The 112,998-nt window shown below is 67.1% G+C and carries 103 protein-coding genes, 1 tRNA gene and 1 other RNA gene (1 of these 105 only partly in view); 53 read left to right on the top strand and 52 right to left on the bottom strand.

The genetic code is table 11. The features are described 5' to 3' along the window. Both L0977_RS16865 and L0977_RS16860 read left to right on the top strand, forming a co-directional pair. On the top strand, positions 1–63 hold the 3' end of the coding sequence (locus tag L0977_RS16865; protein ID WP_234266014.1) for an ABC transporter ATP-binding protein. 891 nt of this gene lie to the left of the window's left edge; the window shows 63 of its 954 coding nt (coding positions 892–954); the start codon falls outside the window, past its left edge; the stop codon is at positions 61–63. After that, positions 60–1,193 (top strand): ABC transporter permease, encoded by a 1,134-nt coding sequence (locus L0977_RS16860; protein ID WP_234266013.1) that lies wholly within the window; start codon positions 60–62, stop codon positions 1,191–1,193. Before L0977_RS16865 ends, L0977_RS16860 begins: the two co-directional genes overlap by 4 nt. Positions 1,194–1,256: 63 nt before the next feature. On the opposite strand, the gene gdhA is transcribed toward L0977_RS16860, so the two are convergent. Together gdhA and mutL are read right to left on the bottom strand one after the other, a co-directional pair. Beyond that, on the bottom strand, positions 1,257–2,600 hold the full coding sequence (gdhA, locus tag L0977_RS16855; protein WP_234266032.1) for an NADP-specific glutamate dehydrogenase: 1,344 nt from the start codon (positions 2,598–2,600) through the stop codon (positions 1,257–1,259). Positions 2,601–2,738: 138 nt separating this feature from the next. Continuing rightward, positions 2,739–4,742, bottom strand: a complete 2,004-nt coding sequence (gene mutL / locus L0977_RS16850) for a DNA mismatch repair endonuclease MutL (RefSeq protein ID WP_234266012.1) — start codon at positions 4,740–4,742, stop codon at positions 2,739–2,741. A 26-nt stretch (positions 4,743–4,768) separates the two neighbouring features. Between mutL and L0977_RS16845 the strand changes: the two genes are divergently transcribed. Both L0977_RS16845 and L0977_RS16840 read left to right on the top strand, forming a co-directional pair. Continuing rightward, complete coding sequence (locus tag L0977_RS16845; protein WP_234266011.1) at positions 4,769–5,416, top strand: DedA family protein; 648 nt, start codon at positions 4,769–4,771, stop codon at positions 5,414–5,416. Further along, the gene (locus L0977_RS16840; RefSeq protein WP_234266010.1) at positions 5,416–6,276 is read left to right on the top strand and encodes a hypothetical protein; all 861 of its coding nucleotides are present in this window, start codon (positions 5,416–5,418) and stop codon (positions 6,274–6,276) included. The genes L0977_RS16845 and L0977_RS16840 overlap by 1 nt, the downstream gene beginning before the upstream one ends. A 69-nt stretch (positions 6,277–6,345) precedes the next feature. Here L0977_RS16840 and L0977_RS16835 read toward each other — a convergent pair whose 3' ends face one another. Beyond that, entirely contained in the window at positions 6,346–7,767 is a 1,422-nt protein-coding gene (locus L0977_RS16835) for an N-acetylmuramoyl-L-alanine amidase (RefSeq protein WP_234266009.1), read from the bottom strand. Continuing rightward, on the bottom strand, positions 7,764–8,327 hold the full coding sequence (gene tsaE / locus L0977_RS16830) for a tRNA (adenosine(37)-N6)-threonylcarbamoyltransferase complex ATPase subunit type 1 TsaE (protein WP_442786649.1): 564 nt from the start codon (positions 8,325–8,327) through the stop codon (positions 7,764–7,766). The genes L0977_RS16835 and tsaE overlap by 4 nt, the downstream gene beginning before the upstream one ends. Here tsaE and queG point away from each other — a divergent pair. From queG to L0977_RS16810, 4 genes are all read left to right on the top strand, one after another. Next, positions 8,310–9,398, top strand: coding sequence for a tRNA epoxyqueuosine(34) reductase QueG (queG, locus tag L0977_RS16825; protein WP_234266008.1), 1,089 nt, complete (start codon positions 8,310–8,312; stop codon positions 9,396–9,398). The two genes, tsaE and queG, sit on opposite strands and share 18 nt — an antisense overlap. 89 nt (positions 9,399–9,487) lie before the next feature. Further along, entirely contained in the window at positions 9,488–10,294 is an 807-nt protein-coding gene (locus tag L0977_RS16820) for an MlaE family ABC transporter permease (RefSeq protein ID WP_234266007.1), read from the top strand. A gap of 13 nt (positions 10,295–10,307) precedes the next feature. Further along, positions 10,308–11,330, top strand: coding sequence for an MlaD family protein (locus L0977_RS16815; RefSeq protein ID WP_234266006.1), 1,023 nt, complete (start codon positions 10,308–10,310; stop codon positions 11,328–11,330). Further along, entirely contained in the window at positions 11,327–12,034 is a 708-nt protein-coding gene (locus L0977_RS16810) for a hypothetical protein (protein ID WP_326491082.1), read from the top strand. Before L0977_RS16815 ends, L0977_RS16810 begins: the two co-directional genes overlap by 4 nt. 99 nt (positions 12,035–12,133) lie before the next feature. Here L0977_RS16810 and L0977_RS16805 read toward each other — a convergent pair whose 3' ends face one another. From L0977_RS16805 to L0977_RS16780, 6 genes are all read right to left on the bottom strand, one after another. Beyond that, positions 12,134–12,517: a DUF4189 domain-containing protein gene (locus tag L0977_RS16805; protein WP_234266005.1), complete on the bottom strand. Its 384-nt coding sequence runs from the start codon at positions 12,515–12,517 to the stop codon at positions 12,134–12,136. A gap of 152 nt (positions 12,518–12,669) precedes the next feature. Continuing rightward, positions 12,670–13,224: an NUDIX hydrolase gene (locus L0977_RS16800; protein WP_234266004.1), complete on the bottom strand. Its 555-nt coding sequence runs from the start codon at positions 13,222–13,224 to the stop codon at positions 12,670–12,672. A 62-nt stretch (positions 13,225–13,286) separates the two neighbouring features. Beyond that, positions 13,287–14,333: a TRAP transporter substrate-binding protein gene (locus L0977_RS16795; RefSeq protein ID WP_234266003.1), complete on the bottom strand. Its 1,047-nt coding sequence runs from the start codon at positions 14,331–14,333 to the stop codon at positions 13,287–13,289. Between the two features lie 176 nt (positions 14,334–14,509). Next, positions 14,510–15,205, bottom strand: coding sequence for a fumarylacetoacetate hydrolase family protein (locus L0977_RS16790; protein ID WP_234266002.1), 696 nt, complete (start codon positions 15,203–15,205; stop codon positions 14,510–14,512). Positions 15,206–15,323: 118 nt separating this feature from the next. After that, positions 15,324–16,808 carry a glutamine synthetase family protein gene (locus tag L0977_RS16785; protein ID WP_234266001.1) on the bottom strand — a complete coding sequence of 495 codons (1,485 nt, stop codon included), beginning with the start codon at positions 16,806–16,808 and terminating at the stop codon, positions 15,324–15,326. After that, entirely contained in the window at positions 16,805–18,193 is a 1,389-nt protein-coding gene (locus L0977_RS16780; RefSeq protein ID WP_234266000.1) for a Rieske 2Fe-2S domain-containing protein, read from the bottom strand. The genes L0977_RS16785 and L0977_RS16780 overlap by 4 nt, the downstream gene beginning before the upstream one ends. A gap of 96 nt (positions 18,194–18,289) precedes the next feature. Between L0977_RS16780 and maiA the strand changes: the two genes are divergently transcribed. Together maiA and pgeF are read left to right on the top strand one after the other, a co-directional pair. Then, positions 18,290–18,931 (top strand): maleylacetoacetate isomerase, encoded by a 642-nt coding sequence (gene maiA / locus L0977_RS16775; protein WP_234265999.1) that lies wholly within the window; start codon positions 18,290–18,292, stop codon positions 18,929–18,931. Beyond that, positions 18,931–19,743 carry a peptidoglycan editing factor PgeF gene (gene pgeF, locus L0977_RS16770; RefSeq protein WP_234265998.1) on the top strand — a complete coding sequence of 271 codons (813 nt, stop codon included), beginning with the start codon at positions 18,931–18,933 and terminating at the stop codon, positions 19,741–19,743. Before maiA ends, pgeF begins: the two co-directional genes overlap by 1 nt. Here pgeF and L0977_RS16765 read toward each other — a convergent pair. Then, positions 19,654–20,004, bottom strand: coding sequence for a hypothetical protein (locus L0977_RS16765; RefSeq protein ID WP_234265997.1), 351 nt, complete (start codon positions 20,002–20,004; stop codon positions 19,654–19,656). The genes pgeF and L0977_RS16765 overlap by 90 nt on opposite strands. Positions 20,005–20,134: 130 nt before the next feature. On the opposite strand from L0977_RS16765, the gene L0977_RS16760 reads away from it, so the two are divergent. The 3 genes from L0977_RS16760 to phbB all read left to right on the top strand — a co-directional run bounded on the left by L0977_RS16760 (position 20,135) and on the right by phbB (position 24,153). Beyond that, positions 20,135–21,973, top strand: coding sequence for a PHA/PHB synthase family protein (locus tag L0977_RS16760; protein ID WP_234265996.1), 1,839 nt, complete (start codon positions 20,135–20,137; stop codon positions 21,971–21,973). Between the two features lie 150 nt (positions 21,974–22,123). Beyond that, positions 22,124–23,302 carry an acetyl-CoA C-acetyltransferase gene (locus L0977_RS16755; protein WP_234265995.1) on the top strand — a complete coding sequence of 393 codons (1,179 nt, stop codon included), beginning with the start codon at positions 22,124–22,126 and terminating at the stop codon, positions 23,300–23,302. Positions 23,303–23,415: 113 nt separating this feature from the next. Beyond that, entirely contained in the window at positions 23,416–24,153 is a 738-nt protein-coding gene (gene phbB / locus L0977_RS16750; protein WP_234265994.1) for an acetoacetyl-CoA reductase, read from the top strand. 53 nt (positions 24,154–24,206) lie between these two features. Here phbB and L0977_RS16745 read toward each other — a convergent pair whose 3' ends face one another. Together L0977_RS16745 and L0977_RS16740 are read right to left on the bottom strand one after the other, a co-directional pair. Next, entirely contained in the window at positions 24,207–26,072 is a 1,866-nt protein-coding gene (locus tag L0977_RS16745) for a sensor histidine kinase (RefSeq protein WP_234265993.1), read from the bottom strand. Position 26,073: 1 nt separating this feature from the next. Continuing rightward, positions 26,074–26,892 (bottom strand): transporter substrate-binding domain-containing protein, encoded by an 819-nt coding sequence (locus L0977_RS16740; RefSeq protein ID WP_234265992.1) that lies wholly within the window; start codon positions 26,890–26,892, stop codon positions 26,074–26,076. Between the two features lie 189 nt (positions 26,893–27,081). Here L0977_RS16740 and dusA point away from each other — a divergent pair, with 189 nt between their 5' ends. Together dusA and L0977_RS16730 are read left to right on the top strand one after the other, a co-directional pair. Next, positions 27,082–28,131 carry a tRNA dihydrouridine(20/20a) synthase DusA gene (gene dusA / locus L0977_RS16735; protein WP_234265991.1) on the top strand — a complete coding sequence of 350 codons (1,050 nt, stop codon included), beginning with the start codon at positions 27,082–27,084 and terminating at the stop codon, positions 28,129–28,131. Positions 28,132–28,170: 39 nt separating this feature from the next. Then, positions 28,171–28,632, top strand: a complete 462-nt coding sequence (locus L0977_RS16730; protein WP_442786648.1) for an FKBP-type peptidyl-prolyl cis-trans isomerase — start codon at positions 28,171–28,173, stop codon at positions 28,630–28,632. Positions 28,633–28,659: 27 nt separating this feature from the next. Here L0977_RS16730 and L0977_RS16725 read toward each other — a convergent pair whose 3' ends face one another. Continuing rightward, the gene (locus L0977_RS16725) at positions 28,660–29,550 is read right to left on the bottom strand and encodes a Dyp-type peroxidase (protein WP_234265989.1); all 891 of its coding nucleotides are present in this window, start codon (positions 29,548–29,550) and stop codon (positions 28,660–28,662) included. Between the two features lie 74 nt (positions 29,551–29,624). Beyond that, entirely contained in the window at positions 29,625–30,260 is a 636-nt protein-coding gene (locus L0977_RS16720) for a GntR family transcriptional regulator (protein ID WP_234265988.1), read from the bottom strand. Between the two features lie 199 nt (positions 30,261–30,459). On the opposite strand from L0977_RS16720, the gene scpA reads away from it, so the two are divergent. From scpA to L0977_RS16695, 5 genes are all read left to right on the top strand, one after another. Further along, on the top strand, positions 30,460–32,616 hold the full coding sequence (scpA, locus tag L0977_RS16715) for a methylmalonyl-CoA mutase (RefSeq protein WP_234265987.1): 2,157 nt from the start codon (positions 30,460–30,462) through the stop codon (positions 32,614–32,616). Then, a complete protein-coding gene (meaB, locus tag L0977_RS16710; RefSeq protein WP_234265986.1) occupies positions 32,613–33,608 on the top strand; it encodes a methylmalonyl Co-A mutase-associated GTPase MeaB in 996 nt (331 codons plus the stop codon). Before scpA ends, meaB begins: the two co-directional genes overlap by 4 nt. Before the next feature lie 27 nt (positions 33,609–33,635). After that, entirely contained in the window at positions 33,636–35,168 is a 1,533-nt protein-coding gene (locus L0977_RS16705) for an acyl-CoA carboxylase subunit beta (protein WP_234265985.1), read from the top strand. 316 nt (positions 35,169–35,484) lie between these two features. Further along, positions 35,485–37,536, top strand: coding sequence for an acetyl-CoA carboxylase biotin carboxylase subunit (locus L0977_RS16700; protein WP_234265984.1), 2,052 nt, complete (start codon positions 35,485–35,487; stop codon positions 37,534–37,536). Beyond that, the gene (locus tag L0977_RS16695; protein ID WP_234265983.1) at positions 37,533–38,042 is read left to right on the top strand and encodes a VOC family protein; all 510 of its coding nucleotides are present in this window, start codon (positions 37,533–37,535) and stop codon (positions 38,040–38,042) included. Before L0977_RS16700 ends, L0977_RS16695 begins: the two co-directional genes overlap by 4 nt. 71 nt (positions 38,043–38,113) lie before the next feature. Here L0977_RS16695 and L0977_RS16690 read toward each other — a convergent pair whose 3' ends face one another. Further along, positions 38,114–38,488: a cupin domain-containing protein gene (locus L0977_RS16690; RefSeq protein WP_234265982.1), complete on the bottom strand. Its 375-nt coding sequence runs from the start codon at positions 38,486–38,488 to the stop codon at positions 38,114–38,116. A gap of 187 nt (positions 38,489–38,675) precedes the next feature. Between L0977_RS16690 and L0977_RS16685 the strand changes: the two genes are divergently transcribed. Together L0977_RS16685 and L0977_RS25615 are read left to right on the top strand one after the other, a co-directional pair. Beyond that, positions 38,676–39,017 (top strand): hypothetical protein, encoded by a 342-nt coding sequence (locus L0977_RS16685; RefSeq protein WP_234265981.1) that lies wholly within the window; start codon positions 38,676–38,678, stop codon positions 39,015–39,017. 104 nt (positions 39,018–39,121) lie between these two features. Continuing rightward, entirely contained in the window at positions 39,122–41,449 is a 2,328-nt protein-coding gene (locus tag L0977_RS25615) for a methyl-accepting chemotaxis protein (RefSeq protein WP_326491081.1), read from the top strand. An 18-nt stretch (positions 41,450–41,467) separates the two neighbouring features. On the opposite strand, the gene rsxB is transcribed toward L0977_RS25615, so the two are convergent. Together rsxB and L0977_RS16670 are read right to left on the bottom strand one after the other, a co-directional pair. Then, entirely contained in the window at positions 41,468–42,127 is a 660-nt protein-coding gene (rsxB, locus tag L0977_RS16675; protein WP_234265980.1) for an electron transport complex subunit RsxB, read from the bottom strand. Between the two features lie 52 nt (positions 42,128–42,179). After that, positions 42,180–43,529, bottom strand: coding sequence for a polyhydroxyalkanoate depolymerase (locus L0977_RS16670; protein ID WP_234265979.1), 1,350 nt, complete (start codon positions 43,527–43,529; stop codon positions 42,180–42,182). Positions 43,530–43,728: 199 nt separating this feature from the next. On the opposite strand from L0977_RS16670, the gene ygiD reads away from it, so the two are divergent. After that, the gene (gene ygiD / locus L0977_RS16665; protein WP_234266028.1) at positions 43,729–44,571 is read left to right on the top strand and encodes a 4,5-DOPA dioxygenase extradiol; all 843 of its coding nucleotides are present in this window, start codon (positions 43,729–43,731) and stop codon (positions 44,569–44,571) included. 66 nt (positions 44,572–44,637) lie between these two features. Here ygiD and L0977_RS16660 read toward each other — a convergent pair whose 3' ends face one another. Next, entirely contained in the window at positions 44,638–45,834 is a 1,197-nt protein-coding gene (locus L0977_RS16660; protein WP_234265978.1) for an amino acid aminotransferase, read from the bottom strand. A gap of 248 nt (positions 45,835–46,082) precedes the next feature. Here L0977_RS16660 and uvrB point away from each other — a divergent pair, with 248 nt between their 5' ends. The 14 genes from uvrB to L0977_RS16590 all read left to right on the top strand — a co-directional run bounded on the left by uvrB (position 46,083) and on the right by L0977_RS16590 (position 57,095). Continuing rightward, on the top strand, positions 46,083–48,122 hold the full coding sequence (gene uvrB / locus L0977_RS16655) for an excinuclease ABC subunit UvrB (protein WP_234266027.1): 2,040 nt from the start codon (positions 46,083–46,085) through the stop codon (positions 48,120–48,122). A gap of 196 nt (positions 48,123–48,318) precedes the next feature. Further along, positions 48,319–48,855 carry a Fe-S cluster assembly transcriptional regulator IscR gene (gene iscR, locus L0977_RS16650; RefSeq protein ID WP_234265977.1) on the top strand — a complete coding sequence of 179 codons (537 nt, stop codon included), beginning with the start codon at positions 48,319–48,321 and terminating at the stop codon, positions 48,853–48,855. A 92-nt stretch (positions 48,856–48,947) separates the two neighbouring features. Continuing rightward, on the top strand, positions 48,948–50,165 hold the full coding sequence (locus tag L0977_RS16645; protein WP_234265976.1) for an IscS subfamily cysteine desulfurase: 1,218 nt from the start codon (positions 48,948–48,950) through the stop codon (positions 50,163–50,165). Positions 50,166–50,294: 129 nt separating this feature from the next. Next, positions 50,295–50,681, top strand: a complete 387-nt coding sequence (gene iscU / locus L0977_RS16640) for a Fe-S cluster assembly scaffold IscU (RefSeq protein WP_234265975.1) — start codon at positions 50,295–50,297, stop codon at positions 50,679–50,681. A 4-nt stretch (positions 50,682–50,685) separates the two neighbouring features. Then, complete coding sequence (iscA, locus tag L0977_RS16635) at positions 50,686–51,009, top strand: iron-sulfur cluster assembly protein IscA (protein ID WP_234265974.1); 324 nt, start codon at positions 50,686–50,688, stop codon at positions 51,007–51,009. Positions 51,010–51,077: 68 nt separating this feature from the next. Continuing rightward, positions 51,078–51,596, top strand: coding sequence for a Fe-S protein assembly co-chaperone HscB (gene hscB / locus L0977_RS16630; RefSeq protein ID WP_234265973.1), 519 nt, complete (start codon positions 51,078–51,080; stop codon positions 51,594–51,596). A 61-nt stretch (positions 51,597–51,657) separates the two neighbouring features. Next, complete coding sequence (hscA, locus tag L0977_RS16625) at positions 51,658–53,529, top strand: Fe-S protein assembly chaperone HscA (RefSeq protein ID WP_234265972.1); 1,872 nt, start codon at positions 51,658–51,660, stop codon at positions 53,527–53,529. 4 nt (positions 53,530–53,533) lie between these two features. Next, complete coding sequence (fdx, locus tag L0977_RS16620; protein ID WP_234265971.1) at positions 53,534–53,872, top strand: ISC system 2Fe-2S type ferredoxin; 339 nt, start codon at positions 53,534–53,536, stop codon at positions 53,870–53,872. Between the two features lie 47 nt (positions 53,873–53,919). Continuing rightward, positions 53,920–54,627, top strand: a complete 708-nt coding sequence (dnaQ, locus tag L0977_RS16615) for a DNA polymerase III subunit epsilon (protein WP_234265970.1) — start codon at positions 53,920–53,922, stop codon at positions 54,625–54,627. Between the two features lie 122 nt (positions 54,628–54,749). Beyond that, positions 54,750–54,824, top strand: a tRNA-Val gene (locus L0977_RS16610). Between the two features lie 93 nt (positions 54,825–54,917). Beyond that, positions 54,918–56,036, top strand: coding sequence for an NAD(P)/FAD-dependent oxidoreductase (locus L0977_RS16605; protein ID WP_234265969.1), 1,119 nt, complete (start codon positions 54,918–54,920; stop codon positions 56,034–56,036). A 66-nt stretch (positions 56,037–56,102) separates the two neighbouring features. Next, the gene (locus tag L0977_RS16600) at positions 56,103–56,405 is read left to right on the top strand and encodes a DUF883 family protein (protein ID WP_234265968.1); all 303 of its coding nucleotides are present in this window, start codon (positions 56,103–56,105) and stop codon (positions 56,403–56,405) included. A gap of 7 nt (positions 56,406–56,412) precedes the next feature. After that, positions 56,413–56,820 (top strand): phage holin family protein, encoded by a 408-nt coding sequence (locus L0977_RS16595; RefSeq protein ID WP_234265967.1) that lies wholly within the window; start codon positions 56,413–56,415, stop codon positions 56,818–56,820. Further along, positions 56,817–57,095 (top strand): hypothetical protein, encoded by a 279-nt coding sequence (locus tag L0977_RS16590; protein WP_234265966.1) that lies wholly within the window; start codon positions 56,817–56,819, stop codon positions 57,093–57,095. Before L0977_RS16595 ends, L0977_RS16590 begins: the two co-directional genes overlap by 4 nt. A 47-nt stretch (positions 57,096–57,142) precedes the next feature. Here L0977_RS16590 and L0977_RS16585 read toward each other — a convergent pair whose 3' ends face one another. After that, on the bottom strand, positions 57,143–58,225 hold the full coding sequence (locus tag L0977_RS16585) for a quinone-dependent dihydroorotate dehydrogenase (RefSeq protein ID WP_234265965.1): 1,083 nt from the start codon (positions 58,223–58,225) through the stop codon (positions 57,143–57,145). Between the two features lie 40 nt (positions 58,226–58,265). On the opposite strand from L0977_RS16585, the gene rpiA reads away from it, so the two are divergent. Further along, the gene (gene rpiA / locus L0977_RS16580) at positions 58,266–58,937 is read left to right on the top strand and encodes a ribose-5-phosphate isomerase RpiA (RefSeq protein WP_234265964.1); all 672 of its coding nucleotides are present in this window, start codon (positions 58,266–58,268) and stop codon (positions 58,935–58,937) included. A 33-nt stretch (positions 58,938–58,970) separates the two neighbouring features. On the opposite strand, the gene L0977_RS16575 is transcribed toward rpiA, so the two are convergent. The 3 genes from L0977_RS16575 to L0977_RS16565 all read right to left on the bottom strand — a co-directional run bounded on the left by L0977_RS16575 (position 58,971) and on the right by L0977_RS16565 (position 62,336). Beyond that, complete coding sequence (locus L0977_RS16575) at positions 58,971–59,666, bottom strand: glutaredoxin family protein (RefSeq protein WP_442786646.1); 696 nt, start codon at positions 59,664–59,666, stop codon at positions 58,971–58,973. 53 nt (positions 59,667–59,719) lie between these two features. Next, positions 59,720–61,798, bottom strand: coding sequence for a M3 family metallopeptidase (locus L0977_RS16570; RefSeq protein ID WP_234265963.1), 2,079 nt, complete (start codon positions 61,796–61,798; stop codon positions 59,720–59,722). Positions 61,799–61,865: 67 nt separating this feature from the next. Further along, positions 61,866–62,336 carry a YhbY family RNA-binding protein gene (locus L0977_RS16565; RefSeq protein WP_234265962.1) on the bottom strand — a complete coding sequence of 157 codons (471 nt, stop codon included), beginning with the start codon at positions 62,334–62,336 and terminating at the stop codon, positions 61,866–61,868. 53 nt (positions 62,337–62,389) lie between these two features. Between L0977_RS16565 and L0977_RS16560 the strand changes: the two genes are divergently transcribed. From L0977_RS16560 to L0977_RS16540, 5 genes are all read left to right on the top strand, one after another. After that, a complete protein-coding gene (locus L0977_RS16560; protein WP_234266025.1) occupies positions 62,390–63,070 on the top strand; it encodes an RlmE family RNA methyltransferase in 681 nt (226 codons plus the stop codon). 143 nt (positions 63,071–63,213) lie between these two features. Beyond that, positions 63,214–65,133, top strand: coding sequence for an ATP-dependent zinc metalloprotease FtsH (gene ftsH, locus L0977_RS16555; RefSeq protein WP_234265961.1), 1,920 nt, complete (start codon positions 63,214–63,216; stop codon positions 65,131–65,133). Positions 65,134–65,206: 73 nt separating this feature from the next. After that, entirely contained in the window at positions 65,207–66,049 is an 843-nt protein-coding gene (gene folP / locus L0977_RS16550; RefSeq protein ID WP_234265960.1) for a dihydropteroate synthase, read from the top strand. A 95-nt stretch (positions 66,050–66,144) separates the two neighbouring features. Further along, positions 66,145–67,479, top strand: a complete 1,335-nt coding sequence (glmM, locus tag L0977_RS16545) for a phosphoglucosamine mutase (RefSeq protein ID WP_234265959.1) — start codon at positions 66,145–66,147, stop codon at positions 67,477–67,479. Beyond that, positions 67,479–67,970 (top strand): GNAT family N-acetyltransferase, encoded by a 492-nt coding sequence (locus tag L0977_RS16540; protein WP_234265958.1) that lies wholly within the window; start codon positions 67,479–67,481, stop codon positions 67,968–67,970. The genes glmM and L0977_RS16540 overlap by 1 nt, the downstream gene beginning before the upstream one ends. A 7-nt stretch (positions 67,971–67,977) precedes the next feature. On the opposite strand, the gene L0977_RS16535 is transcribed toward L0977_RS16540, so the two are convergent. The 15 genes from L0977_RS16535 to L0977_RS16465 form a co-directional block, all read right to left on the bottom strand. After that, a complete protein-coding gene (locus L0977_RS16535; protein WP_234265957.1) occupies positions 67,978–69,105 on the bottom strand; it encodes a helix-turn-helix domain-containing protein in 1,128 nt (375 codons plus the stop codon). Next, positions 69,102–69,884, bottom strand: a complete 783-nt coding sequence (locus tag L0977_RS16530) for a nucleotidyltransferase family protein (RefSeq protein WP_234265956.1) — start codon at positions 69,882–69,884, stop codon at positions 69,102–69,104. The genes L0977_RS16535 and L0977_RS16530 overlap by 4 nt, the downstream gene beginning before the upstream one ends. Next, the gene (locus L0977_RS16525; RefSeq protein WP_234265955.1) at positions 69,881–70,972 is read right to left on the bottom strand and encodes an XdhC family protein; all 1,092 of its coding nucleotides are present in this window, start codon (positions 70,970–70,972) and stop codon (positions 69,881–69,883) included. The genes L0977_RS16530 and L0977_RS16525 overlap by 4 nt, the downstream gene beginning before the upstream one ends. 10 nt (positions 70,973–70,982) lie before the next feature. After that, positions 70,983–71,573: a CoxG family protein gene (locus L0977_RS16520; RefSeq protein WP_234265954.1), complete on the bottom strand. Its 591-nt coding sequence runs from the start codon at positions 71,571–71,573 to the stop codon at positions 70,983–70,985. 31 nt (positions 71,574–71,604) lie between these two features. Then, positions 71,605–72,774: a vWA domain-containing protein gene (locus L0977_RS16515; protein WP_234265953.1), complete on the bottom strand. Its 1,170-nt coding sequence runs from the start codon at positions 72,772–72,774 to the stop codon at positions 71,605–71,607. Positions 72,775–72,839: 65 nt separating this feature from the next. Further along, positions 72,840–73,826, bottom strand: a complete 987-nt coding sequence (locus L0977_RS16510; protein ID WP_234265952.1) for an AAA family ATPase — start codon at positions 73,824–73,826, stop codon at positions 72,840–72,842. 8 nt (positions 73,827–73,834) lie between these two features. After that, complete coding sequence (locus L0977_RS16505; RefSeq protein ID WP_234265951.1) at positions 73,835–74,626, bottom strand: FAD binding domain-containing protein; 792 nt, start codon at positions 74,624–74,626, stop codon at positions 73,835–73,837. A gap of 69 nt (positions 74,627–74,695) precedes the next feature. Further along, positions 74,696–77,077 carry a xanthine dehydrogenase family protein molybdopterin-binding subunit gene (locus L0977_RS16500; protein ID WP_234265950.1) on the bottom strand — a complete coding sequence of 794 codons (2,382 nt, stop codon included), beginning with the start codon at positions 77,075–77,077 and terminating at the stop codon, positions 74,696–74,698. An 11-nt stretch (positions 77,078–77,088) separates the two neighbouring features. Next, complete coding sequence (locus L0977_RS16495) at positions 77,089–77,556, bottom strand: (2Fe-2S)-binding protein (protein WP_234265949.1); 468 nt, start codon at positions 77,554–77,556, stop codon at positions 77,089–77,091. A gap of 182 nt (positions 77,557–77,738) precedes the next feature. Next, complete coding sequence (locus L0977_RS16490) at positions 77,739–79,001, bottom strand: nitronate monooxygenase (RefSeq protein WP_234266024.1); 1,263 nt, start codon at positions 78,999–79,001, stop codon at positions 77,739–77,741. Between the two features lie 313 nt (positions 79,002–79,314). Further along, on the bottom strand, positions 79,315–79,698 hold the full coding sequence (gene crcB, locus L0977_RS16485) for a fluoride efflux transporter CrcB (protein WP_234265948.1): 384 nt from the start codon (positions 79,696–79,698) through the stop codon (positions 79,315–79,317). 18 nt (positions 79,699–79,716) lie between these two features. Further along, positions 79,717–80,730 carry a recombination-associated protein RdgC gene (locus L0977_RS16480; RefSeq protein ID WP_234265947.1) on the bottom strand — a complete coding sequence of 338 codons (1,014 nt, stop codon included), beginning with the start codon at positions 80,728–80,730 and terminating at the stop codon, positions 79,717–79,719. A gap of 68 nt (positions 80,731–80,798) precedes the next feature. Further along, on the bottom strand, positions 80,799–82,094 hold the full coding sequence (locus L0977_RS16475) for a TRAP transporter large permease (protein ID WP_234265946.1): 1,296 nt from the start codon (positions 82,092–82,094) through the stop codon (positions 80,799–80,801). Next, on the bottom strand, positions 82,087–82,593 hold the full coding sequence (locus L0977_RS16470) for a TRAP transporter small permease (RefSeq protein ID WP_234265945.1): 507 nt from the start codon (positions 82,591–82,593) through the stop codon (positions 82,087–82,089). The genes L0977_RS16475 and L0977_RS16470 overlap by 8 nt, the downstream gene beginning before the upstream one ends. Before the next feature lie 15 nt (positions 82,594–82,608). Next, entirely contained in the window at positions 82,609–83,583 is a 975-nt protein-coding gene (locus L0977_RS16465; RefSeq protein ID WP_234265944.1) for a TRAP transporter substrate-binding protein, read from the bottom strand. A 171-nt stretch (positions 83,584–83,754) separates the two neighbouring features. Here L0977_RS16465 and L0977_RS16460 point away from each other — a divergent pair, with 171 nt between their 5' ends. Together L0977_RS16460 and L0977_RS16455 are read left to right on the top strand one after the other, a co-directional pair. Beyond that, positions 83,755–84,300: a winged helix DNA-binding protein gene (locus L0977_RS16460; RefSeq protein WP_234265943.1), complete on the top strand. Its 546-nt coding sequence runs from the start codon at positions 83,755–83,757 to the stop codon at positions 84,298–84,300. Between the two features lie 5 nt (positions 84,301–84,305). Next, entirely contained in the window at positions 84,306–87,953 is a 3,648-nt protein-coding gene (locus L0977_RS16455) for a hydantoinase B/oxoprolinase family protein (RefSeq protein WP_234265942.1), read from the top strand. A gap of 94 nt (positions 87,954–88,047) precedes the next feature. Here the strand turns inward: L0977_RS16455 and lapB are convergent, their stop codons facing one another. The 9 genes from lapB to gyrA all read right to left on the bottom strand — a co-directional run bounded on the left by lapB (position 88,048) and on the right by gyrA (position 99,612). Further along, positions 88,048–89,193, bottom strand: coding sequence for a lipopolysaccharide assembly protein LapB (gene lapB, locus L0977_RS16450; protein WP_234265941.1), 1,146 nt, complete (start codon positions 89,191–89,193; stop codon positions 88,048–88,050). Next, positions 89,183–89,449: a lipopolysaccharide assembly protein LapA domain-containing protein gene (locus L0977_RS16445; protein ID WP_442786645.1), complete on the bottom strand. Its 267-nt coding sequence runs from the start codon at positions 89,447–89,449 to the stop codon at positions 89,183–89,185. Before L0977_RS16445 ends, lapB begins: the two co-directional genes overlap by 11 nt. A gap of 45 nt (positions 89,450–89,494) precedes the next feature. After that, positions 89,495–89,815, bottom strand: a complete 321-nt coding sequence (locus L0977_RS16440; RefSeq protein ID WP_234265939.1) for an integration host factor subunit beta — start codon at positions 89,813–89,815, stop codon at positions 89,495–89,497. 90 nt (positions 89,816–89,905) lie between these two features. Continuing rightward, positions 89,906–91,582: a 30S ribosomal protein S1 gene (rpsA, locus tag L0977_RS16435; RefSeq protein WP_234265938.1), complete on the bottom strand. Its 1,677-nt coding sequence runs from the start codon at positions 91,580–91,582 to the stop codon at positions 89,906–89,908. A gap of 193 nt (positions 91,583–91,775) precedes the next feature. Further along, positions 91,776–93,824: a bifunctional 3-phosphoshikimate 1-carboxyvinyltransferase/cytidylate kinase gene (locus L0977_RS16430; protein ID WP_234265937.1), complete on the bottom strand. Its 2,049-nt coding sequence runs from the start codon at positions 93,822–93,824 to the stop codon at positions 91,776–91,778. A 45-nt stretch (positions 93,825–93,869) separates the two neighbouring features. Next, on the bottom strand, positions 93,870–94,772 hold the full coding sequence (locus L0977_RS16425; RefSeq protein WP_234265936.1) for a prephenate dehydrogenase: 903 nt from the start codon (positions 94,770–94,772) through the stop codon (positions 93,870–93,872). Between the two features lies 1 nt (position 94,773). After that, entirely contained in the window at positions 94,774–95,871 is a 1,098-nt protein-coding gene (gene pheA, locus L0977_RS16420; RefSeq protein ID WP_234265935.1) for a prephenate dehydratase, read from the bottom strand. A gap of 4 nt (positions 95,872–95,875) precedes the next feature. Further along, on the bottom strand, positions 95,876–96,970 hold the full coding sequence (gene serC / locus L0977_RS16415) for a 3-phosphoserine/phosphohydroxythreonine transaminase (RefSeq protein ID WP_234265934.1): 1,095 nt from the start codon (positions 96,968–96,970) through the stop codon (positions 95,876–95,878). Further along, positions 96,967–99,612, bottom strand: a complete 2,646-nt coding sequence (gene gyrA, locus L0977_RS16410; RefSeq protein WP_234265933.1) for a DNA gyrase subunit A — start codon at positions 99,610–99,612, stop codon at positions 96,967–96,969. The genes serC and gyrA overlap by 4 nt, the downstream gene beginning before the upstream one ends. Before the next feature lie 253 nt (positions 99,613–99,865). On the opposite strand from gyrA, the gene ompA reads away from it, so the two are divergent. The 4 genes from ompA to ssrA all read left to right on the top strand — a co-directional run bounded on the left by ompA (position 99,866) and on the right by ssrA (position 102,355). Further along, positions 99,866–100,513 carry an outer membrane protein OmpA gene (ompA, locus tag L0977_RS16405; protein WP_234265932.1) on the top strand — a complete coding sequence of 216 codons (648 nt, stop codon included), beginning with the start codon at positions 99,866–99,868 and terminating at the stop codon, positions 100,511–100,513. 73 nt (positions 100,514–100,586) lie between these two features. Continuing rightward, positions 100,587–101,294, top strand: a complete 708-nt coding sequence (ubiG, locus tag L0977_RS16400; protein WP_234265931.1) for a bifunctional 2-polyprenyl-6-hydroxyphenol methylase/3-demethylubiquinol 3-O-methyltransferase UbiG — start codon at positions 100,587–100,589, stop codon at positions 101,292–101,294. Continuing rightward, the gene (locus tag L0977_RS16395; protein WP_234265930.1) at positions 101,291–101,965 is read left to right on the top strand and encodes an HAD-IA family hydrolase; all 675 of its coding nucleotides are present in this window, start codon (positions 101,291–101,293) and stop codon (positions 101,963–101,965) included. The genes ubiG and L0977_RS16395 overlap by 4 nt, the downstream gene beginning before the upstream one ends. Positions 101,966–101,978: 13 nt before the next feature. Further along, positions 101,979–102,355: a transfer-messenger RNA gene (gene ssrA / locus L0977_RS16390) on the top strand. Between the two features lie 802 nt (positions 102,356–103,157). On the opposite strand, the gene L0977_RS16385 is transcribed toward ssrA, so the two are convergent. The 5 genes from L0977_RS16385 to L0977_RS16365 are packed head-to-tail and all read right to left on the bottom strand — an operon-like array spanning position 103,158 to position 107,571. Continuing rightward, positions 103,158–103,973 (bottom strand): SDR family NAD(P)-dependent oxidoreductase, encoded by an 816-nt coding sequence (locus tag L0977_RS16385; protein WP_234265929.1) that lies wholly within the window; start codon positions 103,971–103,973, stop codon positions 103,158–103,160. Positions 103,974–104,012: 39 nt separating this feature from the next. Next, positions 104,013–104,825, bottom strand: a complete 813-nt coding sequence (locus L0977_RS16380; RefSeq protein ID WP_234265928.1) for an enoyl-CoA hydratase/isomerase family protein — start codon at positions 104,823–104,825, stop codon at positions 104,013–104,015. Between the two features lie 27 nt (positions 104,826–104,852). Then, positions 104,853–106,037 (bottom strand): thiolase family protein, encoded by a 1,185-nt coding sequence (locus L0977_RS16375; RefSeq protein ID WP_234265927.1) that lies wholly within the window; start codon positions 106,035–106,037, stop codon positions 104,853–104,855. After that, on the bottom strand, positions 106,034–106,465 hold the full coding sequence (locus L0977_RS16370) for a Zn-ribbon domain-containing OB-fold protein (protein WP_234265926.1): 432 nt from the start codon (positions 106,463–106,465) through the stop codon (positions 106,034–106,036). Before L0977_RS16370 ends, L0977_RS16375 begins: the two co-directional genes overlap by 4 nt. A gap of 53 nt (positions 106,466–106,518) precedes the next feature. After that, complete coding sequence (locus L0977_RS16365) at positions 106,519–107,571, bottom strand: Bug family tripartite tricarboxylate transporter substrate binding protein (RefSeq protein WP_234265925.1); 1,053 nt, start codon at positions 107,569–107,571, stop codon at positions 106,519–106,521. A gap of 116 nt (positions 107,572–107,687) precedes the next feature. Here L0977_RS16365 and L0977_RS16360 point away from each other — a divergent pair, with 116 nt between their 5' ends. The 4 genes from L0977_RS16360 to L0977_RS16345 are packed head-to-tail and all read left to right on the top strand — an operon-like array spanning position 107,688 to position 112,891. Further along, positions 107,688–108,497: an IclR family transcriptional regulator gene (locus L0977_RS16360; protein ID WP_234265924.1), complete on the top strand. Its 810-nt coding sequence runs from the start codon at positions 107,688–107,690 to the stop codon at positions 108,495–108,497. Positions 108,498–108,543: 46 nt separating this feature from the next. Next, entirely contained in the window at positions 108,544–109,692 is a 1,149-nt protein-coding gene (locus L0977_RS16355) for an acyl-CoA dehydrogenase family protein (RefSeq protein WP_234265923.1), read from the top strand. After that, positions 109,692–111,857 carry an acetate--CoA ligase family protein gene (locus L0977_RS16350; RefSeq protein ID WP_234265922.1) on the top strand — a complete coding sequence of 722 codons (2,166 nt, stop codon included), beginning with the start codon at positions 109,692–109,694 and terminating at the stop codon, positions 111,855–111,857. Before L0977_RS16355 ends, L0977_RS16350 begins: the two co-directional genes overlap by 1 nt. Then, positions 111,854–112,891 (top strand): CaiB/BaiF CoA transferase family protein, encoded by a 1,038-nt coding sequence (locus L0977_RS16345; RefSeq protein WP_234265921.1) that lies wholly within the window; start codon positions 111,854–111,856, stop codon positions 112,889–112,891. Before L0977_RS16350 ends, L0977_RS16345 begins: the two co-directional genes overlap by 4 nt. Positions 112,892–112,998: the final 107 nt, after the last annotated feature.

Raw genomic sequence — 112,998 nt, 5'->3', positions numbered from 1 at the left:
GGCCTGTTCGACCGCGCGCAGGACAACTTTGCTCCGGGCGCCCCCGGGAGGCCCCAGGCATGAGCCGCTTTTCGCCCGCCCGCACCTGGGCCGTGTTCCTCAAGGAATTCCAGCAGATGCTGCGCGACCGCCTGACCTTCGCCATGGCGGCGGGCATTCCGGTGCTGCAACTGGTGCTGTTCGGCTACGCCATCAACACCGACCCCAAGGGCCTGCCGACGGCGGTGGTGGCGGCCGACGCCGGGCCGCAGGCGCGCAGCCTGGTCGCGGCGCTGCAGAACAGCGGCTACTTCAAGGTGGTGCACCAGGGCACCTCGCCGGCCGAGGCCGATGCGCTCATGGCCGACGGCGAGGTGCAGTTCGTGGTCGAGATCCCGCACGACTTCAGCCGCTCGGTGGTGCGGGGCGAGCAGCCGGCGGTGCTGGTGGCGGTCGACGCCACCGACCCGTCGGCCTCGGGCAACGCCATTGCCGCGCTGGGCCAGATGGGCACGCAGGCGCTGGCTCACGACCTGGTCGGCCCGCTGCGCCCATTGCAGAAGGGGGCGCCGCCGTTCGAGCTGCGCATCCACCGCCGCTACAACCCCGAAGGCCTGTCGCGCTACAACATCGTGCCCGGCCTGATCGGCACCATCCTGACCATGACCATGGTGATGCTGACCAGCCTGGCGATGACGCGCGAGCGCGAGCGCGGCACCATGGAAAACCTGCTGGCCACGCCGGTGCGGCCGTTCGAGGTGATGGTGGGCAAGATCCTGCCCTACGTGGTGATCGGCTACGTGCAGCTGGGCGTGATCATCGGTGCCGCCCTGCTGCTGTTCGAGGTGCCGATGGTCGGCAGCTTCGCGCTGCTGATGGCGATGATCGGTGTCTTCATCGTCGCCAACCTCGCGGTCGGCTTCACCTTCTCCACCGTCGCGCGCAACCAGTTGCAGGCGGTGCAGATGACCTTCTTCTTTTTCCTGCCCTCGATGCTGCTCTCGGGCTTCATGTTCCCGTTCCGGGGCATGCCGCCCTGGGCGCAGCACCTGGGCGAGGTGCTGCCGCTGACACATTTCCTGCGCATCGTGCGCGGCATCATGCTCAAGGGCGCCGAGGCGCCCCAACTCTGGGGTGAACTCTGGCCGATGCTGGCCTTCACCGCGGTGGCCGGGGTGATCGCGCTCAGGCGCTACCGGCAGACGCTGGACTGAAGCGGGCGTTCGGCCCGCTTCGGTGGCCTGGCTGGCAGCGCGCCAGGCCGGGGGCGGTCGGTTTCAGATCACGCCCTGGGCCAGCATGGCGTCGGCGACCTTCACGAAGCCGGCGATGTTGGCGCCGTCGATGTAGCTCACGCGGCCATCGGCCTGCCGGCCGTGCGCCAGGCAGGCGGCGTGGATGCCCTGCATGATCTGCAGCAGGCGGGCGTCCACTTCCTCGCGCGGCCAGGCCATGCGCTCGGCGTTCTGGCTCATTTCCAGGCCCGACGTGGCCACCCCACCCGCGTTGCTGGCCTTGCCCGGCGCATACAGGATGCCGGCGGTCTCGAAGGCCTTGGCCGCTTCGATGGTGGAGGGCATGTTGGCGCCCTCGGCCACGCACTTCACGCCGTTGGCGATCAGGGTGCGCGCGTCGTTTTCGTCCAGTTCGTTCTGCGTGGCGCAGGGCAGGGCCACGTCCACCGGCACGTGCCAGGGGCGCACACCGGCCTCGAAGCGCGAACCGGTGCGGGCGGCGTAGTCGCTCACGCGGCCGTACAGGTGGTTCTTCACCTCCATCAGGAGCGCGAGCTTTTCAGGCGAGAAGCCTTCTTCGTCGATCACGGTGCCACTGGAGTCCGACACGGTGATCACCCTGGCACCCAGGTGCATGGCCTTTTCGACCGCGTACTGCGCCACGTTGCCCGAGCCCGAGACGCTCACGCGCAGGCCCTGGAAGTCCATCTGGCGCGTCTTGAGCATTTCCTGGGCGAAGTACACCGTGCCGTAGCCCGTGGCCTCGGGGCGGATCAGCGATCCGCCGAAGCTCAGGCCCTTGCCGGTGAACACACAATCCGCGCGGTTGGTCAGCTTCTTGACCATGCCCGCCATGTAGCCCACTTCGCGGCCACCGACGCCGATGTCGCCGGCCGGCACGTCGGTGTCGCTGCCCACGTGGCGGAACAGTTCACCGGCAAAGGCCTGGCAGAAGCGCATCACCTCGGCCGGGCTCTTGCCCTTGGGATCGAAGTCCGAACCGCCCTTGCCACCGCCCATGGGCAGGGTGGTCAGCGCGTTCTTGAAGGTCTGCTCGAAGGCCAGGAACTTGAGCACCGACAGGTTGACCGAGGGATGGAAGCGGATGCCGCCCTTGTAGGGGCCGATGGCCATGCTGTGCTGGATGCGGTAGCCGCGGTTGACCTGGACCTGGCCGTGGTCATCGACCCACGACACGCGGAACATGACCACCCGCTCGGGCTCGACCAGGCGCTCCAGCAGGCCCTGTTCGGCGTATTTCGGGTGGGCCGCAATGAAGGGCCAGAGGCTTTCCATCACCTCGGTGACGGCCTGGTGGAATTCTGGTTGGCCCGGATTGCGCTGGGCGACGTGAGCGAGGAAGTCGTGAACCGAGGTGTATTTCATGGTCATGCCTGTTTTGGTGCATGACATTATGAAAAAACCGCATTTCGCCAGGCAAAAATGCCTTGTTTTGGGGCTCTATGTCTTTGTGTGGTGCCATTTTTGGGTATGCGAAACCCTGAATGGCCCTTGTTTGGTGCCTCAGCGCCCGCGCAGGAAGAGCGCGTCCAGGTCCCTCATGCCCAACTGGCGCCAGGTGGGGCGGCCATGGTTGCACTGGTCGCTGCGCTCGGTCACTTCCATCTGGCGCAGCAGGGCGTTCATTTCGTCCAGCGTGAGGCGCCGGTTGGCGCGCACCGCGCCGTGGCAGGCCATGGTGGCCAGCAGCTCGTTGCGGGCGCGCTGCACCACGGTGCTGGCTTCGTGCTGCGCCAGTTCGCCCAGCACACTGCGCGCCAGGGCCACCGGGTCGCCCGCCGACAAGGTGGTGGGCACGGCGCGCACGGCCAGTGTCTTCGGCGAGAACGGCACGATTTCCAGCCCCAGCTGGGCCAGCACCGGGGCCGCGCTCTCGGCCGTGGCGACTTCTTCGGGCGTGGCGGCGAAGGTGGCCGGAATCAGCAGCGGCTGGCTGGCGACCTGGTGCGCGTCGAGTTGCTGCTTGAGGCGCTCGTAGACGATGCGTTCGTGCGCCGCGTGCATGTCGACCACCACCAGGCCCTGTGCGTTTTCGGCCAGGATGTAGACGCCGTGCAACTGCGCCACGGCCCGGCCCAGCGGCCATTCGCCGTCGGGCAGTGCCGGGGGGGCCGGCAGGCTGTTCGGCGAAGGGGCTGCAGCGGGCGCCGCCACGGTGTCGACAGGCGCGAATGACGCCGCCGGAGCCGCCGGTTGCCACAGGGCTTGCAGATCGTTCACGCGCTGGCCGATTTCAGGCGCGCTGCGCTGCCAGGGCAGGGGCTGCTGCCGCGCCACGGGCGCCAGCGCCGGGGCCCATTCGGGCGCGGGCGCGCCAGCGGTCGGCAGCCCGCCCGTTGGCGGCAGGGCGGGGGCGGTGGGCAGCACCGCGTGCGCGGTCGAGCGCGGGGCGGCGAGGGCGCTTTCCACCGCGTGGCGCACGGCTTGGTGCACCTCGCGGCTGTCGCGGAAGCGGACTTCGATCTTGGTCGGGTGCACGTTCACGTCGACCCGGGTCGGATCGATGTGGACGTACAGCGCGTACACCGGCTGGCGGTGGCCGTGCAGCACGTCTTCGTAGGCGCTGCGCGCGGCGTGGGTGATGACCTTGTCGCGCACGAACCGGCCGTTGACGTAGGCGAACTGCCAGTCGGCGCGCGATCGCGCGGCGTCGGGCACACCGGCGAAACCCCAGACCTGCAGCCGCTGCACGCCGCCCGCCAGTGCGGCTTCACCGGGCACGGCGTCGGCCGGCCAGTTCACGGCCACGGCCTGCTCGACGAAGTCCTCACCCAGCACGTCGGCCAGACGGCGGCGCAGCGCGTCCAGGGTGTGCTCGCCGCCGGCCAGGTCGGGCGCCACGGCGCGCCACTGCGCGACCAGCTTGCCGTCGTGCCAGATGGCAAAACCCACTTCGGGCCGCGCCAGCGCGTGGCGGCGCACGGCCTCGATGCAGTGCGCCAGTTCGGTGCTTTCCGATTTCAGGAACTTGCGCCGCGCGGGGGTGGCGAAGAACAGTTCGCGCACTTCCACGGTGGTGCCGCGGGTGCGGGCGGTGGGCTGCAGTTCGCCGCTGCGGCCGTCCAGCAGCCAGCCGTGCGCGGTGGCGCCGTCGTCGGTGCGGGTGAGGATGCTGACTTCGGCGATGGAGCAGATCGCCGCCAGCGCTTCGCCCCGGAAGCCCATGGTGTCGACCGCTTCCAGCTCCTGGAGGCTGGCGATCTTGCTGGTGGCGTGGCGCTTGAGCGCGGTGGGCAGCTCGTCGCGCAGGATGCCCACGCCGTCGTCTTCGACGCTGATCAGGCGCACGCCGCCGGCCTGCAGCCGCACGGTGATCTGGGTGCCGCCGGCGTCCAGCGCGTTGTCCACCAGTTCCCGCACCACCGAGGCCGGGCGCTCGACCACTTCGCCGGCCGCGATCTGGCTGATCAATTCGTCGGGCAGCTCCCGGATGGGACGGCGGGGCGGGGCGGTCAGGGGCTGGGGTGCGTTCACGCGTTCATTGTAAGAACGGCTCGCCGGGGCCATGGCCGCTGCAGGGATAATCGCGCGCCATGGAACTGGTAATGATGCTGATCGACTTCATCCTGCATGTGGACAAGCACCTGCAGGCGTTTGTGCAGACCTACGGCGCCTGGGTCTATGCGCTGCTGTTCCTCATCATCTTCGTCGAGACCGGGCTGGTCGTCATGCCCTTCCTGCCGGGCGATTCGCTGCTGTTCATCGTCGGGGCGCTGTGCGGCGCCGGGCTGATCGACTACCCGCTGGCGGCCGGCCTGATGCTGTTGGCCGCCATCGCGGGCGACCAGCTCAACTACAGCATCGGGCGCTATTTCGGCCCCAAGGTGTTCCAGTGGGAGAACTCGCGCTTTTTCAACAAGAACGCCTTCAACCAGGCGCACAACTTCTACGAGCGCTACGGCGGCGTGACCATCATCCTGGCGCGCTTCATGCCGTTCATCCGCACCTTCGCACCGTTCGTGGCGGGCGTGGCCGAGATGACGCGCAGCAAGTTCACCGCCTACAACGTGATCGGTGCCCTGATCTGGGTGATCGGCCTGACGGCCGCCGGGTACTGGTTCGGCAACCTGCCCTGGGTGCAGGCCAACCTGAGCAAGATCATCTGGGCGCTGATCTTCGTGCCGGGCCTGATCGCCATCATCGGAGGCTGGCGCGCCAGCCGCCAGAACAAGGCGGCCTGATGCGGCCCGCTGCCGCAGGCCATGGGGAGGCGTTACCGGCCAGCATCCTGCTGCTGGAGCACCCGAAAAGCCCGTCCCGAGACAGCACCTACCTGGCCCGTTTCCTCCTGGAGGCCTGGGAGCCGCGCTGCCGCGTGGTGCGCCATGCGGACCCGCGCGATGTGCCGGCGGCCGACCTGCTGTTCATGCACGTCGACCTGTCGGTGCTGCCGCGTGATTACCAGGCCGTGGCCGCCCGTTTTCCCGCGACCGTCAATGCAGGGCTCACCGACATCCGCAAGCGCCGGCTCAGTCACCACCAGGTCTTTCGCGGTGACGGCTACACCGGGCCGGTGATCGTCAAATCCAGCCTCAATTACGCGGGGCAACCCGAGCGCCGCGCCGCGGGCGAAACACCGCCGCCGCGGTCGGCCTCGGGCCATGTCATCAGCAGCAAGGCCGACTACCAGGTTCTGCCCTCGGCCGACGACGTTCCCGACGCCTGGTGGGACGATGAGCAACTGGTGATCGAGCGTTTTGTTCCCGAGCGCCACGACGGCCAGTATGTGCTGCGCGAGTGGTATTTCCTGGGCGACGCGGAATTCACCCGCGCAGAAACCGCCCCCTATCCGGTCATCACCAGCGGCGATTACCGGCCCGATCTGGTGCGCGAGATCCCGCCCAATCTGCGCCGCTTCCGGCGCCAGTGGCAGATCGACTACGGCAAGATCGACTTCGTGATGCACCAGGGCGAGGCCGTGATTTTTGACGTCAACAAGACGCCGACCGTGGCCCGGCCCGACACCGAAGCCGCGCGGCGCCTGGTTGACACGCTGGCGGCGGGACTCGGTTCCTTGCTGGCGCGGCAGCGCGCCGACTGATCGCGGCTTGGCCGCCTGCGTGCCGGGCGGGTGGCGGCGGCAACCCGGCGGTGATCGGCCGCCGGATGTTTACAGCGTGCGCGTGCGGGCCAGCGGCGGGTTTTGCTGGAAGTAGCGCACCACGCCGCGCAACAGGGCGTCGGCCAGGTCGTTCTGGTAGGCGGCGCTGCGCAGGCGGGTTTCTTCGTCGGGGTTGCTGATGAAGGCGGTTTCGACCAGCACGCTTGGGATGTCGGGGGCCTTGAGCACCGCAAAGCCGGCCTGTTCGACCTGGGGCTTGTGCAGCTTGCCGACGCGGCCGACCTCGCCGAGCATCGCGGTGCCGACCTTGAGGCTGTCCTTGATCTGGGCCGTGGTGCTCATGTCCAGCAGGGCACGCTGCACGGTGGCGTCCTTGCTGCGCACGTTGAGGCCGCCCACCAGATCGGCCGCGTTTTCCTTGTCGGCGATCCAGCGCGCCGCGGCGCTGCTGGCACCCTTGGTGCTGAGCGCATAGACACTGGCGCCTTGCGGGCGTGCCGTCATGAAGGCGTCGGCGTGGATGCTGATGAACAGGTCGGCCCGGACACGCTGGGCCTTCTGCACGCGCACATTCAGCGGCACGAAGAAGTCGCCGTCGCGGGTCAGGTAGGCGCGCATGGGGTTGCCGTTGATGCGGGTGCTGTTGATGCGGTCGCGCAGCTTCAGCGCGATTTGCAGCACGACGTCCTTCTCGCGCGTGCCGCCCGGCCCGATGGCGCCCGGGTCTTCGCCGCCGTGGCCGGGGTCGAGCGCCACGAGGATCAGGCGCTCGGTGCCCGATGAGCTGCCGGGGGGGGCGGTCTTGCCGCGGCGCGTGCTGGCGGGCGGCGGCGCGGATGGGGCTGCGGCGGCCGTGGCCGGTGGCTGCTGGCGTTCGCGCTCGGCGATCAGCTGACCCAGGGGGTCTTCGGCGGCAGGCGCACCGGCGGTGCCCGGTTCGCGCAGTGCCGACAGATCCAGGCCCAGCAGACGCGCGGCGCGCTCGCTGCTGGCATCGGTGTCGCGCATGTACTGCGCCACCAACTGGTCCAGCGGGTCGACGGCGTGTTGCGGGTACAGATCGAGCACGAGTCGGTGCTGGTAGGCCGCCACCGGCGTGAGCTGGAACACCTGCGGTCGCACAGGCTGCTTGAGGTCGAGCGTGAGCCGGGCCACGCCCGGGCCGGCCGGTGTCACGCGCACGGCGGCCAGATTGGGGTCGTCCGTGCGCAGCTGGCTGGCCAGGCTTTGCAGGCTCTCGACCAGGTCCACCCCTTCGATGTCGGCGACCAGTTGGCGCGGGTTGTCGGTGCGTGTCGATCGCAGGCGCAGCGCGCCGTCGGATTCGATGGTGACGCGGGTGTAGTCGGGGGCGGGCCACAGGCGCACGGCGATGACGGTGGCACCCCAGGCGATGTGCTGCCGCCCGATCAGCAGGATCAGCAGGCCTGCGCGCAGCAGGTGGCGCCGTGCGGACGGGGGTGCCGTCATGAGTGGGCGGCCTCCAGCAGTTGCTGGCCAGCCGGTGTGTGGGCGAGCAAGGTCACGCGGCGGGCGGGGGCTTCAGCGGTGTCCGGATGGGCCATGTCGTGATCGGGGGAAAGGGTCAGTTCGGCATCGACCACGCCCATCAGGCCGGTGGCGCGTTCGGGCCATTCCACCAGCTTGAGGCCGGGGCTGGCGAAAAGTTCGCGGAAACCGGCATCCTCCCACTCGCGCGGGTCGGTGAAGCGGTAGAAGTCGAAGTGCCAGATGGACAGCGTCTCGCCGGGCTGCAGCAACGGGCACGCGGTGCTGCTGTGCGGCTCGACCACCGCGTAGGTCGGGCTCTTGATGCGGCCCTGCACGCCCAGGGCGCGCAGCAGGTGGCGTACCAGCGTGGTTTTGCCGGCGCCCAGGTCGCCGTGCAGCACGAGGGTGGCGCGCACAATGGCCGGGCAGGCGGCCAGGCGCTGCGCGAACGCGGCGGTGTCGGCTTCGGTGGCCCATTGGGTGGACCACGCGGCCGGGGGCGTTTCTACAATGCGCGGGTCATGAAACCCGGTCTGGATGCTGCTCAACTCGTCTCACGGATTCAGGCCTGGGGCCGGGAACTGGGATTCTCCCAAATCGGCGTGGCGGGCGTGAATCTTTCGAGCGCCGAACCCGGTTTGCAGGCCTGGCTGGCGGCGGGCTTCCACGGTTCCATGGACTATATGGCCAGCCACGGGCTCAAGCGCGCCCGGCCCGCCGAGCTGGTGCCCGGGACCGTGAGCGTGCTCACGGCGCGCATGGACTACCTGCCGCGCGACGCGGCGCCGGACTGGACCGAGCGCGAGCTGGCGCGGCTGACGCGCCCGGGCGAGGCGGTGGTGTCGGTCTACGCCCGGGGGCGCGACTACCACAAGGTGTTGCGCCAGCGCCTGCAGAAGCTGGCCGAACGGCTGGCGGTTGAGGTGGGGCCTTTCGGGCACCGCGCCTTCACCGATTCGGCGCCGGTGCTCGAGGCGGAACTGGCGGCCCGCAGCGGCCAGGGCTGGCGCGGCAAGCACACGCTGGTGCTGCACCGCGAGGGCGGCTCCCTGTTCTTTCTGGGCGAGGTGTATGTGGACATCGCGCTGCCGCCCAGCGAGGCCGTGTCCTCGCACTGCGGGGCCTGCAACGCCTGCGCCGAGGCCTGCCCGACCGGGGCCATCGTCGCGCCGTACCGGCTCGATGCGCGCCGCTGCATTTCCTACCTCACCATCGAACACGCCGGGCCGATTCCGCCCGAGCTGCGGCCGTTGCTGGGCAACCGCATCTACGGCTGCGACGACTGCCAACTGGTGTGCCCGTGGAACAAGTTTGCGCGGCGCAGCGCCTTGCCCGATTTCGATGAGCGCCCGGGTCTGGCCGGTGCGGATCTCGCCACCTTGCTGGGCTGGTCCGAGGCGGAGTTCCTGCAGCGCACCGAAGGCAGCCCGATCCGCCGCATCGGCCACGAACGCTGGCTACGCAACGTGGCCGTGGCCCTGGGCAACGCGCTGCGCCAGCGCGAGGACGCGGCCTGGCGCGCAGCGCTGGCCGCGCGCGCCACGCACCCGAGTGCGCTGGTGCGTGAGCATGTGGACTGGGCGCTGGCGCAAAAGCCTGTCGGCGGCTGAGGCCGGCGGGCCGGCAGCATTTCACAATCGGTTGCCTTCTGCGGGGTTTCTGGGGGAACGGAGGGCGTGGCGCCGCTATCATCGTCTGCATGAACCTGCTCGCGTCGATGCACGATCTTTTGCTGCGCTGGGGGCAGCAGGTGCTGGCCGCCTGGCGCGCCTGGTGGCAGGTGATGCTGATCGGTGCCCAGATCGTGGTGCTGGCGCTGTCACCGTCCAGCTACGACCGCCCCGCCGAGCGCAGCGCGGTGCTGTCGCACCTGTACCGGGCCAGCGCGCCCTTGCTGACCTGGTTTCTGGTGCTTTCGGCCCTGGTCAGCCTGGTGCTGATCCGCATCGTCGTGGCCACCGCCTTCAGCTACGGGTTGTCGCAGTACGCGCTCGAAGTGCTGGTGCGCACCCTGGTGCTGGAGCTGATCCCGCTGTACACCGCGCTGTTCGTGGCATTGCGCTACACCATGCCGGAGGCCCAGCGCATCCGCCGGCTGCTGGCCGACCAGCACCGCCGCGGCGTGTATCACGAGCCGCAGACCCTGCTGCGCGAGCAGATGCTGCCGCGCGCGCTGGCGGGCGCGTTTTCGGTGTGGTTGCTGGCGGCCCTGAGTGGCCTGACGGCACTGGTGCTGACCTATCTGAACGTCTACGGTTTTTCGCCCTGGGGGCTGGCCGCCTACAACCGGGGCGTGGGCAGCGTGTTCACGCCGGCGGTGTCGCTGATCTTCGTGCTCAAGACCCTGTTCTTCAGCCTGGCGGTCGCCTTTGTGCCGATGGGATCGAGCGCGCAGCGCGACGTGCTGGGTGGCTATTCGCGCCGCAGCGACATTTCCGAGTTTGCCCGCCTGCTGTCGGTGCTGCTGCTGCTCGAAGTGGTATCGCTGCTTGGCAACTATTACTGACACCGCCCCCCCCATGACCCAGCCACCTGCTTCCCCCGAACCCGGCACGCCCGAGTCGGTGCGCAACCTCGAATTCAAGGCGGCGTTGCTGCTGCTGCTCATGCTGCTGCTCGTGGCCGGTTCGGCGCTGTATGTCATGTACGCGCGTGGGGTGTTCGAGCGCACGCAGCGCCTGGTACTGATCTCCGACGATTCCGAAGGGGTGGCCACCGGCATGACCATGACCTTTGCCGGCTTTCCGATCGGCCGCGTCGCGCGCATCGATCTGGCGGACGACGGCAACGTGCGCATCCTGGTGGACGTGCCCACCCGCGACGCGCGCTGGCTGCGCACGTCCAGCATCTTCACGATGGAAAAGGCGCTGGTCGGCGGCACCCGCATCCGGGCCTACAGCGGGGTGCTGAGCGATCCGCCGCTCGAAGACGGGGCCGAGCGGCACGTGCTGCGGGGCGATGCGGCGGCCGAGATCCCGCAACTCGTGGCGCAGGTGCGCGACCTGCTCACCAACCTCAACCAGATGACGGGTGCGGACTCGGCCCTCAATCAGACCCTCGCCAATGCCCTGGTGGCCACCGAGCGCCTCAAGGGGCCGCAGGGCGCGATGGGGCTGCTCATGGGCAACGAGGCCGACGCGCGCAAGGTGGGCGAGGTGATCGATCGCGCCAACACGCTGCTGGCGCGTGCCGACGGTCTGACCGCGCGGCTGGATTCGCTGGTCACCAACGCCGACCGGCAGGTCTTCGGCCAGGACGGTGGTGCGCCGGGCAGCGCGGCCGGCGGGGGGCTGGTGGGCGATGCGCGGGCCACCGTGCAGCAGCTCAACGGTCTGCTCACCGACACCCGCGGCAGCCTGCAGAAGGTGGATGCTCTGCTGGTGGAAGCGCAAGGCATCGCCAGCAACACCCGCGAAGCCACCGCCGACCTGGGCCTGCTGCGCGCCGATGTCGAGGCCAGCCTGCGCAAGGTCGAGGGCCTCATCAACGACCTCAACCGCAAATGGCCGTTCAAACGCGAAACGGAAATCACCTTGCCATGACCCCCATGCGCCCGAACGCCTTTGGGCGGCTTGCCCTGGCCATACTCCTGACCACCGCTGTGCTCGCCGCCTGCAGCAGCACACCGCCGCCGCCCGACTGGCAGATGAACGCCCAAAGTGCGGTCGAGCGGGCGGCCGATGCCTGGCTTGCCGGCAACGACCGGGTGGCGCAGGCCGAGATCACGCGCGCGCGCAGCGAGGTGGCGCGCACCGGCCAGCCAGCGCTGGCTGCGCGGCTGGAACTGGCGCATTGCGCCACGCGGGTGGCGGCGCTGGTTTTCGACGCCTGCGAAGGCTATGCACCGCTGGCCATTGATGCGGCGGCGCCGGAGCAGGCCTATGCCCGTTATCTGCAGGGCGAAGCGGGCAGTGCCGACGCCGAGCGCCTGCCGTCTGCCCAGCGCCCGCTGGCCCAGGCCAGCCTGGCGGGGGCGGGCACCGATCTGGCACCTGCACTGGCCCGCATCGATGACCCGCTGTCGCGCCTGGTGGCGGCTGGTGTGCTGCTGCGGCGTGGACAGGCCAGCCCGGCAGTGGTGGCCGATGCCGTGGCGACCGCTTCGGCCCAGGGCTGGCGCCGGCCTTTGATGGCCTGGTTGCGTGTGCAGCAGGAGCGCGCGCGCAGCGGCGGCGGCGCAGAGGACGATGTGCAGCGGCTGCAGCGCCGCATCGAGCTGGTCGGTGGGCCATCGCCGACGAAGTAAGCCCCGGCCCGTCGTACCGGCGAAAGAAAACCCGGCGCCTGGGCAGGGGCCGGGTGGAGAGGCATCTGCGGTGTGGGCAGATGCGGGGCTGGTGCTGGCTCAGCCGTTGCAATCGCCCCGGACAGCGGCCGGGATGTAGCAGCTGGAGCCACCTTTGGCCTGGCAATTGGTGACAGCACCCACTTCCGCTTCGGCGTCGGAATCGTCCTTGGCGACGCCAATGACGCCATTGGCGCTCAGGGCAATGGCACCGCAGACGCCGTCACCCGAGAAGGTCAGAACCACGTCGCAAGCGGTGGTGCCGCAGTTGCGAACCGCTTCGGAACGGGCCTGGCCTTCGGTGGTCGCATTGACGTAGATCGCGGCATCCCCGGTGGCGGGGTTGTAGGCGATGGCCCCGTTGGGGGTGCCTTCGTTGCTGCCGCCGCAGGCGACGAGAAGGCTGGCGGAGGCGGCCAGTACGGCCCATTTCAAGCTTGGCATCACGGTGCGAACTCCTCTGTGACAGTTGTGTGTTCCGGTAACTCGGCTGGGCACATTGTCGCCCAGTCGGGGAGGTGGTCAACCTTTGCGGGGCGCTTCGGGGTGATGCGACCGGCCAAACGTGGTGGCACCGCATCATCGGGCCGGTTTTGTCAGGCGATGTCGAGGGTGTGGAAGCCGAAGCGGCCCTGGCGGCGGTCGGCGAAATAGTGAATCAAGGTTTCGCGCACCGTGCGAAAGGCGATTTCTTCCCAGGGAATCTCGGCTTCGGTGAACAGGCGCGCTTCCAGTGTCTCGTGGCCGGGGTTGAAGCGGTCGCTGAGCAGGCGGGCGCGGTAATACAGGTGCACCTGCCCCACACGCGGCACGTTCATGAGCGTGAACAACTCGCCCATCTCGATGAGCGCGCCGGCCTCTTCGTCGGTTTCGCGCCGGGCCCCCTCGGCGGTGGTTTCGCCCAGTTCCATGAAGCCGGCCGGCAGCGTCCACTTGCCCCAGCGGGGTTCGATGTTGCGCTTGCACAGCAGCACGTACTCGCCCTGTTCGCCCCAGACCGGCACGGTGCCGACCACATTGAGCGGGTTCTCGTAGTGAACCGTCTGGCACACCGTGCAGATGGCCCGTGGTTTGGTGTCGCCGTCGTCGGGCAGCCGGTAGACCACGGCGGCGCCGCATTCCCGGCAGTGTTTGATGGGGTTGCGCTGCATGCCAAGGAGTGTAGGGGCAAAAAAAAAGGGACCTTGCGGTCCCTCGGAAACAGCGCGAAGGCTCAGGCCTTCTTGCCGTGTTTTTCGATCAGGGCCTTGGCGGTTTCCAGCAGTTGTTTGCCGTTGAAGCCACGCTTGTCCATGTCCTGCACCCACTCGACCTCGACCAGGCGCGCCTTGCGCTTGAATTCCTGGGCTTCGGAGGCGGGGATGGTGTAGATGGTGTTGCCTTGTTTGACCGCTGCTTCGCGGCCGGCGGCGTCACCACCTTGCTGCACCTTGCCCAGCCAGGCCGAGGTCTCGATGCCGGAGTTCTTGTCGATGATGGCCTTGAGGTCGGGCGGCAGCGAAGCGTACTTGCCCTTGTTCATCGCCATCACGAAGGTGGTGGTGTAGAGCGCGCCGCCTGCCGGCTCGAATTCGCTGTGGAACTTGGCCAGCTCGTGCACCTTGACCGAGGGCACGACTTCCCAGGGGATCACGCAGCCGTTGATCACGCCCTTGGACAGCGCGTCGGGGATTTGCGGCAGCGGCATGCCCACGGGTGTGGCACCCAGGTAGCCCAGCATCTTGGTGATCTGGCGGGTCGGGCCGCGCACCTTGGAGCCTTGCAGGTCGGTGGCGGTCTTCACCAGCTTGTCGCGCATGTGGAACATGCCGGGACCATGCACCTGCAGCGCGATGGGGTGGACGTCCTTGAACTCGTCCGCCGCCACGGTCTGAACGTATTCCCAGTACGCGCGGGACGTGGCTTCGGCGTTGTTCATCATGAACGGCAGCTCGAACACCTCGATGCGGGGGAAGCGTCCCGGGGTGTTGCCCGGCAGGGTCCAGACGATGTCCACCACGCCGTCCTTGGCCTGGTCGTACAGCTGCACCGGTGAGCCACCCAGCTGCATGGCGGGGTAGGCCTCGAACTTGATGCGGCCATCGGAGTCCTTGGTGACCTTGTCCATCCACGCCTTGTGCATGTTCAGCCACACGTTGGACTGCGGTGCCATGAAGGTATGGAACTTGAGGGTGACGCTTTGCTGGGCGAAACCCACCAAGGCCGGCGCGCCCAGGGCAAAGGCGGCGCCAGATTGGAGAAGGGTGCGGCGTTGGATCATCGAAGGTGTCTCCTGAGGGGTCCGGGTGGACCGGTTGGTGAGGCAATTTACCCGTGCCGATTCACTGGCGGTAGAGGTCAAACCCTTGGAGAAGGGTGGATAGGCCGTTTACCGATGAGAAATGAATTCGGATAGGTGAAATTATGTCCGAACGCTGCCGCGGGTAAACCCTTGGTTCAGCGAATCGAGACCACCAGGCTTTCCAGGCCCTGCACATGGGCCTGCAGCACGTCACCGCTGACCACCGCTCCAACCCCCTCGGGCGTGCCCGTGTAGATCAGGTCGCCCGGTTGCAGCGCCCAGGCCCGTGACAGGTGTTCGATGGTCTCGCCGATGTTCCAGATCAGCTTGGATACCGTGCTGCGCTGCCGGTCCTGGCCGTTGACCTGCAGCCAGATCGGCGCCTGGGCCACGTCGCCGGCGTCGGCCACCGGCGTGATCGGTCCGATCGGTGCCGACTGGTCATAGGCCTTGCCGATGCACCAGGGGCGGCCCTGTTTCTTCATGTCGTTCTGCAGGTCGCGGCGGGTCATGTCCAGGCCGACGGCGTAACCGAAGATATGGCGCTGGGCATCCTGTGCTGCGATGTTGCGCCCGCCCTGGCCGATGGCGACCACCAGCTCCACCTCGTGGTGCAGGTTGTGGGTCAGGCTCGGGTAGTCGATGGCGATGGTCTGCCCGGCTTCGGCCGCCACGATGGCGTCGGCCGGCTTGAGGAAGAAGAACGGCGGCTCGCGGCCGGTGAAGCCCATTTCCTTGGCATGTTCTTCGTAGTTGCGGCCGACGCAGTAGACGCGGTGCACAGGGAAGCGCTCGGTGCGGCCCATGACGGGCACGGAAACCACCGGTGAAGGGGCGAAGACGTAGCTCATGAAGGGGCCTTTCGGGTAACCCGGGTGTCTGGGGAGAAGGGGCGTGAGAAGGGCGGCGCGCGATCCGCCCGGCCTGCGCACCAGTATAGGCAGCCGCCGGGGCGCACGGGTGCGGGCATCAGCTGCGCGCGAAATACTCGCGCCGCTCGAATTCCACCTGATCCTCGGCCTGGGCATGGCGCTCGGCTTCGTGGCGCTTGATGCGGTCCAGGTAGGTCACGAAGGCCGGCCCCAGTCCGCGCACCAGCACCGGATCGGCGGCCATCGCCGTGAGGGCGTCGGGCAGGTTGGTGGGCAGCAGGCTGCCGTGTTCGGCATAGGGCGTGAGCGTGGCCGGTGGTGGCTCCAGGCGGCGCTGCAGGCCGTCGAGGCCGGCGTGGATCTGGGCCGCGATGTAGAGGTAGGGGTTGGCGGCCGGCTCACCCGCCCGGTTTTCGATGCGCGTGGCGGTGTCGCCGGCGGCCCCGACCACACGCAGCATGGCGCCGCGGTTGTCGGCCCCCCAGATGGCCGACTGCGGTGCCAGCGCATTCGGCCGGAAACGCGCGAAGCCGTTGACCGTGGTGGTGCACAGCGCGGTCATGCCATGGGCGTGGTCCAGCAGGCCGGCCAGCCAGTGGGCGCCGGTGTCGGCCAGGGTGTGGCGGGCGTCCAGCGGCGTGCTGCCGGAGGCCGGCTGATCGCGCACGAAGGCGTTGCCGCCGGAGGCCAGATCCGTCAGCGACTGGTGCAGGTGCCAGCCGCTGGACATGATGTTCGGAAACGGCGGCCGGCACATGAAGGTGGCGTGGTAGCCGGCACGTTGCAGGGCCTGGCGCACGCCGTTGCGGAACAGCACCATCTGGTCGGCCGCGGTGAGCGCGTCGGTGGCGTCGAACACGGCCTCCACCTGGCTCGGCCCGAGCTCGATTTCCAGCGATTGCAGCGGCAGCCCGAGTGCCTGGGCAGTGCGCATGACGATGGCCAGCGGCTCGTCGGCCATGTCCGAGAGCGCCTCGGCGTGCAGGTTGTAGCCCGGGTGGATCATGGCCACTTCAGGCGCGGGGCCGGGCCAGGCGGCCGCCTGCGGCGACAGTGCAGCGGGCGTTTCCAGCAGGCGATAGATGTGGAACTCCACCTCCAGCCCGGTGCGCAGGCCGTGGCCGGTGCCCGACAGGGCGGCCAGCGCGTCCTGAAGCACGCGCCGGGTGTCGAGCGGAACAGGCGTGCCGTTGGCGAACCAGGGCTGGCAGCGCAGCCAGCCGGTGCCCGCCTGCCAGGGCAGGGCCACGAAGCTTTGTGGATCGGGCAGCAAGACGAGGTTGGCCGCGCCAGCGAAGCCAGGCAGATCGTCCATACCGCCAGCCTCGAAGACTTTCCAGGCGGTGCGGTCGGCGGTGTCTTTGAGCATCAGGGTACCGACCATGCCCACGCCTTCGCGCAGGGCCCGCACGGCCGCGTGGGCCATCAGGGTCTTGCCGCGCAACTGGCCGTGCACGTCGCACCAGCTCAGGCGCACGCGGTCGATGCCCGAAGCCTCGATCAGGGCCGCCAGTTGGCGGCAGGCAGCTTCGCGCGCGCTGTCGTGGATGCCGCAGCGTTCGGCGAACGAAGGCGCACTCATTTCGCCGGGGCCAGGTCTTCGGCGGGCGTGTGGACGGCCGGGTTCTGCCACGGGGCCTGCGCGCGCCGGCGCTGCACCGCCTGCTGCCACCAGGCTTGCCAGGCCTGGGCCGGTGCGAAGCCGTCGACCGTCTCGGGGCCGTGGATGAGGCCGTGCAGCGCGGGATCGGCCTGGCCGGGCGGCGTGCCGCCAGCGGCCACGGTGTCGATGGCGTCCAGCAGCATGCGCCGGTGCGCCGCAATCACCTTGTCGGTGGTGCCCAGGTGTTCGCGTGTGCGGTCCTGGATGGCGCCCATGCTTTCGCAGGCCCACTGGTCGTGCACGTTGATGTCGTCTTCCCCCATGCCCAGGTAGGTGCGGTTGGCCTGTTCTTCGGGGTTGAAGCCCCAGTCGTTGTGCCGTCCGGTTTTGGGCACGAAGCCCGGCAGGGTGACGCTGCCCAGGCGCTGGTTGCGCATGGTGGTCTTGTCCACCGGGTCGGTGAAGCTGGTGAAGAAGGCGTACCAGTAGTTGTGGGTATCGTCCACGGGCACGTGCATCTGGGTGATCGTCATGGTCTCCGACAGCGGGATCACGAAGGTCTGCGGGAACACCGCATTGGTGACCCGCACGTGCGTCAGCGCGTCGGTCATCGGGCGCAGGGCCGTCAGTTGCAGGCCATAGGGCCGGGCTTCGCAACGGATTTCGGGGCGCCCGAATTCGCGCATCACCCGGGTCATGGGCCAGCGCTCGCCACCCACCTCGCCAGCGCTGGCGCCGCGGAACTGTTTGCCGTAGGTGTCGTCGAGCGAGCCGTCCTCAAAGAACCGGTGCAGGTAGGACGCATGCGCCGGGTCGATGCCCACTTCGAAGGCCTGCAGCCAGTTGCAGTGCCACAGGCCCTTGAAGGCAAAGGTGTGTGTGCCCGGGGCTTCGAAGCAGTCCAGCGCTGGCATGGGAGGAGGCGTCTGGCCTTCGGGGCCGAACCAGCCGAACAGCACGCCGCTGCGCTCGGTCAGCGGGTAGCTGCGCTGGCGGATGCGGGTGCACAGCGTGCTGCCCAGCGGCTCGGCCGGGGTTTCGGTGCACTGGCCCGTGACGTCGAATTTCCAGCCGTGGAAGGGGCAGCGCAGACCGTCGCCTTCGTTGCGCCCGTAGGCCAGGTCGGCGCCCCGATGGGGGCAGTCGCGGTCGAGCAGGCCGAAGCGGCCCTGGGCGTCGCGGAACAGCACGAAGTCCTGGCCCAGCACCCGCACGGCCTTCACGGGGCGCACCGCCATGCGCGGGTCGAGGGCTGGATCGAATTCATCCAGCAGGGCCACGGGTTGCCAGTAGCGGCGCAGCAGTTCGCCGCCGGGGGTGCCTGGGCCGACCCGGGTCAGCGTGTCGTTCTGTTCGGCTTTCATGAGCCTTGTCTCCGTCTTTGTATCGAGGGTGTGCACCCGAAGCGCGCAGTGTGCCCCAGGGGCTGGGTTTCTGCTGTCCCGGTTTATCCTATCCGCATGAAGCTGTACAACTACTTCCGCTCCTCGGCGTCGTTTCGTGTGCGCATCGCGCTGGAGCTGAAAGGGCTCGCCTACGACTACGTGCCGGTCCATCTGGCCAAGGGCGAGCACCGTCAGCCGGCCTACGCCGCACTGGCCGCCGACGGCCTGGTGCCGCTGCTGGAACTGGCCGATGGCACGCGCTTGTCGCAGTCCATGGCCATCATCGAATACCTCGACGAGACCCATCCGGCTCCGGCGCTGCTGCCAGCCGATCCGGTGGCGCGCGCCCGGGTGCGGGCGCTGGCCCAGACGGTGGCTTGCGAAATCCACCCCCTCAACAACCTGCGCGTACTCAAGTACCTGGTGGGGGTGCTCAAGGTGGAGGATGACGCCAAGAACACCTGGTACCGGCATTGGGTGCGCACCGGCCTGGAGGCGTTCGAGCGCCAACTGGCCCAGGGGCCGTCCGCGCCGTTCTGCCATGGCGAGACGCCCACGCTGGCCGACTGCTGCCTGGTGCCGCAGATCTTCAACGCCCGCCGTTTCGATAGCCCGCTGGACGGGCTGCCGCTGACCATGGCGGCATTCGAAGCCTGCATGGCTTTGCCGGCTTTCCAGAAAGCCCAGCCTTCGGCCTGCCCGGACGCGGAAGCCTGATGGCCGGTTCCGATATGGCCGCTGGTCGGGCCTGGACCGGCATCGGTATCGTGCCGGACTGGCCGGCGCCAGCCAATGTGCATTCACTGTTCACGACGCGCGAAGGCGGGGCTTCGGCAGCACCCTTCGACAGTTTCAATCTCGGCGACCATGTGCGCGACGAGCCGCTGGCCGTGCAGGCCAATCGCCAGGCGCTGGCGGCCAGGCTGGGTGCCCGCCCGGTGTTCCTGCAGCAGGTGCACGGCGATGGCGTGGTCCGGCTCGGGGCAGGCACCCCCGATGGCACGCAGGCCGATGCCTGTGTGGCGACGGAGGCCGGCATCGTCTGCACCATCATGGTGGCCGATTGCCTGCCCGTGCTGTTCACCGATGTGCGCGGGGCCGTCGTGGCCGCGGCGCACGCGGGCTGGCGCGGGCTGGCCGGCACCGACGGCCAGGGTGTGCTGGAGGCCACCGTGGCCACGTTGACCGAGGCCGGAGCCCGTGCCGACGAGCTGCTGGCTTGGCTGGGGCCGTGCATCGGGCCTGCGCAGTTCGAGGTGGGGCCTGAGGTGCGGGCCACCTTCGTGGCGGCCGATGCCGCAGCCCACGCGGCGTTCGTGCCTTCGGCGCGCGAAGGCAGGTTCCTGGCCGATCTGCCGGTGCTGGCCCGGCAGCGCCTGTGGGCCTTGGGGGTCACGCGCCTCTATGGCAACGATGGCACCGACCCCTGGTGCACCGTGTCACAGGTTTCGCGGTTCTTCTCGCACCGACGCGACGCGGCCCGGCTCGGCAGCACCGGCCGCATGGCCGCCTGCATCGGGCTGGCCTGAACGGGCTTCGCGCGCTTCGGGACCTCCGGCTTCTGGCACGGCGCTTGCTGCCTGTCTGGCCTGTTCCTCAGCCGCTTCGCAGGCCCGGATGGCCCGTTTGCGGTGGGGGGTGTTCATCAGGTAAACCACCAGTCCCAGCGGGAGCAAACCGTAAAGAAAAAAGGTGACAATGGCTCCGAGCACACTCCCGGTGGTGTTCGATGCTTCGGCCACTGCCATCATCAAAACCACGTACAGCCAACCGATCACGACGAGATACACATCACCACCTGCACAACGGGGAGAAAGACCGTCAGCTTGCTGGAAGCTGCGGCGCCCACACTGGGGAAAACCCGGAATCTTTCCCAGCGGGAAACGATCATAAGGCGCAGGCCTTGCACGGAGACAACGCATGAACACATCAGGGAAATCCTCTCACCAGCCGTGGCTCGACGCGGCACAGCAGTTCCAGCAGGGTTTGCTGAACCAGTGGCAGCAATGGGCCCAGGGTGGCCTGGGTGCGGGCGCAACGCCCGGGGTGTCGGGGGCTGATCCGCTGGCGATGTTCCGCGCCTTCATGCCCTCGGGCAACGGCCAGGCCAACCCGTTCGGCATGCCGCTGGGCGGGATGGGCATGCCGGCCATGGGCGACCTGTTTCAGCAGGTGGCGGGCCAGTCGGTACGGTTCGATCCGGCCCGGTTGCTGGAAATCCAGAACAGTTATCTGCAAGAGGTGGCGCTGCTCTGGAACCAGGGGCTGGACGCCAAGCCCCAGGGCGACCGCCGATTCGCCAGCGATGCCTGGGCCAGCAACCCGGTCGCGGCATATTCCGCCGCCGTCTACCTGCTGAATGCCCGCACGCTGATGGCGCTGGCCGAAGCGGTGGAAGGGGACGGCAAGACCAAAGCCCGGGTGCGCTTTGCGGTGCAGCAGTGGATCGATGCGAGCGCGCCGAGCAACTTCCTGGCGTTCAATGCCGAAGCGCAGAAGAAGGCGCTGGAGACCCAGGGTGAAAGCATCGCCAAGGGCGTGGCCAACCTGCTGCACGACCTCAAGCAGGGGCACGTGTCGATGACCGACGAAAGCGTGTTCGAGGTCGGCAAGAACGTGGCCACCACCGAAGGGGTGGTGGTGTTCGAAAACGAGCTGTTTCAGCTCATCGAATACAAACCGCTGACGGCCAAGGTGCACGAGCGGCCGTTCCTGCTGGTGCCGCCCTGCATCAACAAGTTCTACATCCTCGACCTGCAGCCCGACAACTCCTTCATCCGTTACGCGGTGGAGCAGGGGCACCGCACCTTCGTGGTGAGCTGGCGCAACCCGGACGAATCGCTGGCGCACAAGACCTGGGACGACTACATCGAAGACGCGGTCATGCGCGCCATTGCCGTGGTGCAGGACATCGCCGGTGCCGAGACCATCAACGCGCTGGGCTTCTGTGTCGGCGGCACCATGCTGGGCACCGCCCTGGCCGTGCTGGCCGCACGTGGCGAACAGCCGGTGGAAAGCGCCACCTTCCTGACCACGCTGCTCGACTTCAGCGACACCGGCGTGCTCGATCTGTTCATCGACGAAAGCTTCGTCAAGTTCCGCGAAGTGCAGTTCGCTCAGGGCGGCCTGATGCCCGGGCGCGACCTCGCCACCACCTTCAGCTTCCTGCGTCCGAACGACCTGGTCTGGAACTACGTGGTGGGCAACTACCTCAAGGGCGAGACCCCGCCGCCGTTCGACCTGCTGTACTGGAACAGCGACAGCACCAACCTCCCGGGCCCCTGGTACGCGTGGTATCTGCGCAACCTGTACCTCGAAAACCGGTACACGAAGCCGGGCACGGCCACCGTCTGCGGCGAGAAGATCGATTTCCGCCAGGTCAAGCTGCCGGTCTACATCTACGGTTCGCGCGAAGACCACATCGTGCCCATCGGCGGAGCCTACGGCAGCACGCAACTGCTGCCGGGCAAGAAGCGTTTCGTCATGGGTGCCTCGGGCCACATTGCCGGGGTGATCAACCCGGCGGCCAAGGGCAAACGCAGCCACTGGATCGGACCGGCGGGCAAATTCCCGGCGAAGGTCAGCGAGTGGATCGCCACCGCCACCGAACACCCGGGCAGTTGGTGGGGCGACTGGGCCGCCTGGCTCAAGGGCCACGCCGGCAAACAGATTGCCGCCCCCAAGACTTGCGGCAAGGGCAAGACCTACGCGGCCATCGAACCCGCACCTGGGCGTTACGTCCAGGCCAAAGCACAGTGAAGCCACGCTTGGCGCACTGAGCGGCTGGCTTGTCCGGGTTTTGACCTCGACAGGAACGCTCCGGCGGACCGGCGAAGCCGGTTCCGTGGGGCCCCGGACAGCCGGTAAGCCGCTCACCTCCCCCTTCATCGACCCTCAAGGAGCCACACCATGGAAGACATCGTCATCGTTTCCGCCGCCCGCACCGCCGTCGGCAAATTCGGCGGCTCGCTGGCCAAGACGCCGGCCACCGAACTGGGCAGTACCGTCATCAAGGCGCTGCTGGCGCGCTCAGGCTTGCCGGCCGACGCCATCGGCGAGGTGATCATGGGCCAGGTGCTGGCCGCGGGTGTGGGCCAGAACCCGGCCCGCCAAGCCATGATGAAAGCAGGCCTGGCCAAGGAAACCCCGGCGCTGACCATCAACGCCGTCTGCGGCTCGGGCCTGAAAGCCGTGATGCTGGCGGCCCAGGCCGTGGCCTGGGGTGACAGCGAGATCGTGATCGCCGGCGGCCAGGAAAACATGAGCGCCAGTCCGCACGTGCTCAACGGCAGCCGCGATGGCCAGCGCATGGGCGACTGGAAGATGGTCGACACCATGATCGTCGACGGCCTGTGGGACGTCTACAACCAGTACCACATGGGCATCACGGCCGAGAACGTGGCCAAGGCCCACGGCATCACGCGCGAGATGCAGGATGCGCTGGCGCTGGGCAGCCAGCAGAAAGCGTCCGCCGCGCAGGATGCGGGCAAGTTCAAGGACGAGATCGTCGACGTGCTGATTCCGCAGCGCAAGGGCGACCCGCTGGTGTTCAACACCGATGAGTTCATCAACAAGAAGACCAGCGCCGAAGCCCTGGCGGGCCTGCGTCCCGCTTTCGACAAGGCCGGCTCGGTGACGGCCGGCAACGCTTCCGGCATCAATGACGGTGCTGCCGGCGTGGTGGTGATGAGCGCCAAGAAAGCCGCCGCCCTGGGCCTGACGCCGCTGGCCCGCATCGCCGCGTTCGGCACCAGCGGTCTGGACCCGGCCACCATGGGCATGGGCCCCGTGCCGGCCACGCAGAAAGCCCTGGCCCGCGCGGGCTGGAAGGCGGCGGACGTGGACCTGTTCGAGCTCAATGAAGCTTTCGCTGCCCAGGCCTGTGCGGTCAACAAGGTGCTGGACATCGACCCGGCCAAGGTCAACGTCAACGGTGGCGCCATCGCCATCGGCCACCCCATCGGCGCATCCGGTTGCCGCATTCTGGTGACGCTGCTGCACGAGATGCAGCGCAGCGGTGCCAAGAAGGGCGTGGCCGCGTTGTGTATTGGTGGCGGCATGGGGGTTTCCCTTGCTGTCGAGCGCTGAGTTCACGGTTACAGTGATTTGAGGCGGCCTTTCTCAGAAAGCCGCCACACGCCGATTCAACGCTACCCATTTCATAGCAATCGGTCCGAGAGGGCCACAGAGGAGCACACACCATGAGTGAGAAGATCGCATACGTCACGGGAGGCATGGGAGGCATCGGCACCGCCATTTGCCAGCGCCTGCATCAGGAGGGCTTCAAGGTCATCGCCGGCTGCGGCCCGACGCGCGATGCCCAGAAGTGGCTGGACGAGCAGAAAGCGCTCGGCTTCACCTTCTACGCCTCGGTCGGCAATGTGGCCGAGTGGAATTCCACGGTCGAGGCTTTTGCCAAGGCCAAGGCCGAACACGGCCCCATCGACGTGCTGGTGAACAACGCCGGCATCACGCGCGACCGCATGTTTCTGAAAATGACCAAGGAGGACTGGGATGCGGTGATGAGCACCAACCTCGACTCCATGTTCAACGTGACCAAGCAGGTCGTGCCCGACATGGTGGAACGGGGCTGGGGCCGCATCGTCAACATCAGCTCGGTCAACGGCGAGAAGGGCCAGGCCGGCCAGACCAACTACTCGGCGGCCAAGGCCGGCATGCACGGCTTCACGATGGCCCTGGCGCAGGAACTGGCCACCAAGGGCGTGACGGTCAACACCGTGAGCCCGGGCTACATCGGCACCGACATGGTCAAGGCCATCCGCCCCGACGTGCTGGAAAAGATCGTCGCCACGGTGCCGGTCAAGCGCCTGGGTGAGCCGCGTGAAATCGCCTCCATCATTGCCTGGCTCGCCAGCGAGGAGGGCGGTTATTCCACCGGCGCCGACTTCTCCGTCAACGGCGGTCTGCACATGGGTTGAGGCCCGCAGGCATCGGTCCCAAAGCCCCGCTTCGGCGGGGTTTTTTTGTGCGCTTATCGGTCACTGGGTACCGGTGGCGACGCCGAGCCGGTTTGCTGGGCGGGCTGACCGGGCAGGGTGAAATAGATGGTGGCGCCCACATCCACCTGTCCCTGCGCCCAGATGCGGCCGCCGTGCCGCAGCACGATACGTCGTACGGTGGCCAGGCCGATACCGTCGCCCGGGAATTCGCGGGCTGAATGCAGCCGCGTGAAGGGCTGGAAGAGCTGGTTGGCGCGGGCCATGTCGAAGCCGGCACCGTTGTCGCGCACATGGAACACCGTCGTGCCATCGTCCTGCGTGACAGCGCCGACTTCGATGTGGGCCGGATCGCGTCCGGCGCTGTACTTCACCGCGTTGTTGATCAGGTTCTGCAGCACGCTGCGCACCAGGTGTTCGTCGGCCCAGGCGCTCATGTCGGGGGCGACCTCCCACTGCAGATGGCGCTCCTTCTGGTCGACGGCGAACGCCATGCAGATGTCCCGCGCCATGCCCGACAGATCGAGCCAGGTGCGCTGCACCGGCATTTCGCCGATGCGGGAGAGGTTGAGCAGGCTCTCCACCATGTGAGCGAGCTGATGGGCCGATTTGCGCGCGCGTTCGAGCAGGTCGCGGGCACCGGGCTGCAGACAGGAGCCCGCTTCTTCCAGCGCGAGTGCCATATAGGCTTCCACCGCCCGCAAGGGCGCACGCAGGTCGTGCGAGACGGTGTAGTTGAAGCGGCGCAGCTCTTCGGCCGCATCGTGCAGTTCGCGTGTGCGCTCTTCCACCCGGTGTTCCAGCTGTTCGTTGAGCACGCGCAGCGCCTGCTCGGTCTCGATATGGCGGGTGACGTCGCGCGAGATCCAGAGCACCCGGTCGGGCGCCGGCCGGGCGCTGGGCTCGGGGGGCTCGTCGACGGGCACAACCACCTCGATGGGCGCAACGCGCGCCTCGAACCAACGCGGCCGGCCCTGGACGTCAGCGATCTGGGTGGCCAGGCATTGCACGCCGCGGGATTGCAGAACCGTGTTGATGGTGGCGAGGATCTGCTCGGCCATCGCCGGCGCGCGGTGGGCGCTGACCGGGTCTCCTACCGGAATGGGGGGTGGGCGATCGGGCAGGGCGGAGTGCCCCAGGTTTTCAAGCACCACGCCGTGGGCATCCAGGATGTAGGCCGGATCCGGCACGGCGTCGGCGTAAGCCCGCAGCCGCGCTTCGCTGGCGTGGAGACGGTCGAAGGCGCTGCGCACCCGGGCCCACATCCAGAACATGGCGAGCACGGCGGCGGCCATGAGTACACCGGTGGCGGTGATGGCCAGCAGATCGAGCCGTTGCTGGATGGTCAGTTCCTTGCGCAATTGCGCCAGTACCGCCCGTTCCAGGCGGTAGGCCACCTGGTGGATCTGCATGAGATCGCGCTGAAGGCCCAGCAGCGAGCCGGCGGTCATGGTCAGGCCATCGGCATGCACGGTCTGCAAGCGTGCAGCCCCGTCGCGCAGCTGCAGGGCCAGACCCCGGGCCTCGCCTTCCAGCTGGCGGCTGCGGGGCATGCCCGCCAGACCGCCTTCGCCGTCGAGCAGGCGTTGTGCCGCGCCCGCAACGCTGCGCATGAGGTGGGGCACCTCGCAGATTTCGGCCTGGTTGTCGGTGTGGCAGTCGTTGTGGCCGGTGGGAAGTTGCTGCTTGGCCCGCTCGAGCGCCTGCGAGGTCAGGCGTTCCATCATCACGAGTTCCTGCATGGGTGCCACGCCGCTGTCGAGCACCCGCTGGGACGAGGTGACGGCCATCACCAGCATCAGCAGCATGAAGCCTCCGAACGCCAGCACCATGAACAAGGCAGCCCGGAATGGGCGGGCCAGTTGCTGGTGGCTCAGGCCGGTGATTTCGACCGGGGCCATGTCAGGGGGCTCCCTGGGCAGAGGGGGGCAGTTCGTCGATCGAAAAACCGAAGCGCTCGACCAACTGGCGGTGTTCCTGTGTGCCGAGGAATCGCGCCAACTGCTGGTTCATGGCGTCGCGCAGGTCGGTGTCGTCCAGCCGGAAGGCAAACGCGGGCAGTCCCGGCGGTGCGTCGACCAGGGTCCGCACCTCCAGCGCCTCGCCCGGATGCTGCGCCACCAGATGGCGGGCGGTGACGGCCGAGATGGCGAACGCGTCGACGGTGCTTTCCTGAACGGCCTGCAGCGCCCGCTGGGCGCCGGGGATGCTCACGATCCGTTGCGGGCCTACCCCGGCGCCGCGCAGCAGCTCGTTTTCCGCCGCGTCGTGGATCGTGGCCAACTGCAGCGGCGCGGGATCGCGCAGGGATTCCAGCGTTGGCCGCAGAGGCAGCCGGCGTTCTCCCTGCCGCACCACGAGGGCAGCGCGTACACGTGCGGTCGGTAGGGAAAACACGGCCAGCTTCTGCCGGGCGGGGGTGATGAAGAGGCCGGAGGCGATGGCGTCGATGCGGCCCAGCTGGAGCTCGGGCAGCAGTTGCGCAAAATCGAGGCGGACCCAGTCGATGCGCTGGATGCCCATGCGCCGGGCCAGCAGGCGAAAGGTCTCAGGGGCTTCACCGGTCACCTCGCCATCGGCGTCGTAGAACGCATAGGGGGCTTCCGGGGCAAAACCCACGCGCAGCGAGCCGCCCTGTCGGACGTGTTCGGCCGTGCCGGGCGGGTGCGCGGCCATCACCCGCCACAGTGCCAGCAGCGTGAGCACCGTGATGAGCATCATGGCTGTACCCAGTAGCCGCTGATGAGGCTTCAACCGCATCCTCCTTGTTCAGACTCGCAATATAAGACGAGAACGCCGCTGTGAGAATCGGTATCTTCTGTCACCACCTGTGGTCGTTGCCCGAGGCCTGATCACCGGGAATTCGGCCATTTCTCGGTCAACCTGAGGGTGGCTGGGATAATTCTGCCCATGTCACCGCCTTCTTCTCCAGCAGAACACCCCACGGCATTTCCGGCGCCCGAGCGTTGGCGGCTGTCGGTCGCACCCATGATGGGCTGGACCGATCGCCACTGTCGCTACCTGCACCGCCTGCTCAGCCGCCGCACGCTGCTCTACACGGAGATGCTGACCACGGGCGCACTCATCCACGGCAACGCGGCGCAGCATCTGCAGTTCAATCCCGAAGAGCACCCGGTGGCCTTGCAGTTGGGTGGCAGCGAGCCGTCCGATCTGGCCCGTTGCGCGGTGATGGGGCAGGAGCGCGGCTACGACGAAATCAACCTCAACTGTGGCTGCCCGAGTGAGCGTGTGCTGCGTGGTGCCTTCGGTGCCTGCCTGATGAACGAGGCGCCGCTGGTGGCCGACTGCGTCAAGGCCATGGTGGATGCGGTGGACATCCCGGTCACGGTCAAACACCGCATCGGGATCGACAAGATCGAGAGCTACGACTTCGCGGCGGACTTCGTGGGGACCGTGGCCGAGGCCGGTTGCCGCGTCTTCATCGTGCACGCGCGCAATGCCTGGCTCAAGGGGCTGAGTCCCAAGGAGAACCGGGAAATTCCCCCGTTGCGCTACGACATCGTCTACCGGCTCAAGCGCGAATTTCCGCATCTGACGATAGCCATCAATGGCGGTGTCCGGACCAGCGACGAGATTGCCGAACATCTGAAGCACGTGGACGGCGTGATGGTTGGGCGCGAGGCCTATCACAACCCCTGGCTGATGACCGATTGGGACGAGCGTTTCTATGGTGAAGCCCCCGGTGTGCAGGACCGTGAAGCGGTGGAGGCCGCCATGGTGGCCTACATGGAGCGTGCCCATGCGGCCGACGGGGCACCCTGGTATTCGGTGGCCAGCCACATGCTGGGCCTGCGCAATGGCCTGCGTGGTGCGCGCAAGTGGCGCCAGGTGTGGAGCGACCACCGCCTCAAACCCCAACCGCCGCGTGAGGTCTGGGCCCTGGCCCAGACGCATGGGGTTCGGGATGCGGACGATCTGGCGCAGGCCACCGCGGCCTGATTGCTTTTGTTTTTGGAAGGACACCTCAAGATGAACCGAATGACCTGGCGTGCCCTGGCGCTGTCGGCTGGCCAGGCCGGCCTGGCGGGCCTGGCGGGCCTGGCGGCGCTGCCGGTGCAGGCCCAGAACGCCGTGCTGGACGCCGCTGCCAAAGAACCCGGTGCGGTGGTGACCGCGTCGGGTCTGGTTTTCCGCGCGCTGCAGGAGGGCCAAGGGGCCAGTCCGTCGGCGACCGACACCGTGCGCGTGCATTACCGTGGCCTGTTTCCCGATGGGCGCGAGTTCGACAGCTCATACATCCGGGGCGCGCCGGCTTCGTTCCCGCTCAATCGCGTGATTCCCTGCTGGACCGAAGGCCTGCAGCGCATGAAGGTGGGGGGCAAGGCCCGCCTCACCTGCCCCAGCCAGATCGCCTATGGCGAGCGCGGGGCCGGGGGCGTCATCCCGCCTCACGCCACGTTGCTGTTCGACGTGGAATTGCTGGGCGTCGGCGGGCGCTGACGGCTCTTGGGCGGCCGGGCGGCCGGCTCAGAGCCCGATGGCTTGCAGGCTGACCAGCCCGCCTTGCACCGGCGGGCACCAGAAGTAAGCGCCGGTGCGGGGTTCGGTGAAGCTGTAGAGCGCGTCGACGATGCCGTCTTCGGCGCCCGACATGCGCCGGAGCTGGGCTTCAAAGGCGTCGAAGCTGTGGCCGAAGGCGGTGAACACCAGGCCGCCCTGGTTGCCCTCTGCCCAGGGCATGGAGCGGCGCAGCACGAAGGCTTCGGGATCAAAGCTCTCCTGAGCGGTGCGCTTGACGTGGGCGGAGGCCGGCGCGTCGTCGATCTCTTCGTTGGAGTCGCGCTCCCGTCCGATGGTCAGATCCTGCTGCTGGCGGGGCATGGCTTCGAAACGGCTCATGTGGTGGTGCCAGCGTTGCACGGCCACAAAGCTGCTGCCGGCGAGGGCGCCGACCCCTTCGGGCAGCAAGGCGGCGGTTTCGGCTTCGGCACCCTCCGGGTTTTCCGTGCCATCTTCATAGCCGGTCAGATCGCGACCGTGGGCGTGACGGAAGGCGTCGGTGATGTCCTGCACGTCGAATGCCGGCGCGAGCAGGGTTTCCAGGTGGCGGCTGGCGATGAGCAGATCGCCCCGGTCCTCGCCCCGCAGCCAGAGCCACAGGTCGGCCGGGGTGGCCGGCAGCTTGGTGCGGGCGCCTTCGATGCCCGCAAAGCAGCGCAGGCCGGGCACCTCTGCGCCAATCTCCCGCACCAGCGACGCCCCCAGGCCCACCACCGTGTGGCGGCCATCGGCTTGCGAGGCCAGACGGCGCAGGACCGTGCGCGGATCGGCGCCGACGCGCAACTGGCAGGTCAGGTAGCGGCCGTGCGCGGGGATGTTCTCAAGAATGCCGGGCTGGGCGCGGTCGGAAACGGGCATGCAGGGGCTCCGAGGTGCTGGTGGGCGGGGACTTTATCAGGCTCGCCGCGTTGCGCCCGCTCGGGGCGCGGCGTTCAGGTCGCGGCTTCCAGCCCGTGCTGGAAGTGTTCCTGCATGCGCTGCATGGTCAGCGGGGCGTTGCCGGCCAGCAGGGCGGCCATGATGGCGCGGTGCTCGGCGAGCGATTCGTCGATGCGGCCACTCTTGAACAGCGAGTTGTGGCGGTTGAGTTTCATGACCTTGCGCAAATCGGTCACCATCTGCTGCCGCCAGCGGTTTTCGGCCAGCTCCAGCACGCGCATGTGGAAGCGCTCGTTGATGGCGAAGAAGCGGTCCCGGTCGCCGGCCGCCGCTTCCAGCTCGGCGTGCAAGGCCTGCAGTGCCTCCAGCGCAGCCGGCTCGGCCCGGCTGGCCACGACACCGGCCGCGTCGGATTCCAGCAGGGCCAGCAGGTGGTAGACGTCGGCCAGGTCCTTTTCGGACACTTCGGTCACGTAGGCTCCGCGCCGGACCTTCATGGTGACCAGGCCTTCGGCCGCCAGCACTTTCAGTGCTTCCCGCAGGGGCGTCCGGCTGATGCCGTATTCCTCGGCAATCTTGAGTTCGTCGATCCAGCTGCCCGGCTCGAGCTCGCGCCGGAAGATGCGCTGCCGAAGGCGTTCGGCCACTTCTTCGTACAAGGCGCGTGGTGCGAGGGAGGCGTCGGTCATGCGGTGATCGGCGTGTCGGAGCCCCGTAGGGCAGGCAGGGACGGGCGATTGTAAAGCGTCAGGTCAAGGCAATATTTTGCATCAATAATTATGAATGATGTAAAATAGACCGGTTATGGTGTGGGCGTCACAGCGCCCGGCCGACGGCCGGCAAGCCGGCTTTTTTCCAACGACGCCACCGAAGTCTTTGCGAGCGCCCATGAGTTCCCAACACCCCGAATTCACCCCCGCCACCCTTGAAGCCTGGACGAAAGCGGCCCAGAAGTCCGCGCCGGGGGGCGATCTGGACGCGCTCAACTGGGTCACACCCGACGGCATCACCGTCAAACCGCTGTATACCGCCGAAGATACCAAGGACCTGCCGTACGCCAACACGCTGCCCGGTCTGGAGCCTTTCATCCGCGGCCCGCAGGCCACCATGTACGCGGTGCGGCCGTGGACGATCCGGCAGTACGCGGGCTTTTCCACCGCCGAAGAATCTAACGCTTTCTACCGCAAGGCGCTGGCCGCCGGGGGCCAGGGCGTGTCGGTGGCGTTCGACCTTGCCACCCACCGCGGTTACGACAGCGACCACCCGCGTGTGACGGGCGACGTCGGCAAGGCCGGCGTGGCCATCGACAGCGTCGAAGACATGAAGATCCTGTTCGACGGCATTCCGCTGGAGAAGGTGTCGGTCTCCATGACCATGAACGGTGCGGTGCTGCCCATTCTGGCCGGCTACGTGGTGGCGGCCGAGGAGCAGGGCGTTTCCCAGGACCAACTGAGCGGGACCATTCAGAACGACATCCTCAAGGAGTTCATGGTCCGCAACACCTACATCTATCCGCCCGAGCCGTCGATGAAGATCATCGGCGACATCATCGAGTACACGGCGCAGAACATGCCCAAGTTCAACTCGATCTCAATCTCGGGCTACCACATGCAGGAAGCGGGCGCCAACCAGGCGCTGGAGATGGCCTTCACGCTGGCCGATGGCAAGGAATACGTGAAGACCGCCATCGCCAAGGGCATGGACGTGGACGCCTTCGCTGGCCGCCTGAGCTTCTTCTGGGCGGTGGGCATGAACTTCTATCTGGAGATCGCCAAGATGCGCGCCGCGCGCCTCTTGTGGACCCGGATCATGAAGGGCTTCGGCCCGAAGAACCCCAAGAGCCTGATGCTGCGCACGCACAGCCAGACCAGCGGCTGGAGCCTGACCGAGCAGGACCCGTACAACAACGTGGTGCGCACCACCATCGAGGCCATGGCGGCGGTGTTCGGCGGCACGCAATCGCTGCACACCAACGCGCTGGACGAAGCCATCGCGCTGCCCACCGAGTTCAGCGCCCGCGTTGCGCGCAACACGCAGCTCATCATCCAGGAAGAGACGCACATCACCAGCGTGGTCGACCCCTGGGCCGGCAGCTACATGATGGAAACGCTGACCCAGCAGATGGCTGACGAGGCCTGGAAGATCATCGAAGAGGTCGACGCCATGGGCGGCATGACCAAGGCGGTGGACAGCGGCTGGGCCAAGCTCAAGATCGAGGCGGCGGCGGCCGAGAAGCAGGCGCGCATCGACTCGGGCAAGGACGTGATCGTCGGTGTCAACAAGTACAAGCTCGCCAAGGAAGACCCGGTCGAGATTCTGGAGGTGGACAATGTGAAGGTGCGCGAAAGCCAGATCGCGCGCCTGCAGCAGATCAAGGCCACGCGCGACGGCGCGGCCGTGCAGGCGGCACTGGACGCGCTGACCGCAGCCGCCGAGAGCGGCCAGGGCAATCTGCTGGATCTGGCGATCAAGGCCATCCGACTGCGCGCCACGGTGGGCGAGGTGTCCGATGCGCTGGAAAAGATCTTCGGGCGCCACCGCGCCGACACACAAAAGGTGACCGGGGTGTACGCAGCCGCTTACGACAGCGCCGAGGGCTGGGAACAGCTCAAGCAAGAAATCGCCGACTTCGCGACCGCGCAGGGCCGCCGCCCGCGCGTGATGATCGCCAAGCTCGGTCAGGACGGCCACGACCGCGGCGCCAAGGTGGTGGCCACTGCGTTCGCTGACCTGGGCTTCGACGTCGACATGGGCCCGCTGTTCCAGACGCCCGAAGAATGCGCCCGCCAGGCGATCGAAAACGATGTGCACGCCGTGGGTGTGTCCACCCTGGCCGCCGGGCACAAGACCCTGGTGCCGGCCATCATCGCCGAGCTGAAGAAGCAGGGCGCCGACGACATCATCGTGTTCGTGGGCGGCGTGGTGCCGCGCCAGGACTACGACTACCTCTACGAAGCGGGCGTCAAGGGCGTTTACGGCCCGGGCACGCCGATTCCGGCCAGCGCCAAGGACGTGCTGGAGCAGATCAAAAAGGCCGTGGCTTGACCCCAGAGCAGATTCTGGCGGGCATCGTTCAGGGGACGTCTGCTGCCCAGCGCCGCGCCATGGCCAAGGCCATCACGCTGCTGGAGTCCACCCGCGCCGACCACCGCACGCAGGCCGATGCGCTGCTGACCGCGCTGCTGCCGCACACCGGCCGGTCGCTGCGGCTGGGCATCAGCGGCGTGCCGGGCGTGGGCAAGAGCACCTTCATCGAAGCGCTGGGCCTGCACCTGATCGCGCAGGGCCACCGCGTGGCGGTGCTTGCCATCGATCCTTCGTCGTCGGTGTCGGGAGGCTCCATCCTCGGCGACAAGACGCGCATGGAACACCTGTCGGTGCACGAGAGTGCCTACATCCGCCCCAGCCCGAGCAGCGGCACGCTGGGCGGCGTGGCCGAAAAAACGCGCGAGGCCATGCTGGTCTGCGAGGCTGCCGGCTATGACGTGGTGATCGTGGAAACCGTGGGCGTGGGCCAGAGTGAAACCGCCGTGCACGGCATGACCGACATGTTCTGCCTGCTGCAACTGCCCAACGCGGGCGACGACCTGCAGGCGATCAAGAAGGGTGTGATGGAGCTGGCCGATCTGGTGGTCATCAACAAGGCCGACATCGACCCCGACGCCGCCACCCGTGCGCGCGCGCAGATCACCTCGTCGCTGCGGCTGCTGGGCATGCACGGCAATCCGGAGCATGGCAGCGCATTCTGGCAACCGCAGGTCATCCAGATGAGCGCTCTGCATGGGCAGGGCGTGGACAGCTTCTGGGCCGCCGTGAGCCAGTACCGCGATCTTCAGACCGCCAACGGCCGCCTCGGTGTGCGCCGCCAGCAGCAGGCCCGCGCCTGGATGTGGGAGCGCATCGACGCCGGCCTCAAACAACGCTTTCGCGAGCACCCGAAGGTGCGCGAGGCGCTCGAATCGACAGGCCGCGCCGTCATCGAAGGCCGGCTGCCGGCGTCGACCGCCGCCCGCCAATTGCTCGAACTGTTCGACTAGATCCCCGATTTCACCGGAGCACACACCATGCAAGACATCCTGGACCAACTGGAAAAGAAGCGTGCGGCCGCACGCCTGGGCGGCGGACAAAAGCGCATCGACGCCCAGCACGGCAAGGGCAAGCTCACCGCGCGTGAGCGCCTCGAAATCCTGCTCGACGAAGGCACCTTCGAAGAGTGGGACATGTTCGTGGAACACCGCTGCACCGACTTCGGCATGCAGGACACCAAGATCCCCGGCGACGGCGTGGTCACCGGCTACGGCATGATCAATGGCCGTCTGGTGTTTGTCTTCAGCCAGGACTTCACCGTCTTCGGCGGCGCACTCTCGGAGGCCCACGCCGAGAAGATCTGCAAGGTGATGGACCAGGCGATGAAGGTCGGCGCGCCGGTGATCGGCCTGAACGACTCGGGCGGTGCCCGCATTCAGGAAGGCGTGGCCTCGCTCGGCGGTTACGCCGAGGTGTTCCAGCGCAACGTGATGGCCAGCGGCGTGATTCCGCAGATCAGCATGATCATGGGGCCCAGTGCCGGCGGTGCGGTGTATTCGCCGGCCATGACCGACTTCATCTTCATGGTCAAGGACTCGAGCTACATGTTCGTGACCGGCCCCGAGGTGGTGAAGACGGTGACGCACGAGGAAGTGACCGCCGAAGAACTGGGTGGCGCGATCACGCACACCACCAAGAGCGGTGTCGCCGACGGTGCTTTCGACAACGACGTCGAGGCCCTGCTGATGCTGCGGCGCCTCTACAACTACCTGCCGCTGAACAACAAGGAAAAGGCGCCCGTGCGCCCCAGCGGTGACCCCATCGACCGCGCCGATGCGAGCCTGGACACCCTGGTGCCCGAGAACCCGAACAAGCCCTACGACATGAAGGAGCTGATCCTCAAGACGGTCGACGACGGCGACTTCTTCGAGATCCAGCCCGACTACGCCAAGAACATCCTCACCGGCTTTGCCCGCATGGACGGCCAGACGGTGGGCATCGTGGCCAACCAGCCGCTGGTGCTGGCGGGCTGCCTGGACATCAAGAGCTCGATCAAGGCCGCGCGTTTCGTGCGCTTCTGCGATGCGTTCAACATCCCGGTCATCACCTTTGTGGATGTGCCCGGCTTCATGCCCGGCACCTCGCAGGAATACGGCGGCATCATCAAGCACGGCGCCAAGCTGCTGTACGCGTATGCCGAATGCACGGTGCCCAAGATCACGGTGATCACGCGCAAGGCTTACGGTGGCGCCTACGACGTGATGGCTTCCAAGCACCTGCGCGGTGACGTGAACCTGGCCTGGCCCAATGCCGAAATCGCGGTGATGGGGGCCAAGGGCGCGGTCGAGATCATCTTCCGCGAAGAAAAGAAGGACCCGGCCAAGCTCGCTGCCCGCGAAGCGGAATACAAGTCCCGCTTTGCCAATCCCTTCGTGGCCGGCGCGCGCGGCTTCATCGACGACGTGATCCTGCCGCACGAAACCCGCAAGCGCATCTGCCGCTCGCTGGTGATGCTCAAGGACAAGAAGATCGAAAACCCGTGGCGCAAGCACGGGAACATGCCGCTGTGATCCATCTTTCTGCCGTTGTTGCGCGCCGGATCGGCTCGGGTGGTGGGAGCGTTTTGCTCCGTGTCCCCCGGCCTTCGGCCTCCTCCTTTACCTGCGCAAAACGCTCCCGCCACCCGAGCGTGTGGGGCGTGTTCCATGCGGCCATCCCGTTGAGTCACTTCGCAGCGAGGAGTGGGGCGGGTGTGCCGCAGCGAAGTCAAGGAGGAGCCGGCCGCAGGCCGGCGGGGGACATGAGCGGAGGCGCACACGCTCCGCTCCTTGCGGGCACAGCAACAACGGCCAGCCAAAACCACTGACTTCTGCAATGGAGAATTCCATGTTCAAGAAAATCCTGATTGCGAACCGCGGCGAAATCGCCTGCCGAGTCATCGCCACTGCCCGCAAGATGGGCATCGCTACCGTGGCCGTTTATTCCGAGGCCGACAAAGAAGCGCGCCACGTGCGCCTGGCCGACGAGGCCGTGCTGCTGGGCCCGGCGCCCTCGCGCGAGTCCTACCTGGTGGCCGACAAGATCATCGAGGCTGCGAAAAAGACCGGTGCCGAAGCCATCCACCCCGGCTACGGCTTCCTGTCGGAAAACGAAGCCTTCGCCGACCGCTGCGAGAAGGAGGGCATTGCCTTCATAGGCCCCAAGGCCCATTCCATTGCGGCCATGGGCGACAAGATCGCTTCGAAGAAGCTGGCCAACGAGGCCCAGGTCAACACCATCCCCGGCTACAACGACCCCATCCCCTCGGCCGAGCAGGCCGTGGAGATCGCCAAGGGCATCGGCTACCCGGTGATGATCAAGGCCTCGGCCGGCGGCGGTGGCAAGGGCCTGCGCGTGGCCTTCAACGACAAGGAGGCGCTCGAAGGCTTCACCGCCTGCCAGAACGAAGCCCGCAACAGCTTCGGCGACGACCGCATCTTCATCGAGAAGTTCGTCGAGCAGCCGCGCCACATCGAGATCCAGATCCTCGGTGACAGCCACGGCAACGTGCTGTACCTCAACGAGCGCGAGTGCTCGATCCAGCGCCGCCACCAGAAGGTGATCGAAGAGGCGCCGTCGCCCTTCATCTCCGACGCCACGCGCAAGGCCATGGGCGAGCAGGCCGTGGCCTTGGCCAAAGCGGTGAAGTACCAGTCGGCCGGCACGGTGGAGTTCGTGGTCGGCAAGGACCAGGACTTCTACTTCCTGGAAATGAACACCCGCCTGCAGGTGGAGCACCCGGTGACGGAGTGCATCACCGGCCTGGACCTGGTCGAGCAGATGATCCGCGTGGCGGCTGGCGAGAAGCTGGCCTTCACGCAGGCCGACGTCAAGCGCGACGGCTGGGCCATCGAGTGCCGCATCAACGCCGAGGACCCGTTCCGCAATTTCCTGCCGTCCACCGGCCGGTTGGTGCGCTTCACGCCGCCGGTCGAAACCATGTGGCAGGCCGACACGGCCCACAAGCAGGGCGTGCGCGTGGACACCGGCGTGTTCGAAGGCGGCGAGATCCCGATGTTCTACGACTCGATGATCGCCAAGCTCATCGTGCACGGCAAGGACCGCAACGACGCCATCGCCAAGATGCGCGAGGCACTCAACGGCTTCGTGATCCGTGGCATCAACAGCAACATCCCGTTCCAGGCCGCGTTGCTCGCGCACCCGGACTTCGTCTCGGGTGCCTTCAACACCGGCTTCATCGCCCAGCACTACGCGAACGGCTTCCGTGCCGAGGACGTGCCGCACAGCGATGCCGATTTCCTGGTCGCGCTGGCCGCCTTCGTGCGCCGCAAGAGCCGCGAACGTGCCACGGGCATCTCGGGCCAGTTGCCGGGTTACGGCGTGAAGGTGGGCAGCGACTACACCGTGATCAGTCTGGCGGCCGATGGCCAGCACCGCTACACGCCGGTGCACGTGGACGAATTCGTGGGCGAGACGGGTTATGCGTCGGTGCAGGTGGGTGAGAAGCGCTACAAGATCAGTTCGCCTTCGCGCCTGAACGACATCGTCATCACGGGCGAGGTCAATGGTCAGGCCTTCGTGGCCCAGATGGAGCGCGGCTCGGCCAAGAACCCGCTGGCCCTGGTGGTGCAGCACAACGGTACCAAGCTGGAAACCATGGTGGTGTCGCCGCGCATGGCCGAGCTGCACCAACTCATGCCGTTCAAGGCCCCGCCGGACATGAGCAAGTTCGTGCTCTCGCCCATGCCGGGCCTGCTGGTCGATGTGGCCGTGCAGCCGGGGCAGAAGGTGCAGGCCGGTGAGCGCGTGGCCGTGATCGAGGCCATGAAGATGGAAAACGTGCTGTTCGCGGCGGCCGACGGTGTCGTGGGCAAGGTGCTCGCGAGCAAGGGCGAGTCGCTGGTGGTGGACCAACCCATCGTGGAGTTCGAGCAATGAGCCCCAACACTCCAGCGCTGCGCCCTGAGCGGCCGTTCAAGGTGCTGGGCATCCAGCAGATCGCCATCGGCGGCCCTGACAAGCTCAAGCTGCAGAAGCTCTGGGTCGACATGCTCGGTCTGGAGGTTACCGGCACCTTTCGCAGCGAACGCGAAAACGTGGACGAGGACATCTGCGCCATCGGCACCGGCCCCTTCAAGGTCGAGGTCGATCTGATGCAGCCGCTGGACCCTTCGATGAAGCCGGCGGTGCACACCACGCCACTCAACCACATCGGTCTGTGGATCGATGACCTGCCGGTGGCGGTGGCGTGGCTGAGCGCGCAAGGGGTGCGGTTCGCGCCCGGCGGCATCCGCAAGGGGGCGGCGGGTTTCGACATCACCTTCCTGCACCCGAAGGGCAACGACGAATTCCCCATCGGCGGGGAAGGCGTGCTGATCGAGCTGGTGCAGGCGCCGCCCGCGGTGGTGAGCGCGTTTGCCCAACTGGCGGCACAGCCGGCTTGAGCGTAGCCGGCCGCTTTTTTTAAGAGCCTGAGGAGACAGGCCCCGCCGGCAGACCGCCGAGCGGGGCTTTTTTATTCGCAGATCATGTAGGTCTTGGTCAGGGGCTCCAGCACCTCAAAGGCTCCCGCGAAGCCCGGTGGAATGTAGATGGCCTCACCCGGTCCGGCTTCCTCGAAGCCACCCCGTTCATCGTGCACCCGGCAGCGGCCTTGTAGCACCGTGAACAGCTCGCGTTCGGTCGGGCCCATGGCGATGCGCCAGTGACCGGGCTCGCAGCGCCAGACCCCGCAGTACACCTGGCCGGCCACCAAAGGGTCGTCCACCCGGTTCCAGGTTTCGCGCAGCGGGTTGCCACGGATCAGCCGCTCCGGGCGGGGGTGATCGGTGTCGGGCGTGCCGGCGGGTTGTGCGTCCAGTTTGATGAGGCGGGTGGTCGGGGAAGTCATGGTGGTGATTGTCGGGGACACGATCATGGACCGGGGCGCCCGGGCGTTCCGGCGCTCTGTGCGAACCGGGGGACTGCGGGGAAATGGCCCGTCTGTTCCGGGCACCGGAGTCGGGCGCTGCGCTCTACAGTGATCTCCTGTGGTGGGGAACTCTGGGTGGAGGTCCCTGACCCGCAAGGAGCGCACGATGAACCCCTGGAAGCCCCCTGTCCCGACAGCCGCCGAAGAGACCCGGCCGGTGGTCCTCGCGCAGGCCGACTCGGGGGGATGGCACGCCCAGGCAGCACGCTGGCGCGGGCACGATGCGGCCCGGTTGCCCTGGTCCGCATCGGTGCTGGATGAGTTTTCCTGGCGCATGGCCCGCCATGGTCTCAGCGTGCACCGTGCATCGATGCGGGGCGACCGCTGCTATGCCTTGGCCCAACTGTCGGCCGCCAGCGATTTGCCCGACGACACCTTGCGGCTGCTGGCGACGCAGCTCTTCCGGCAGTTTGTGACGCAGCGCCCAGGCCTGCCGCCCATGCACTGACGTTGCCCATCAGGGTTTCCCCGGGGTTTTCTCAATCCGCAGGCCCGGTCGCCGATAGGAATGCCAGGCGCGTCGCGTCCCCTGGCGCCCATGGAGACCTTTGCATGATCCTGCTCAACCCCTTGCGAATCGGCACGCGATTGATGCGCCGGTTGCATCTGCCGACCAAACTGGGTCTGCTGGCGCTGGTGCTGTTCGTGCCCCTGGTCATCATCAGCCTGACCCTGACCCATCGCCTGAACAGCACGATCCGCATCACGGCGGCCGAGATCGATGGCATGGCCCTGGCCCAGCGGCTGGCGAGCGTGACCACCGAAGTGCAGAAGCACCGTGGGCAGACGCTGCTGCTTGCCGCCGGCGACGCTGGGGCGCAGGCGGCCCTGGTTCAGACCGGCGAGCGGCTGCGCGCCGCGCTGGAGGCCATGGACACCGCGGTGACCGCCCGGCCCGATTTCGATCTGGCGACGGAATGGGGGCGGCTGCGCACGCAACTGGCGGGCCTCGGGGACGCCGGGAATGCCTCGGCGCAGCAGGCCTTCGACCGCCACACGGCGGCGCTGCGGGCGCTGCGGCTGTTTCTCTACACCACCGCCGAACGGTCGAGCCTGCTGTTCGATCCCGACCCGGCCAGCTATTTTCTGATGGACCTGACCGTGAGCCACTTGCCGCGCTGGGCCGAGCTGGTGGCTCAGGTGCGTGGGTTGGGCGCCAGCCAGGCTGGGTTGGCCGAGCGCGATCCGGTCTGGCGGACGCGCATCGTCAGCAGCATCACCGATGCGCGCGAGGCCACCGCTGACATCGCGTATCTGCAGGGGTTCCTGACGCGGTACGGGGTGTCCGACCTGCACGGCGCGGAGGCGATGAAGGGGGTGGAGGCGTTTCTGGCCGAATCCGGGCGTGCGTTTGCCGATTCCGGCGCCCCGGCGATGACCGGTGCGCAGTACTTCGAAGCCGGCACGCGTGCCATGGCGCCGGTGACCGCCTTCCAGGCGGAAGTGCAGGACCGTCTGCTCACTCTGTTGCAGGCACGCCTGGCCAGCGATAAGCAGTTGCGCCTGTACAGCCTGGTGGCTGTGGCGGTGGGGATCGTGCTGGTGGCGTTCCTGATGCTGTCGTTCTATTGCAGCTTCGTGACCGACTTCCGGCGAGCCATCGATGTGATGCGGCAGACGGCCACCGGCAACCTGCGCACCCACATCGCTGTGCACGGCCGCGACGAACTGGCCGAGCTGGCGGGTCTGCTGGACCGCATGAACGCCAACCTATCGGCAATGGTGGCCGAGGTGCGCAGCAACTCGGCCCTGGTGGCGTTTGCCGGCAAGAGCCTGGCGGCCGGCAACCGCGACCTGGCCGACCGCACCGAGCAGCAGGCCGCCAGCCTGGAGCAGACCGCGGCCAGCGTGCAGGAGCTGTCCAGCACGGTGCAGCAGAACGCGACCACCGCCGTCGACTCCGATGCCCAGGCCGCTAAGGTGCGCGACGTGGCCGAGTCCGGCGCCCGCAGCATGGGTGAAGCGGTGAGCTCGGTCGAGGTGATCCAGAAGAGCGCCCAGCAGATGGACGAGATCATCGGCGTGATCGACAGCCTGTCCTTCCAGACCAATATCCTCGCGCTCAATGCGGCGGTCGAGGCAGCCCGGGCGGGCGAACAGGGCCGTGGATTCGCGGTGGTGGCCAGTGAGGTCCGCTCGCTGGCCCAGCGCTCGGCGGCCGCAGCGCGTGAAATCCGGGTGCTGATCGAAACCTCGTCGAACCAGGTGGCGCACGGTGTGCGACAGATCCGCAGCGCCGGCGACAACATCCGGCAAATCGTCGACGGCGTGCGTGGGGTGGCCAGCAACATGTCGCTCATCTCGGCCGCCAGCGCCGAGCAGAGCAGCGGGCTGTCGGAGATATCGTCCGCTGTGCGCCAGCTCGACACCATCACCCAGCGCAACGCCCAGATGGTCGAGCGTGCGGTGGAGCAGGCCAACCGGCTGGAGGGGCGCGCCTCCCACCTGGCGCGGGCGGTGTCGTCGTTCCTGTTGCAGCAAGGCACGGCCGAAGAGGCCGTGCAGTTGGTGGATCGCGCGCTGGAGCACCGCCGCCGCCATGGTACGGGCGCCTTCGCCCAGGCCATCACCGATCCGGCACAAGGCTTCCATGATCGCGACATGTACGTGTTCGCGCTCGACCGGCAAGGCACCTACCGGGCCTTCGGGGGCAAGCCGGAAAAGGTCGGGTCGAGCGTGCACGACATTCCCGGCGTGGACGGTCAGGCGCTGCTGGAAGACATCGTGGCGCAGGCGGAGCAGGAGCCGGGCTGGGTGGAGTACGACATCGTCAATCCGGTGACCGGCGCGCTGCAGACCAAGATGTCGTACGTGACCCGCGTGGACGATCTGTACGTGGGCTGCGGCATCTACAAAACCGGCATCTCCCGCACGGCCTGACGGCGGAAGCGAGGGGCTCTAGCCGGAGGGGCTCTCGCGCCGCGCCCGTGCGCGGGCCAGGGCGGCCTCGATCACGGCCCTTTTCTTGTCGAGCACGGCCGGGTCGGTGTGCAGCGAATGGGCGGCCAGATCGGCCAGCTTCATGCGCGCCTTGTCTTCCAGGCGGGCCTCGTGTTCCTTCTGCTCCCGCGCGAGACGCTGCCGCCGCCGGTGGTAGCGGTCGCGCGCCTGATCGGCCAGCGCGGCCGGCCAGGCCGCCCAGCCGGTGGCCTGGCCGACCGGTTCCAGCCCGATGCAATCCACCGGACACACGGGAATGCACAGCTCGCAACCGGTGCAGTAGGCGTCGATGACGGTGTGCATGGTCTTGTTGCTGCCCACGATGGCATCGGTGGGGCAGGCCTTGATGCACAGGGTGCAGCCGATGCACCAGCTTTCGTCGATGACGGCAACGGTCACCGGGCCTTCCACGCCGCAATCCGGGTCCAGCGGCTGCACCGGTAGGCCGGTGAGGGCGGCCAGCCGTTCCACCCCTTCCTGGCCTCCGGGCGGGCAGCGGTTGATGGCGGTTTCGCCAGCGGCGATGGCTTCGGCGTAGGCAGCGCAATCGGGGTAACCGCAGCGCGTGCACTGCGTCTGGGGCAGGGCGTCGTCGATGCGGAGGGCCAGTTCGTTCATGCGCCGACTATACCGGCGCCGGCACGCGGTGCAGCGGCCAGTCGGGTGGGTTTCAGGCCGTTTTGGCCGGCACCGCGCGCTTGCGCGCCGGGGTCTTCCGGGCAGGGGCTTGCGCCGCCGCGTCGGGCGCGGAGGTGCTGGGCTGGTGCGCCAGGATGAAGGCCTTGACTTCCGGGTAGACCAGATCGCGCCAGCGCTTGCCGCTGAAGATGCCGTAGTGCCCGGCCCCCTTGGCTTCGTAGTGCTTGCGCTGGGCCGCCGGGATGCCGGTGCACAGCGCATGGGCCGCTGCGGTCTGGCCCGAACCGGAGATGTCGTCGAGCTCGCCTTCCACCGTCAGCAAGCCGCTGTGCACGATGTCCTGCGGGCGCACGCGCTCGACGCGGCCCTGCTCGTTGCGCACGTCCCAGGTGCCGTTGACCAGTTTGAAGTCCTGGAAGACGGTGTGGATGGTTTCCAGGTAGTAGTCGGCGTCCATGTCGAGCACCGCGTTGTATTCGTCGTAGAACTTGCGGTGCACCTCGGCGCTGGCGTCGTCGCCCTTGATGAGGTTCTGGAAGTAGTCGTAGTGGCTGTTCAGGTGGCGGTCGGGGTTCATCGCCACGAAGCCGGTGTGCTGCAGGAAGCCCGGGTAGACGCGCCGGCCGGCACCGGGGAATTTGTCGGGCACGCGGTAGATGACGTTGTTCTCGAACCAGGCGAAGCTGCGCTGTGTGGCCAGGTTGTTGACCGCCGTGGGCGACTTGCGTGCGTCGATCGGGCCACCCATCATGGTCATGGACAGCGGCGTCGTTTCGCCGCGCGAGGCCATCAGCGATACCGCAGCGAGCACGGGCACCGTGGGCTGGCACACGCTCATCACGTGGCAGTTGCCGTAGGTCTTTTGCAGGTAGCGTATGAACTCCTGCACGTAATTGATGTAGTCGTCCAGGTGGAACTCCCCCTCGGACAGGGGCACCAGGCGGGCGTTCTTCCAGTCGGTGATGTAGACCTTGTGGTCCTTGAGCATGGTGCGCACGGTGTCGCGCAACAGCGTGGCGTAGTGGCCCGACAGCGGGGCCACGATGAGTACCACCGGCTGGCCCTTGAGCTTGCCCAGGGTGGTCGTGTCGTCGGAGAAACGCTTGAACCGGCGCAGTTCGCAGAACGGCTTGTCGATTTCCACGCGCTCGTGGATCGCCACGTCCACGCCGTCCACATCGACGGTATGGATGCCGAATTCGGGCTTTTCGTAGTCTTTGCCCAGGCGGTGCAGCAGGTCGTAGCCCGCTGCCATGCGCTGCGCCAGCGGCAGGTGGCCAAGGGGAGACAGCGGGTTGTTGAGCAGCTTGGACGTGACCGAGGCCAGGTCGGAAAACGGCTCCATGATGGAACGCTGGGTCTCGTAGATCTGATACAGCATGGGGGAGGCGATTGGTTATGTTGCAGTGCAATATATCAGCATGCCCCTGGGGCCGTGAGGGGGCAAACACCTAATTTGCCCCGCAGACCTGTCACCTTCGTGAAAGAATTCCGCGGGTATTTCCTTTCCGTTTCTGCGTCCAATTGAGGGTTTTTCCGTGAACGATTCCGACACTTCCGTGCCCGCCACGGACCTGGGCATGCTGGCAGACTGGCCGGAAACGCCACCCCTGCCGGTCCTCTTTGTGGGTCACGGCAGCCCGATGAATGCCGTGGAAGACAACGCTTGGCGGCGCCAATGGCAGTCGCTGGGCACGGAATTGCTCGATGGCTGGGAGCGCCCGCGCCTGATCCTGTGCATTTCGGCCCACTGGATCACGCAAGGCTGGTACCTCACGGCCATGGAACGGCCCAGAACCATCCACGATTTCGGCGGCTTTCCCCAGATCCTGTTCGATCAGCAGTACCCGGCGCCGGGAGCCCCGGCCATGGCCGAGGCCATCGGCACGGCCCTGAGCCAGCCCGGATCGGGTGAGCCGCTGGGGCTGGACACCGGCGAATGGGGGCTCGACCACGGCGCCTGGTCGGTGCTCAAGCCGATGTTTCCCGCCGCCGACATTCCGGTGATCCAGCTCAGCATGGACTACGGCCAGCCGCCCGAGGCGCATTTCGCGCTTGGCCAGCAACTGGCTGCCTTGCGGCGCAAGGGGGTGCTGATCGTGGGCAGTGGCAACGTGGTGCACAACCTGCGCGCCCTCAATTTCGGCGCTGGCGACCACCAGGCCTACGACTGGGCCATCGAGTTCGACCGCTTTGTCGCGGACGCGGTGGCCCAGGGGCGTCTGGGTGACCTGTCCGGGTTCCGGCAACAGGGCCGCACCGCGCAGCTGGCGCACCCCAGTTGGGATCACTACCTGCCTCTGCTCTACGCCGCTGGCGCGGTGGTGGGGGAGGAGGGCTCCGGCAGCCAGGCGCCGGTGCGCTTCTTCAACGAGGGCTTTCAGGCGGCCTCGATATCGATGCGCTCCATGCTCTGGCGCTGAGAGCCGCCACGAAAAAGGCCGCTCGGTGAGCGGCCTTTTCAGCGAGATGACGGGCGCGGACGGCGCTCAGATCACCTTGGCGATGGCCTGGCAGACGTAGTCGATGTTCTTGCTGTTGAGCGCGGCCACGCACATGCGGCCGGTATCGGTGCCGTAGATGCCGAATTCGCTGCGCAGGCGCACCATCTGGTCCTTGGACAGGCCCGAGTAGCTGAACATGCCGATCTGGGTGGTGATGAAGCCCATGTCCTGCTGCACGCCGGCGGCCTTCAGGCCATCGACCAGCTTCTGGCGCATGGCCTTGATGCGCACGCGCATTTCGGCCAGTTCCTTTTCCCACAGGGCGCGCAGTTCGGGGTTGTTGAGAACCGCCGCCACGACCGCGCCGCCGTGCGTGGGCGGGTTGGAGTAGTTGGTGCGGATGACGATCTTGAGCTGGCTCAGCACGCGGGCGGCTTCGTCCTTGTCGGCCGCGACCACCGACAGCGCACCCACGCGCTCACCGTACAGGCTGAAGCTCTTGGAGAAGCTGGTGGAGACGAAGATGTCCAGGCCGGCGGCCACGAACTTGCCGATCACGGCGCCGTCTTCGGCGATGCCGTGGCCGAAGCCCTGGTAGGCCATGTCGAGGAAGGGCGTCAGGCCCTTGGCCTTGACGACGGCGATCACCTGGTCCCACTGGGCCGCGGTGATGTCGTAGCCAGTGGGGTTGTGGCAGCAGGCGTGCAGCACGGCAATGGTGCCGGGCGCGGCCGCGTTCAGGTCGGCCAGCATGCCGTCAAAGTTGACCGAACGCGTGGCGGCGTCGTAGTAGGCGTAGGTACCCACCTCGAAACCGGCGTTGGTGAAGATGGCGCGGTGGTTTTCCCAGCTCGGGTCCGAGATCAGGACCTTGGCGTTCGGGCTGACCTTCTTAAGGAAGTCGGCACCGATCTTCAGGCCGCCGGTGCCGCCGATGGCCTGCACCGTGGCGACACGGCCGCTCTGGACCACGTCGGACTCGGCGCCGAAAACCAGGCCCTTGACCGCGTTGTCGTAGGCCACGATGCCGTCGATCGGCAGGTAACCACGGGCGGTGGGCTTTTCCATCATGGCCTTTTCGGCCGCCTGCACGCACTGCAGCAGCGGCAGCTTGCCGTTGTCGTCGAAGTAGACGCCAACGCCAAGGTTGACCTTGTGGGGATTGGTATCGGCGGCGAATTGTTCGTTCAGACCCAGGATCGGGTCGCGCGGAGCCATCTCGACGGCGGAGAACAGAGACATGGTGCGTGTGGTCGGTGCGGGATTGGAGGGGCGGGCGGATCGCGTTCGGCGCAGCCGAAGCCGGCGACAGCCCAACCCGGCATTCTACCGGCGGCCCTGCGCGGGCGGTGCACGGTCCCGGCATGCGCCGTACACTCATCGGTTTGTCCTGCCCCCTGGAACCGAACGCCGTGAACGCCTCCCGCTCAGCGCCCCTTTCCGACAGCGCACCGGCGCGCGCCGAAGCGTCGCCGCCTGCGGGCGAATTCGTGCGCTTTCCCGATTCGCCGTTCGAGCTGTTCCAGCCGTTTCCGCCGTCGGGCGATCAGCCCACGGCCATTGCGCAGCTGGTCGAGGGGATTCAGGATGGCGAGGTGTTCCAGACCCTGCTGGGCGTGACCGGATCGGGCAAAACCTTCACGATGGCCAACGTGATCGCCCGGCTGGGCCGGCCGGCCATCGTTTTTGCCCCCAACAAGACGCTGGCCGCTCAGCTCTACAGCGAGTTTCGCGAATTCTTCCCGAAGAACGCCATCGAGTACTTCGTCAGCTACTACGACTACTACCAGCCCGAAGCCTACGTGCCGCAGCGCGACCTGTTCATCGAAAAGGACAGCGCGATCAACGAGCACATCGAGCAGATGCGGCTGTCGGCTACCAAGAGCGTGCTGGAGCGGCGCGACGTGGTCATCGTGGCCACCGTGAGTGCGATCTACGGTATCGGCACGCCCGAGGACTACATGCAGATGCGGCTGATCATGCGCAACGGCGACAAGATCGGCCAGCGCGACCTGATTGCTCAGCTCATCCGCATGCAGTACACGCGCAACGAGCAGGACTTCGCCCGCGGCACCTTCCGTGTGCGCGGCGACGTCATCGACGTGTTTCCGGCCGAACACTCGGAGATGGCGGTGCGCATCGAGCTGTTCGACGACGAGATCGAGTCGCTGGCGCTGTTCGACCCGCTGACGGGCCACGTGCGCCAGAAGGTGCCGCGCTTCACGGTCTATCCGTCGAGCCATTACGTCACGCCCCGCGAGAAGACCCTGCGTGCGGTCGAGACCATCAAGCAGGAACTCGACGCCCGGCTGAAGGAGCTGGTGGGCATGGGCAAGCTGGTGGAGGCGCAGCGGTTGGAGCAGCGCACCCGGTTCGACATCGAGATGCTCAGCGAAGTGGGGCACTGCAAAGGCATCGAGAACTACACCCGCCACCTCTCGGGCGCGCAGCCGGGCGACCCACCGCCCACGCTGACCGATTACCTGCCGCGCGACGCGCTGATGTTTCTGGACGAGAGCCACCAGATGATCGGCCAGCTCAACGCCATGTACAACGGCGACCGCGCGCGCAAGACCACGCTGGTCGAGTACGGTTTCCGGCTGCCGAGCGCCATGGACAACCGACCGCTCAAATTCGCCGAGTTCGAGCAGCGCATGCGCCAGTGCATCTTTGTCTCGGCGACGCCGGCCGAATACGAAAAGACGCACGCTGGCCAGGTAGTGGAGCAGGTGGTGCGACCCACCGGCCTGGTCGATCCGGTGGTGGAAGTGCGCCCGGCCACGCACCAGGTCGACGACGTGCTGCAGGAGATCCGCCTGCGTGTGGAGCGCAACGAGCGCGTGCTCATCACCACGCTGACCAAGCGCATGGCCGAGCAGCTCACCGACTACCTGACGGAAAACGGCGTCAAAGTGCGCTACCTGCATTCGGACGTGGACACGGTCGAGCGGGTTGAGATCATCCGCGACCTGCGCCTGGGCGCTTTCGATGTGGTGGTGGGTATCAATCTGTTGCGCGAAGGTCTGGACATTCCCGAGGTCTCGCTGGTGGCCATCCTCGATGCCGACAAGGAAGGCTTTCTGCGCGCCGAGCGCAGCCTGATCCAGACCATCGGCCGCGCGGCGCGCAACGTGAGCGGCACGGCGATCCTGTACGCCGACCGCATCACCGACTCCATGCGCCGCGCGATGGATGAAACCGAACGGCGGCGCGCCAAGCAGATGGCCTACAACGAGGCCCATGGCATCACGCCGCGCACCGTCGTCAAGCGGGTGAAAGACCTGATTGACGGGGTTTACAGCGAAAAGTCGGGCAAGGAAGCGGAGCGTCTGGCCACCGAGGCCGCAGCGCGCGAACAGGCCGAGGCCATGAGTGAAAAGGATCTGGCCCGGGAAATCAAGCGGCTGGAAAAGCTCATGATGGAGCACGCCCGCAATCTGGAGTTCGAAAAGGCGGCAGCCGTGCGCGACCAGTTGCACCAGCTCAAGGCGCGGGTGCTGGGCGCCGCGGGCGACGACGCCCTGGCCTGAGGCTGGGCCGGGTTAAGTCGAGTATTCCACTTGGCTATTGTGGTATACTCGATAAAAACAGTCGGGAACCTTCGACGAAACCTTTGAATCAAGCACCACGGACACCGTGGTCGGGTGGGTGGAGAAGCGGTCGTCAGGAGTCAAGGCTCCCGGCAACCATCCAACGACGGTCAAGCCACATACAAGGAGCTTGAAGATGCGCCTCACGACCAAAGGCCGCTTTGCGGTCACCGCCATGATCGATCTGGCCCTGCGCCAGAACAACGGACCTGTGACGCTGGCCGCCATCAGCCAGCGCCAGCAGATCTCGCTGTCCTATCTGGAACAGCTGTTCGGCAAGCTGCGTCGGCACGAGCTGGTGGAATCCACCCGCGGCCCCGGCGGCGGCTACACCCTGGGTCGCAAAGCGGCCGAAATCACCGTCGCCGACATCATCGTGTCGGTCGACGAGCCCATCGACGCCACCCAGTGCGGCGGCAAGGAAAACTGTCTGGGCGAAGGCAATCGCTGCATGACCCACGAGCTGTGGGCGGCGCTGAACGCCAAGATGGTCGACTTCCTGGATTCCGTGACGCTGCAGTCGCTGGTCGACGAGCAGATCGCCAAGGGCGTGGTGGTGGAAAACGCCCCCATGATCAAGCGCGCGATCTCCAGCACCCCGGTGGTCAAACCGATCCGTGTGAACGCCCCCAATTCGGTGTTTGCCCTCGGCGGCACGGCACTGACCAAGTGAGCGGGCGCGCCGGCGCAGTGCCGGCCCTGCCGTGCCGCTGAGGCGGCGCAGGGCGGCAGACACGTTCAGAACATTCCAGCATCCGAGACCCCATGAGCACACCGCACTTTCCCATCTATCTGGACTACAGCGCCACGACGCCCTGCGATCCGCGCGTCGTGGACGCCATGATTCCCTGGTTGCGCGAGCATTTCGGCAACCCGGCCTCGCGCAGCCACGCCTGGGGCTGGGAAGCCGAGAAGGCGGTGGAAACCGCGCGGGGCCATGTGGCCGCCCTGATCGGCGCCGACTCGCGCGAGATCATCTGGACCAGTGGTGCCACCGAATCCAACAACCTGGCGCTCAAGGGCGCGGCCCATTTCTACCAGGGCAAGGGCAAGCACATCATCACCGTGAAGACCGAGCACAAGGCCGTGCTCGACACCTGTCGCGAACTGGAGCGCCAGGGTTTCGAGGTCACCTACCTGGACGTGCAGGCGGACGGCCTGGTCGACCCGGAGGTGTTCAAGGCCGCCATCCGGCCTGACACCATCCTGGCGTCGGTGATGTTCGTGAACAACGAGATCGGCGTGATCCAGGACATCGCCGCCATCGGGGCCATTTGCCGCGAAAAGGGCGTGATCTTCCATGTGGACGCGGCCCAGGCCACCGGGCGCATCGACATCGACATGGCGTCGCTGCCGGTCGACCTGATGAGTCTGACCAGCCACAAGACCTACGGTCCCAAGGGCATCGGCGCGCTGTTCGTGCGCCGCAAGCCGCGCGTGCGCATCGAGGCGCAGATGCACGGTGGCGGCCACGAGCGCGGCATGCGCTCGGGCACGTTGCCGACGCACCAGATCGTGGGCATGGGCGAGGCCTATCGCATCGCCAAAGCCGAGATGCACGAAGACAACCGCCGCATCCAGGCGCTGCACGATCGCCTGCTCGACGGGCTCAAGGGCATCGAGGAAGTGTTCATCAACGGACACGAAACCCGCCGCATTCCGCACAACCTGAACATGAGCTTCAACTACGTCGAAGGCGAGTCGCTGATCATGGGCATCAAGGGGTTGGCGGTGTCTTCGGGCTCGGCCTGCACCTCGGCCAGTCTGGAGCCCAGTTACGTGCTGCGCGCCCTGGGCCGCAGCGATGAACTGGCCCACAGCAGCCTGCGCATGACCATCGGCCGCTGGACGACGGAAGAAGAGATCGATTACGCCATCGGCACGATCAAGGAAAACGTGGCCAAGCTGCGCGAGCTCTCGCCGTTGTGGGAGATGTTCAAGGATGGCGTGGACCTGTCCACCATCCAGTGGGCGGCGCATTGAAGAATTCCCCCCGCGCCGCTTCGCGTCTCCCCCAGGGGGCAACGCTGGCGGCCCGGCAAAGCCGGTTCCGCGGCGTTCTGGATGTTGGAACCTCCGAACACACGTGGCCGGAGCATTTAGGAGATTGAAATGGCTTACTCTGAAAAAGTGGTGGACCACTACGAAAACCCCCGCAATGTCGGCTCCTTCGACAAGGGCGACGAAACGGTGGGCACCGGCATGGTCGGCGCACCGGCCTGCGGTGATGTGATGAAGCTGCAGATCAAGGTCAATGCCGACACCGGCGTGATCGAGGATGCACGCTTCAAGACCTACGGCTGCGGCTCGGCCATCGCGTCGAGCTCGCTGGTGACCGAATGGGTCAAGGGCAAGACGCTGGACGAAGCGATGGCGCTCAAGAACAGCCAGATCGCCGAAGAGCTGGCGCTGCCCCCGGTCAAGATCCACTGCTCCATCCTGGCCGAAGACGCCATCAAGGCGGCGGTCGAGGACTACCGCAAGAAGCGGGTGAACTGATCCCATGGCCGTCACCGTCTCCGAAGCCGCCGCCCGGCACGTGAACCGCTACCTGGCCAAACGAGGCAAGGGGGTGGGGGTGCGCCTGGGCGTCAAGACGACAGGCTGTTCCGGCCTGGCCTACAAGCTGGAGTACGCCGACGAGATTGCGCCTGAGGACGTCGTGTTCGAGGACAACGGCGTGAAGGTGCTGATCGATCCGAAGAGCATGGCCTACATCGACGGCACGCAACTGGACTACGTGCGCGAAGGGCTCAACGAAGGTTTCCGCTTCAACAACCCGAACGAGCGCGATCGCTGCGGTTGCGGCGAGTCGTTTCGCGTCTGATACCCTCGGGCACAGCCTGAGCCAGCCGCCAGTGCCTTGCGTGCTGGCGGCTTTTCTTTGAACGTGCCATGAACCTGCAGTCCAACGATTTCGAGATCTTCGGCATCGCGCCGGCTTTTGCGGTGGACCGGGCGGCGCTCGATGAGCGCTGGAAAGCGCTGCAGCGGGAGGCCCATCCGGACCGGCATGCGTCCGCCGATGCCCAGACCCAGCGCCAGGCCATGCAGTGGTCGGTGCGCATCAACGAAGCCTACCAACGCCTGAAGGACCCGCTCAAGCGCGCCGCCTACCTGTGCGAGTTGCATGGCGTGGCGATCGAGGCCGAAAACAATACCGCCATGCCGGCGGCTTTTCTGATGCAGCAGATGGCCTGGCGCGAAGCGCTGGAAGAAGCGGGCTCGGCCGCTGCGGCGGAGGATCTGGCCGACGAGGTGGCCGCCGCGCGGCGCGCCATGCTGGCCCAGTTGCAGGTGACGGCCGACGAGCGGCACGACTTTGCTGCCTTGGCCGGCCAGGTCAGAGCCCTCATGTTTGTTGAGCGTTTTGCCCACGACGTCGAGGCCCGCCTCGATCAACTGGGACAATAACGGGTTGCCGCAGGCCCCAGGGCCACGACCGATTCCCCGTTCTTCGCGTATTTCTGTATCCATGGCACTTCTGCAAATTTCCGAGCCCGGCCAGTCCCTCGATCCGCATCAGCGGCGCATTGCCGTGGGGATCGATCTGGGCACCACCCATTCGCTGGTGGCGGCTGTGCGGCACGGGGTGTCCGAATGCCTGCCCGATCTGCAGGGGCGTGTGATCCTGCCCAGCGTGGTCCGCTACCTTGATCCGCAGGCCGGCGGTGCGGGCCGACAGGTGGGCTTCGAGGCGCTGGCCGCCCAGATTGGCGATCCGGCCAACACCATCAGCTCCGTCAAGCGGCTCATGGGCCGCAGCCGTGCGCAGGTGGCCGATGTCGACAAGCTGTCGTACACCGTGGTCGACGACCAGGGCATGGCCGTGATCGACACCGTGGCTGGTCGCAAGACCCCCATGGAGGTCAGCGCCGAAATTCTGGCCACGTTGCGCTACCGCGCCGAAGACAGCTTCGATGATGAACTGTTCGGTGCCGTCATCACCGTGCCCGCCTATTTCGACGATGCCCAGCGTCAGGCCACCAAGGACGCGGCCCAATTGGCGGGCATTCCGGTGCTGCGCCTGATCAACGAGCCCACGGCCGCTGCCATTGCCTATGGCCTGGACAACGGCGCCGAAGGCGTCTACGCCATCTACGACCTGGGCGGCGGGACCTTCGACATCTCCATCCTGCGGCTGACGCGGGGCGTGTTCGAGGTGCTGGCCACAGGCGGCGATTCGGCGCTCGGCGGCGACGACTACGACCAGGCGCTGGCCGACTGGGTGTTGCAGGCGCAAGGTCTGGGGCCGGTGGCCGACGCGGCCGAGCGCGCCGCCCTGCACCGCGAGGCGCGCCGGGTGAAGGAGCAGCTTTCGGTGCACGCCGAGGTGGTGTTCCATACTGAAGTCGAGGGCCGGCCGCTGAACCAGCGGGTGCGGGTCGAAGACTTTGAGGCCTGCACCGCCGCGCTCACCGCACGCACACTCGCTGCCGTGCGCAAGGTGCTGCGCGACGCCGGTGTCGGCAAAGACGAGGTGCAGGGCGTGGTGATGGTGGGCGGGTCGACCCGCATGCCGGTGATCCGGCGCGCTGTGGGCGAATTCTTCGGCAGGGAGCCGCTGACCGATCTCAACCCCGACGAGGTGGTGGCGCTGGGCGCTGCCGTGCAGGCCAATGCGCTGGCTGGCAACAGCCGCGAGGGCGATCTGCTGCTGCTCGACGTGATCCCGCTGTCGCTGGGCATCGAGACCATGGGCGGCCTGGTTGAACGCATCGTGCCGCGCAACAGCACCATTCCCACGGCGCGGGCGCAGGACTTCACCACCTACCAGGACGGCCAGACCGCGCTGGCACTGCATGTGGTGCAGGGCGAGCGCGATCTGGTGGCCGACTGCCGGAGCCTGGCGCGTTTCACGCTGCGCGGCATTCCACCCATGGCGGCCGGCGCGGCCCGCATCCGCGTGACTTTCACCGTCGACGCCGACGGCTTGTTGGCGGTCTCAGCCCGCGAGCAGGTTTCGGGCGTGGAGGCCAGCATCGACGTCAAGCCCGCCTACGGCCTGAGCGACGAACAGATTGCCACCATGCTCCAGGACAGTTTTTCCACCGCCCAGCAGGACATGGCCGCGCGCGCGCTGGTGGAGGCCAAGGTCGATGCCGACCGCATGATCGCCGCGACGCGCAGCGCGGTGGCCGCCGATGGCGATCTGCTGGAGCCCGCCGAACGCGCCACCATCGACCGCCTGGTCGATGCCTTGCAGGCCCTGCTGCCGGCCGGATCGGCGGCCGAGATCGAGGCCGCCACCGATGCGCTGGCCAAAGGCACCGAGCCGTTTGCCGCCCAGCGCATGAACCGCGGCATCCAGCAGGCGCTGGCCGGACGCAAGGTCGAAGAAGTCTGACAACATGCCCACCATCAAAATCCTTCCCCATCCCGAATACTGCCCGCAGGGCGCGACCATCAGCGCGCCGGCTGGCACCTCGATCTGCGAGGCCCTGCTCGACCACCAGATCAAGATCGAGCACGCTTGCGACATGAGCTGTGCCTGCACCACCTGCCACGTGGTGGTGCGTGAAGGTTATGCCAGCCTGAACGAGGCCGACGAGCAGGAAGAAGACCTGCTGGACCGCGCCTGGGGCCTGGAGCCGCAGTCGCGCCTGTCTTGCCAGGCCATCCTGGCGCAACAGGACGTGACGGTGGAAATTCCCAAGTACAGCATCAACCACGCCAAAGAGAATCATTGAACCCCTGCGGCCCGCCCTTGCGCGGACCGCACCGAAGCCAAGACACCATGCGACAGATTGTTCTCGATACCGAAACCACCGGCCTCTCGGCCGAGAGCGGCGACCGCATCATCGAGATCGGTTGCGTCGAGCTGCTCAACCGCAAGCTCACGGGCCGCAATCTGCACCACTACATCAATCCCGAGCGGGACAGCCACGAGGACGCGCTCAAGGTGCACGGGCTGACCACCGAGTTCCTGAGCACCAAGCCCAAGTTCGCTGCCATCGCGCACGAACTGGTCGAGTACCTGCGCGACGCCGAAATCATCATCCACAACGCGCCGTTCGACGTGGGTTTCCTCAACAAGGAATTCGATCGGCTGGGGCTGCCGCCGGTGACACAGATCGTCGACGGCGTGCTCGACACCCTGGTCATGGCCAAGGAGCTGTTCCCCGGCAAGCGCAACGGGCTGGACGCGCTTTGCGACCGGCTCGGGGTCGACAACTCGGGCCGGACCCTGCACGGCGCCCTGCTGGATGCCGAACTGCTGGCCGACGTCTACATCAACATGACGCGCGGCCAGGACGCGCTGCTCATGGACGAGGGCGGCAGCACCGAAGAAGGTCCGGCACACGAGGCGGTTGACCTCAGCCGCTTCGAGCTGCCCGTGTTGCTGGCCAATGACCAGGAACTGGCCGCGCACGAAGGCGTGCTCACCGGGATCGACAAGGACAGCAAGGGCAAGACGGTCTGGCGCGCCTGTGCAGCTGCCTGAGGTCGGTTGTCGATGCTCTTTTTGAAGAGACTGGATCAAAGCGCCAAAAACACGCTATAATGCGAGGCTTCCGAACGTTCGGAACGCTGAACAAGTCGACCAGCTTGTCAGCCAGAACATTCGGGCGGTTAGCTCAGTGGTAGAGCACTGCCTTCACACGGCAGGGGTCGCAGGTTCGAACCCTGCACCGCCCACCAGCACCAAGCCCCAGGTTTCGCACCTGGGGCTTTTTGTTTTGGGGTGCCCGTTATGCTGTTGGCGGGTGACACAAGGCAGGCAAGGAGCCGTGGATGGAACAGGTCGATGCGGTGGTGATCGGGGCCGGCGTGGTCGGGCTGGCGGTGGCGCGTGCGCTGGCACGGGTCGGACGCGAGGTGATGGTGCTCGAACAGGCTGAGGCCATCGGCACCGGCACCAGTTCGCGCAACAGCGAAGTGATCCACGCCGGCATCTACTACCCGGCGGGTTCGCTCAAGGCCCGGTTGTGCGTGCAGGGCAAGGCGCAGCTCTATGCCTACTGCGCAGAGCGCGGCATTGGCCACCAGCGCTGCGGCAAGCTCATCGTGGCGACGACGCCCAGCCAGCGCGCGGCGTTGCCCGCCATCGTGGAAAAAGCGCGCGCCAACGGGGTGGACGATCTGCGCCTGATCGACGCTGCCGAAGCCCAGGCGCTGGAGCCTTCACTGCGTTGCCTGGGGGCCGTGCTTTCGCCTTCGACGGGCATCGTCGACAGCCACGCGCTGATGCTGGGCCTGCTCGGCGACGTGGAAAACGCCGGTGGCTTGCTGGCCTGCCATTCGGGGGTCAAACGCCTGGCGGTCGCGACCGGTGGCATCGAGGTCGAAACCGTGGATGGAACCCGGCTGCAGGCACGCTCCGTGATCAACGCTGCCGGTCATGGCGCCTGTGCGCTCGCGGCCGGTATGGCGGGGCTCGATGCGCGCCATGTGCCGCAGCCCTGGCTGGCCAAGGGCAGTTATTTCACGCTCGCCGGGAGGGTGCCGTTTGCCCGGCTGATCTACCCGGCGCCCGAACCCGACAAGCACCTCGCCGGGCTGGGGGTGCATCTCACGCTGGACCTGGGCGGGCAGGCCAAATTCGGACCGGATGTGCAATGGGTTCAGGCGCAGGACGATCTCCAGGTTGACCCGGCCCGCGGCGAAGCCTTCTACGCCGAGGTGCGCAGGTATTGGCCGGCGCTGCCCGAAGGGGCGCTTCAACCCGGTTATGCGGGGTTGCGGCCCAAGATCAGCGGCCCGAACGAGCCGGCTGCCGATTTCCGCATCGATGGGCCAGCGGTGCACGGCGTGCCGGGGCTGGTCAACCTCTTCGGCATCGAATCGCCGGGCCTCACCAGTTGTCTGGCGATCGGCGACGCCGTCGTCGCAGCGCTGGGCTCGGGTATGTAGATCTGGTTACAGGGGACTGCGAACCGGCTGGTACGATGAAAGGCCACTGTTTCCAGGAGAACTTTGATGCCGAGAAAAGCTGCCGCAGCTTCCCAGACCGAACTGGAAAACCTGATCGCCGACTTGCGCGACGTGCTGGCCCGCAAAGAGCTGGATGTGCTGCCCGAAATCTCCAGCCTGCGTGAGCGCCTGGAAGACGGGGTGCACACCGTGCGCGAGCGCGCCTCTCAGGTGGCGCACGATGCCGCCGAGCACGCGCGCGACGCGGTGCACCGTGTCGACACCTATGCGCACGACGAACCCTGGCGCGTGGCCGGTGTGGCGCTGGCCGTGGGCGCGGTGTTCGGTTTCCTGATCGGCCGCCGCTGATCCCCGCATGACGTCCCTCGCACGCTGGCTGTCCCTGTTGGGGGGCGGCTCCCTGCGGGCCCAGGCCCGGCTGGCGGCGGCCGAAGGCTCGGCCGCACTGGCCGAGCGTCTGGAACTGGCGGCCATCGAGTGGGAGGCCGTGCGCCGCCGCTGGCTCTGGCTGCTGCTGCTGTCGGTGCTGCTTGCGGTGTTTCTGCTGGTGTTGCTGCTGGCGGGATCGACCGCGGTGGTGGTGCATTACTGGGATACCGAGCACCGGGTGGTGGCAGCGTGGGCTGTGGCCGGTTTCTGGCTGTTCGCCTGGCTGGCCGCGCTGTTGGCCCTGTGGGCCGTGGCCGTGAGATCGGCGCCGGCTTTTGAGCTCACACGCGCAGAGCTGGCCCGCGACTGGTCTTTCATCCGGGAGTCGCTGTGAGCCGATCCGCTGATATCGAGAAGCGCAAGGCCGAGTTGTGCGCCCGCATCGCTGTGCGCCGTGAGCGCTGGAAGGCGGCGGTACCGGCCCGTGCCGACAAGGCGTTTGAGGCCGAAGGCGGTGCACCCGCAGCGTTTCCGCGCAGCCTGACGCTGCGCCTGCTGCTGGAGCGGCCCGCGCTGGGACTGGCTGCTGCCGCTGCGCTGGCCATTGCAGGGCCGAGGCGGCTGCTGCGCTGGGGTTCGTGGCTGCTGCCTCTGCTGATGCAGCGTTGACCGCAACGGGGAGGCCCTTGCAGCCGGGGGCGCTTCCCCTGCCGGCTTCAGCGGCCGTGGGCCTGCAGGGCCTCGGCCGCTTCGCGAACCAGGGCCGGGCCGCGGTAGATCAGGCCGGTGTAGATCTGCACCAGGTCGGCACCCGCTTCGCGCTTGGACACCGCGTCCGCGCCACTGAGCACGCCGCCGACCCCGATGATGGGGAACCCTGAGCCCAGTTGCGTGCGCAAGGCGCGGATGACCTGGTTGCTCGCGGCCAGCACCGGCGCACCCGACAGGCCGCCGGTTTCCTCGGCGTGCGGCAGCCCTTGCACGGCATCGCGGCTGAGGGTGGTGTTGGTGGCGATGACCCCCAGTTGCTGCGAGGCGCTGCCATCGGCGCGGCAACCGTAGCGCTTCAGCGTCGCCGCGATGACGCCGATCTGGGCCTCGTCGAGATCCGGCGCGATCTTCAGGAACACAGGGGATTGTTTGGCGTGCCGCTGTGCGAGCTGCTCACGCCGCTCCATCACGGCGCCCAGCAGCGCGTCCAGGGCTTCGTCACTTTGCAGGCTGCGCAGGTTTTTCGTGTTCGGGCTGGAGATGTTGACCGTCACGTAGTCGGCGTGTGGGTACACGCCGTCCAGGCAGGTGAGGTAGTCGCTGGTGGCCTGTTCGATCGGGGTGGCGGCGTTTTTGCCGATGTTCAGCCCCAGCAACATCGGCGTGTCGCCGCTCTGGTGGCGAAAGCGGGCTCTCTGCACATGGGCCACGAAGGCTTCCAGCCCGTCGTTGTTGAACCCCAGGCGGTTGATCAGGGCTTGCCGCGCGGGCAGTCGGAACATGCGGGGCTTGGGGTTGCCGGGCTGGCCCAGGGGCGTGACGGTGCCCACTTCGACAAAGCCGAAACCCATGGCGGCCAGCCCGTCGATGCAGCGGGCATTCTTGTCGAGGCCGGCCGCCAGGCCCACGCGGTTGGGAAAACGCAGACCGGCCACGGTAACGGGGTCGGCGACCCGGCGTTCGCCGTACAGGCAGGTCAGTGGCGTGCCCTGCAGGCGAGCCAGGGCGTCGAGGGTGCGTTCGTGGGCGGTTTCCGGATCCATCCCGAAGAGGACAGGGCGGGCCAGGGCGTAGGGCAGGAGCGACATCGGATAATGGGGAATTCTCAGCAACCGCAGATTGTCGCAAATGACCCAGGACGAACTCAAAGCGCTGGTCGGGCAGGCCGCGCTGGCTTACGTGGTGCCCGGCGAAATCGTGGGGGTGGGCACCGGCTCCACCGTCAACAAATTCATCGACGCGCTGGCCGCACTCAAGGACCACATTCCCGGGGCGGTGTCCAGCTCCGAAGCGTCGACCGCACGCTTGCAGGCACTGGGCATTCCGGTGTTCGAGGCCAATACCGTGGGCGAGTTGGCGGTCTATATCGACGGGGCCGACGAAATCGATCCCGCGGGGCACATGGTCAAGGGCGGCGGCGCTGCGCTGACGCGCGAAAAAATCGTGGCCGCACAGTCCCGTCGGTTTGTGTGCATTGCCGACGAATCCAAGGTGGTGCGCACGCTGGGCGCCTTCCCGTTGCCGGTGGAAGTCATTCCGATGGCCGCCGCCCGCATCGCACGCCAGTTTGCGGCGTTCGGTGGGGACGCGCGGGTGCGTCTCAAGGATGGCGTCCCGCTGGTCACCGACAACGGCCAGCACATTCTGGACGTGACCGGGCTGCAGATCAGCGATCCGCTGGCGTTCGAGAGCCAGGTCAATCAGTGGCCGGGTGTGGTGACGGTGGGGGTGTTTGCCCACCAGAAGGCCGATGTCTGCCTGCTGGGCACGCCGGGCGGGGTCAAGACGCTGACGTTCTGACCGCCCGGTGAGGGTTTCTGAGGTCTTGGGACCTCAGAAACGGATGCCGGCCGGGTTCGCAGGGGCTGGCGTCACCGGCACTTCGGCTGGGGTCTCCTCACCCGATGCCGGGCGCTGCCGGCCGGTGGTCGCGCGTGGCGCCGGGGTGGCTGCGGCCGGGGCCGTGTTCGTGGCGGGCGCCGCAGGCGCTGCGACGACCAGCGGCGACGGGGCCGGCCGGCGATAGCTGGACGGCAGCTGCGACTGCTTGGGGTACCCGGCCGCATCCAGATAGCTGGTCCACTCCTGCTCCGAATAGCCCTTGATCTGCTGTGACCCGATGGTCAGCACCGGCAGCGAGGTTTCGCCACTCAGGCGTTTCAGGGCGTCCGCATCGTGGGCCGTGTTGATGGTTTTTTCCGTGTAGGGAACGCCCCGCGCGTTGAGCAGGTTGCGCCCGCTGTTGCAGGGGGCGCAGCTGTCGCCACTGTAGAGCGTGACCGGATAGCGACCGGTGACTTGCCGCAGCGCGTAGGGCAGGGCCGTTGTTCCGCTGCTGCTGGTGCCGCCGCTGGCGTTTGCCGAGCCGGTTGCTGCGGCCGGGGCGCTGCTGGGTGGCGGCTGGTCCGAAAAGGTGACCCGGCCGTCGGGGCCGACGATGCGGTAGACCCCCTGGGCCAGGGCCGTGGTGGACAACAGGGCCAGCAGGGTGGCGGCCAGCATCGGGGTGGGGCGGCGAAGGTGTTGCATAGGGACTCCTATCGGCACGGCGCGGGCGGATTCAAGATCAGGGGTGGTTTCTCTCAGGCCATGCCCTGGTGGCGCAACAGGGCATCGATCTGCGGCTCCCGGCCCCGGAAGGCCTTGAACGACTCCATGGCCGGGCGGCTGCCACCCGCTTCCAGGATGGCCTGGCGGTAGCGGCGGCCGGTGGCCACGTCGAGGGTGCCGTGTCCACCGGCCTGGGCGGCCTCTTCGAAAGCGGCGTAGGCGTCGGCCGACAGCACTTCGGCCCATTTGTAGCTGTAATAGCCTGCCGAATAGCCGCCCGCGAAGATGTGGCTGAAGGTGTTGGCGGTGCGGCTGTAGGCCGGTGCCGGCAGGACGGCCACTTCGTCGCGGACTTCACGCAGCAGGGCGCGAATGGCCTCGCCCGTGGCGGGCGGCTGGGCCTGGCTGTGCAGCAGCATGTCGAACAGCGCGAACTCCACCTGGCGCAGGGTCTGCAGGCCGCTCTGGTAGTTTTTGGCGGCGAGCATCTTGTCGTACAGGGCTCGGGGCAGCGCCTCGCCGGTGTCCACATGGGCGGTCATGTGGCGCAGCACGTCCCACTCCCAGCAGAAGTTTTCCATGAACTGGCTGGGCAGTTCCACCGCGTCCCATTCGACCCCGCTGATGCCGGACACATCGCGCTCGTTGACCTGCGTGAGCATGTGGTGCAGGCCGTGGCCGAATTCGTGGAACAGGGTGATGACGTCGTCGTGCGTGAGCAGCGGCGGCTTGCCGCCCACGCCTTCGGCGAAGTTGCACACCAGATGCGCCACCGGAGTCTGCAGCGCACCGGTGTCGGGTCGCAGCCAGCGGGCGCGCACGTCGTCCATCCAGGCGCCGCCCCGTTTGCCGTTGCGTGCCGACGGGTCCAGGTAGAACTGGCCCACGAGCTGCGGCCCTTGTGGCGTGCTGCGCTCGATGCGGTAGAACTCGACCGACGGGTGCCACACGGGAGCGGTGTCGCGGCGGATAGCAACCTCGAACAGGGTCTCGACGATCTGGAACAGCCCGGCCAGCACCTTGGGGGCCGGGAAATAGGGTTTGACCTCCTGGTCGCTGAAGGCGTAACGCGCTTCCTTGAGCTTTTCGCCGATGTAGGACCAGTCCCAGGGCTGCGGGTCTTGCAGGCCCAGATGCTCGGCGGCGAAGCTGCGCAGGTCGGCCAGGTCCTGTTCGGCGTAAGGGCGGGCCTTGTGGGCCAGGTCGCGCAGGAATGCCACCACCTGTTCGGGCGAGTCGGCCATCTTGGGCACCAGCGAGACGTCGGCGAAATGCCGGTAACCGAGCAACTGCGCTTCTTCGTGGCGCAGAGCCAGCAGCTCGGTCATGATGGCCGTGTTGTCGAACCGGGTCGCATCGCCCTCGGCCTGCTCGCTGGCGCGGGTGACGTAGGCCTTGTAGAGTTTTTCGCGCAGCGCGCTGCTGCGGGCGAACTGCATCACCGGCAGGTAACACGGCATCTTGAGCGTGAGCTTGTGGCCGCTGCGGCCATCCGCCTGGGCCGCCGCAGCCGTGGCCTGTTTGACGTCGTCGGGCAGGCCGTCGAGTTCGGCGTCCTCCACGTACAGCGCGAAGGCATCGGTGGCGTCGAGCGCGTTTTCGCTGAATTTCTGGGCCAGTTCGGCCTGCCGCTCCTGCAGGGCTGCAAAACGTTCCTTGGCCTCGCCTTGCAATTCCGCGCCACCCAGCACGAAACCGCGCAGGGCGTTGTCGCGTGCGCGGGCCTGATCGGGCGTCAGCCGGGTCGGGTCCATGGCCTTGTACAGGGCGTACAGCCGTTCGTCGGCGCCCAGACGGGTCCAGAACTCGGTGACGCGGGGCAGCGCTTCGTTGTAGGCGGCGCGCAGGGCAGGGGTGTCGGCCACGCTGTTGAGGTGGCTGACGGCGCCCCAGGCGCGCGACAAGCGTTCTGTGGCCACGTCCAGCTCGCGCGCGATGGCCTGCCATTCAGCGGGAAAACCAGGGGCTGCCACCGTGGTCAGGGCGGCATCGGCCGCCTGGAGCAGGGCATCGATGCCGGCGCCCACATGGGTCGGTTCGATGGCGTCAAACAGCGGGAGGGCCTGGAGGTCGAGCAGCGGATTGGTGGGGGTGGCGAGTCGATCGTTCATGCGCGTTCAGATGGGGGAACGGGGGCGGGAGTTCAAGTCGCCACGGACACAGGGGGCGCAAATGGGCTCAGAGCGCCGTTTTCTTCACGCTCTTTTGCAGGACCTTGGCGCGTTTGACCTTGCCACCGGAGGTCAGGCGCTGGTTGCCCAGCACGCGCACGACCTTGATCTCGGGCTTGACGCCGCCTTTTTTGGCGAACTTGAGCACGCGCACATCCTTCGGGCCGGGTTTGCGGTCTTCATCGACCGCGCGGACCTTTTCCGGCTGCGGGCGCCAGAGCACCAGCAGCTTGCCGATGTGCTGGATGGGGGCGGCGTCGAGTTCGTCGGCCAGGGTCTGGAGCATCGCCTCGCGGGCGGTGCGGTCGTCGCTGAAGACGCGGACCTTGATCAGGCCATGGGCCTTGAGGGCTGCGTCCACCTCTTTGCGGACGGCAGGGGTGAGGCCGTCGCCGCCGATCAGGACGACCGGATCGAGGTGATGGGCTTCGGCGCGGTGCACCTTTCGCTGTGCGGGCGTGAGCATGATCTGGGGCATGGGACAATTATCGTTGACGCCGCCTTTCTCCGGCGTTTCGGCATTCCATGGGCATCAAGGTCAAGACACAGAGCAAGAAGGTCAACAAGGCCTGGCTCAACCAGCACGTGAACGATCCTTATGTGCGACTGGCACAGAAGGAGGGGTTTCGCGCGCGCGCGGCGTACAAGCTCAAGGAGATCGACGAGACGCTGGGGTTGATCCGGCCTGGTCAGGCGGTGGTGGATCTCGGCTCGACCCCGGGTGCCTGGAGTCAGTACCTGCGCCGCCGCCTCAGTCCGGACGGCGCTGCCACCGGGCAGTTGCAGGGCAGCATCGTGTCGCTCGACCTCCTGCCCATGGATCCGATCGAGGGGGTTCTGTTCATCCAGGGCGACTTCCGGGAAGACGCGGTTCTGGCCGAGTTGGAGCGCACGCTGGCCGAGCGCGGCCACAGCCAGGTGGATGTGGTGGTGTCCGACATGGCCCCCAATCTCTCGGGGATCGAGTCGGCCGACGCCGCGCGGATCGAGCTCCTGGTGGAGCTGGCGGTCGATTTTGCCCAGCAGCACCTCAAGCCCGACGGGACGCTGGTGGCCAAAGTGTTCCATGGCGGGGCCTACGACCACCTGATCCAGCGCTTTCGCGAGACCTTCCGGGTGGTCAAGGCAGTCAAGCCGAAAGCTTCCCGGGACAAATCGTCCGAAACCTTTCTGGTCGGGCGTGGTCTGAAGAAACCGGCTGTCGATCGGTGAGGGGCAGGCGCCTCAAGGCCCTGGCTATCCCGCCGATTGACCATATTCAGGGCTGTGTCAAGGTCTCAAAGCCTTGAAAGTTCTAGAATCCAGCCTTATCTGACCCTTTCTCGTTTGCCCCCAGTCCGTTCCAGGAGACACTTTTGAACAACCAGTGGTTCTCGAAAATTGCCGTGTGGATGGTGATCGCCATGGTGCTTTTCACCGTCTTCAAGCAGTTCGATGGGCGGAGCATGACCGGCGCGGGCACCGTGGCCTATTCGGATTTTCTGGACGAGGTCAAGGCGCAGCGAGTCAAGAGCGCCACCATCCAGGAAGGCCCGGGTGGCACGGAAATCGTGGCCGTGACCACCGATGACCGCCGCATCCGCACCAACGCCACCTACCTCGACCGGGGTCTGGTGGGCGACCTGATCAACAACAACGTCAAGTTCGATGTCAAGCCGCGCGAAGAAGGCTCACTGCTCATGACCCTGCTGGTCAGCTGGGGCCCGATGCTGCTGCTGATCGGCGTGTGGATCTACTTCATGCGCCAGATGCAAGGCGGCGGCAAGGGTGGTGCCTTCAGCTTCGGCAAGAGCAAGGCACGCATGCTCGACGAGAACAACAACACCATCACCTTTGCCGACGTGGCCGGCTGCGACGAGGCCAAGGAAGAGGTGAAGGAGGTCGTCGACTTCCTGAAGGACCCGCAGAAATTCCAGAAGCTGGGCGGGCGTATTCCGCGCGGCCTGCTGCTGGTCGGCCCTCCGGGCACCGGCAAGACGCTGCTGGCCAAGTCCATCGCTGGCGAAGCCAAGGTGCCGTTCTTCAGCATCTCGGGCTCCGACTTCGTGGAAATGTTCGTCGGCGTGGGCGCGGCCCGCGTGCGCGACATGTTCGAAAACGCCAAGAAGAACGCCCCCTGCATCATCTTCATCGATGAAATCGACGCGGTGGGTCGCCAGCGGGGTGCCGGCCTCGGTGGCGGCAACGACGAGCGCGAACAGACCCTCAACCAGATGCTGGTCGAGATGGACGGTTTCGAGACCAACCTGGGCGTGATCGTGGTGGCTGCCACCAACCGCCCGGACATCCTGGACGCCGCCCTGCTGCGCCCCGGCCGCTTCGACCGTCAGGTGTACGTGACGCTGCCCGATATCCGCGGCCGCGAGCAGATCCTGAACGTGCACATGCGCAAGATCCCGCTGGGCACCGACGTCAACGCCAGCATCATTGCGCGTGGCACGCCCGGCATGTCCGGCGCCGACCTGGCCAACCTGTGCAACGAAGCCGCCCTGATGGCCGCGCGCCGCAACGCGCGCGTGGTCGAGATGCAGGACTTCGAGAAGGCCAAGGACAAGATCTTCATGGGCCCCGAGCGCAAGACCATGGTCATGCCCGAGGAAGAGCGCAAGAACACCGCCTACCACGAGGCTGGCCACGCCCTCATCGGCAAGCTGCTGCCCAAGTGCGATCCGGTGCACAAGGTCACCATCATCCCGCGCGGCCGTGCGCTGGGCGTGACCATGAGCCTGCCCGAGCAGGACCGCTACAGCCAGGACAAGGAGTTCATGCTCAACCAGATCGCCATGCTGTTCGGCGGGCGCATCGCGGAAGAGGTGTTCATGAACCAGATGACCACGGGCGCCAGCAACGACTTCGAGCGCGCCACGCACATCGCCCGCGACATGGTCATGCGCTACGGCATGAGCGAGGCACTGGGCACCATGGTCTACGCCGAGAACGAGGGCGAGGTGTTCCTGGGCCGTTCGGTGACCAAGACCACCAACATCTCCGAGCAGACCATGCAGAAGGTCGACGCGGAAGTTCGCCGCATCCTTGACGAGCAGTACGCCCTGGCGCGCCGGCTGATCGAGGAACACAGCGACAAGATGCATGCCATGGCCAAGGCCCTGCTGGAATGGGAAACCATCGACGCGGAGCAGATCGACGACATCATGGCCGGCAAGCCCCCGCGCCCGCCCAAGGACTGGACACCGCGCACACCGTCGGCCGGTGGTGGTGGCAGCAGTGGCGGCACGCCCGCCGTCAACACCGACACAGCACCCACCGCGGCCTGACCCGCGGCGGTGTCTCCGGCGGGGCCTTCGGGCCCCGTTTTCATTGTTTGGCTGCAGTGTTTGACCGTTTTCCATGAACCACCCCGTCTGGACCACCACCCGTTTCGACATCGACCTGCGCCAGCCGCAGGTGATGGCCATCGTCAACGTGACGCCGGATTCGTTCTCCGACGGGGGGGAGCACGCCGACACGGTGGCGGCACTGCGGCACTGTGAACAGGTGCTGCGCGAAGGCGCCCACCTGCTGGACATCGGTGGCGAGTCGACGCGCCCCGGCAGTCCGGCCGTGCCGCTGGAGGCGGAACTGGCGCGCGTGCTGCCCGTGGTGCGCGAAGCCGTGAAGCTGGGGGTGCCGGTTTCGGTCGATACCTACAAGCCGGAGGTGATGCAGGCGGTGCTCGACGCCGGGGCCGACATCGTCAACGACATCTGGGCCCTGCGGCGCGGGCACGCGGTGGACGTCGTGGCCGGGCATCCGCGCTGCGGCGTGTGCCTGATGCACATGCACCGCGATCCGCAGACCATGCAGGCCGCACCCATGGCGGGCGACGTGGTGGCGCCGGTGGTGGAGTTCCTGCAGGAACGCGTGCAGGTGCTGGCAGCGCGCGCTGTGGCGGCCAGCCGCATCACGGTGGACCCGGGCATCGGCTTTGGCAAGACCGTGGCGCAGAACTTCAGCCTGCTGGCGCACCAATCGGCACTGGCGGCCACAGGCTGTGCGGTGCTGGCCGGCTGGTCGCGCAAGTCCTCGCTCGGCGCCGTGACCGGGCAGGCGCAGCCGGCCGATCGCGCCGCGGCCAGCGTGGCAGCGGCCTTGCTGGCCGTGCAGCACGGTGCGGCCGTGGTGCGGGTGCACGACGTGCGCGAGACGGTGGACGCGCTGCGGGTCTGGCAAGCGGTGCGCGACGTGGCCTGAGCCGCAACGATAATGTCGACCGCGCCCGGCCGGCCCGCTTTCCAGCGCAGTGCCCGCCATCCGATTTCCCAGGCGCCCCCGGAGGAAAACCAGTCATGACCCGCAAGTACTTTGGCACCGACGGCATTCGCGGCACCGTCGGGCAAGCCCCCATCACCCCCGATTTTGTGCTCCGTCTGGCCCACGCGGTGGGCCGTGTGCTGCGCCGTACCGAAGCCCGGCCCACGGTGCTGATCGGCAAGGACACGCGCATTTCCGGCTACATGCTCGAATCGGCGCTCGAATCCGGCTTCAACTCCGCCGGGGTTGACGTGGTGCTGCTCGGTCCCGTGCCCACGCCTGCCGTGGCCTACCTCACGCGGGCCCAGCGCGCGAGTCTGGGCGTGGTGATCAGCGCCAGCCACAACCCGTTTGCCGACAACGGCATCAAGTTCTTCAGTGCGCTGGGCACCAAGCTGCCCGACGACTGGGAGCTGGCGGTCGAGTCGGCGCTGGACGAGCCGCCGGTGTGGGTGGACTCGGCCGGCCTGGGCAAGGCACGCCGGCTGGACGATGCGGCCGGCCGCTACATCGAGTTCTGCAAGAGCACCTGCCCGCACCAGTTCTCGCTCAAGGGGCTGAAGATCGTGGTCGACGCGGCCCATGGTGCGGCCTACCACATTGCTCCGCACGTGTTTCACGAACTCGGGGCCGAAGTGGTGAAGATCGGCTGCAACCCCGACGGGCTCAACATCAACCAGGGTGTGGGCGCCACGCACCCCGAAGCGCTGGTGGCTGCCGTCAGGGAGCAGGGCGCCGACTACGGGGTCGCGCTCGACGGCGACGCCGACCGCCTGCAGATGGTCGACGCCACGGGTCGCCTGTTCAACGGCGACGAACTGCTCTACCTCATCGCGGCCGACCGCATCGCGCGCGACATCGACGTGCCCGGTGTGGTGGGCACGCTCATGACCAACATGGCGGTGGAAGTGGCGTTCCGCCGCAAGGGCGTGGCTTTTGCGCGTGCCAAGGTCGGTGACCGTTACGTGCTCGAAGAGCTGGAACGGCGCGGCTGGACGCTGGGAGGTGAAGGCTCGGGCCACCTGCTGGTGCTCGACCGCCACACCACGGGCGACGGCCTGGTGTCGGCGCTGCAGGTGCTCAATGCCTGCGTGGACAGCGGCCAGACCATGGCGCAGTTGCTGGCCGACGTGACCCTGTTTCCGCAGACGCTGGTCAATGTGCGCCTGCAGCCCGGTCAGGACTGGAAGGCCAACACCCTTCTGGCCACCGAAACCCAGTCCGTCGAGGCCGAACTGGGCGACGCGGGGCGTGTGCTGATCCGCGCCAGCGGGACCGAGCCGCTGCTGCGTGTGATGGTCGAAGCGCGCGATGCCGGCCAGGCGCAGGCCTGCGCCGAGCGCCTGGCCGATGCCGTGAGGGCCGGCTGATGGCGGCCGCTTTCTCCATCCGCCAGGCCGCCTACACCGATGCAGCCGACGCTGCCGCCATCGTGCAGGTGCTCGATGCCTATGCCAGCGATCCGGCGGGCGGTGCCGAGCCGTTGTCGGACTTTGCCAAGACCCACCTCGTGGCCGAACTCGCGGCGCGTCCACACGCGTTCAGCATTCTGGCTTTCGACGGGGCGCAGGCGGTGGGCCTGGTCAACTGCATCGAGGGGTTTTCCACCTTCCGGTGCAAGCCGCTGGTCAACGTGCACGACGTCGCCGTCATGGCCAGCCAACGGGGGCGGGGCATTGCCGAGGCCATGCTGCGCGAGGCCGAGCGGATCGCCCGCGAGCGGGGCGCCGTCAAGATGACCCTGGAAGTGCTCTCGGGCAATGCGCCTGCGATGCGGCTGTACCAGCGCATCGGCTACGCGGGTTACCAGCTCGACCCGGCCATGGGCACCGCCCAGTTCATGCAGAAGTGGCTCGACTGAAGCGCTTTCAGCGGGGGCCGCGCAGCTTGCGGTAGACCGTGGCCCGGCTGATGCCGAGTGCCCGGGCCGCTTCCATCACGTTGCCGCGCGCGTCGGCCACCGCCTTGCGGATGAGCGAGGTTTCCAGATCACGCAGGGGTACACCGCCCTGGCCGCTTCCGGCCGAGGCCGCATGTGTCCGGCCTCTGGCCATGTCTGGCTGGCGCGCCAGCACCTGGATGCGCAGACCCGACCACAGAGGCACTTCCAGGCTGCCACGCTGCTGGCGTGCGGCATCGAACAGGGTGTCGAACGGGACCGCGAACAGGTCGGCCGCGTGGCCGGGCTGCTGACCCAGGCGCGGGCGCACGCTCAGCATCTCGGCGGCCGACCGGTTCAGGGCCGTGACCCGGCCGTCGCCGTCCAGGCACACCAGGCCGTCGGTGTCGTCACCCAGCACGCGGCCCGGCCAGTTCAGCCGCAGCAGCAGCCGGTGCGGCGCGGCCAGCACCATGGCGTTTTCGATGCCGCGCGCGGCCTGCGTGACCAGATGCCGCAGTGCCGGCTGTTCGGCCACGTCGACGCCGGTGAGGTCGAGCATGCCCACGCATTCGCCCAGCGGGCCACGGATCGGGGCGCCCGCGCAACTGAACACGCTGGTGTCGCGGAAGAAGTGCTCGCCGCGGTGCAGCCAGACCGATTGCTGCTCGGCCAGCGTGGTGCCGATGGCGGTGGTGCCGACGGCGGCTTCGGAGAGGTCGACCCCGACGCGGGCGATGGCGGCGGCGTGCGGGTTCTGGCGGTCCACCGGGCCGCTGACCTCGATGACCGTGCCGCGCGCATCGGTCAGCATGGCGAAGTAACGCGTGTGCAGCATGGCGCGGGCGAGCGACTGGATCACCGGCCCCGCCGCCTGCAGCAGGGGCTGGCTGGCGTCGAGCGCGCGGCGCTGTGCGCCGGGCCCGACGGCGTCGAATTCCACGCGGCGGTCGGGCTCGAAGCCTTGCGACAGACAGCGCCGCCAGGAGCGCTCGATCATCGGGTCCAGCCAGGGCGTGGGCACTTCCTGGCGCGCGTGCAGCACCGCTTCCCGGGCCCGGTCGATGAGGTCCAGCCGGGTGTCGGTAGGCAGCGTGGAAGGCGGGCTCGGGGTCATGGATGGCTCTCGCGCGGGCGATGGCTGTCGGGGGGCATTGCTGCTGCCATTGAACCCGTCTGCGGCGCGGGCGGGGAGAGGGTCTGCCCGGATGCGGGCAGTTCCCAGGCCTGGCCGGTCCGGGCGCGCAGGCGGTCCAGGTCGGCGGGCGTGTCCAGGTCGTCGACCGGGTGGCGGTTGGGCGCGGGCCAGGCGTACACCGCTGCCGGCTGGGTGCGGCGCCACTGGCGCAGGCTGGCGCCCGTGGCGCGCAACGCCTGCGCGAGGCCGGCTGCCAGCACCACCGGGTGGCCCGGCTCGCCGTCGACCATGGGCACCAGGGCGGTGGTTCCCGCCGGGCGTTGCTGGAAGGCCTGCAGGGTTTCACGCAGATCGTGGGCGTCCAGCCACGGCTGGTCGGCCAGCAGCACCATCACGGTGGTCACTTCGGCAGGCAGCGCCGCCAGGCCCAGGTGCAGGGAGTCGGCCGGTTCGTCGCCGGGCGCCGGGTTGTGCACGCAGCGCAGCGCCGACGGCGGCAGGCCGGCTTGGGCCAGGGCGGTGGGCAGCGCCGCTTCGATGGCCGGCGCGTGGTGGCCGAGCACCAGCACGGTGTCGATGGTCAGCGCGGGCGCGCTCGCGAGCGTCTTCAGGTGGCCCAGCGTGCGCGCCAGCAAGGTGTGCCCGCCGTGGTGAATCAGGCATTTGGGCACACCCCCCAGGCGGGTGCCGGCACCGGCGGCCAGCAGCACGACACCCAGGCGGGTGGTCGGTGTGGCAGAGCGGGGTGGGTGCGTCACCGGGGTGTCGGGGGGCGGGGCGGCGTGCCACAGACGGGGCCATCGGCACCGCTGGGCAGCATGCGGTCTTTGGCGATGGCCACGGCCATTTCTTCGGGCAGCGGTGCGCCGTTTTTCACCGCCAGGACCTCGGCCATGATGCTCACGGCGATCTCCGGCGGGGTCTTGCTGGCGATGTACAGCCCGATGGGCCCGCGCAGGCGGGCCAGCCGTTCTTCGGTCTGCCCGAAGTGCTCGATCAGGCGCGCGCGGCGGGCCTGGTTGTTGCGCCGCGAGCCGATGGCGCCGATGTAGAAAGCGTCGCTGTCCAGTGCCTCCAGCAGGGCCAGATCGTCCAGCTTCGGATCGTGGGTGAGCGCGATCACCCCGGTGCGCCGGTCGACGTGGAAGTCGCGCACCACGTCATCGGGCATGCCGGTGGCCACCTGCACGCCGGCCACCGACCAGCCGCCCCGGTATTCCTCGCGCGGGTCGCACACGGTCACGGCAAAGCCGCAGAACAGCGCCATGCTGGCCAGGTATTCGCTGAGCTGGCCGGCGCCGATCAGCAGCAGCCGGTATTCGGGGCCGAAGCTGTTGCGCAGCGTGGTGCCGTCATCGCTCAGCGGTTGCGGCCGTTCGATCGCCTCCAGGTGCACGCGGCCGGTGGCGATCTCGGTGTGGCGCAGTATCAGGCGGCCATCGGTGAGCGCGGTCAGCAAGGCCTGCAGCGCGGTCGCGTCGGGGTTGAATTCCAGCAGCAGCTCCAGGGTGCCGCCGCAGGGCAGGCCGAAGCGGTGCGCTTCGTCGGCCGTGACCCCGTACCGCACGCGTTCGGGCGGGCCGTCGGGGATGTCGTGGGTCACGCCCTCGGCAGACGGGGAACCGGCCGCTGTGTGGGCGCGGCTGTAGCGGTAGATCAGGTCGTCTTCGATGCAGCCCCCGGAGACCGAGCCGGCCACTGCACCGGTTTCGCACAGCGCCATGATGGAGCCGACCGGCCGGGGCGACGATCCCCAGGTCCGGATGACGGTGGCCAGCAGCGCACGGCGGCCTTCCTGGCGCCACTGCAGCAGGTGGCGCAGCACGGTGACATCCAGGTTTTCCATGGCGGCCCCGTCAGCGTGTCACGAACCACACCAGCGCCAGGCCGAGGCCGATGCCGGCGATCCAGACCCAGGCCGGGAACCCTCCGCTCTTCTCGGTCGCTTCGGTGTCCGCTGCGGCCTTCGCGGGAGTGTCGGTCGCGGCGGTGTCGGCGGGCGGGTGGCGCTGTGCCAGTTCGGCCTCGAAGCGTTTGAAGAAGTCGTCGGCCAGGGTCTTGGCGGCGCCGTCGATGAGGCGCTGGCCGAGCTGGGCGATCTTGCCGCCCACGGTCGAGTGCACGCTGTAGCGCAGTTCGCAACCCCCGTCGACGGGGTGCAGCGACACGCTCGACTGGCCCTTGCCGAAGCCGGCCACGCCGCCCTGGGCGTCGAAATTGAGCTGGTACGACTGCGGCGGCACGATGTCGGTGAGCTGCACCTTGCCCGAGAAGCGGGCCGAGACCGGCCCGATCTTGAGGGCGGTGGTCACGCTGTAGGCGTTGTCGCCGGCAGGCTCGAATTTTTCGCAGCCGGGGATGCAGGCGCGCAGCACCTCAGGGTCGTTCAGCGCCGCCCAGGCCTGTTGCTGGGTCGCGGTGAGGGTCCGTTGTCCTTGCATGTCCATGGGGCGTCTCCGGGTTCGTGGAAAAAGGCAGTCAGGTTTTCATCAACCGGGCCAGGGCATCGGCCAGGTCTTCAAGGTGGCTGAGGTTGTGCACGGGCAGCATGGCGTCGGCGTGGCGGTGCAGCACCGCGGCACCGCGCGCCAGCGGGGCGTAGCCGTCGTAGCGCAGCAGCGGGTTGAGCCAGAGCAGGCGGCGGCAGTGGCGTTTGAGCCATTGCACTTCGGTGTCGAGTGCGTCGGGCTCGCCGGTGTCCAGCCCGTCGGTGATCAGCAGCACCACGGTGCGGCGGCCCACCAGTTGCCGGGCGTGTTGCGTGCGCAGTTGCGCCAGCGAGGCGCCCAGGCGCGTGCCGCCAGCAAAATCGGCGATGGCGGCACTGGTGTCGGCGAGCATGCGGTCGGTGTCGCTGTGGCGGAAGGCGGTGCGCAGGTCGGTCAGCGCGGTGCCGAAGGCGTAGGCGGCGCGCGGGCGGCCGCGCGTGGCCGCGTGCAGGAAGGCCAGCAGCAGGCGCGCGTAGCGTTCCATGGAGCCGGAAATGTCCACCAGCACCAGCAGCGGCAGCGGCTGCGAAACGCGGGCACGGCGCGGCAGCCACAGCAGTTCGCCCTGTTGGCGCTGGGCCTGCCGGAGGGCGGCCGCCCAGTGGGGCTGGGCGCCGCGCAGGCCGGCCCGGGTGCGGCGGCCGGGCACGGGTGGCAGCGGCAGCGGCACGTCGCGCACCAACTGTTCGATGAGGCGGTATTCGCTCGCGCTGAGGCTGGCGAAGTCTGCCTGGTGCAGGCGGGTACGGGCGCTGGCGCTCATGGCCGCGTCCAGCTTCACTTCGGATTCGGGACGGGCGCCCTGGCCGGGTGGGCGGGGTGCCTGCAAGGCCTCCTGCACCCGGGGCTTGCGTTTCGGCGGATGCGCCGGGGCGGCCTTGGGCAGCATCTGCGCCAGCAGTTGCTGCGCCAGCTCGGGGTTGCGGAACCAGGCTTCGAACAGCTGCTGGAAGACTTCGATGTCCTGCGGCCGGCTGATCAGCACGGCCTGCAGGGCGGCGCGCAGGTCGTCGCGGCGCTCCAGTCCGACCCAGCGCAGCGACACCTGGGCCAGGGCCAGGCGGCTGCTGTCCACCGGCACGCCGGCGCGGCGCAGCGCCCGGCCGAAGCCGGTGAGGTTGTCGGGCAGCTTGCCGCTGCGGGCGTCGCCGAGCTGCATGGCGCCTCAGATGGCGGGGGACGGGGCGGGTGCCGCCCGGCGGGCTGAGGAAAACGGTGTGTGGCTCATGCGGCGAGCAGTTGGTCGATCAGCGGCAGCAGCGCGGCCACGTCTTCGCGCTGCTTGAACAGGATGCCGGCCGTGCCCTGCACCACTTCCGGGTCGAGCACGAGCGTGTCCAGTGCCACCAGGGCCTTGGCCCATTCCACGCTTTCGGCGATACCGGGCGCGCGCTGGAAGGCATTGGCAAAGGGCTGCGAGCGCAGGCGGCCCACAAAGGCGCTGACCTGGGCCGACAGCGCATCGCCCGCGTCGGGCACCTGGCTGCGCACGATGGCGAGTTCGCGCTCGCGGTCGGGGTAGTCCATCCACTGGTACAGGCAGCGGCGCTTGACGGCGTCGTTGAGGTCGCGCGTGCGGTTGCTGGTCAGCAGCGTCACGGGCGTGGCCTGCGCGCGGATGGTGCCCAGTTCCGGGATGCTGACCTGGTATTCGCCCAGGTATTCGAGCAGAAAGGCTTCGAAGGGCTCGTCGGCCCGGTCCACCTCGTCGATCAGCAGCACCGCGCCCGGTGGCGGGGCCTGCAGTGCCTGCAGCAGGGGGCGGCGGATCAGGTAGCGCTCCTGGTAGACCTCGCGCTCGATCTGCTCCGGGTTGGCACCGCCGCTGCCAGACCGCGCCGAGGGGGCGGCAGCCTCTTCGGCGGCCCCGCCCGTGCCGAACGTGGGCACTCTCAGTTCCGCCGCACGCATGTGCAGCAGCTGGGCCGTGTGGTTCCATTCGTAGAGCGCTTCGCGCTGCTCCATGCCGTCGTAACACTGCAGGCGGATCAGCGGACGCCCCAGCACCCGGGCCAGGGCCTTGGCCAGTTCGGTCTTGCCCACGCCGGGTTCGCCTTCGAGCAGCAGCGGCCGCTCCAGCCGCAGGGCCAGAAAGACCGCGGTCACCAGCGCCCGTGGCGCGTGGTAGCCCTGGGCCACCAGCGCGGCGGTGAGCGCGTCGATCGAGCCGGCGGCGGAGGGCGGGGGTGCGGGGCCTTGGCCTGCCGTCATGGGCGCGTTCAGCCGTTGGCCCGGGCCACCGCGAGGCGGGCCTGTACCTTGATCAGTTGCGCCCGGTAGGCGGCGCTGGCGTGCAGGTCGCTGTTGAGCTCACTGGCGTCCACCGCCACCGCGTCCACGGCTTGCGGCGTGAAGCTGGCGTTGAGCGCGGCTTCCAGCCCCGCGTGGCGGAACACGCCGTTGCCGGCCCCGGTGATGGCCACGCGCACGCCGCTGTCGGTCTTGGCGACGAACACGCCCACCAGCGCAAAGCGCGAGGCCGGCTGGCGGAACTTGGCGTAGCCGGCCTTGCGCGGCGCCGGGAAGTGAATGGCCTTGATGAGCTCGCCCGGTTCCAGCGCGGTGGTGTACATGCCCTGGAAGAAGTCGTCGGCCGCGATCTGGCGCCGGTCGGTGTGCACCGAGGCGCCCAGAGCGAGCACGGCGGCGGGGTAGTCGGCGGCCGGGTCGTTGTTGGCGACCGAGCCCCCGAGCGTGCCCATGGCGCGCACCTGCCGGTCGCCGATGCCCCCGGCCAGGGCCGCGAGTGCGGGGATGGCTTGCTGCACATCGGCACTGCCGGCCACGGCTTCATGGCGCGTCATGGCACCGATCATCACCCCGGCACCTTCGCGGCGGATGCCCGCGAGTTCGGGCACTAGGCCCAGGTCGATCAGGGTTTCGGGCTGCGCCAGGCGCTGCTTGAGCGAGGCGATCAGGGTCTGGCCTCCGGCCAGGGCCTGCCCGCCCGCGCCGATCTGCTGCAGGGCCTGGGCCAGGGTGGTGGGCTGTTCAAGGGTGAAAGCATACATGGGGATCTGCTCCTCGAAGGAAATGGGCTGGCCGAGGAGCGCCGCCACCACGGGCGGCGCTCCTCGGGATCACGACCGGGCCGCCTGAATGGCCTCCCACACGCGGTGCGGGCTGGCGGGCATGTCCAGGTCCTTGACGCCCAGTGGCGCCAGGGCATCGAGCACGGCGTTGATGACCGCCGGCGGCGAGCCGATGGCCCCGGCCTCGCCACAGCCCTTGGTGCCCAGCGGGTTGGTGGTGCAGGGCGTGCAGACGTGGCCCAGCTTGAACTCGGGGAAGTCGTCGGCGCGCGGCATGGTGTAGTCCATGAACGAGCCGGTGACCAGTTGCCCGGTCTCGCGGTCGTAGACGCAGTTCTCCAGCAGGGCCTGGCCGATGCCCTGCACCAGGCCGCCGTGCACCTGGCCTTCGACGATCATCGGGTTGATGATGGTGCCGAAATCGTCCACCGCGGTGAAGCGGTCCACGCGCACCACACCGGTCTCGGGGTCGATCTCGACCTCGCAGATGTAGGTGCCGGCCGGGTAGGTGAAGTTGGTCGGGTCGTAGAACGCGGTCTCGTTCAGGCCCGGCTCCAGCTTGTCCAGCGGGTAGTTGTGCGGCACGTAGGCGGTGAGCGCGACCTGGCCGAACGTGACCTTCTTGTCGGTGCCCTTGACGGTGAATTCGCCATTGGTGAAGTCGACGTCGGCGTCGCTGGCTTCCATCAGGTGGGCCGCGATCTTCTTGGCCTTGGCCTCGATCTTGTCCAGCGCGCGCATGATGGCCGCGCCGCCCACCGAGATCGAGCGCGAGCCGTAGGTGCCCATGCCGAAGGGTACGCGGCCGGTGTCACCGTGCACGATGTCGACCTGGTCGGGCGTGAGGCCCAGGCGCGAGGCCACGACCTGCGCGAACGTGGTCTCGTGCCCCTGGCCGTGGCTGTGCGAGCCGGTGAACACCGTCACGCTGCCGGTGGGGTGCACGCGCACTTCGCCGCATTCGAACAGGCCGGCGCGCGCGCCCAGCGCCCCGGCGATGTTGGAAGGCGCCAGGCCGCAGGCTTCGATGTAGCTGCTGTAGCCGATGCCGCGCAGCAGGCCCCGGGCCTTGGACGCCGCCTGGCGCGCCGGGAAGCCGGCCACGTCGGCCAACTGGTTGGCCTGTTCCAGGCAGGCGGGGTAGTCCCCCGTGTCGTACTGCAGCGCCACCGGTGTCTGGTACGGGAACTGGGTGATGAAGTTGCGGCGCCGGATTTCGTCCTGGCTCAGGCCCATGTCCCAAGCGGCGCGGGTGACGATGCGCTCAAGCAGGTAGGTCGCTTCGGGCCGGCCCGCGCCGCGGTAGGCGTCGACCGGGGCGGTGTTGGTGAACCAGGCGTCCACCTCCACATACACCTGCGGCGTGGTGTACTGGCCGGCCAGCAGGGTGGCGTAGAGGATGGTGGGCACGGCCGAGGCGAAGGTCGACAGGTAGGCGCCCAGGTTGGCGTCGGTGTGCACCTTCAGGGCCAGGAACTTGCCGTCCTGGTCCATCGCCAGTTCGGCGTGGCTGACGTGGTCGCGGCCATGCGCGTCGCACAGGAAGGCCTCGGCGCGCTCGCAGGTCCACTTGATCGGCCGGTTGAGCTTTTTGGACGCCCAGGTCAGGCACACGTCCTCGGCATAGAGGTAGATCTTGGAGCCGAAACCACCGCCCACGTCGGGCGCGATGACGCGCACCTTGTGCTCGGGCAGGCCCATCACGAAGGCCGTCATCAGCAGCCGCTCGACGTGCGGGTTCTGGTTGGCCACGTAGAGCGTGTATTCGTCGGTGGCGCGGTTGTAGTGACCGATGGCCGCGCGCGGCTCCATGGCGTTGGGCACCAGTCGGTTGTTGGTCAGGTCCAGCCGGGTGACGTGGGCGGCGTTGGCGAACGCCGCATCGACCTGCGACTTGTCGCCGATGGCCCACTTGTAGCAGTGGTTGTCGGGCGCTTCGGTGTGCACCGCGCTGGCACCGGCCTGCTGCGCGTCGCGCACGTCGACCACCGCCGGCAGCGGTTCGTAGTCGACGTTGACCAGCTCGGCCGCGTTGCGCGCCTGTTCCAGCGTTTCGGCGACCACCATGGCCACGTGGTCGCCCACGTAACGCGCCTTGCCCTGGGCCAGGATGGGGTGGGCAGGCTCTTTCATGGGCGTGCCGTCGGTGCTGGTGATGAGCCAGCCGCAGGGCAGGCCGGCGATCTTGTCGGCCGCGACGTCGGCGCCGTCGAACACGCCGATCACGCCCGGGGCGGCCAGCGCGGCCGATTTGTCGACGCCGTTGATCCTGGCGTGCGCGTGTGGCGAACGCACGAACACGGCATACGTGGTCCCGGCGAGCGCGATGTCGTCGGTGTACTGGCCGGCCCCGGTGAGGAAGCGGTAGTCCTCCTTGCGGCGGACGGATTCGCCGATGTGCGGCAGCTTGGCAAAGTCGGTGGCACCCATGTCCGCGCTCCTCAGGCTTTCATGGCCGCGGCGCCTTGCACCACGGCCTTGACGATGTTCTGGTAACCGGTGCAGCGGCAGAGGTTGCCTTCCAGCATCTCGCGCACTTCGGTTTCGTTGGCGTCGGGGCGGCGCCGGCAGAGGTCGACCGCGCTCATGACCATGCCGGTGGTGCAGAAGCCGCATTGCAGGCCATGGCACTCCTTGAAGGCCGCCTGCATCGGGTGCAGCGTGCCGTCCGCCTGGGCCAGACCTTCGATGGTCGTGACCTCGCTGCCGCCCGCCTGGGCCAGCAGCAGGTTGCAGGACTTGACGGCCTTGCCGTTCATCAGCACGGTGCACGCGCCGCACTGGGCCGTGTCGCAACCCACATGGGTTCCGGTGAGCTTGAGATGCTCGCGCAGCGCCTGGACCAGCAGCGTGTGGGGCGCCGCGGTCACGGTCACGGCCTTGCCGTTGACCTTGAGTTCAACCTGCATGCTTGTCTCCTGATGTTGTCGAGGGGCAAGATGCAGTGAATCACGCCGTCCCGCGGACGGGCTGCGTGGAAACCCTTGGTTCGGCGGGGATCGCCGCGCCCGGGCGCAAGGATTCTCAAATTGAGACGCGCTTGTTGCAGCGCATCAGGCCGGTGCCCGGCCGAAGCGGGCACCGGGGGCGCTCAGGCCAGCGCGGTTTCGGGCTCGGGCAGCCGGATCTGGTCGTCGGTGCTGAGCAGATAGTCGTTGAACACGTGTTCGGCGCTGAGCAGCTGGTAGCTGCCGTCGGCCGCGCGCACCGTGGTCGCCTTCAGGCGCCCGGCGGTCTGGCCGCAGGTCCAGATGGCGAAGTTGCGCATGTGCGTGCACAGGCAGGTCTTGTCCTTCACCGAGATGCGCTTTTCACCCGGGTGGGCGGCGAGTTCGCGGTAGTAGGCGTCGACGTAGGCGCACTTGCCGTTGGCGTCGAGCAGGTAGCCATAGGCCTCGCAGTTCGGGCGAATGCCGTCACCGATGCCGGGGCTGGCCTTGATCATGCGCATCGGGTAGCCGGTGGGCGAAATTTCGTTGACCTCGATGTCGTCTTCGTCGGCCTTGAAATACTCCTGCTTGACGTCGTCGGGCAGGCCGCATTCGCGCGTGACGGTGAAGCGGGTCGCCACCTGCACCGCCGCGCCGCCGTTTTCCAGGAAGCGCACCGCGTCGCTGCCGGTGAAGATGCCGCCGGCCGGGATCAGGGGGATGTCGAGCTGTTCGGCCACCAGCCAGGCACGGATGTCGGCCACGATGGTGGCCAGGTCGTACTGCGCCCAGTCCATGCCGAAGCCAAGGTGGCCGCCCGCCAGCGGGCCTTCGACGACCACGTAGTCGGGCAGGCGGTTGAGGCGTGAATTCTTCTTCAGGAACAGCTGCAGCGCGCGCAGGCTGGAGACGATGATGCCCAGCTTGGCGTCGCGGAAACGCGGGTGGTCCTCGATCAGGGCGAACGAACCCAGATGCAGGCCGGCCGCCAGCGTGATGCCGTCGATCCCGGCGTCCAGCGCGGAAGCCATGCGGATCTTGAGCGTGTCCTTGGGGGCGTTCATCGTCAGCTTTTCCATGCAGTTGATGAACACCATGCCGTTGCCGCGCTTGCGCTCCATGGTGTGCTGCACGTGCAGCCGCGTGGCTTCGGCCAGGTCGCCCAGGTTGAACTTGACCTCGGACTTGTCCGACGAGGCCATGTTGTGCTTGTACTGGGCCTGCTTGGCCTTGACGTATTTGGTCTGGTAGCGGCGGTCGGTGACCGTCTTGATCATCGCGTCGGAAATGTGGCCCACGCCACCGAGGCGGGCGGCTTCGAGCGCCAGGTCGGCCGAGGAGATGTCCACGCCCATGCCGCCAATCATGATGGGCACCAATTCATCGCGGCCCATGCGCAGGCGGAAGTCGTCCAGTCTTTTCATCATTCAGTTCACGAGGGGCGTCGGCAGGACTGCCAACGGCAACCCTGCATTATCCGTGCTTGGGGCGCGAAACCCTGCAGTATCCCCAAGGCGCGTGAACCGGCCTGTTGACCTGGCACAAGGAGCGGGCGCGCAGCGTGCGCTCGCCGGGCGCCGCTTTTGCGAGGGTGGCGTCGCTGTTCGGTTGGCACCAGCCGGCGCGAGATGGTGCGCTTCATGCGGTCTCCTTCCTGCTTTGGCGGGCGAAAAATACCGGTTTGGGTGTTTGTTCTGGCCAGGGGCAGACCAAAGTCTCTGGATTGGGGAAGACCGGTCAGCCCTGGCCGAACCAGCGGCTGCCTGCTTGCAGTCCCAGCCAGGTCAGTGTCAGCGAGCCCAGCAGGTGCAAGGCGGCATTGGCCAGGGCCAGCCCGATGCGGCCATGCTGGAGCAGCGACACCACTTCGACCGAAAAGGTCGAGAAGGTGGTCAGCGCACCGAGGAAGCCCGTGACCAGCGCCAGCCGCCAGACGGGGTCGATGTCGGGCAGGGCCTGCAGGGCGGCCACCACCAGGCCGATGAGCCACGCCCCCAGCCAGTTGGCAGCCAGGGTGCCCCAGGGCAGCACGGCGTGGCCCTGGTTGAGCCACTGCGCGAGTTGCCAGCGGGACAGGGCGCCGAGACTGGCGCCGATGCAGATGGCGAGGACGGTGGGCATGGGGCTCAGGTCTGGCGATCAGAACGGGGGACTGTCGTCGTCGGCCACCGTGGCCAGCGGGGCGGCCTTGCCCGTGGTCGTGGTGCCCGATGCGGCGCTGGCTGGCGGGCTCACCGGGGCGGCGCTGCCCGGGGGCAGTTCGCCACCGAGTGCCTCGACCAGCGCGGGGATGAGCTGGCGCAGCTCACCGGTGGCCAGCACCACGTCGGTGTCGAAGGCGTCCTCGTCGTCGCCGCTGGGGCGGTCGTCGAACACCCCGTCCAGAAAATTCAATTTCTTGAGCTGCAGCCCTTCGGTCAGCACGAAACCGACGCGGCCTTCCCAGCTCATCGCGAGCTTGGTGGGCAGCTTGCCCTCGGCCACGTGTTTGCGCACCTCGTCGTTGAGCAGGTGGTGGCGCGTGAAGCGCACCACGGACTTTTCCTCGTCGGCCGAACGCAGTTCGCATTCGCGCTCCACCGCGATCCCGGCAGGCCATTCATCGGCATCCTGCGCCGACAGCCAGGCCGTCATGGCCGTTTGCGGTGAGACCGCGGTCTGCAGCAGGCCCAGGGCGAGGCCGTCGAAGGCGCGCACCAGGGCGGTGACCACTTCATCGTTCTTGCCCTGGCTGCCGGCGTCGGTCACCAGCCAGCCGTTTTCCAGGTCGATCCAGACCCCGATCTGGCCCTGGCGGGCAAAGGCCTGCGGCAGCAGCGCCAGCAGCGCGTCCTCACGCAGGGCCTTGGTTTCCTTTTTGCCCGGCTTGCGGCCGGTGGTGGCTTCGATGTGGTCGGCCGCTTCCTGGGCCTTCTTGCGCACCACGGCGCCGGGCACGGCCTTGGTTTCGATGGCCAGGCGCAGGATGCGCTGGCCGTTGACCGATTCGACCAGGGGGCCGTGTTCTTCGCCACGCGGCGGCACCCAGCCGATCGACTTGTCCTGCGTCGCGCCGCAGGGCACGAAACGAGCCGGATCGAGGGCGGCTTCCATGTCTTCCAGGGAGGGCGCCCAGCCGGGGGCCAGGCGGTAGAGGGTCACGTTCTTGAACAAGGCAACTATCCGAAAAAAAAGCCCCGTCACCGGCCGGTGCGGGGCGATCATCTTAGAGGAAGTGGCGCTCACATCCGGGAAGGCAGCCAGTTCACCAGCCCCGGAAACCACCACAACAGCAGCAGGGCCAGCACCATCAGCAGGAAGTACGGCGCGCAGACGCTGGCGATCCAGGTGATTTCGCGTTTTGTCATGCCTTGCAGCACAAACAGGTTGAAGCCGACCGGCGGCGTGATCTGCGCCATTTCCACCACGATCACCACGAAGATGCCGAACCAGATCAGGTCGATGCCGGCCGCCGACACGGTCGGCAGGATCACGCCCATGGTCAGCACGATCATGGAAATGCCGTCGAGAAAGCAGCCGAGCAGCATGTAGAACAGCGCCAGTGCCAGCAGCAGGGCACCGGGCGATAGGCCCAGGCTGCCGACGAACTCCGCCAGGTGGCGGGGCAGGCCGATGTAGCCCATGGCCAGCGTCAGGAACGCGGCGCCGGCCAGGATCAGCGCGATCATGCAGTACAGCCGCGTGGCGCCGAGCAGCGAGGCCTTGAACGTGGCCGCGTTGAGCGAGCCCTGGCTGGCCGACAGGATCAGCGCCCCGACCACGCCCACGGCAGCGGCTTCGGTGGCGGTGGCGATGCCGGTGTAGATGGTGCCGATGACGCCGCCGATAAGCAGCACGACCGGGATCAGGTGGCGCGACTCGGCCAGCTTCTGGGCGAACGACAGGCCGGCATCCGCCTTGGGCACCTTGTCGGGGTTGAGCAGGGCCCAGACCATCAGGTGGCCGGAGAACAGCGCGGCCAGCAGCAGGCCGGGCAGCACCCCTGCCACAAACAGCTTGGCGATCGACACCTCGGCGGCGACGCCGTAGACGATCATGATGATCGAGGGCGGGATCAGCAGCCCCAGCGTGCTGGCGCCGCCCAGCGATCCGACGATCTTTTCTGGGGGGTAGCCGCGTTGTGACAGTTCCGGGATGGTCATCTTGCCGATCGTGGCGCAGGTGGCGGCCGACGAGCCCGACACCGCAGCGAAGATGGTGCTGCCCAGGATGTTGGTGTGCAGCAGCCGGCCCGGCAGTGCGTTGACCCACGGTGCCAGACCGCGGAACATGCTCTCCGAGAGCTTGGTGCGGAAGAGGATTTCGCCCATCCACACGAACAGTGGCAACGCGGTCAGCGTCCAACTGCTGGCCGAGCCCCAGATGGTCACCGCCATGGCGTCGCCCGCCGGGCGCGAGGAAAAGAGCTCCATGCCGATCCAGGCCACGCCGGCCAGCGTGAGGCCGATCCACACGCCGCTGCCCAGCAGGAGGAACAGGGTCAGGACCAGCAGGCCGGTGATGGCCATGTCACTCATGATGGGTCTCCTGTGAGTCGTTCAGGCGCCGCTGTCCGCGCCATTCCAGCACCCATTCGTCCACGAAGGCGATAAACAGTACCCAGGTGCCGGCCACCATGGCCAGTTGCGGGACCCACAGCGGGGTGGCGTCGTTGCCCGTGGAGATGTCGTGGAAGGCGTGCGATTGCCAGGCCAGCCGCGCCGCGTAGTACGCGAACAGGCCCGAGAGCAGCACCGCCACGCTCAGGGCCCACATTTCCATGCCCTTGCGGGCCGAACCGGTGAGGCGACCGATGACGAGCGTGACACGGATGTGTTCGTTGCGCTTGAGCGTGTGCGCCAGCGCCAGGAACCCGGCCCCGGCCATGGCGTAGCCGGCGTAGGCGTCGGTGCCGGGCACGTGCCAGCCCACCAGGCGGCTGACGATGGAGAGCAGCACCATCGCCAGCACACCGATCATGCACAGGGCGGCCAGCCAGGCCGCCCCGTCGTAGAGCCCGTCGAGCAGTTTTCTCATGGCGGGCCTGAAGGCTTATTTGCGGTAGGCGTCCAGCAGGGCCTGGCCATCGGGGCCGGCTTTGTCCAGCCATTCCTTGAGCATGGTGTCGCCGACCTTCTTGAGATCGTCCTTGAGCGCAGGGGAGGGCGGGGCCACGTTCATGCCGTTGGTCTTGAGGCCGGCCAGGGTGTCGGTGTTGACCTTCTGCGAGGCGGCCCAGCCGCGGGTTTCGGCCTCGGCCGCGGCCTTGAGCACGGCCTCCTGCACCGGCTTGTCCAGCGCGTCGAAGGCCTTCTTGTTCACCAGCAGCGCGTTCTTGGGCAGCCAGGCCTGCACGTCGTAGTAGTGCTTCAGGTGCTCGTAGAGCTTGCTGTCCATGCCGGTGGCGCCGGAGGTCATGTTCGCTTCGACCACGCCCGTGGCCAGGGCCTGCGACAGCTCGGCCGCCTGCACGGTCACCGGCTGGGCACCCACCAGTTCGGCGATGCGGGCGGTGGCCGGGCTGTAGGCGCGCCACTTGGCGCCCTTGAGGTCGGCCGCGCTGTTGATCGGCTTCTTGCTGTACAGACCCTGCGGGGGCCACGGCACAGCGTACAGCAGCATCATGCCCTGTTCACCCAGCTTCTTGTCCAGCAGTGGCTTCTGGGCCTTGTAGAGCTTGAGCGATTCGTCGTAGCTGTCGGCCAGGAAGGGGATGCCGTCGGCACCGAAGATCTGCCATTCGTTCTGGAAGTTGGGCAGCAGGATTTCGCCGGCCTGGGCCTGGCCGCCTTGCACCGCACGCTTGATTTCCGGGGCCTTGAACAGGGAAGCGTTGGCGTGCACGGTGATCTTGAGCTTGCCGCCCGTGGCCTTGTCCACGTCGCTGGCGAACTGCGTCAGGTTGACCGTGTGGAAGTTCGTGGCCGGGTAGGCGGCGGGCAGGTCCCACTTGGTCTGGGCCAGTGCGGGCAGGCTCAGGGCCAGGGCGCTGGCGGCCAGGGTGAAGTGAAAGCAACGGCGTTTCATGTCGGCGACTCCGGTAGGTTGAAGACTCGATGGGCCCGAGCCCGGGGCGTCAGGGATTCTGGCTGCGGGAGGGGCAAGTGTGATTCGTGTTTTCCCTGTATGTCAATAATTTGTTGGCAAATCATTGACGAAAAATCTAAACTGGCATCCTCTCCTGCTGCCCGTCCTGTCATGGCCAAGTCCCAAGCAAGCTCCAAGCCAGTCAGCGCCTCCGCGGCGCATCCCATCGTGTCTTCGGCGCACCTGGTCTCACCCCAGAGCGCCGAGATGAGCGAGTTCGAGTTCGGGCTCATCGTTTCGGGCAACGCGTTTCACCGCTGGATCGTGCACTGCATGAGTGCGGCCGGTCTCAAGGATCTCACCGCGCTCGACGTGCTGGTGCTGCACCACGTCACCCACCGCGCGCGGGACAAGCGCCTGTCCGACATCGCCTTCATCATGAATGTGGAAGACACGCACCTGATCAACTACGCGCTCAAGAAATTGCAGGGCCTGGGCGTCGTCACCTCGACCAAGAATGGCAAAGAGGTCACCTACGGCCCCACCGAAGCGGGCAAGGCGTACGTGGCGCGCTATCGGGAAATCCGGGAAACCTGCCTGATCCATGCGCTCAAGGCGGACGATTCGCTCAACCGCGACATCGGACAGCTCGCGCGCCTGCTGCGCGTGCTCTCCGGCATCTACGACCAGGCCGCCCGTTCGGCCGCTTCCTTGTGAACACCATGGCCACCACACCCGACACCCGCTGGCAGTTCTGGATCGACCGCGGCGGCACCTTCACCGACATCGTGGCCAGGCGCCCCGATGGCACGCTGGTCACGCACAAGCTGCTGTCGGAGAACCCCGAGCAGTACCGCGACGCCGCGGTGGCCGGTATCCGCCACCTGCTGGGCCTGCCGCCCGGGGAGGCCGTGACACCGGCGCAGGTGGCCTGCGTGAAGATGGGCACCACGGTGGCCACCAACGCCTTGCTCGAGCGCAAGGGCGAGCCCACGCTGCTGGTGACCACGCGCGGCTTCCGCGATGCGCTGCGCATTGCGTACCAGAACCGGCCACGTCTGTTCGACCGCCACATCGTGTTGCCCGAGCTGCTCTACAGCCGCGTGATCGAGGCCCAGGAGCGCGTGGGCGCGAACGGTGAACTGATCGAGCCGCTGAACGAAGCCCATCTGCGCGAGCGGCTCTGGGCGGCGTTCGATGCCGGCCTGCGCAGCGTGGCCATCGTGTTTCTGCACGGCTACCGCTACACCGACCACGAGGCAGCGGCCGCGCGGCTGGCCCAGGAGGTGGGTTTCACGCAGGTGAGCACCTCGCACGCCACCAGCCCGATGATGAAGTTCGTCAGTCGTGGCGACACGACGGTGGTCGACGCCTATCTGTCGCCCATCCTGCGCCGCTACGTCGACCAGGTGGCCCGCGAGATGCCGGGCGTGCCGCTGTTCTTCATGCAGAGCAGCGGCGGGCTGACCGATGCGCACCGGTTCCAGGGCAAAGACGCGATCCTCTCCGGCCCGGCGGGCGGCATCGTGGGCATGGCACGGACCGCAGAGCTGGCTTTTGGCGGCTCTGCGGCCACCCCTGGCCACGGCATCAAGGTGATCGGCTTCGACATGGGCGGCACCTCGACCGACGTGTCGCACTACGCGGGCGCGTTCGAGCGCGAGTTCGAGACCCAGGTGGCGGGCGTGCGCATGCGCGCGCCCATGATGAGCATCCACACCGTGGCCGCGGGTGGAGGCTCCATCCTGAGCTTCGACGGTGCGCGCTTTCGCGTCGGCCCCGAGAGTGCGGGTGCCAACCCCGGCCCCGCCAGCTACCGGCGCGGCGGCCCGCTCGCGGTGACCGACGCCAACGTGATGCTGGGCAAGATCCAGCCGGCGCACTTCCCCCGGGTGTTCGGCCCGAACGCCGACGAAGCGCTGAGCGCCGAGGCCGTGCGCGAACAGTTCGGCGCCCTCGCGCAGCAGACCGGCCGCACGGCCGAAGACGTCGCCGAAGGCTTCATCCGCATCGCGGTGCAGCAGATGGCCAACGCGATCAAGAAGATCTCGGTGGCGCGCGGCTACGACGTGACGCGCTACATCCTGCAGTGTTTCGGCGGCGCTGGCGGCCAGCACGCCTGCCTGGTGGCCGACGCGCTGGGCATGCAGCGCGTTTTTGTGCACCCGCTCGCGGGCGTGCTCAGTGCCTACGGTATGGGCCTGGCCGACCAGAACGTGATCAGGGAACAGGCGGTGGAGTGTGTGCTGGAGGCTGCCGCGATCGGGCCGATCTCGGCACAGCTCGATGCGCTCGCGCAGGCGGCGGGCGACGAGTTGCGGGCGCAGGCGGTGAGCCGCTCGGCGGTGCAGGTGCACCGCCGGGTACACGTGCGCTACGAGGGCAGCGATGCCGCGCTCATCGTGCCTTTCGGCGACCTGGCCGCCATCGAAGCGGCCTTCGAAGCCGCTTACCGCCAGCGTTTCGCGTTCCTCATGCCGGGCAAGCGGCTGATCGCCGAGGCGGTGTCGGTGGAAGCGGTGGTGGCGGGGGATGCGCCCGCCGAGCCACGGCATCCGCTGCACCCGCCGCGCGAGGTGCCCCGCCGCGACACCGTGCGGATGTACGCCGAGGGCCAGTGGCTCGACGCCGCGCTGGTGGTGCGCGAAGACCTGCGCCCGGGCGATGTGATCCCGGGGCCGGCCATCATCGCCGAAAAGAATGCCACCACCGTGGTGGAGCCGGGTTGGGAGGCGCAGCTCAGTGCGCTCGACCATCTGGTGCTGGAGCGCCGCGTGCCCCGCGCTACGCGCCACGCCGTGGGCACCACGGTCGACCCGGTGCTGCTGGAGGTGTTCAACAACCTGTTCATGAACATCGCCGAGCAGATGGGGTTGCAACTGCAGAACACCGCCTATTCGGTCAACATCAAGGAGCGGCTCGATTTTTCGTGCGCGCTGTTCGATGCCGCGGGCAACCTGATCGCCAACGCGCCGCACATGCCGGTGCACCTGGGCTCCATGGGTGAGAGCATCAAGACCGTGATCCGGCAGAACGCGGGCCGCATGCAGCCGGGCGATGTCTATGTGCTCAACGACCCGTACCACGGTGGCACCCACCTGCCCGACGTGACCGTGATCACGCCGGTCTACATCGGCGCGGCCGGCGAGCCCACCTTCTACGTGGGGTCGCGCGGCCACCACGCCGACATCGGCGGCACTACCCCGGGGTCGATGCCCCCGTTTTCCACGCGCATCGAAGAAGAGGGCGTGCAGATCGACAACTTCAAGCTGGTCGAAGGCGGCCGGCTGCGCGAGGCAGAGATGATCGCGCTGCTGGAAAGCGGTGAATATCCTTCCCGCAACCCGCAGCAGAACATGGCCGACCTGAAGGCACAGATCGCCGCCAACGAAAAAGGCGTGCAGGAACTGCGCAAGATGGTCGATCAGTTCGGGCTCGACGTGGTGCAGGCCTACATGCGCCACGTGCAGGACAACGCCGAGGAGTCCGTGCGCCGCGTGATCACGCGCCTCAAGGATGGCGCCTTCACCCTGCCGCTGGACAACGGTGCGCAGATCACCGTGGCGGTGCGCGTGAACGCGGCGGCGCGCAGCGCGCAGATCGACTTCACCGGCACCAGCCCGCAGCAGACGAACAACTTCAACGCGCCCACGGCCGTGTGCATGGCCGCCGTGCTCTATGTGTTTCGCACCCTGGTGCAGGACGACATTCCGCTCAACGCGGGCTGCCTGAAGCCGCTGGAGGTGATCATTCCACCGGGCAGCATGCTCAACCCGAACCCTCCGGCTTCGGTGGTGGCGGGCAATGTGGAAACCTCATCCTGCATCACCAACGCGCTGTTCGGCGCGCTGGGTGTGATGGCCGGCGCGCAGCCGACGATGAACAACTTCACCTTCGGCAACGCGACGCACCAGTACTACGAAACGCTGTCGGGCGGCAGCGGGGCGGGGGGCGAAATCGGCGAGCAGGGGGAACTGGTGGGGGGCTTCGACGGCACCAGTGTGGTCCAGACCCACATGACGAATTCGCGCCTGACCGATCCCGAAGTGCTGGAATTCCGCTTCCCGGTGCGGCTGGAGGGTTATGCGATCCGCCCGGGATCGGGGGGGGCAGGGCGCTGGCGCGGCGGCGACGGTGGCGTGCGCCGGGTACGCTTCCTGTCACCCATGACGGCCAGCATGCTCTCCAATGGCCGTGTGCATCCCGCGTTTGGCATGGCGGGTGGCGCCCCGGGGGCACCGGGCCTCAACCGCGTGGTGCGTGCCGATGGCCGTGTGGAAGCCCTGGGTCATATTGCCCAGGTCGACATGCAGCCGGGTGACGTGTTCGAGATCCACACACCGGGTGGTGGGGGTTACGGGAGCGCCTGAGCCGGGGGAGCCTGGGGACGTGGCACCGGCGCGCTGCCGGGCCACGGATGCCAATCGTTTCGGGGGGCGCACCACAGGCACGGTGCGTGTGGGGTCAGAGTTCTTCGACGCGGCGCGCCGGGTAGCTGTCCCAGCTCTGGCAGCCCGGGCATTGCCAGAAATGCTGGCTGGCCTCGAAGCCGCAGGCGGCGCAGCGGTAGCGCTGCAAGGGGCTGCTGGCCTGGTTGAGCGCGGCCTGCACCGGTGCCTGCGCGGCGGCATCGGACAGCGGCTCGTCGGCCAGCCAGCGGGTGGCCATCACGAGCGAAGGCTCTTGCCGCAGATGCTCCAGGTATCGGTCCCGGGCCTCGGCCGGGCTGGCTGCCAGTTGGGCGAGCGCTTCGGTCACATCCAGCGCCGGCCCCCGCGCGTTCGCGGTCTGCAGAATGGTCTTGACGGCGGCCTCCTGACCGGTGCGCCGGGCCAGTTCGGCCAGTGCCCCGGCGGCCAGCGGCAGGCCCTGGGGCGCCTGGTGGGCCAGTTGCAGCAGGGTGTTCAGGGCGGCGCGGGCATCGCCTTGTTGATTCTGCAGGGCCGACAGGGCCATCCAGCCGCGCGCCAGTTGGGGGGCCTGCCGCGTGGCTTCCTCCAGGCGTTCGCGGGCACGGTCCATCTGCCCGGCGCGCAGTGCCAGCTCGGCTTCTTCGCACAGGTAGTGGGCCAGCCGCGTGGCGAAGCTGCCTTGCTGGGTGTGTTCGAGCTTCTGGGCGATCTGCTGGGCCTGTGGCCAGTCGCGAGAGCGCTCGTAAATGGCCAGCAGCGCCAGCAGGGCCTCGCCTTCGAAGTCGGTGCCTTCCAGACGCTGCAGCGCGGTTTCGGCACGGTCCAGCAGACCGGCCTTGAGGAAATCCAGCGCCAGGGCATGCTGGGCACGGTCGCGGTCCTTGCCTTTGACATCGGCGCGCGCCAGCAGGTGTTCGTGCACGCGCACGGCGCGGTCGTAGTCACCTCGGCGGCGGAACAGGTTGCCGAGCGCAAAGTGCAGCTCGGCCGTGTCCGGGTCGCCCTGCACGGCCTCGATGAAGGCGTCGATGGCCTGGTCCTGCTGTTCGTTGAGCAGGTGGTTCAGGCCGCGGAAGTAGGCTTTGGGCGCCTGCCGGCCTTCGATGCGCCATTGCCGCAGATCGAGCCGCGAGGCGAGCCAGCCAGCGGCGAAGGCGATGGGCAGGCCCCACAGCAGCCAGGTCAGGTCAAGGTCCATGGGGCGGATAGCCGTCGATCGGGCCGGGGGGCGCCGGTGCCACCGTCGCGGCCGTCGGTTTGCGGCGCGCGCGCAGCCACAGGGGCAGCATGACGATCACGCCCAGAAAAACACCTGCCACCAGCGCGGCCAGCAGCACGAGCACCAGCGGTGCCTGCCAACTGACGCCGAAGAACAGGTGCAGCGTGACCGCATCCAGGTTGTTCAGCGCAAAGGCGAAAAGAACAAAAAAAAGGGCTGCATTGAGCAGCCACATCAGGTATCTCAATCCGTTCCCCGAGTGGTGGAACGATTGTACCGGTCAGTCGTTCTGGCGCGGTGCCTGCCCCAGGATCTCGGCGGTCTTGGCGTCCACCGCTTCCCGCAGGGCCTTGCCCGGCTTGAAGTGGGGCACGCGCTTTTCGGGAATCATCACGCTCTCGCCCGAACGCGGGTTGCGCCCGATGCGCGGAGCGCGGCGGTTGACCGAGAAGCTGCCGAAACCGCGGATCTCGATGCGATGGCCTTTGACCAGGGCATCACCCATCGCGTCGAGAATGGCCTTGACGGCGAACTCGGCATCGCGGTGGGTGAGCTGGGCAAAGCGGGTTGCCAGGGCTTCAACGAGGTCGCTGCGCGTCATGTCTTGAAAGCGAAGAGCCTTGCAGGCCGCCGATACCGGATACCACGACCCGAAAGGCCATGGCATCCGGCACCGAGCGGTGCCTCAGCTTCAGTTGTTGCTGTCCAGCTTGGCCTTGAGCAGCGCACCCAGGTTGGTGGTGCCGGCGTTGCCCGTGTTCTGGTTCAGGCTGGCCATGGCTTCCTGCTGGTCGGCGGCGTCCTTGGCCTTGATCGACAGCTGGATGTTGCGGGTCTTGCGATCCACGTTGACCACCACGGCGGAGACTTCGTCACCTTCCTTGAGCACGTTGCGGGCATCTTCCACGCGGTCGCGGGAGATTTCGCTGGCGCGCAGGTAGCCCAGAACGTCTTCGCCCAGGTCGATTTCGGCGCCCTTGGCATCCACGGTCTTGACCTTGCCGGTCACGATGGAGCCCTTGTCGTTGACCGACACGAAGGTGGTGAACGGGTCGCCGTCGAGCTGCTTGATGCCCAGGGAGATGCGCTCGCGTTCCACGTCGATGGCCAGCACGATCGCGTCGACTTCCTGGCCCTTCTTGTAGTTGCGGACGGCTTGTTCGCCGGGCTCGTTCCAGGACAGGTCGGACAGGTGCACCAGACCGTCGATGCCGGCGGCCAGACCCACGAACACGCCGAAGTCGGTGATCGACTTGATCGGGCCCTTGACGCGGTCACCGCGCTTGGTGGCCTCGGCAAATTCGTGCCAGGGGTTGGCGCGGCACTGCTTCATGCCCAGGGAGATGCGGCGCTTGTCTTCGTCGATGTCGAGCACCATGACTTCGACTTCGTCGCCCAGCGACACCAGCTTGGACGGGGCCACGTTCTTGTTGGTCCAGTCCATTTCGGAGACGTGCACCAGGCCTTCGATGCCGGGTTCCAGTTCCACGAACGCGCCGTAGTCGGCGATGTTGGTGACCTTGCCGAACATGCGGGTGCCCGACGGGTAGCGGCGGGACACGCCCAGCCACGGGTCGTCGCCCATCTGCTTGAGACCCAGCGAGACGCGTTGCTTCTCGGTGTCGAACTTGAGGATCTTGGCGGTGATTTCCTGGCCGGCCTGAACGACTTCGCTCGGGTGGCGGACACGGCGCCAGGCCATGTCGGTGATGTGCAGCAGGCCGTCGATGCCGCCCAGGTCGACGAACGCACCGTATTCGGTGATGTTCTTGACCACGCCTTGCACGATGGCGCCTTCCTTCAGGGTTTCCATCAGCTTGGCGCGCTCTTCACCCATGGAGGCTTCCACCACGGCGCGGCGGCTCAGCACCACGTTGTTGCGCTTGCGGTCCAGCTTGATGACCTTGAATTCCAGGGTCTTGTTTTCGTACGGGGTCAGGTCCTTGGTCGGACGGCTGTCGACCAGCGAGCCCGGCAGGAAGGCGCTGATACCGTTGACCATGACCTTGAGGCCGCCCTTGACCTTGGTGCCGGTGGTGCCGGTCACGAATTCGCCGGATTCGAGGGCCTTTTCCAGGGCCATCCACGAAGCCAGACGCTTGGCCTTGTCACGGCTCAGCAGGGTGTCGCCGAAGCCGTTTTCGACGGAGTCGATGGCCACGGAGACGAAGTCGCCCACCTGGACTTCGAGTTCGCCCTGGTCGTTCTTGAACTCGGCGATGGGCACATAGGCCTCCGACTTGAGTCCGGCGTTGACCACCACGTGGTTGTGCTCGACGCGCACGACTTCGGCGGTGATGACTTCGCCCGAGCGCATTTCAGCGCGCTTGAGGGACTCTTCGAACAGGGCGGCAAAAGATTCAGACATGAAGTTTCCTCAGCCACACAGCGTCGGGCGCGCACCAGCCGGCAGGCGGTTTTCGCGGGAGATCGACGGATGGGTGGCGTTGCTGTGCAGTGCGTGGCACTGCGGGGTTGGGGTCCAAGAACCATCGGGCCTGCGGGCGGGGATGCCCGGCGGGGCCGTCTGGGCCGGTTGGCAGCAGCGAACGGCGGACCGTTCAGGGCTGTTGCCTGCCTTGCCACCAGTTCAACACCTGGCGGACCGATTGCTCGATGTCCAGTTCGGAGTTGTCCAGTTGCAAGGCATCTTCGGCCGGCTTCAAAGGGGCGGTGCTGCGGTTCATATCCCGTGCGTCCCGTACCTGCAAATCGGCCAGAAGGTCTTCGATGCTAGCAGAAATCCCTTTGGAAATCAATTGCTTATGCCGCCGCTGGGCGCGCTGGGCGACGCTGGCGGTCAGATAGACCTTGAGCGGGGCGTCCGGGAACACCACCGTGCCCATGTCGCGGCCGTCGGCCACCAGCCCCGGCAGGCGGCGAAAGCTCAGTTGCAGCGCGTGCAGGGCCGAGCGCACGGCGGGGTACTGCGACACGCGCGAAGCCATGCCGCCCGTGGATTCGAGGCGCAGCGGATCGGTGATGTCGCGCCCGGCCAGAAAGATGCGGTGATCGCGGAACGCCAGCGGCAATGCCGCAGCGAGGCGCGCGAGGGCTGGTTCATCGTCGAGCGAGACGCCGGCGTCCTGCGCGGCCAGCGCCGTGGCCCGGTACAGCGCCCCCGAGTCCAGCAGGTGGTAGCCCAACTGGCGTGCCACTTCGGCCGCCAGCGTGCCCTTGCCCGACGCCGTGGGGCCGTCGATGCAGATCACGGGAATGGCGCCAGACTCGGCCTCGCACACGTCGAACAGGGTTTCAAAGTAGTCCGGGAAGGTCTTCGCCACGCACTTGGGGTCTTCGATGCGTACCCGGACCCGGCCCGGGTTGAAGGCCGCCAGTGAAAAACACATGGCCACGCGGTGATCGTCGTAGGTGTGGATGGCTGCCGGCTGCCAGCCGTGGGTGGTGCTGTCCGGGGCGGTTGCGCCGCCCTGGGGGGGCGTGATGCGGAGGAAGTCGCCTCCTTCTTCCATGATCGCTCCCAGCTTGCGGCATTCGGCGGCCATCGCGGCGATGCGGTCGGTTTCCTTGACCCGCCAACTGGCGATGTTGCGCAGCGTGGTCGTGCCTTCGGCGTACAGCGCCATCACCGCCAGCGTCATGGCAGCGTCGGGGATGTGGTTGCAGTCGAGGTCGACGGCATGCAGCGGCCAGGCCCCTCGGCGGATGTGCAGGCGGTTGGCTTCGCCGGATATCTCTGCGCCCATCTGGCGTGCCGCCTCGACGAACCGGATGTCGCCCTGGATCGACGCCAGGCCGACGCCTTCGATGGTGATGCCCTCGCGGCCGGGCAGGGGCGGCGCGATCGCCCCCAGCGCGATGAAGTAGCTGGCCGACGACGCGTCGGCTTCCACGTGGATCTGGCCGGGAGAGCGGTAGCGGCTGCCGGCCGGGATGATGAAGCGCGACCAGCCTTCGCGTTGCACAGGCACGCCGAAGCGCGCCAGCAGGTTGAGCGTGATCTCGATGTAGGGCTTGGAAATGAGTTCGCCCACCACCTCGATGGTGACCGGCCGATCCTGGGCGACCAGGGGCAGCGCCAGCAGCAATGCCGTGAGGAACTGGCTGGACACGTCGCCGCGCACACGGATGGGGGCGTCCAGCGTCAGGGCCTGTGCGGCACCGTTGCCCAGTCGCAGGGGCGGATAGCCTTCCTGGCCCAGGCAGTCAACCGGGCAGCCCAGCTGGCGCAGGGCGTCGACCAGATCGCCAATCGGCCGCTCGTGCATGCGTGGAATGCCGCTGAGTTCGAACTTCCCGCCATGGCGGCTGGCCAGCAGCGCCAGGGCCGCGGTCAGCGGGCGCATGGCCGTGCCGGCGTTGCCCAGAAACAGCGCGCCTTCGCGCACCGGCAGTTCACCCCCGATGCCGTGCACGCGCAGCCAGCCAGGGCCAGGGGTATCCGTCTCGATGCGGCAACCCAGTTGAGCCAGTGCCGCCAGCATGACGCGGGTGTCGTCGGAGTCCAGCAGGTCGGCAATGTCGGTCTGGCCCACGCTCAGGGCGGCGAGCAGCAGCACCCGGTTGGAAATGCTCTTGGAGCCTGGCAGGCGAACGGTGCCGCCCGCGCCGGACAAGGGGGGGATGTCGAGATGGTCGATGGCGTACATGCGCGGCGGTCCGGGCAGCGGAAAAAAGGGAGTGCCGCGGGGCACTCAGGATTGGGGCTTGACGGCGTTCATGCGCCAGGTGGCGCGCGCTTCGCTGGCTTGCTCGATCAGGACTTCCAGTGCGTCCGGGTTGCCGGCGGCGATGGCCGTCTCGAAGGCGTGCAGCGCGCGCTGGAAATGGCGCGACTGTGCCAGCAGCTCTTCCCGGTTGGACGCGAGGATGTCGCGCCAGACCGAGGGGTCGCTGGCCGCGATGCGGGTGAAGTCGCGGAACCCGGGGCCGGCCAGCGACAGAAAGGCCTCGCCCTGGGCCTGGCCGGTGATCGCGTTCATCAGCGCGAACGCGATCATGTGGGGCAGGTGGCTGACGGCTGCGTAGGCGGCATCGTGCGCCTCGGGCGACATCTGCTTGATCTGGCAGCCCAGCGCCGTCCACACCTGCTGGGCCCGGCCCAGTTGGGCCGTGAGCGTGCGCTCGATCGGGGTCAGGACGACCTGGCGCCCCTGGTACAGCTCGGGGTCGGCGTGCTCCACGCCCGAGAGCTCCTTGCCCGCGATCGGGTGGGCGGGCACGAACACGCCCACCTGGTCGCGCAGCACGCGGCGGGCGGCGTCGATCACTTCGCGCTTGGTCGACCCCACATCCATCACCAGCGTGTTCGGGCCGATCAGGTGGCGGATGGCCTTGAAGGTGGCTTCGGTGGCGGCCACCGGCACGGCCAACAGCACCAGATCGGCCCCCGAGACCGCCAGCAGGGCCGACGGGGCCTCGACGTCGATCACGCCCAACTGGCGCGCGCGCTCGGTGGTGGACGGCGACTTGCTGTAGCCCACCACCCGCTTGACCATGCCGGCGCGCTTGAGCGCCAGCGCAAACGATCCGCCCATCAGGCCGCAGCCGATGAGTCCCAACTGTTCAAAAACCGGAGAGCCTGGGGAGGATGCCATGTCACTCACTCACCGGGTAGGCGCCCAGCACCTTGTAGAACGCGCACAGACTCTGCAATTCCTCCAGGGCAGCGGCCACGGGCGGCTGCGAGGGGTGGCCGGCGATGTCGATGTAGAAGTAGTACTCCCACTGGCCCGACTTGGCCGGGCGCGATTCGAACCGGGTCATCGACACGCCGTGCTGCTTGAGCGGCACCAGCAGGTCGTGCACCGCCCCGGGCCGGTTGGGGACCGACACCACGATGCTGGTGCAGTCCCGGCCCGACGCCGGCGGCATGGCCAGGGTCTGCGGCAGCGTGATGACGGCAAAACGCGTGCGGTTGTAGGCCTCGTCCTGGATCGCGTGGGCCACGATGTGCAGCCCGAACTGGGCGGCCGCACGTTCGCTGGCCAGGCCAGCCCACGCCGGGTTGGTGGCGGCCAGGCGGGCCCCTTCGGCGTTGCTGCCGACGGCACGGCGTTCGGCATGGGGCAGGTGCTGGCTCAGCCAGCCCTGGCATTGCGCCAGCGCTTGCGGATGGGCCATCACCACTTCGATGCCGTCCAGCGAATTGGCCTGGCGCAGCAGGTTGTGCCGCACCAGCAGGCTCACTTCACCCACCACGTGCACGGGCGAGCGCAGGAACAGGTCGAGCGAACGCGCCACCACGCCTTCGGTGGAGTTCTCCATGCCGACCACACCGTACTGTGCGGTGCCGGCCGCGGTGGCGTGGAAGACTTCGTCGAAGCTGCTGCAATAGATCAGGTTGGCCGCGCTGCCGAAATACTCGACGGCCGCCTGTTCGCAGAAGGTGCCTTCCGGGCCCAGCACCGCCACACGCTGCGGTGTTTCCAGGGCCAGGCAGGCCGACATGATTTCGCGCCAGATGGCGGCCACGTGCTGGTTGAGCAACGGGCCCTGGTTGGCACGCTGGATCTTTTCGATCACCTGCGCCACGCGGTCGGGACGGAAAAACGGCGTGCCTTCCTGGCGCTTGAGCTCGCCCACCTGTTCGGCCACGCGGGCACGCTGGTTGAGCAGGTTCAGCAATTGCTGGTCCAGCGAATCGATCTGCACGCGCAGCGCGCCCAGGGCCTCGGTCTGTATGGGTTGGCTCATGCGCTCAGGCCTGTTCTTTCTCGAAATCTTTCAGGTAGTCCACCAGGGCCTGTACACCCTCGATAGGCATGGCGTTGTAGATGCTCGCGCGCATGCCGCCGACCGACTTGTGGCCTTTGAGTTGCAGCAGGCCGCGCGCCTTGGCGCCGTCGAGGAAAGCCTGGTTGCGGCTTTCGTCGCGCAGGAAGAACGGCACGTTCATGCGCGAGCGGGCGGCCGGATCGACCTTGTTGACATAGAAGGCCGACCGGTCGAGGTAGCCGTAGAGCAGTTCGGCCTTGGCGATGTTGCGCCGCTCCATGGCGGCCACACCGCCCTGCTGCTTGAGCCACTGGAAGGTCAGGCCGGCCATATAGATGGCGTAGGTGGGGGGCGTGTTGAACATCGACTGGTTGTCGGCCACGGTCTGGTAGTCGAAGGCCGAAGGGCAGGCGGGCAGGGCGTGGCCGAGCAGGTCCTCGCGCACGATCACCAGCGTCACGCCGGCCGGTCCCACGTTTTTCTGGGCCCCCCCGAAAGCCAGGCCGACGCGCGACCAGTCCACCGGGCGCGAGAGCACGTGCGACGAAAAATCGATCACCAGCGGAGCGTCGCAGCCCAGGGCCTTGAGGTCGGGCAGTTCGTGGAACTCGATCCCGTGAATGGTTTCGTTGCTGCACAGGTGCAGGTACTGAGCGCCGGCGCTCAGTTGCCAGGAGGCGGGTGCGGGCAGGGCGGTGAAGCCCGACGCCTGGCCGCTGGCCGCGATGTTCGCTGTGGCGTAGCGCTGGGCTTCCTTGGCCGACTTCTGGCTCCAGCTGCCGGAGACCACGAAGTCCACCGTACCGCCGCGCGAGAGGTTCAGCGGCACGATGGCGTTTTCGGCCAGACCGCCGCCCTGCATGAACAGGATCTTGAATTCGGGCGGCACCGCCAGCAGCTCGCGCAGGTCGGCCTCCGCCTGTTCATAGATCGAGATGAACTCCTTGCCCCGGTGACTCATCTCCATCACGCCCATGCCGCAACCGTGCCAGTCCAGCATTTCGGCGGCGGCCTGCGCCAGCACGGCTTCGGGCATGGCGGCGGGCCCGGCCGAGAAGTTGTAGGGCCGCTGCGTCATTCGGCGTCTCCCGCCGGCGTGTCCGGGCCTTCTGCAGCGTCGGCCGCTTCCGGCACGTTGGCATCGTTCTCGACGATGCGCTGCAGGCCCGACAGCTCGGCGCCTTCGTCCAGCGCGATCAGCGTCACCCCCTGCGTGGCGCGGCCGAGTTCGCGGATCTCGCTCACGCGGGTGCGCACCAGCACGCCCTTGTCGGTGATCAGCATGATCTCGTCATCGGGGTGCACCAGCGTGGCGGCCACCACCTTGCCGTTGCGCTCGCTCTGCTGGATCGCGATCATGCCCTTGGTACCGCGGCCGTGGCGGGTGTATTCGCCGATGGGCGTGCGCTTGCCGTAGCCGTTGACGGTGGCGGTCAGCACCGCCTGCGATTCGTCTTCCGCCACCAGCATGGCGATCACGCTCTGGCCGTCTTCCAGCGTCATGCCCTTGACGCCGCGCGCGTTGCGGCCCAGCGGGCGCACGTCGTTCTCGTCGAAGCGCACGGCCTTGCCGCCGTCGCTGAACAGCATCACGTCGTGCTGGCCGTCGGTCAGGGCGGCGCCGATCAGGTAGTCGCCGTCGTCCAGGTTGACCGCGATGATGCCGGCCTTGCGCGGATTGCTGAATTCGTCCAGCGCGGTCTTCTTGACCGTGCCCATGCTGGTCGCCATGAACACGTAGTGGTCAGCCGGGAAGCTGCGGAACTCGCCTGTCAGCGGCAGCACCACGTTGATCTTCTCGCCGTCCTGCAGCGGGAACATGTTGACGATGGGGCGGCCACGCGATCCGCGCGAACCGGCCGGCACCTCCCACACCTTGAGCCAGTACAGCCGGCCGCGGTTGGAGAAGCACAGGATGTAGTCGTGCGTGTTGGCGATGAAGAGCTGGTCGATCCAGTCGTCTTCCTTGGTCGCCGTGGCCTGCTTGCCGCGGCCGCCGCGCTTCTGGGCGCGGTACTCGGACAGCGGCTGACTCTTGATATAGCCGCTGTGGCTGAGCGTGACCACCATGTCGGTGGGTGTGATCAGGTCCTCGGTCGAGAGGTCCTGGGCACTGTGTTCGATCTCGCTGCGGCGGGCACCCAGCTTGGTCTGGCCGAACTCGTTCTTCACCGCCACCAACTCCTCGCTGATGATGGTCGAGACGCGTTCGGGCTTGGCCAGGATGTCCAGCAGATCGTCGATCTCGGCCATCACGTCCTTGTACTCGGCGACGATCTTGTCCTGCTCCAGGCCGGTCAGGCGCTGCAGGCGCATCTGCAGGATTTCCTGCGCTTGCGTCTCGCTCAGGCGGTACAGGCCGTCGCCCTGCATGCCGAACTCGCGTTCCAGGCCTTCCGGGCGGTAGTCGTCGGCGTTTACCGTGCCGCCGTCCGCCTTGGCGCGGGTGAGCATCTCGCGCACCAGTGCGCTGTCCCAGCTGCGTGTCATCAGCTCGACCTTGGCCACCGGCGGGGTGGGGCTCTCGCGGATGATCTTGATGAACTCGTCGATGTTGGCCAGCGCGACGGCCAGGCCCTCGAGCACGTGGCCCCGGTCGCGCGCTTTGCGCAGGTTGAATACCGTGCGGCGGGTCACCACCTCGCGGCGGTGCTCCAGGAAGACGGTGATCAGGTCCTTGAGGTTGCACAGCTTGGGCTGACCGTCGATCAGCGCCACCATGTTGATGCCGAAGGTGTCCTGCAGTTGCGTCTGCTTGTACAGGTTGTTCAGCACCACCTCGGGCACTTCGCCGCGCTTGAGCTCGATCACCAAGCGCATGCCCGATTTGTCGGACTCATCCTGGATGTGGCTGATGCCTTCGAGCTTCTTCTCGTGCACCAGTTCGGCGATGCGCTCCTGCAGCGTTTTCTTATTGACCTGATAGGGGATCTCGTCAACGATGATCGCCTGGCGCTGGCCCTTGTCGATGTCCTCGAAGTGCACCTTGGCGCGCATGACCACGCGGCCGCGGCCGGTGCGGTAGCCGTCCTTGACACCCTGGATGCCATAGATGATGCCGCCGGTGGGGAAGTCCGGTGCCGGGATGATTTCCATCAGCTCGTCGATCGAGCAGTCCGGGTTCTTCAGCGAATGCAGGCAGGCATCCACGACCTCGTTAAGGTTGTGCGGCGGGATGTTGGTGGCCATGCCCACGGCGATGCCACCCGAGCCGTTGACCAGCAGATTGGGCAGGCGCGTCGGCAGCACCAGCGGTTCTTTTTCCGAGCCGTCGTAGTTAGGGCCGAAGTCCACCGTCTCCTTGTCGATGTCCGCAAGCATCTCGTGCGCGATCTTGGACATGCGGATTTCGGTATACCGCATGGCGGCGGCGTTGTCGCCGTCGACCGAACCGAAGTTGCCCTGGCCGTCCACCAGCATGTGGCGCAGCGAGAAATCTTGCGCCATGCGCACGATGGTGTCGTACACCGCGCTGTCGCCGTGTGGGTGGTACTTACCGATCACGTCGCCAACGATACGGGCCGACTTCTTGTAAGGCCGGTTCCAATCGTTGTTGAGCTCGTGCATCGCGTACAGCACGCGCCGGTGCACCGGCTTGAGACCATCCCGCGCATCAGGCAGGGCGCGGCCCACGATCACGCTCATGGCGTAGTCGAGGTAGCTGCGGCGCATCTCCTCTTCCAGGCTGATAGGCAGGGTCTCTTTGGCGAACTGGGTCATGGACGATACGGTGGCTGAGAAAAGGATGCCGCGCAGGGCAATAGGCGATTTTAGGATGCGCGCCCAGAAGGGCCCGAAAACCCCGGTTGTTGCATGAAGGCAACGGTGCCGAAAACCATGTCGCTGCCGGGTCGTGGCGCCGCATGCACTGACCAACCGTTACACACGCTTGTGGCACAATGAATTCAGCGTCTTGTAAGACGTGAATGTGTTCCAATAACTGGCCCGCCTGTGGCTCATCTTGAGGAAAACCATGAAAAAACTGAACAAAGTGGCAATGCTGTTTGCAACCGCCGCCATGGCAACCGCCGCTGGCGCCCAATCCATCGACAACTGGCGCAATGGCACGTCGGAACTGGTCTGGAAGAACGGCACGAACGAACTGTGCTGGCGCGATGCCTTCTGGACGCCGGCGACCGCCGCCCAAGGTTGCGACGGCGCGATCGTGCCGGCCGCTGCACCCGCTCCGGCTCCGGCACCCGCCCCGGCCCCGGCCGCTGCACCCGCTCCGGCACCCGCTCCGGCCCCGGCTCCGGCTCCGGCTGCCACCAAGGTGACCTACGCTGCTGACGCATTCTTTGACTTCGACAAGGCTGTTCTGAAGCCCGAAGGCAAGGCCAAGCTGGACGATCTGGCCGGCAAGGTCAAGGGCATCAATCTGGAAGTGGTGATCGCCGTGGGCCACACCGACTCCACCGGTGCTGACGGCTACAACCAGAAGCTGTCGGTGCGTCGCGCCGAAGCTGTCAAGGCTTATCTGGTGAGCAAGGGTATCGAAAGCAACCGCATCTACACCGAAGGCAAGGGTGAAACCCAGCCCGTGGCCGACAACAAGACCCGCGAAGGCCGCGCCAAGAACCGTCGCGTGGAAGTGGAAGTGGTCGGCACCCGCGCCAACTGATCCTCTTCAGGTTCGCCTGCAAAAAACCGCGCTTCGGCGCGGTTTTTTTATGGCCGGTGGCGATAATCCGGGCATGACAGCTCCGATCAATGCCGATCCGGCCGAACTGGCCAAGTTCTCCGATCTGGCCCACCGCTGGTGGGACCCCGAAAGCGAATTCAAACCCCTGCACCAGATCAACCCGTTGCGGCTCGACTGGATCGACAGCCAGGCTTCCTTGGCCGGCCAGCGTGTCCTGGACGTGGGCTGTGGGGGCGGTATCCTGGCCGATTCGATGGCGCGGCGCGGTGCCGACGTGACTGGAATCGACCTGTCCACCAAAGCGCTCAAGGTGGCCCAACTGCACGCACTGGAGGCCGGAACACCCCGCATTCAGTATCGTGAAGTCAGTGCCGAAGCCCTGGCGGCCGAGGTGCCGGGCAGCTTCGACGTCGTCACCTGCATGGAGATGCTGGAGCACGTGCCCGACCCGGCATCGGTGGTTCGCGCCTGCGCTACGCTGGTCAAGCCCGGTGGATCGGTTTTCTTCTCCACCATCAATCGCAACCCCAAGGCCTTTCTGTTTGCCATTGTGGGCGCCGAATACCTGCTCAAGATGCTGCCCAAAGGCACCCATGAGTACGCTCGCATGATCCGGCCCAGCGAACTCGCCGCCTACTGCCGCGACGCCGGGCTTGACGCCCTCCGTACCCGGGGCATGGAATACAACCCCTTGACCCAGCGCTACTGGCTCAGCAACGACACCAGCGTCAACTACCTGTTGGCGACGCGCAAGGCATGAGGCCCGTTCCCAACCCCATTGCCGCCGTGCTGTTCGATCTGGATGGCACCCTGGTCGACAGCGCGCCCGATCTCGCGCTTGCTGCCGAGCGCATGCGCGCTGCCCGTGGGCTGCCACCTTTGCCCCTGGACCGCTACCGGCCGCACGCCAGTGCCGGCGCTCGCGGCATGTTGGACATTGCTTTTGGCATCACCCCCGATGCGCCTGTCTACGAGGCGATGAAGCAGGAGTTCCTGGCAAGCTATGCCCAAGGGCTGCTGGACACCACACACTGCTTTGATGGGGTGGATTTGTTGCTCGCCGCGCTGCACCGCCACAGCTTGCCCTGGGGCATTGTGACCAACAAGGTCGACCGCTTCACCACACCCTTGGTGGCCGGTTTCCCTCAACTGGCTGCGGCGGGCACCGTGATTTCCGGGGATACCACGCCACACGCCAAGCCCCATCCCGAACCCCTGCTGGAGGCGGCCCGCCGGCTGGCGGTGGTACCGGCTGCCTGCCTGTACATCGGGGATGACGAGCGTGACATCGTGGCCGGTCGCGAGGCCGGCATGTACACCGTGGCCGCCCGCTACGGTTACCTGGGCGTGGAAGGCCGTGTCGACCACTGGGGCGCCGATGCCCACATCGATTCTCCGGCCGACCTCTTGAAATTGCTCGGATTGCCTTAAACTCAGGTGTACCGGGGCTGCATTGGTTTCGACGTGGGTTCGGACACGCAGCAGGGCATGTCGAGGTTCTGTCACCTCGTTAAACCGCAGAAAAAAACTAACTGCAAACGACGAACGTTTCGCACTCGCCGCTTAATCCGGCGAGCCTTGCAACAGCAGGCCGATAGGCTGGGCAAGGGTGGCCGCAAGGCTGTCCTCGCTGCAAGGGAATTTTTATCGGCTGGCCCGGCGCCGGGTACCTTGGCGCGGGGTGAGACTCAAGGGTACTGGCGGGTTGCGTAGCGTGTCGCTGCGCGGCGCAACCGGCGAGATTCAAAACAGACGACTACACATGTAGAACTGCGCGAAGAAGGCTTGCGGACGGGGGTTCGAGTCCCCCCAGCTCCACCACCACAACGTCCAAAGGCGTTCACTGAAGTCCAGTGAACGCCTTTTTTCTTTGGAGAATGAATGATCCTTGGTCCGCTTTTGTCCAAAGTCTTCCACGGGACGCGAGGTGGATGTCGGGGCACAGACGGGGGGACGTCCATCCACCGTCCTCGTTGAGCTATTGGGCCCTGATGCAGCGGTGGCGCGACTGAAATCGCTCATCGTGACTCCAGGTCTATGGGGCTTGATTCCCGCCATCGCGATGGCCGGTGGCAGTGGCATGGTTTTGGGAAAGAAGCGGCGTGGACGGTTGGTTGATACCAAGAAGAAGCGCATTGGAGTTGGAACTGACTCACTATCGTGGACGGGCACCGGTTTGATTCTCAAACCATTTCGGGTGTTGTCTCGACATGCGCGACGGCCTCTTCGACAACTTCAAACAGGGTTTCGTTGCTCCTTGCGCAGTTCAGAGGTGAGAAGAAACCCTGGCCACTGTGACGGCGCCGAGGGGGTTACCCGTCTCCCATCCAGGTGAATACCACCGTGCGGTCCTGTGCCTTGCTTTGGAAAGAGTTGCGCTCGATGAGTTCGCCTTCCAGGCTGGCGAAAATGCTCTCGGCCATCGCGTTGTCGTGGGCATCGCACACCGCGGATGGGCGATCCTGCATTTGCAGGCAACGTTCGCCAAGGGCCAGGCTGGTGTCCTGGCTGCCTTGATCGCTGTAGGGATGTCCAACGCGAATTGGGACAGGGATCGAGTGTAGGACCCTGCGTCTACCCCTGAGTGCGGGGAGCTGCGCCTGGCACCACACTCGCCGTTTGCTCAATTCATCACGAAGCCGCCCGATGCGCCCACGGTTTGACCCGTGATGAACAGGGCTTGGTCGGAAGCGAGAAAGGCCACCACGCCAGAGATGTCACCGGGACGCGAGAGACGGCCCACTCCTTTGGAGATCGGGTAGACGTTGAGCATCTTCTTGAGCAGCTCGTTGTTGTCCACGGTGGCATGGATGTTGAGTGGTCCATCCTTGATGCCCTCGTGCGACACCGCGCCCAAGGCAACGGAGTTCACCGTGATGGCATGGCGGCCATGCTCGCGCGCCAGAGCCTTGGCGAAACCGCCGATGGCGGCCTTGGCGCCCGAATACACCGCCATGTTGGCCTCACCGATGCGCCCCGCCTCGGAAATGATGTTGATGATGCGGCCGGTCTTCTTCTCGACCATGCCCGGCAGCACTGCGCGGCAGCAATACATGGTGCCGTAGACGTTGAGGTCAACGATCTTGGTCCAGTCGGCCACCGGCGTTTCCAGGAAGGGGGGCGTGCGGCCACCCTTTTCGCGGCGCTCGGGGATGATGCCGGCGTTGTTCACCAGGATGGTAATTGGGGCCGAGAAGTGAGCGCGTGCGCGGGCGACCATGGCTTCAACTTCGTCGAGTTGGGTGATGTTGGCGGGTGCCGCCAGCGCCTGGCCGCCCGCAGCGGCGATCTCTTTGGCTACGGCGTTGGCACGCTCTTCAAACAGGTCGTTGACCACGACCTTGGCGCCTTCGGCGGCCAGTTCCAGGCAGATCTTGCGTCCCACGCCTTGACCGCCACCCGTGACGAGGGCTATCTGTCCGTTCAATCCCAGTTGCATACGATTCCTTTGATGAAGTTGATGTTGTTGAAAGGGAGGTCAGCGACCGACGAAACGCGGTGCGCGTTTTTCGACAAAGGCGCGCATGCCTTCGATGCGGTCTTCGCTGTCCACCAGCATCGACGCGGCGTAACGCTCGTACTCCAGGCCGGAATCGAGATCGGTCTGCATGCCGCGGTTGATGGCGCGCTTGGCGAAGCGCACCGCCAGGGGCGGGTGCTGCGCGAGGCGTTTTGCCCACTCCATCGCGGTAGGGAGCAGCTCTTCGCCGGGGAGAACCCGGCTGACCAGGCCCATGCCCAGTGCGGTATGGGCATCGATGAGGTCCGCCATGAAGATCAGTTCCTTGGCCCGGGCTTCGCCGATCACGCGTGGTAGACGCTGTGTACCACCCGCGGCCGGAATCACGCCCAGCTTGATTTCGGGCAGCCCGAAGCGTGCGGTCGAGGCGGCCAGCCGGATGTCGCAGCACAGTGCGATTTCCAGCCCGCCGCCCAGCGCCACGCCGTTGATGGCGGCGACCACGGGCTTTTCGAACTCTTCGATGTTGCGGAACAGGTCGTGGGTGGCCTTCTGGCGAACGAAGTACTCGCTGCCGCAAACCACTTCGCCTGCACGCTCCTTGATGTCGGCGCCGGCGCAGAACGCCCGGTCACCACTGCCGGTGATGAGCACCGCGCGCACCTGGTCATCGCTGCGGGCGAGCTCGAAGAAGGCGCGAGCCAGGTCGGCCTTCATCGTGCCGCCCAGCGTGTTCATGCGTTCGGGGCGGTTGAGCGTGATAACGGCGACCTGGTCGCGCACTTCGTACAGCAGCGTGCCCAGGTCCTGTGGCTGGTTTTGGGTGGTCATGCTCTTCTCTCCTGTTGTGCGGGGCGGTCAGTGGGCAGTCGATAGCACATGGGCAATCGACACCGACCCCAGACCGATCATGTGGGCCATGGCCCAGCGCGCATTGGGGTGCTGGCGACCGGACGCTTCGCCGCGCAACTGGCGGGTGATCTCGGCGATCTGGCCAATGCCGGTCGGCCCGAGCGGGTGGCCCATGCCGATCAGGCCGCCCGAGGCGTTGACGGCGCAACGGCCGCCGATCTGGGAGTCGCCACGGGCCAGGTAGCGCGCGCCTTCGCCGGGTTCACAGATGCCGATGGCCTCGGTGTAGAGCAGTTCTTCGATGGAGAAAGCGTCGTGCAGTTCGAGCAGGTCCAGCTCGGTCGGGGCGATGCCGGCCTGCTCGCAGGCAGCCTGGGCGCTGGACCGCACCAGTTCCGTGGCCGCATCGCCGTAGCCGGTTTCTTCGCGGTCGCTGCCGGCTACCGAGGCGTGTACGCGGACACAGCGCTTAGCGTCCAAGCCCAGGCGCTTGAGCGCGTGGCCAGAGACCAGCAGCACGGCGGCGGCGCCTTCGCCACGCGGGGTGCACTGCTGCACCGTGAGATCCCCGACGACGCGCGGCGAGGCGAGCACCTGGTCCAGCGTGCGGGGCTTGCGAAACTGGGCGAAGGGGTTGAGTGCGGCATTGCCATGGTTCTTGACCGCCACCGCAGCCATCTCTGCCACGCTGGCGCCGCGCTCGCGCAGGTAGGTGCGCGCCATCATGGCGAACTTGACCGGAGGCAGGTTGGCGGTGTCGCTCAGGCTTTCGAGCCCGTTCTTGTTGGCCGCGCGGCGACCGTCGCCGTGTTTGTCCACACCGACGGCGAGCACCACGTCGCTCATGCCGGTGGCGATCTCCATGCAGGCCTGGCGAAAAGCGAAAGACCCTGAAGCCGAAGCGTTTTCGACCTGCGTCACGGCCAGACCGGTCGAGCCCAGGTGGCGGAGCATCACGCGCCCGGTGGCCATGCCGATGGCGGCTGTGCCGACGTAGGCACTTTGAACCTGGTCCCAGCGCAGCCCGGCGTCGACCAGCGCGGCGCGCACGGCGGTCAGGCCCAGCTGGGTGTAGGGTGTTTCGGTGGGGAACTGGTAGGCGTGCATGCCGATGCCCACCACGTAGATGCCACCGTTTTGGTCGATCCAGTTCGCGGAGGTGGCGGCTCGTTGTTGGGTACCGGTGCTCATGTCGCGACCTCCTCATTCATCGGAACAAAGACGCAGGCATAGACCCCCTGCGCTTCGCGCACCTCTGCGATGGCTTTGAGGGTCATGCCCGTGCGCAAGCCAGAATCGTCTTTGACCCCGATCACGCCTTCTTCAACGATGCCGTCTGCGATGCGGATATCGCCAGCGATCGCGGGCGCCTGCATGTCCGGTATCAGCGGCACATGGATGGTCACGAACTCCAGCAACTCTCCTTGGCCAGGGCGGGTCAGCCGGGGGGCCTCGGTGAGTGGGTTCCCACAGTGCGAGCAGCCCGGGACGTTGGCCGGAAAGTTGACCGTTCCGCAAACCAGGCATTGTGAGAAGATGAAGTCGAGGGAGGTGCCGTCCGACGCCAGCTGGTAGAGCGTGGGGTGCAGAGGCTTCAAGGAAGTCAGTTGGTCGATCATGAATGAAGGTCGGTCAAGCCAAGGGGAAGGGCCACGCGAGCGTGGCCGCGGGGTCATTCGAGCGAGGCGCCGGATTTCTGCACCAGATCGCGCCAGCGCACCATTTCCGTCTTGACGAAGTCGCCCAGCTTTTGATCGCGCATGCCGGTCATCGGGATGCTTCCGTACTTCTGGTTGTTCTTCACCATCTGGGGGTCGACCATGGCCTTCTCGATGGCGTCTGCCAGCTTCTTGACGATGGCCGGTGGGGTCTTGGCAGGCACGAAGACGGCGCCCCAGGAGCTGGACTCTGCGCCGGTCAGTCCAAACTCGCTGATCACCGGTACATCAGGGGCGCTGGCAAGCCGCTTGTTGGCCGTGACCGCCAGTGCGGTGAGTTTCTTGCCGTTCACCAGCGGCAGCACGATGGCCGGGTAATCGAACATCAGATCGACGTTGCCGGCCATGAGATCGGTCAGCGCTGGGCTGCTGCCTTTGTAGGCGATGTGCGTCATCTTGGTGCCGGTCACCATCTGGAACATTTCTGCCGTGAGGTGCGTGCCCGTGCCCGCGCCAGCCGAGCCGTAGTTGAGCTTGCCCGGGTTGGCTTTGGCATAGGCGATCAGTTCGGGGACCGTTTTGAATGGCCGGTTGGGGTTGATCACCAGTACCAAGGGGGACTCCGACACGCCATACACCGGCACGAAATCGGCGATCGGGTCATACCCCACTTTTTTGTACAGCGCGAGATTGGCGCCCTGAGTGCCTTGCGTGCCGTAGACCATCGTGTAGCCATCGGGAGTCTGGCGGGCAGCGGCTTCCACGCCAATCGAGCCACCAGCACCAGGGCGGTTTTCCACGATCACGGGTTGCCCCAGATGGGGTTCGAGCAGTGTCGCCAGCAACCGGGCTGTGTTGTCGGTCACGCCACCGGGGGTGAACGGAATGATGAATTTGATCGGACGTTCTGGCCATTGAACATCTGCCGCATGGGCGGTGCACAGGGCGAGTGACCCGAGCGCCAGAACGGACAGCTTCCTCAGAATGTTTCGCATGGTTGTCTCCATTTTTTCTGCCACAATATCGTGACTAGTCGTAGAATACTTCAAAATATCGTAGAAAGGCAAGATCGAATTTTGAGTTTTTCATTGAAAAAAATAGGGAAAAAACAGCCTTTTATCGGACGGTTTTCTGAAGTCATTTCGTTATTATTCGAGCTTATCTACGAAATTTCGGAGTAACTATGCCCACCATCGTTCCTGCTGCCACCCGCACCATGCTGCTGCTTGAAGTGTTTGCCCGTGAGCGCCGAGAGCTGTCCAACTCGGATCTGGCGCGTCTTATGGACCTACCGGAAAGCAGTTGTTCAGACCTGCTTTTCACGCTGCACGAGATGGGCTATCTGCTGCGCACGGCGCGCAGCAAGCGCTTCTATCCCACGGCGCGACTGCTGGACATTGCGCAGGAGATTTCGGCCAGCGATCCGCTGTTCGCGGTGGCCACGGAAGCCTGCGAGTTGTTGCGCGACAAGACCGGCGAGACCGGTCTGTGTGGCCATGTGGTGTCGGGGGTGGTGCATGTGCTGGCGTTTGCCGAAGGCACGCATCCGCTGCGCTACGTTTCCAACGTGGGCAACAAGATCGCGCTGCACGTCTCGGCGCTGGGCAAGGCGGAGCTCGCGCTCGGCACCCCCGAAGAGGCGGCGCGCCAGCTGCGCCTGAAGACGATGAAGCAGATCGCGCCCGGCACCATCACCGACCTGGCCGTGCTGGAAGCACAGATCGCCCAGGCCAAGGCGCAGGGCTGGAGCTGGGTCGAGAACGAAGGTTTTGACGGCCTGTCCGCCATGGCGGTGGCCGGCTACGTGGGCGATCAGCCGCTGGCCATCTCCGTGGCCGGTCCCACCCAGCGCATGCTGGCCCACAAGGACGCTTGTCTGCAAGCCCTCAAGGACGTCCAGGCGCTCGTGTTCCACGCGCGCGACGGCGCGGCGCCGCCGCGTGCCACCGGTGCGCGGCGCGCCGCCACCGCAAAAGTGACCGGGCCGGCGTAGTCCGCGCCCGGGTCCGATCCCATTTCAACCCACAGGAGACCCACCCATGTATTTTGTTGCCGATGCCGACCAGGAGATGTTGCGCGACAGTGTCCGCCGCTTCATGAAGAGCGAAGTCGCCCCCCTCGTGTCCGAACACGACAAGGCCAAGACCTTTCCCTTCGAGCTGCTCAAGGCGCTGACCCCGTTCGGCTACATCGGCGGGCGTTTGCCGGAGTCGCTCGGTGGCATGGAGCTGGACGCCATGAACTGGGCCATGCTGATGGAAGAGGCGGGCTACACCTGGCTGTCGCTCCGGACCATGGTCAACATCACCAACGCCGCCATCCACAAGCTGGCGGCCGAGGCGAACGAGGAGCAGAAGGAGCGATTCCTCAAGCCCCTGATGGCTTCCGAGCGCCGCGTGTTCAACGCCATCAGCGAACCGGGCACCGGTTCCAACATCGCCCAGGTGCAGACGCGGGCCGACCTCCAGGGCGACCACTATGTGCTCAACGGCCGCAAGCTCTGGATCACCAACGGCGTCTTTGGCGATTTCGGTATCGTGGTGGCACGTACCTTCAGCCCCGATTGCAACGGCCAACTGTCCACGTTCCTGGTCGAGCGTGATGTCTCGCCGTATGAAATCCGTGCGGTCGATACCATGGTTCTGCGCAGCACCGGCACGGCCGAACTCAACTTCGACAACGTCAAGGTGCCGCGCGCAAACCTGCTGGGCGAAGAGGGCTCGGCGCTGAAGAAGATGTTGAAAGGTCTGGACGGCGCTCGGGTGAATATCGCGATGGGTGCGGTGGGTGCTGCCCAGGCCGCGTTGGATCTGTCCATCGACCACGCCCGCACGCGCACGCAATTCGGTCGACCCATTGGCAGCTTCCAACTGATCCAGAAGCTCATCGTGGACATGACGGTCCGCGTGGAAGCTGCACGGGCATTGGGCCTGCGCGCAGCCGCCGCGCTGGACTCCGGGCAGGACGTCCGCACGGCCGCTTCCATCGCCAAGCTGTACGCCACCGAAGCCGCCCACGAGGTAGCCAGCATGGCCCTGCAGGTGCACGGCGGACTGGGCTATGCAACCGACTACCCCATCGAACGCATTTTTCGGGACACGCGCGGCGGCACGATCCCCGAAGGCACGACCGAGGTGCAGACCTTGATCGTGGGCCGCGAGATTCTGGGCATGTCAGCCATCGCCTGATGGTGAGCACCGCAGCCTCATCCCAAAACACAAGACCTCTGGAGACAACGTTGACCGATTTGACGCGGCTGATTCACCCCCGCTCGATTGCTCTGGTGGGCGCCTCCGATCGCCTTCACAGCATTGGCGAGCGTACCCTGAGCAACTTGCTGGACCACTCCGAGTTCGACGGCGAGATTTTTCTCGTGAACCCGACCAAGACCGAGATCCGGGGGCAAAAATGCTGGCCCAGCGTGGCCGCCTTGCCTGTCACACCCGACATTGCGGTGATCGTGGTGCCGGTGGCGGGCGTGCTGGCCGTGGCGGAGGAGTGCGCCGGCCGGGGCGTGCCCTTCGCCGTGGTGCTGACCTCGGGCTTTGGCGAGGCTGGAGAAGAGGGCGAGCAAGCACAGGTGCGCCTCAAGGCCATCGCCGACGCGGGCGGCATGCGGATCTACGGTCCGAACTGCCCGGGACTGACCAACGTCAACCACCGCCTGGGTCTGACCTTCTCCCCCTCGTTCCCGCACGACCTGATCAAGGGGCCGATCGGTCTGGCCACCCAGGGCGGCGGCCTGGGCCGCAACGTGATGCAGGCCATGGACCGCGGCATCGGCATCGGACTGTGGGCGTCGACCGGCAACGAGGTGGACCTGCAGGTGGCCGATTTCATTCACTACATGGCCGACGCGCCGGACATCAAGGTCATCGTCACCTTGCTCGAAGGCATCAAGGACGGCGCCAAGTTCGTCGCCGCCATCCAGCGGGCGGCGGCCAATGGCAAGCCGGTGATCGCGTTCAAGGTGGGCAAGTCCGAATACGGTCAGCGCGCGGCGCAGTCGCACACCGCGTCGCTGACTGGTTCGGCGGAGGTGAACAGTGCGGTGTTCCGCCAGTTCGGCGTGATCGAAGTGGACGATATCGACGAACTGGTCGACACGGCCTGGCTGTTCGCGCGCGCCATGCCAGGCCCCGAGGACGGCATCGGCATCTACACCTCGTCGGGCGGCACCGCCGCACTGACGGCCGACGCGGTGGGCACGCGGGGCCTGCGGCTGGCCACCTTCGCACCCGAAACGCGGGCGCTTCTGAAAGAGCTGTTGCCCGACTACGCGGCGATCGACAACCCGGTGGACACCACGGCGGCGGTGCTGAGCGATGCGCAGCTGATCGAGAAAACGCTGGGCGCGGTGGCCAGCGACCCCCACCTCGGTTGCGTGATCGTGCCCATCACCCTGGATTACGGCGAGACCACCATCCAGATGGCGCGCACCATCATTGCCGCGCAAAAGAACTGCACCACCCCGATTGTTCCGATCTGGATGAGCGATCGCATGGGCGAGGGCTACCGCATGCTGGTGGAACATGGTTTTGCGCCGCCGCGTTCGGTGGGCAAAGGCCTGAGTGCGGTGCGGCGCTGGGTGGCGTATGGCCGCTGGAAGCGCAGCCAGTCGGGCGTGTCTGCGGTCACGCTCACCTCGGTGCTGCCGCCCGCGTCGGCCACACGCTCGGTGTCGGAACTTGAAGGCAAGCGCCAGTTGCGCGAGGCCGGTATCGCGGTGCTGCCCAACGCACTGGCCCGCACTCAGGAAGAAGCCGTGGCCCAGGCGGCAGCGATGGGTTTCCCGGTCGTGGCCAAGATCGCCAGCGGACAGATCGTGCACAAGTCGGACATCGGCGGCGTGCAGGTGGGGCTGAAAACCGCCGAGCAGGTGGCGGTCGCCTGGGTGGAAATCATGGCCTCGGCGGCACACCACCGCCCCGATGCCACGATCGATGGCTTGCTCATCGAGAAGATGGCGCCCCAGGGCGGCGTGGAGCTGATGATCGGCGTGACCCGGGATCCGGTGTTCGGTCATGTGATGACCTTCGGCATGGGCGGCATCTACGTGGAAATCCTGCGCGATGTGACGCGCCGCATGCTGCCGATCGGTGCGGAAGATGCGGCGGCCATGGTGCGTGAGATGCGCTGCTTCCCGCTGCTCGACGGCGCACGCGGTCGGCCACGGGCCGACCTCCAGGCGCTCGAAGCGCTGCTGCTTCGCGTCTCGGCGTTTGTGGTGGCGAACGCCGACCGCATCGAGGAGATGGATCTCAACCCCGTGTGGCTGGGCGCCGAGGGCGAAGGGGCCTTGCCGCTCGACGCCGTCATCATCGAGCGCGCCGAACAGAAGGCATCGGCATGACGGGCCCTTCCACGCGCCCGCCGCTGGCGGGCATCACCGTGGTCGACTTCAGCGAACTGCTGCCCGGCCCGTTCTTCACGCAGGCATTGGCCGAGATGGGCGCACGCGTCATCAAGATCGAGCGCCCGCCCCATGGCGACAATGCGCGCCGACTGGGCGCGGGGGGATTTGCGGCGGTCAACCGGGGCAAGGAAAGCCTGCTGGTCGACATGAAGGACGAGGCCCAGCGTGCCCAGGTGCGTCAACTGGTGGTGTCCGCCGACATCCTGGTCGAGTCATACCGGCCGGGCGTGATGGCGCGTCTGGGGATGGACTTCGCGTCGCTGCAAGCCGACTGTCCGCACCTGATCTATGTCTCGCTCAGCGGCTATGGGCAGTCGGGCCCCTGGGCCCACCTGCCCGGGCACGACATCAACTATTTGGCGGCTGCTGGCGTGCTGGCCGTATCGGGGGAAGCGGGCGGTCCGCCCTCACTGGGGGCGGGTCTGCCGGTGGCGGACCTGTGTGGTGCCATGTATGCGCTGTCGTCCACGCTGGCCGCCTTGTTCCAGCGGGAAAGTACGGGGCTCGGTCAGCACCTCGACGTGGCATTGGCCGACTGCGCCCTGCACTGGATGAACCCGCGTCTGGGCACCTACCGGGAAGGCGGCGCGGAGACGCTGGAAGCGCAGCGCGAAGTGACGTTGGTCAAGCCGGCCTATGGCGCGTTCGCCTGTCTCGACGGCCGCCACCTCTCTATCGCGGCGCTGGAAGACCACTTCTGGCAACGTCTCTGTGAGGCCATTGATCTGGCGCCGTTCGATGGTGAGGCGTACCGGTCGTTCAAGCGGCGCAAGCCCCATGCGCAGGCCATCAACCAGCGTATCGCCGACGCCGTGAAAGACCGGGACGCCGACGCGCTGTTCGAGCTGCTGAGTCGGCACGACGTGCCGGTGGCCCCGGTGGTTGAGCCCTCCGGCTTGGCCGCGCTGCCGCAGTTCGCGACACGCGACAAGTTCGAAGCCGGCGACAACCTGCCCCTAGCAGGCTGTTGAATTTCGCTCCCATAAAACCTGGCATTCAGGAGCATCGTTGTAGATACTGACTGCTCGCTCAACAAGGAGTCCAGACGATGCGAGGTTCAGACGCGATGCAGGAGTCA

This window comes from Hydrogenophaga sp. NFH-34 (assembly GCF_021401345.1).
Taxonomy (GTDB): Bacteria; Pseudomonadota; Gammaproteobacteria; order Burkholderiales; family Burkholderiaceae_C; genus Hydrogenophaga; species Hydrogenophaga electricum.
Note: the sequence above shows the minus strand (reverse complement) of the source record. Positions and strands in the feature narration are given on the sequence as shown.

Bases quoted from the DNA above. Each gene is read 5' to 3' on its own strand.
- L0977_RS16370 (WP_234265926.1), bottom strand. From the start codon at position 106,465: ATGATCGACCAACTGACTTCCTTGAAGCCTCTGCACCCCACGCTCTAC.
- ompA (WP_234265932.1), top strand. From the start codon at position 99,866: ATGAAAAAACTGAACAAAGTGGCAATGCTGTTTGCAACCGCCGCCATG.
- L0977_RS16355 (WP_234265923.1), top strand. From the start codon at position 108,544: ATGTATTTTGTTGCCGATGCCGACCAGGAGATGTTGCGCGACAGTGTC.
- L0977_RS16600 (WP_234265968.1), top strand. From the start codon at position 56,103: ATGCCGAGAAAAGCTGCCGCAGCTTCCCAGACCGAACTGGAAAACCTG.
- L0977_RS25615 (WP_326491081.1), top strand. From the start codon at position 39,122: ATGATCCTGCTCAACCCCTTGCGAATCGGCACGCGATTGATGCGCCGG.
- gdhA (WP_234266032.1), bottom strand. From the start codon at position 2,600: ATGAAATACACCTCGGTTCACGACTTCCTCGCTCACGTCGCCCAGCGC.
- glmM (WP_234265959.1), top strand. From the start codon at position 66,145: ATGACCCGCAAGTACTTTGGCACCGACGGCATTCGCGGCACCGTCGGG.
- L0977_RS16645 (WP_234265976.1), top strand. From the start codon at position 48,948: ATGAGCACACCGCACTTTCCCATCTATCTGGACTACAGCGCCACGACG.
- L0977_RS16490 (WP_234266024.1), bottom strand. From the start codon at position 79,001: ATGAAAAGACTGGACGACTTCCGCCTGCGCATGGGCCGCGATGAATTG.
- L0977_RS16700 (WP_234265984.1), top strand. From the start codon at position 35,485: ATGTTCAAGAAAATCCTGATTGCGAACCGCGGCGAAATCGCCTGCCGA.
- L0977_RS16425 (WP_234265936.1), bottom strand. From the start codon at position 94,772: ATGGCATCCTCCCCAGGCTCTCCGGTTTTTGAACAGTTGGGACTCATC.
- fdx (WP_234265971.1), top strand. From the start codon at position 53,534: ATGCCCACCATCAAAATCCTTCCCCATCCCGAATACTGCCCGCAGGGC.
- L0977_RS16475 (WP_234265946.1), bottom strand. From the start codon at position 82,094: ATGAGTGACATGGCCATCACCGGCCTGCTGGTCCTGACCCTGTTCCTC.
- L0977_RS16395 (WP_234265930.1), top strand. From the start codon at position 101,291: ATGAGGCCCGTTCCCAACCCCATTGCCGCCGTGCTGTTCGATCTGGAT.
- L0977_RS16695 (WP_234265983.1), top strand. From the start codon at position 37,533: ATGAGCCCCAACACTCCAGCGCTGCGCCCTGAGCGGCCGTTCAAGGTG.
- mutL (WP_234266012.1), bottom strand. From the start codon at position 4,742: ATGGCCCCGGCGAGCCGTTCTTACAATGAACGCGTGAACGCACCCCAG.
- L0977_RS16690 (WP_234265982.1), bottom strand. From the start codon at position 38,488: ATGACTTCCCCGACCACCCGCCTCATCAAACTGGACGCACAACCCGCC.
- L0977_RS16345 (WP_234265921.1), top strand. From the start codon at position 111,854: ATGACGGGCCCTTCCACGCGCCCGCCGCTGGCGGGCATCACCGTGGTC.
- L0977_RS16810 (WP_326491082.1), top strand. From the start codon at position 11,327: ATGACCCCCATGCGCCCGAACGCCTTTGGGCGGCTTGCCCTGGCCATA.
- L0977_RS16460 (WP_234265943.1), top strand. From the start codon at position 83,755: ATGGCCAAGTCCCAAGCAAGCTCCAAGCCAGTCAGCGCCTCCGCGGCG.
- L0977_RS16575 (WP_442786646.1), bottom strand. From the start codon at position 59,666: ATGCAACACCTTCGCCGCCCCACCCCGATGCTGGCCGCCACCCTGCTG.
- L0977_RS16535 (WP_234265957.1), bottom strand. From the start codon at position 69,105: ATGACCCCGAGCCCGCCTTCCACGCTGCCTACCGACACCCGGCTGGAC.
- scpA (WP_234265987.1), top strand. From the start codon at position 30,460: ATGAGTTCCCAACACCCCGAATTCACCCCCGCCACCCTTGAAGCCTGG.
- L0977_RS16780 (WP_234266000.1), bottom strand. From the start codon at position 18,193: ATGAAAGCCGAACAGAACGACACGCTGACCCGGGTCGGCCCAGGCACC.
- L0977_RS16500 (WP_234265950.1), bottom strand. From the start codon at position 77,077: ATGGGTGCCACCGACTTTGCCAAGCTGCCGCACATCGGCGAATCCGTC.
- rpiA (WP_234265964.1), top strand. From the start codon at position 58,266: ATGACCCAGGACGAACTCAAAGCGCTGGTCGGGCAGGCCGCGCTGGCT.
- L0977_RS16795 (WP_234266003.1), bottom strand. From the start codon at position 14,333: ATGATCCAACGCCGCACCCTTCTCCAATCTGGCGCCGCCTTTGCCCTG.
- pheA (WP_234265935.1), bottom strand. From the start codon at position 95,871: ATGAGCCAACCCATACAGACCGAGGCCCTGGGCGCGCTGCGCGTGCAG.
- L0977_RS16350 (WP_234265922.1), top strand. From the start codon at position 109,692: ATGGTGAGCACCGCAGCCTCATCCCAAAACACAAGACCTCTGGAGACA.
- L0977_RS16845 (WP_234266011.1), top strand. From the start codon at position 4,769: ATGGAACTGGTAATGATGCTGATCGACTTCATCCTGCATGTGGACAAG.
- L0977_RS16670 (WP_234265979.1), bottom strand. From the start codon at position 43,529: ATGCTGTATCAGATCTACGAGACCCAGCGTTCCATCATGGAGCCGTTT.
- L0977_RS16755 (WP_234265995.1), top strand. From the start codon at position 22,124: ATGGAAGACATCGTCATCGTTTCCGCCGCCCGCACCGCCGTCGGCAAA.
- rsxB (WP_234265980.1), bottom strand. From the start codon at position 42,127: ATGAACGAACTGGCCCTCCGCATCGACGACGCCCTGCCCCAGACGCAG.
- L0977_RS16740 (WP_234265992.1), bottom strand. From the start codon at position 26,892: ATGATGCTCATCACGGTGCTCACGCTGCTGGCACTGTGGCGGGTGATG.
- L0977_RS16510 (WP_234265952.1), bottom strand. From the start codon at position 73,826: ATGACGGCAGGCCAAGGCCCCGCACCCCCGCCCTCCGCCGCCGGCTCG.
- L0977_RS16860 (WP_234266013.1), top strand. From the start codon at position 60: ATGAGCCGCTTTTCGCCCGCCCGCACCTGGGCCGTGTTCCTCAAGGAA.
- L0977_RS16725 (WP_234265989.1), bottom strand. From the start codon at position 29,550: ATGCCCGTTTCCGACCGCGCCCAGCCCGGCATTCTTGAGAACATCCCC.
- lapB (WP_234265941.1), bottom strand. From the start codon at position 89,193: ATGGACCTTGACCTGACCTGGCTGCTGTGGGGCCTGCCCATCGCCTTC.
- pgeF (WP_234265998.1), top strand. From the start codon at position 18,931: ATGGCCGGTTCCGATATGGCCGCTGGTCGGGCCTGGACCGGCATCGGT.
- L0977_RS16565 (WP_234265962.1), bottom strand. From the start codon at position 62,336: ATGCCCCAGATCATGCTCACGCCCGCACAGCGAAAGGTGCACCGCGCC.
- L0977_RS16790 (WP_234266002.1), bottom strand. From the start codon at position 15,205: ATGAGCTACGTCTTCGCCCCTTCACCGGTGGTTTCCGTGCCCGTCATG.
- L0977_RS16835 (WP_234266009.1), bottom strand. From the start codon at position 7,767: ATGACGGCACCCCCGTCCGCACGGCGCCACCTGCTGCGCGCAGGCCTG.
- L0977_RS16380 (WP_234265928.1), bottom strand. From the start codon at position 104,825: ATGACCACCCAAAACCAGCCACAGGACCTGGGCACGCTGCTGTACGAA.
- L0977_RS16705 (WP_234265985.1), top strand. From the start codon at position 33,636: ATGCAAGACATCCTGGACCAACTGGAAAAGAAGCGTGCGGCCGCACGC.
- L0977_RS16595 (WP_234265967.1), top strand. From the start codon at position 56,413: ATGACGTCCCTCGCACGCTGGCTGTCCCTGTTGGGGGGCGGCTCCCTG.
- L0977_RS16385 (WP_234265929.1), bottom strand. From the start codon at position 103,973: ATGCAACTGGGATTGAACGGACAGATAGCCCTCGTCACGGGTGGCGGT.
- folP (WP_234265960.1), top strand. From the start codon at position 65,207: ATGAACCACCCCGTCTGGACCACCACCCGTTTCGACATCGACCTGCGC.
- phbB (WP_234265994.1), top strand. From the start codon at position 23,416: ATGAGTGAGAAGATCGCATACGTCACGGGAGGCATGGGAGGCATCGGC.
- ubiG (WP_234265931.1), top strand. From the start codon at position 100,587: ATGACAGCTCCGATCAATGCCGATCCGGCCGAACTGGCCAAGTTCTCC.
- L0977_RS16540 (WP_234265958.1), top strand. From the start codon at position 67,479: ATGGCGGCCGCTTTCTCCATCCGCCAGGCCGCCTACACCGATGCAGCC.
- gyrA (WP_234265933.1), bottom strand. From the start codon at position 99,612: ATGACCCAGTTCGCCAAAGAGACCCTGCCTATCAGCCTGGAAGAGGAG.
- L0977_RS16785 (WP_234266001.1), bottom strand. From the start codon at position 16,808: ATGAGTGCGCCTTCGTTCGCCGAACGCTGCGGCATCCACGACAGCGCG.
- L0977_RS16515 (WP_234265953.1), bottom strand. From the start codon at position 72,774: ATGCAGCTCGGCGACGCCCGCAGCGGCAAGCTGCCCGACAACCTCACC.
- hscA (WP_234265972.1), top strand. From the start codon at position 51,658: ATGGCACTTCTGCAAATTTCCGAGCCCGGCCAGTCCCTCGATCCGCAT.
- L0977_RS16585 (WP_234265965.1), bottom strand. From the start codon at position 58,225: ATGTCGCTCCTGCCCTACGCCCTGGCCCGCCCTGTCCTCTTCGGGATG.
- L0977_RS16440 (WP_234265939.1), bottom strand. From the start codon at position 89,815: ATGACGCGCAGCGACCTCGTTGAAGCCCTGGCAACCCGCTTTGCCCAG.
- L0977_RS16660 (WP_234265978.1), bottom strand. From the start codon at position 45,834: ATGTCTCTGTTCTCCGCCGTCGAGATGGCTCCGCGCGACCCGATCCTG.
- L0977_RS16570 (WP_234265963.1), bottom strand. From the start codon at position 61,798: ATGAACGATCGACTCGCCACCCCCACCAATCCGCTGCTCGACCTCCAG.
- L0977_RS16445 (WP_442786645.1), bottom strand. From the start codon at position 89,449: ATGTGGCTGCTCAATGCAGCCCTTTTTTTTGTTCTTTTCGCCTTTGCG.
- L0977_RS16470 (WP_234265945.1), bottom strand. From the start codon at position 82,593: ATGAGAAAACTGCTCGACGGGCTCTACGACGGGGCGGCCTGGCTGGCC.
- dusA (WP_234265991.1), top strand. From the start codon at position 27,082: ATGTCACCGCCTTCTTCTCCAGCAGAACACCCCACGGCATTTCCGGCG.
- L0977_RS16605 (WP_234265969.1), top strand. From the start codon at position 54,918: ATGGAACAGGTCGATGCGGTGGTGATCGGGGCCGGCGTGGTCGGGCTG.
- L0977_RS16805 (WP_234266005.1), bottom strand. From the start codon at position 12,517: ATGCCAAGCTTGAAATGGGCCGTACTGGCCGCCTCCGCCAGCCTTCTC.
- L0977_RS16465 (WP_234265944.1), bottom strand. From the start codon at position 83,583: ATGAAACGCCGTTGCTTTCACTTCACCCTGGCCGCCAGCGCCCTGGCC.
- L0977_RS16495 (WP_234265949.1), bottom strand. From the start codon at position 77,556: ATGCAGGTTGAACTCAAGGTCAACGGCAAGGCCGTGACCGTGACCGCG.
- dnaQ (WP_234265970.1), top strand. From the start codon at position 53,920: ATGCGACAGATTGTTCTCGATACCGAAACCACCGGCCTCTCGGCCGAG.
- L0977_RS16730 (WP_442786648.1), top strand. From the start codon at position 28,171: ATGACCTGGCGTGCCCTGGCGCTGTCGGCTGGCCAGGCCGGCCTGGCG.
- L0977_RS16685 (WP_234265981.1), top strand. From the start codon at position 38,676: ATGAACCCCTGGAAGCCCCCTGTCCCGACAGCCGCCGAAGAGACCCGG.
- L0977_RS16745 (WP_234265993.1), bottom strand. From the start codon at position 26,072: ATGGCCCCGGTCGAAATCACCGGCCTGAGCCACCAGCAACTGGCCCGC.
- L0977_RS16525 (WP_234265955.1), bottom strand. From the start codon at position 70,972: ATGGAAAACCTGGATGTCACCGTGCTGCGCCACCTGCTGCAGTGGCGC.
- L0977_RS16360 (WP_234265924.1), top strand. From the start codon at position 107,688: ATGCCCACCATCGTTCCTGCTGCCACCCGCACCATGCTGCTGCTTGAA.
- L0977_RS16760 (WP_234265996.1), top strand. From the start codon at position 20,135: ATGAACACATCAGGGAAATCCTCTCACCAGCCGTGGCTCGACGCGGCA.
- hscB (WP_234265973.1), top strand. From the start codon at position 51,078: ATGAACCTGCAGTCCAACGATTTCGAGATCTTCGGCATCGCGCCGGCT.
- maiA (WP_234265999.1), top strand. From the start codon at position 18,290: ATGAAGCTGTACAACTACTTCCGCTCCTCGGCGTCGTTTCGTGTGCGC.
- queG (WP_234266008.1), top strand. From the start codon at position 8,310: ATGAAACCCGGTCTGGATGCTGCTCAACTCGTCTCACGGATTCAGGCC.
- L0977_RS16505 (WP_234265951.1), bottom strand. From the start codon at position 74,626: ATGTATGCTTTCACCCTTGAACAGCCCACCACCCTGGCCCAGGCCCTG.
- iscU (WP_234265975.1), top strand. From the start codon at position 50,295: ATGGCTTACTCTGAAAAAGTGGTGGACCACTACGAAAACCCCCGCAAT.
- L0977_RS16800 (WP_234266004.1), bottom strand. From the start codon at position 13,224: ATGCAGCGCAACCCCATCAAACACTGCCGGGAATGCGGCGCCGCCGTG.
- crcB (WP_234265948.1), bottom strand. From the start codon at position 79,698: ATGCCCACCGTCCTCGCCATCTGCATCGGCGCCAGTCTCGGCGCCCTG.
- L0977_RS16840 (WP_234266010.1), top strand. From the start codon at position 5,416: ATGCGGCCCGCTGCCGCAGGCCATGGGGAGGCGTTACCGGCCAGCATC.
- iscR (WP_234265977.1), top strand. From the start codon at position 48,319: ATGCGCCTCACGACCAAAGGCCGCTTTGCGGTCACCGCCATGATCGAT.
- serC (WP_234265934.1), bottom strand. From the start codon at position 96,970: ATGACGCAGCGGCCCTACAACTTCTCGGCCGGGCCCGCCGCCATGCCC.
- L0977_RS16820 (WP_234266007.1), top strand. From the start codon at position 9,488: ATGAACCTGCTCGCGTCGATGCACGATCTTTTGCTGCGCTGGGGGCAG.
- L0977_RS16815 (WP_234266006.1), top strand. From the start codon at position 10,308: ATGACCCAGCCACCTGCTTCCCCCGAACCCGGCACGCCCGAGTCGGTG.
- L0977_RS16375 (WP_234265927.1), bottom strand. From the start codon at position 106,037: ATGAGCACCGGTACCCAACAACGAGCCGCCACCTCCGCGAACTGGATC.
- rpsA (WP_234265938.1), bottom strand. From the start codon at position 91,582: ATGTCTGAATCTTTTGCCGCCCTGTTCGAAGAGTCCCTCAAGCGCGCT.
- ygiD (WP_234266028.1), top strand. From the start codon at position 43,729: ATGCTGGCAGACTGGCCGGAAACGCCACCCCTGCCGGTCCTCTTTGTG.
- L0977_RS16455 (WP_234265942.1), top strand. From the start codon at position 84,306: ATGGCCACCACACCCGACACCCGCTGGCAGTTCTGGATCGACCGCGGC.
- L0977_RS16720 (WP_234265988.1), bottom strand. From the start codon at position 30,260: ATGACCGACGCCTCCCTCGCACCACGCGCCTTGTACGAAGAAGTGGCC.
- iscA (WP_234265974.1), top strand. From the start codon at position 50,686: ATGGCCGTCACCGTCTCCGAAGCCGCCGCCCGGCACGTGAACCGCTAC.
- L0977_RS16430 (WP_234265937.1), bottom strand. From the start codon at position 93,824: ATGTACGCCATCGACCATCTCGACATCCCCCCCTTGTCCGGCGCGGGC.
- L0977_RS16520 (WP_234265954.1), bottom strand. From the start codon at position 71,573: ATGGACATGCAAGGACAACGGACCCTCACCGCGACCCAGCAACAGGCC.